Origin of the sequence: Streptomyces sp. NPDC006296 (assembly GCF_040613235.1) — a bacterium.
Taxonomy (GTDB): domain Bacteria; phylum Actinomycetota; class Actinomycetes; order Streptomycetales; family Streptomycetaceae; genus Streptomyces.
The window spans coordinates 1-108,412 of the sequence record NZ_JBEXRT010000024.1; the positions used below are offsets into that span (position 1 = coordinate 1).

86 protein-coding genes, 1 tRNA gene and 1 pseudogene are annotated in these 108,412 nt (G+C 71.9%); 35 read left to right on the forward strand and 53 right to left on the reverse strand.

Translation table 11 applies throughout. The features are described 5' to 3' along the window. Positions 1–76: 76 nt before the first annotated feature. On the reverse strand, positions 77–1,534 hold the full coding sequence (locus tag ABZ172_RS18305; RefSeq protein WP_356884744.1) for an alkaline phosphatase PhoX: 1,458 nt from the start codon (positions 1,532–1,534) through the stop codon (positions 77–79). A 286-nt stretch (positions 1,535–1,820) separates the two neighbouring features. Further along, entirely contained in the window at positions 1,821–3,284 is a 1,464-nt protein-coding gene (locus tag ABZ172_RS18310; RefSeq protein WP_356884745.1) for a hypothetical protein, read from the reverse strand. Positions 3,285–3,569: 285 nt separating this feature from the next. Here ABZ172_RS18310 and dapA point away from each other — a divergent pair, with 285 nt between their 5' ends. Next, the gene (gene dapA / locus ABZ172_RS18315; protein WP_356884746.1) at positions 3,570–4,454 is read left to right on the forward strand and encodes a 4-hydroxy-tetrahydrodipicolinate synthase; all 885 of its coding nucleotides are present in this window, start codon (positions 3,570–3,572) and stop codon (positions 4,452–4,454) included. 158 nt (positions 4,455–4,612) lie between these two features. Here the strand turns inward: dapA and dapD are convergent, their stop codons facing one another. The 3 genes from dapD to ABZ172_RS18330 are packed head-to-tail and all read right to left on the reverse strand — an operon-like array spanning position 4,613 to position 6,568. Beyond that, positions 4,613–5,611 (reverse strand): 2,3,4,5-tetrahydropyridine-2,6-dicarboxylate N-succinyltransferase, encoded by a 999-nt coding sequence (gene dapD, locus ABZ172_RS18320; protein ID WP_356884747.1) that lies wholly within the window; start codon positions 5,609–5,611, stop codon positions 4,613–4,615. Between the two features lie 43 nt (positions 5,612–5,654). Next, the gene (locus tag ABZ172_RS18325) at positions 5,655–6,248 is read right to left on the reverse strand and encodes a TetR family transcriptional regulator (protein WP_356884748.1); all 594 of its coding nucleotides are present in this window, start codon (positions 6,246–6,248) and stop codon (positions 5,655–5,657) included. Continuing rightward, positions 6,248–6,568 carry a multidrug efflux SMR transporter gene (locus ABZ172_RS18330; protein WP_356884749.1) on the reverse strand — a complete coding sequence of 107 codons (321 nt, stop codon included), beginning with the start codon at positions 6,566–6,568 and terminating at the stop codon, positions 6,248–6,250. Before ABZ172_RS18330 ends, ABZ172_RS18325 begins: the two co-directional genes overlap by 1 nt. Positions 6,569–6,827: 259 nt before the next feature. Between ABZ172_RS18330 and ABZ172_RS18335 the strand changes: the two genes are divergently transcribed. Further along, entirely contained in the window at positions 6,828–7,880 is a 1,053-nt protein-coding gene (locus tag ABZ172_RS18335; protein WP_356884750.1) for a hypothetical protein, read from the forward strand. 160 nt (positions 7,881–8,040) lie between these two features. Here the strand turns inward: ABZ172_RS18335 and ABZ172_RS18340 are convergent, their stop codons facing one another. From ABZ172_RS18340 to ABZ172_RS18375, 8 genes are all read right to left on the reverse strand, one after another. After that, a complete protein-coding gene (locus tag ABZ172_RS18340; RefSeq protein ID WP_356884751.1) occupies positions 8,041–8,379 on the reverse strand; it encodes a metal-sulfur cluster assembly factor in 339 nt (112 codons plus the stop codon). Further along, complete coding sequence (gene sufU, locus ABZ172_RS18345) at positions 8,376–8,831, reverse strand: Fe-S cluster assembly sulfur transfer protein SufU (RefSeq protein WP_356884752.1); 456 nt, start codon at positions 8,829–8,831, stop codon at positions 8,376–8,378. The genes ABZ172_RS18340 and sufU overlap by 4 nt, the downstream gene beginning before the upstream one ends. Positions 8,832–8,849: 18 nt before the next feature. Next, entirely contained in the window at positions 8,850–10,118 is a 1,269-nt protein-coding gene (locus ABZ172_RS18350; protein ID WP_356884753.1) for a cysteine desulfurase, read from the reverse strand. After that, positions 10,115–10,879: a Fe-S cluster assembly ATPase SufC gene (gene sufC, locus ABZ172_RS18355; protein WP_356884754.1), complete on the reverse strand. Its 765-nt coding sequence runs from the start codon at positions 10,877–10,879 to the stop codon at positions 10,115–10,117. The genes ABZ172_RS18350 and sufC overlap by 4 nt, the downstream gene beginning before the upstream one ends. 7 nt (positions 10,880–10,886) lie before the next feature. Then, positions 10,887–11,204 (reverse strand): bifunctional 3-phenylpropionate/cinnamic acid dioxygenase ferredoxin subunit, encoded by a 318-nt coding sequence (locus ABZ172_RS18360; protein WP_356884755.1) that lies wholly within the window; start codon positions 11,202–11,204, stop codon positions 10,887–10,889. Position 11,205: 1 nt separating this feature from the next. Next, complete coding sequence (gene sufD, locus ABZ172_RS18365) at positions 11,206–12,429, reverse strand: Fe-S cluster assembly protein SufD (protein WP_356884756.1); 1,224 nt, start codon at positions 12,427–12,429, stop codon at positions 11,206–11,208. A 67-nt stretch (positions 12,430–12,496) separates the two neighbouring features. Continuing rightward, complete coding sequence (gene sufB / locus ABZ172_RS18370; protein ID WP_356884757.1) at positions 12,497–13,918, reverse strand: Fe-S cluster assembly protein SufB; 1,422 nt, start codon at positions 13,916–13,918, stop codon at positions 12,497–12,499. Then, entirely contained in the window at positions 13,915–14,664 is a 750-nt protein-coding gene (locus ABZ172_RS18375) for a metalloregulator ArsR/SmtB family transcription factor (RefSeq protein WP_356884758.1), read from the reverse strand. The genes sufB and ABZ172_RS18375 overlap by 4 nt, the downstream gene beginning before the upstream one ends. 353 nt (positions 14,665–15,017) lie before the next feature. Here ABZ172_RS18375 and ABZ172_RS18380 point away from each other — a divergent pair, with 353 nt between their 5' ends. The 3 genes from ABZ172_RS18380 to ABZ172_RS18390 all read left to right on the forward strand — a co-directional run bounded on the left by ABZ172_RS18380 (position 15,018) and on the right by ABZ172_RS18390 (position 17,767). Beyond that, on the forward strand, positions 15,018–15,944 hold the full coding sequence (locus ABZ172_RS18380; protein ID WP_356884759.1) for an ABC transporter ATP-binding protein: 927 nt from the start codon (positions 15,018–15,020) through the stop codon (positions 15,942–15,944). After that, positions 15,941–16,708, forward strand: a complete 768-nt coding sequence (locus tag ABZ172_RS18385) for an ABC transporter permease (protein WP_356884760.1) — start codon at positions 15,941–15,943, stop codon at positions 16,706–16,708. The genes ABZ172_RS18380 and ABZ172_RS18385 overlap by 4 nt, the downstream gene beginning before the upstream one ends. A gap of 78 nt (positions 16,709–16,786) precedes the next feature. Further along, a complete protein-coding gene (locus ABZ172_RS18390; RefSeq protein WP_356884761.1) occupies positions 16,787–17,767 on the forward strand; it encodes a COX15/CtaA family protein in 981 nt (326 codons plus the stop codon). A gap of 89 nt (positions 17,768–17,856) precedes the next feature. Here ABZ172_RS18390 and ABZ172_RS18395 read toward each other — a convergent pair whose 3' ends face one another. Both ABZ172_RS18395 and ABZ172_RS18400 read right to left on the reverse strand, forming a co-directional pair. Next, complete coding sequence (locus ABZ172_RS18395) at positions 17,857–18,222, reverse strand: hypothetical protein (protein WP_356884762.1); 366 nt, start codon at positions 18,220–18,222, stop codon at positions 17,857–17,859. Positions 18,223–18,321: 99 nt separating this feature from the next. Further along, positions 18,322–19,269, reverse strand: coding sequence for a heme o synthase (locus ABZ172_RS18400; protein WP_356884763.1), 948 nt, complete (start codon positions 19,267–19,269; stop codon positions 18,322–18,324). 292 nt (positions 19,270–19,561) lie between these two features. Here ABZ172_RS18400 and tkt point away from each other — a divergent pair, with 292 nt between their 5' ends. Genes tkt through pgl form a run of 5 tightly spaced genes read left to right on the forward strand, consistent with a single transcriptional unit; the run spans position 19,562 to position 26,147 of the window. Next, positions 19,562–21,649, forward strand: a complete 2,088-nt coding sequence (tkt, locus tag ABZ172_RS18405) for a transketolase (protein WP_356884764.1) — start codon at positions 19,562–19,564, stop codon at positions 21,647–21,649. Between the two features lie 34 nt (positions 21,650–21,683). Continuing rightward, positions 21,684–22,802: a transaldolase gene (gene tal, locus ABZ172_RS18410; RefSeq protein WP_356884765.1), complete on the forward strand. Its 1,119-nt coding sequence runs from the start codon at positions 21,684–21,686 to the stop codon at positions 22,800–22,802. Between the two features lie 5 nt (positions 22,803–22,807). Continuing rightward, positions 22,808–24,340 (forward strand): glucose-6-phosphate dehydrogenase, encoded by a 1,533-nt coding sequence (gene zwf / locus ABZ172_RS18415; protein ID WP_356884766.1) that lies wholly within the window; start codon positions 22,808–22,810, stop codon positions 24,338–24,340. Continuing rightward, entirely contained in the window at positions 24,337–25,368 is a 1,032-nt protein-coding gene (gene opcA, locus ABZ172_RS18420; RefSeq protein ID WP_356884767.1) for a glucose-6-phosphate dehydrogenase assembly protein OpcA, read from the forward strand. Before zwf ends, opcA begins: the two co-directional genes overlap by 4 nt. Next, positions 25,365–26,147: a 6-phosphogluconolactonase gene (gene pgl / locus ABZ172_RS18425; RefSeq protein WP_356884768.1), complete on the forward strand. Its 783-nt coding sequence runs from the start codon at positions 25,365–25,367 to the stop codon at positions 26,145–26,147. The genes opcA and pgl overlap by 4 nt, the downstream gene beginning before the upstream one ends. Positions 26,148–26,281: 134 nt before the next feature. Here pgl and ABZ172_RS18430 read toward each other — a convergent pair whose 3' ends face one another. The 14 genes from ABZ172_RS18430 to uvrA form a co-directional block, all read right to left on the reverse strand. Further along, positions 26,282–27,802: a PH domain-containing protein gene (locus tag ABZ172_RS18430; RefSeq protein WP_356884769.1), complete on the reverse strand. Its 1,521-nt coding sequence runs from the start codon at positions 27,800–27,802 to the stop codon at positions 26,282–26,284. Continuing rightward, complete coding sequence (locus tag ABZ172_RS18435) at positions 27,799–28,314, reverse strand: PH domain-containing protein (protein WP_356884770.1); 516 nt, start codon at positions 28,312–28,314, stop codon at positions 27,799–27,801. Before ABZ172_RS18435 ends, ABZ172_RS18430 begins: the two co-directional genes overlap by 4 nt. Positions 28,315–28,317: 3 nt before the next feature. After that, a complete protein-coding gene (gene pgi / locus ABZ172_RS18440; protein WP_356884771.1) occupies positions 28,318–29,970 on the reverse strand; it encodes a glucose-6-phosphate isomerase in 1,653 nt (550 codons plus the stop codon). Positions 29,971–30,194: 224 nt separating this feature from the next. Continuing rightward, positions 30,195–30,530, reverse strand: a complete 336-nt coding sequence (locus ABZ172_RS18445; RefSeq protein WP_147962889.1) for an RNA polymerase-binding protein RbpA — start codon at positions 30,528–30,530, stop codon at positions 30,195–30,197. Between the two features lie 109 nt (positions 30,531–30,639). Further along, entirely contained in the window at positions 30,640–30,876 is a 237-nt protein-coding gene (gene secG, locus ABZ172_RS18450; protein WP_356884772.1) for a preprotein translocase subunit SecG, read from the reverse strand. 137 nt (positions 30,877–31,013) lie between these two features. Then, positions 31,014–31,799: a triose-phosphate isomerase gene (gene tpiA / locus ABZ172_RS18455; protein WP_356884773.1), complete on the reverse strand. Its 786-nt coding sequence runs from the start codon at positions 31,797–31,799 to the stop codon at positions 31,014–31,016. Positions 31,800–31,805: 6 nt separating this feature from the next. After that, the gene (locus ABZ172_RS18460; RefSeq protein ID WP_356884826.1) at positions 31,806–33,017 is read right to left on the reverse strand and encodes a phosphoglycerate kinase; all 1,212 of its coding nucleotides are present in this window, start codon (positions 33,015–33,017) and stop codon (positions 31,806–31,808) included. Positions 33,018–33,130: 113 nt separating this feature from the next. Beyond that, positions 33,131–34,141, reverse strand: a complete 1,011-nt coding sequence (gene gap / locus ABZ172_RS18465; protein ID WP_356884774.1) for a type I glyceraldehyde-3-phosphate dehydrogenase — start codon at positions 34,139–34,141, stop codon at positions 33,131–33,133. A gap of 926 nt (positions 34,142–35,067) precedes the next feature. Continuing rightward, positions 35,068–36,057, reverse strand: a complete 990-nt coding sequence (gene whiA, locus ABZ172_RS18470) for a DNA-binding protein WhiA (protein WP_356884775.1) — start codon at positions 36,055–36,057, stop codon at positions 35,068–35,070. Next, positions 36,048–37,082: a uridine diphosphate-N-acetylglucosamine-binding protein YvcK gene (gene yvcK, locus ABZ172_RS18475; RefSeq protein ID WP_356884776.1), complete on the reverse strand. Its 1,035-nt coding sequence runs from the start codon at positions 37,080–37,082 to the stop codon at positions 36,048–36,050. Before yvcK ends, whiA begins: the two co-directional genes overlap by 10 nt. Further along, positions 37,079–38,053, reverse strand: a complete 975-nt coding sequence (gene rapZ / locus ABZ172_RS18480) for an RNase adapter RapZ (protein ID WP_356884777.1) — start codon at positions 38,051–38,053, stop codon at positions 37,079–37,081. The genes yvcK and rapZ overlap by 4 nt, the downstream gene beginning before the upstream one ends. Continuing rightward, a complete protein-coding gene (uvrC, locus tag ABZ172_RS18485) occupies positions 38,050–40,203 on the reverse strand; it encodes an excinuclease ABC subunit UvrC (RefSeq protein WP_356884778.1) in 2,154 nt (717 codons plus the stop codon). The genes rapZ and uvrC overlap by 4 nt, the downstream gene beginning before the upstream one ends. Before the next feature lie 328 nt (positions 40,204–40,531). Continuing rightward, positions 40,532–40,960, reverse strand: coding sequence for a Rieske (2Fe-2S) protein (locus tag ABZ172_RS18490; protein ID WP_356884779.1), 429 nt, complete (start codon positions 40,958–40,960; stop codon positions 40,532–40,534). Between the two features lie 462 nt (positions 40,961–41,422). Beyond that, positions 41,423–44,440: an excinuclease ABC subunit UvrA gene (gene uvrA / locus ABZ172_RS18495; RefSeq protein WP_356884780.1), complete on the reverse strand. Its 3,018-nt coding sequence runs from the start codon at positions 44,438–44,440 to the stop codon at positions 41,423–41,425. Positions 44,441–44,616: 176 nt separating this feature from the next. Between uvrA and ABZ172_RS18500 the strand changes: the two genes are divergently transcribed. Further along, positions 44,617–45,306, forward strand: a complete 690-nt coding sequence (locus ABZ172_RS18500) for a maleylpyruvate isomerase family mycothiol-dependent enzyme (protein WP_356884781.1) — start codon at positions 44,617–44,619, stop codon at positions 45,304–45,306. A 10-nt stretch (positions 45,307–45,316) separates the two neighbouring features. Beyond that, positions 45,317–45,973 (forward strand): MBL fold metallo-hydrolase, encoded by a 657-nt coding sequence (locus ABZ172_RS18505; protein ID WP_356884782.1) that lies wholly within the window; start codon positions 45,317–45,319, stop codon positions 45,971–45,973. A gap of 64 nt (positions 45,974–46,037) precedes the next feature. On the opposite strand, the gene ABZ172_RS18510 is transcribed toward ABZ172_RS18505, so the two are convergent. From ABZ172_RS18510 to ABZ172_RS18530, 5 genes are all read right to left on the reverse strand, one after another. Then, a complete protein-coding gene (locus ABZ172_RS18510; protein WP_356884783.1) occupies positions 46,038–47,057 on the reverse strand; it encodes a TerC family protein in 1,020 nt (339 codons plus the stop codon). 256 nt (positions 47,058–47,313) lie between these two features. Further along, positions 47,314–49,275, reverse strand: coding sequence for a TerD family protein (locus tag ABZ172_RS18515; RefSeq protein ID WP_356884784.1), 1,962 nt, complete (start codon positions 49,273–49,275; stop codon positions 47,314–47,316). Positions 49,276–49,391: 116 nt separating this feature from the next. Continuing rightward, positions 49,392–49,970, reverse strand: a complete 579-nt coding sequence (locus ABZ172_RS18520; protein ID WP_356884785.1) for a TerD family protein — start codon at positions 49,968–49,970, stop codon at positions 49,392–49,394. A 131-nt stretch (positions 49,971–50,101) separates the two neighbouring features. Beyond that, positions 50,102–52,222 (reverse strand): excinuclease ABC subunit UvrB, encoded by a 2,121-nt coding sequence (uvrB, locus tag ABZ172_RS18525; RefSeq protein ID WP_356884786.1) that lies wholly within the window; start codon positions 52,220–52,222, stop codon positions 50,102–50,104. Between the two features lie 38 nt (positions 52,223–52,260). Beyond that, complete coding sequence (locus ABZ172_RS18530; RefSeq protein WP_356884787.1) at positions 52,261–53,133, reverse strand: MHYT domain-containing protein; 873 nt, start codon at positions 53,131–53,133, stop codon at positions 52,261–52,263. Positions 53,134–53,348: 215 nt separating this feature from the next. On the opposite strand from ABZ172_RS18530, the gene ABZ172_RS18535 reads away from it, so the two are divergent. The 4 genes and pseudogenes from ABZ172_RS18535 to ABZ172_RS18550 all read left to right on the forward strand — a co-directional run bounded on the left by ABZ172_RS18535 (position 53,349) and on the right by ABZ172_RS18550 (position 57,984). Then, complete coding sequence (locus tag ABZ172_RS18535; protein WP_356884788.1) at positions 53,349–54,224, forward strand: glycerophosphodiester phosphodiesterase family protein; 876 nt, start codon at positions 53,349–53,351, stop codon at positions 54,222–54,224. Between the two features lie 310 nt (positions 54,225–54,534). Continuing rightward, a pseudogene (locus tag ABZ172_RS18540) lies at positions 54,535–55,791 on the forward strand (MFS transporter); the annotation flags it as partial. 328 nt (positions 55,792–56,119) lie between these two features. Continuing rightward, entirely contained in the window at positions 56,120–57,073 is a 954-nt protein-coding gene (locus ABZ172_RS18545; protein ID WP_356884789.1) for a pseudouridine-5'-phosphate glycosidase, read from the forward strand. After that, the gene (locus tag ABZ172_RS18550; protein ID WP_356884790.1) at positions 57,070–57,984 is read left to right on the forward strand and encodes a PfkB family carbohydrate kinase; all 915 of its coding nucleotides are present in this window, start codon (positions 57,070–57,072) and stop codon (positions 57,982–57,984) included. Before ABZ172_RS18545 ends, ABZ172_RS18550 begins: the two co-directional genes overlap by 4 nt. A 172-nt stretch (positions 57,985–58,156) precedes the next feature. Here the strand turns inward: ABZ172_RS18550 and ABZ172_RS18555 are convergent, their stop codons facing one another. The 3 genes from ABZ172_RS18555 to ABZ172_RS18565 form a co-directional block, all read right to left on the reverse strand. Beyond that, a complete protein-coding gene (locus ABZ172_RS18555; RefSeq protein ID WP_356884791.1) occupies positions 58,157–58,816 on the reverse strand; it encodes a uridine kinase in 660 nt (219 codons plus the stop codon). 241 nt (positions 58,817–59,057) lie between these two features. Next, positions 59,058–59,585 (reverse strand): cupin domain-containing protein, encoded by a 528-nt coding sequence (locus tag ABZ172_RS18560; protein WP_356884792.1) that lies wholly within the window; start codon positions 59,583–59,585, stop codon positions 59,058–59,060. A 64-nt stretch (positions 59,586–59,649) separates the two neighbouring features. After that, positions 59,650–60,342, reverse strand: a complete 693-nt coding sequence (locus ABZ172_RS18565; RefSeq protein WP_356884793.1) for a helix-turn-helix domain-containing protein — start codon at positions 60,340–60,342, stop codon at positions 59,650–59,652. A gap of 68 nt (positions 60,343–60,410) precedes the next feature. Between ABZ172_RS18565 and ABZ172_RS18570 the strand changes: the two genes are divergently transcribed. Both ABZ172_RS18570 and ABZ172_RS18575 read left to right on the forward strand, forming a co-directional pair. After that, entirely contained in the window at positions 60,411–61,622 is a 1,212-nt protein-coding gene (locus ABZ172_RS18570) for a pyridoxal phosphate-dependent aminotransferase (protein WP_356884794.1), read from the forward strand. A 141-nt stretch (positions 61,623–61,763) separates the two neighbouring features. Then, positions 61,764–62,429 carry a class I SAM-dependent methyltransferase gene (locus tag ABZ172_RS18575; protein ID WP_356884795.1) on the forward strand — a complete coding sequence of 222 codons (666 nt, stop codon included), beginning with the start codon at positions 61,764–61,766 and terminating at the stop codon, positions 62,427–62,429. Here ABZ172_RS18575 and ABZ172_RS18580 read toward each other — a convergent pair. The 3 genes from ABZ172_RS18580 to ABZ172_RS18590 form a co-directional block, all read right to left on the reverse strand. Further along, the gene (locus tag ABZ172_RS18580; RefSeq protein ID WP_356884796.1) at positions 62,404–63,687 is read right to left on the reverse strand and encodes an SWIM zinc finger family protein; all 1,284 of its coding nucleotides are present in this window, start codon (positions 63,685–63,687) and stop codon (positions 62,404–62,406) included. The two genes, ABZ172_RS18575 and ABZ172_RS18580, sit on opposite strands and share 26 nt — an antisense overlap. After that, positions 63,684–66,593, reverse strand: coding sequence for a DEAD/DEAH box helicase (locus tag ABZ172_RS18585; RefSeq protein ID WP_356884797.1), 2,910 nt, complete (start codon positions 66,591–66,593; stop codon positions 63,684–63,686). Before ABZ172_RS18585 ends, ABZ172_RS18580 begins: the two co-directional genes overlap by 4 nt. 364 nt (positions 66,594–66,957) lie before the next feature. Beyond that, the gene (locus ABZ172_RS18590; RefSeq protein WP_356884827.1) at positions 66,958–68,082 is read right to left on the reverse strand and encodes an SPFH domain-containing protein; all 1,125 of its coding nucleotides are present in this window, start codon (positions 68,080–68,082) and stop codon (positions 66,958–66,960) included. 219 nt (positions 68,083–68,301) lie between these two features. On the opposite strand from ABZ172_RS18590, the gene ABZ172_RS18595 reads away from it, so the two are divergent. Both ABZ172_RS18595 and ABZ172_RS18600 read left to right on the forward strand, forming a co-directional pair. Further along, positions 68,302–68,658: a hypothetical protein gene (locus ABZ172_RS18595; RefSeq protein WP_356884798.1), complete on the forward strand. Its 357-nt coding sequence runs from the start codon at positions 68,302–68,304 to the stop codon at positions 68,656–68,658. Positions 68,659–68,812: 154 nt separating this feature from the next. Further along, positions 68,813–69,091, forward strand: coding sequence for a DUF6343 family protein (locus ABZ172_RS18600; protein ID WP_356884799.1), 279 nt, complete (start codon positions 68,813–68,815; stop codon positions 69,089–69,091). A 172-nt stretch (positions 69,092–69,263) separates the two neighbouring features. Here ABZ172_RS18600 and ABZ172_RS18605 read toward each other — a convergent pair whose 3' ends face one another. From ABZ172_RS18605 to rpsA, 4 genes are all read right to left on the reverse strand, one after another. Beyond that, positions 69,264–69,632, reverse strand: a complete 369-nt coding sequence (locus ABZ172_RS18605) for a tetratricopeptide repeat protein (RefSeq protein ID WP_356884800.1) — start codon at positions 69,630–69,632, stop codon at positions 69,264–69,266. A 314-nt stretch (positions 69,633–69,946) separates the two neighbouring features. Continuing rightward, positions 69,947–70,549, reverse strand: coding sequence for a dephospho-CoA kinase (coaE, locus tag ABZ172_RS18610; protein WP_356884801.1), 603 nt, complete (start codon positions 70,547–70,549; stop codon positions 69,947–69,949). A gap of 183 nt (positions 70,550–70,732) precedes the next feature. Further along, entirely contained in the window at positions 70,733–71,671 is a 939-nt protein-coding gene (locus tag ABZ172_RS18615) for a PAC2 family protein (protein ID WP_356884802.1), read from the reverse strand. A 408-nt stretch (positions 71,672–72,079) separates the two neighbouring features. Continuing rightward, complete coding sequence (gene rpsA, locus ABZ172_RS18620) at positions 72,080–73,591, reverse strand: 30S ribosomal protein S1 (protein WP_356884803.1); 1,512 nt, start codon at positions 73,589–73,591, stop codon at positions 72,080–72,082. 394 nt (positions 73,592–73,985) lie between these two features. Here rpsA and ABZ172_RS18625 point away from each other — a divergent pair, with 394 nt between their 5' ends. Both ABZ172_RS18625 and hrpB read left to right on the forward strand, forming a co-directional pair. Further along, positions 73,986–74,813 carry a class I SAM-dependent methyltransferase gene (locus ABZ172_RS18625; protein ID WP_356884804.1) on the forward strand — a complete coding sequence of 276 codons (828 nt, stop codon included), beginning with the start codon at positions 73,986–73,988 and terminating at the stop codon, positions 74,811–74,813. An 81-nt stretch (positions 74,814–74,894) separates the two neighbouring features. After that, a complete protein-coding gene (hrpB, locus tag ABZ172_RS18630) occupies positions 74,895–77,396 on the forward strand; it encodes an ATP-dependent helicase HrpB (RefSeq protein WP_356884805.1) in 2,502 nt (833 codons plus the stop codon). Between the two features lie 384 nt (positions 77,397–77,780). On the opposite strand, the gene ABZ172_RS18635 is transcribed toward hrpB, so the two are convergent. Beyond that, on the reverse strand, positions 77,781–79,487 hold the full coding sequence (locus ABZ172_RS18635) for a lytic transglycosylase domain-containing protein (protein ID WP_356884806.1): 1,707 nt from the start codon (positions 79,485–79,487) through the stop codon (positions 77,781–77,783). Positions 79,488–79,673: 186 nt separating this feature from the next. On the opposite strand from ABZ172_RS18635, the gene ABZ172_RS18640 reads away from it, so the two are divergent. Beyond that, a complete protein-coding gene (locus tag ABZ172_RS18640; protein ID WP_356884807.1) occupies positions 79,674–80,561 on the forward strand; it encodes a DUF4184 family protein in 888 nt (295 codons plus the stop codon). An 86-nt stretch (positions 80,562–80,647) separates the two neighbouring features. On the opposite strand, the gene polA is transcribed toward ABZ172_RS18640, so the two are convergent. Beyond that, entirely contained in the window at positions 80,648–83,359 is a 2,712-nt protein-coding gene (gene polA / locus ABZ172_RS18645; protein ID WP_356884808.1) for a DNA polymerase I, read from the reverse strand. A gap of 223 nt (positions 83,360–83,582) precedes the next feature. Here polA and ABZ172_RS18650 point away from each other — a divergent pair, with 223 nt between their 5' ends. The 7 genes from ABZ172_RS18650 to ABZ172_RS18680 all read left to right on the forward strand — a co-directional run bounded on the left by ABZ172_RS18650 (position 83,583) and on the right by ABZ172_RS18680 (position 92,749). After that, positions 83,583–85,862 carry an FdhF/YdeP family oxidoreductase gene (locus tag ABZ172_RS18650; protein ID WP_356884809.1) on the forward strand — a complete coding sequence of 760 codons (2,280 nt, stop codon included), beginning with the start codon at positions 83,583–83,585 and terminating at the stop codon, positions 85,860–85,862. 73 nt (positions 85,863–85,935) lie between these two features. Then, entirely contained in the window at positions 85,936–86,406 is a 471-nt protein-coding gene (locus ABZ172_RS18655; RefSeq protein WP_356884810.1) for a hotdog fold thioesterase, read from the forward strand. Between the two features lie 613 nt (positions 86,407–87,019). Then, entirely contained in the window at positions 87,020–88,228 is a 1,209-nt protein-coding gene (locus ABZ172_RS18660) for a branched-chain amino acid ABC transporter substrate-binding protein (RefSeq protein WP_356884828.1), read from the forward strand. Between the two features lie 111 nt (positions 88,229–88,339). Beyond that, entirely contained in the window at positions 88,340–89,269 is a 930-nt protein-coding gene (locus ABZ172_RS18665; protein ID WP_356884811.1) for a branched-chain amino acid ABC transporter permease, read from the forward strand. 5 nt (positions 89,270–89,274) lie between these two features. Then, positions 89,275–91,113, forward strand: a complete 1,839-nt coding sequence (locus ABZ172_RS18670) for a branched-chain amino acid ABC transporter permease (RefSeq protein ID WP_356884812.1) — start codon at positions 89,275–89,277, stop codon at positions 91,111–91,113. Between the two features lie 5 nt (positions 91,114–91,118). Then, positions 91,119–92,036 carry an ABC transporter ATP-binding protein gene (locus tag ABZ172_RS18675; protein ID WP_356884813.1) on the forward strand — a complete coding sequence of 306 codons (918 nt, stop codon included), beginning with the start codon at positions 91,119–91,121 and terminating at the stop codon, positions 92,034–92,036. Then, entirely contained in the window at positions 92,033–92,749 is a 717-nt protein-coding gene (locus tag ABZ172_RS18680; RefSeq protein WP_356884814.1) for an ABC transporter ATP-binding protein, read from the forward strand. The genes ABZ172_RS18675 and ABZ172_RS18680 overlap by 4 nt, the downstream gene beginning before the upstream one ends. A 73-nt stretch (positions 92,750–92,822) precedes the next feature. Here ABZ172_RS18680 and ABZ172_RS18685 read toward each other — a convergent pair whose 3' ends face one another. Next, entirely contained in the window at positions 92,823–93,479 is a 657-nt protein-coding gene (locus tag ABZ172_RS18685; protein ID WP_356884815.1) for a response regulator, read from the reverse strand. Between the two features lie 100 nt (positions 93,480–93,579). Between ABZ172_RS18685 and ABZ172_RS18690 the strand changes: the two genes are divergently transcribed. Then, positions 93,580–93,652 (forward strand) — tRNA-Leu (locus tag ABZ172_RS18690). Between the two features lie 111 nt (positions 93,653–93,763). After that, a complete protein-coding gene (locus tag ABZ172_RS18695; protein WP_356884816.1) occupies positions 93,764–94,543 on the forward strand; it encodes a helix-turn-helix domain-containing protein in 780 nt (259 codons plus the stop codon). Between the two features lie 6 nt (positions 94,544–94,549). Here ABZ172_RS18695 and pyk read toward each other — a convergent pair whose 3' ends face one another. Further along, positions 94,550–95,983 (reverse strand): pyruvate kinase, encoded by a 1,434-nt coding sequence (gene pyk / locus ABZ172_RS18700; protein WP_356884817.1) that lies wholly within the window; start codon positions 95,981–95,983, stop codon positions 94,550–94,552. A 258-nt stretch (positions 95,984–96,241) separates the two neighbouring features. Here pyk and ABZ172_RS18705 point away from each other — a divergent pair, with 258 nt between their 5' ends. Next, positions 96,242–98,053, forward strand: coding sequence for a 5'-nucleotidase C-terminal domain-containing protein (locus tag ABZ172_RS18705; protein ID WP_356884818.1), 1,812 nt, complete (start codon positions 96,242–96,244; stop codon positions 98,051–98,053). A gap of 68 nt (positions 98,054–98,121) precedes the next feature. Here ABZ172_RS18705 and ABZ172_RS18710 read toward each other — a convergent pair whose 3' ends face one another. The 5 genes from ABZ172_RS18710 to ABZ172_RS18730 form a co-directional block, all read right to left on the reverse strand. After that, complete coding sequence (locus tag ABZ172_RS18710) at positions 98,122–99,552, reverse strand: SidA/IucD/PvdA family monooxygenase (protein WP_356884819.1); 1,431 nt, start codon at positions 99,550–99,552, stop codon at positions 98,122–98,124. After that, entirely contained in the window at positions 99,549–100,949 is a 1,401-nt protein-coding gene (locus ABZ172_RS18715) for a pyridoxal-dependent decarboxylase (RefSeq protein WP_356884820.1), read from the reverse strand. The genes ABZ172_RS18710 and ABZ172_RS18715 overlap by 4 nt, the downstream gene beginning before the upstream one ends. A 413-nt stretch (positions 100,950–101,362) precedes the next feature. Then, the gene (pepN, locus tag ABZ172_RS18720; RefSeq protein ID WP_356884821.1) at positions 101,363–103,912 is read right to left on the reverse strand and encodes an aminopeptidase N; all 2,550 of its coding nucleotides are present in this window, start codon (positions 103,910–103,912) and stop codon (positions 101,363–101,365) included. Between the two features lie 214 nt (positions 103,913–104,126). Beyond that, the gene (locus ABZ172_RS18725; protein WP_356884822.1) at positions 104,127–104,480 is read right to left on the reverse strand and encodes a chorismate mutase; all 354 of its coding nucleotides are present in this window, start codon (positions 104,478–104,480) and stop codon (positions 104,127–104,129) included. A gap of 167 nt (positions 104,481–104,647) precedes the next feature. After that, positions 104,648–105,427, reverse strand: coding sequence for a serine protease (locus tag ABZ172_RS18730; protein WP_356884823.1), 780 nt, complete (start codon positions 105,425–105,427; stop codon positions 104,648–104,650). Positions 105,428–106,149: 722 nt separating this feature from the next. On the opposite strand from ABZ172_RS18730, the gene ABZ172_RS18735 reads away from it, so the two are divergent. Then, positions 106,150–107,076, forward strand: a complete 927-nt coding sequence (locus ABZ172_RS18735; RefSeq protein ID WP_356884824.1) for a hypothetical protein — start codon at positions 106,150–106,152, stop codon at positions 107,074–107,076. 38 nt (positions 107,077–107,114) lie between these two features. After that, positions 107,115–108,209 (forward strand): ankyrin repeat domain-containing protein, encoded by a 1,095-nt coding sequence (locus ABZ172_RS18740; protein ID WP_356884825.1) that lies wholly within the window; start codon positions 107,115–107,117, stop codon positions 108,207–108,209. Positions 108,210–108,412: the final 203 nt, after the last annotated feature.

Consider the following 108,412-nt stretch of genomic DNA (forward strand, 5'->3'; position numbering starts at 1 on the left):
CCGCGCGGCCTTCCGCGGGCGCTGCGCGGCGCGGGGCGCCCGGGGACGGCCCCGGGCGCCGCGCGTGCGGGACGGGTCAGTGCTTGCCCGGCTGGCGCTTCCACGGGCCCGTGATCGCCAGCATGATCCCCGGGGTCTGGATGTTGGCGAAGAGCGTCTTCCCGTCGGGCGAGAAGGTGACCCCGGTGAACTCGCTGTAGGAGGGGTCGTCCTCGGTGCCGATGTTCAGCTCGTTGCGTGCGATCGGGTAGGTGCGTCCGCCGTCGGTCGCGCCGAAGAGGTGCTGGACGCCCTCGCCGTCCTCGGCGATGACCAGACCGCCGTAGGGGGACACGGTGATGTTGTCCGGGCCGTCGAAGGCGCCGTCCTCGGAGGGGGCCGGGTTGACGCCGAGGAGCACCTTCAGGGTGAGCGTGCGGCGCTTGGGGTCGTAGAACCAGACCTGGCCGTCGTGCGCGACCGGGCTCTCGTCACGGGCGAACGAGGCGACGACGTAGGCACCGCCGTCACCCCACCACATGCCTTCGAGCTTGCGGGCCCGGGTGACCTGCCCCGCGGTGAACTGCTTGCGGACCGAGACCGTCCTCGCGTCGCGGTCGGGTACGTCGACCCAGTCCACGCCGTAGACGGTGCCGATCTCCGTGGCGCGCGACAGGTCGTCGACGAACGCGCCCTTCCTGTCGAAGCACTTGAAGGCCTGGAGGACACCGGCGTCGTCGGCCAGGGTGCGCAGCTTGCCGCGGCCGTGCCGGAAGCCGTGCGGGGGGACCCAGCGGTAGAGCAGGCCGTTGGGGCCGGACGCGTCCTCGGTCAGGTAGGCGTGGCCCTGCTTCGGGTCGATGACGACGGCCTCGTGGGCGTACCGGCCGAAGGCCTTGACGGGGCGCGGGTCGCGGTTGGCGCGCTTGTCGTAGGGGTCGACCTCGAAGACATAGCCGTGGTCCTTGAGCAGGCCGTTCTTGCCGGCCTTGTCCTCGGTCTCCTCGCAGGTCAGCCAGGTGCCCCAGGCGGTGCTGCCGCCCGCGCAGTTGGTCGACGTGCCGGCGATCCCGACCCACTCGGCGGTGCGGCCGTCACGGCGGGTCTCCACGACGGTGCAGCCGCCGGCCGCGACCGGGTCGTAGACCAGGCCGTCGGTGAGGGGGACGGGGTGCTCCCAGCCGGCCCGGGTGCCGCTCAGCTCGTGGTTGTTGACCAGCAGCGTGACTCCGCGGGGGCCTTCGAAGGCGGCGGTGCCGTCGTGGTTGGACGGGGTCGGCTCGCCGGTCTCCAGGGTGGTGACACCGCTGTGCGTGAGGACGCGGTACGAGAACCCGGCGGGCAGCGCGAGGATGCCCTTCGGGTCGGGGAGCAGCGGGCCGTAGCCCGGCTCCTTCCCGTGCCCGTGGCCCGGGCCGCCGCCGTGGCCGGGGTGCACGTCCTCGGCCGCCAGGGCGCCGGGAGCGGTGGCCAGGGTGCCGACGGCGCCGGTCAGGGCGATGCCGGCGCCGGTGAGGGCGGACTGTCTGCTGAATTCCCTGCGCGTGATCGCCATCGAGGACTCCTGCTGGTGCGTGACCGGTGGGCTGGCGCGATCACGCTCCCTCCCCCGCACCAACAGGAGTTGAACGACGCACGTCGCCGAGCGGGCCCGCACACCAAGCCGTGCCGCGTTCGGGGACGAAACGGGACACGGGAGCCGGTCGGAGCCGGCCGCCCTGGCCGAAAACCCTCGTACCGCAGGACCGCTCCGGCCCTCCCGGTGCGCCGGGCTCCGGACCGCCCCCGGCGAGACCGCGCAGGGTCACGCCGGGGCGCCGGGTCACGCCGGGGGCGCCGGCTCAGCTCTTCGTACGCGAGCGGGCCTTGAAGGCGGCCTTGCGGGCGTCCTTGGCGATCACGCGGTCGCGGTGCAGCCGGCCCACGGCCTCCAGCACCTCCGCCGTGGCGGGGTGCTCGACCCGCCAGGCCTGGTCGAAGAAGCCGCTGTGCTGCCCGGAGAGCCCCTCGACCAGCTCCTGGAGCTCGTCCAGGTCTCCGTCGGCGTCCAGCTGCGCGGCGATCGTGTCCACGGCGAGCCAGAAGATCATCGACTCCGGGGGCGCCGGCACGTCGGCCGCGCCGCGCTCCGCGAGCCAGACCCGGGCCAGTCCGCCGAGCTCGGGGTCGTCGAGCACGGCGCGCACGGCGGGCTCGGCCTCCGGTCCGACCAGGGCCAGGGCCTGCTGGCAGTGGAGCCTGCGCAGCGGCGCGCGCCGGTCGGCGCCCCGCGCCGCGCCCAGGAGTTCCGCCGCGGCGGCCTCCGCCCCCTGCGCCCCGCGCCCGCCGAGCCAGAGGCCGATCTCGCTGCGCGCGGCGTCCTCGGGATAGTGGGCGATGCCGTCGAGGAGGACGTCGGCACCCTTGTCCGCGAGGTCGCCGACGGCGGGGGCGTCCACCCCGGCCTCCAGCATCCGCTCGCGGATGCCGTAGAGACCGAGCGGGGTCAGCCGCACCATGCCGTAGCGGGTGACGTCCTCGTCGTCGGCGGGCGGGGTGGCCTCCTCGCCCTCCTCGGTCAGCAGGGCCTCGTCCACCGGCCGGTACTCGACGATCCCGATGGGGGCGAGGACCCGGAACTGGTCGTCCAGCCGCATCATGACCTCGGACACCTGTTCAAGGACGTCGTCGGTGGGCTCGCCCATGTCCTCGGGCACCACCACGGACGCGGCGAGGGCGGGCAGCGGAACCGGTCCCTCCAAGGGACCGGCCTCCGAGAGCGTGAGCAGGTAGAGGTTGCCGAGCACCCCGTCGAGGAAGTCGGCCTCCTCCTCCGGGTCCCAGTCCAGGGCATCGAAGTCGACGCTGCCGTCCTCACCGACGAGGTCGGCGAAATCGTCGAAGGCCGGGGCCGTGGCGTCGGCGTGCACGGCGTCGAGGCCGTCGAGCCAGATCGCGAGCACGTCCTGGGGCGATCCCGAGGTCAGCAGGCCGAGGTTCTCGCCGACCGTGACGGTGCCCTCCGCGTCCTCGCCCTCCGCGGCGTCCGGGTCCTCGAAGTCCAGCAGTCCGGTGTCGACGGCGAGGCGCCACGCCTCGCTGGCGTACGCCACGCCGTCCTCGTCGTCGCCGAACCCCAGGTGCTCGGCCGCGGCGGGCAGGTGCGCCTCGACGAGTTCGCCGCCGGCGCCCACCCGCGTCCCGGGGCCCGCCCAGCGGGCGAGGCGGACGGCTCGGGCGAGCAGCGGAGCGGCCAGCGCGTCCCGCGCAAGCTCGGCCTCGGTGTGCAGCCGCACCGGCGGCAGGGAGGGGCGCTCTGCGGACATCAGGGGGTTCTCCTCGGGGCGTGCGCGGGCGGTGTGCGAAGGGCCGGCCCGGTGACGACGGGTCCTCGGCCGCTGCCCCAGCGTAGACGTATGTCGTCCGGTGCCGCCCGGTTGTGGCAGAGGTCCACCCCGGTGCGGGACGCGGGTGTGCGGCGGTCCTCGGGGCGGTCCGCCGCCCCCGTTCCGGTCGCGCCGGGCCGCGGGGGCGACCGTTCAGCATCCCTTGCCCGCCGGCCCAAGCAGAACTAAGTGGACCCGCGCGGACCGGGCGCCGAGACTGCGGGCATGAGATCCCACACCGCCGGGCCCTTCGGCCGCGCCCTCTGCGCCATGATCACGCCGTTCACCGCCTCCGGCGGCCTGGATCTGGACGCCGCCCGCCGCCATGCCGCCGGCCTCGTCGCGGACGGCTGCGACGGTCTCGTGCTCAGCGGCACCACCGGCGAGTCGCCGACCACCACCGACGCGGAGAAGACCGCGCTGCTGCGGGCGGTGCGGGAGGAGGTCGGCGACGGGGTCACGCTGGTCGCGGGCGTGGGCAGCGCCGACACCCGGCACACGGTACGGCTCGCGCAGGAGGCCGAGGAGGCGGGTGCGGACGGGCTGCTGGTGGTGACCCCGTACTACAGCCGTCCGCCGCAGGAGGCCGTGGAGGCGCACTTCCTCCGGGTCGCGGAGGCGACGGGGACCGGGCTGATGCTGTACGACATCCCGGGCCGCACCGGCACACGGATCGAACCGGCGACGCTGCTGCGGCTGGCCGCGCACCCCCGCGTCGTGGCGGTGAAGGACTGCTCGTACGACATGCTCGCGGCGACCGGGGTGATGGCGCGGACCTCGCTGGCGTACTACTCGGGCTCCGAGGAGCTGAACCTCCCGCTGTACGCGATCGGCGGGGCGGGCTACGTCAGCACGGTCGCCAACGTGGTCCCCCGCCGGATGCGGGCCGTGCTGGACGCGTTCGACGCGGGGGACACCGCGGAGGCGGCCCGTCTCAACGGGCTCCTCGCCCCGCTGGTCGAGGCCATGATGGCCGCCGGCCTGCCCGGCACGGTCACCGTGAAGGCGCTGCTGGACGCGGGCCCGGTCCGTGAACCGCTGCGGCCCGCCGGCCGGGAGGCGACCGCCGCGCTGCGCGGACTGCACGAGGAGCTCCGAGCCGCGGGGTGACGGGCGCGTCCCGGACGGGGCACCGCCCGCCCGGACGCCGCTTTCGGCCCGCCCGGCTCCGCGTTGCGGACGCGGAGCCGCCCGCCCGGACGCCGCCGGACGGACGGTTCGCGCATCGCCCCGGGGCGGCCCCGCGCGGGGAACCGCCGGACAGGGCCTCAGTCGTTGCTGTGCAGCACGTCGTTGAGCCCGTCCCACACCGCGTTGTTCGGGCGGGCCTCGACGGCGCCGGTCACCGAGTTGCGGCGGAAGAGGATGTGCGAGGCGCCGGAGAGCTCGCGCGCCTTGACGACCTGTCCGTCCGGCAGGGTGACCCGGGTGCCGGCCGTGACGTAGAGCCCGGCCTCGACGACGCACTCGTCGCCCAGGGCGATCCCGACGCCCGCCTCGGCCCCGACGAGGCAGCGCTGCCCGATGACGATGCGCTCCTTGCCGCCGCCGGACAGCGTGCCCATGGTGGAGGCTCCGCCGCCGATGTCCGACCCGTCGCCGACGACGACGCCGGCGGAGATCCGGCCCTCGACCATGGAGGTGCCGAGGGTGCCGGCGTTGAAGTTGACGAAGCCCTCGTGCATCACGGTGGTGCCGGAGGCGAGGTGCGCCCCGAGCCTGACCCGGTCGGCGTCGGCGATCCGGACGCCCTTGGGCGCGACGTAGTCCGTCATCCGGGGGAACTTGTCGACGGAGGTGACCTGGAGGTGCAGGCCTTCGGCGCGGGCGTTCAGCCGGACCCTCTCCAGGTCGTCGACGGCCACCGGGCCCAGCGACGTCCAGGCGACGTTGGCGAGGAAGCCGAAGATGCCGTCGAGGTTCTGCCCGTGCGGCTGCACCAGCCGGTGCGAGAGCAGGTGCAGGCGCAGGTAGGTGTCGTGGGCGTCGAGGGGCTTGTCGTCGAGCGAGGAGATGACCGTGGACACGGCGACGGTCTCCACCCCGCGGCGTGCGTCCACCCCGAGGGCCTTGGCCGCGCCCTCGCCGAGGCGGTTCACCGCCTCCTCCGGGCTCAGGCGCTGCGTGCCGGCGGGCCCGGGCTCGGCGATGAGCTCGGGGGCGGGGAACCAGGTGTCGAGGACGGTGCCGTCGCCGGCGATGGTGGCGAGGCCGGCGGCGACGGCGCCGGTGGTGCGGGCGGAGCCCTGGGAAGTCGTGTCGGTCATGCACAGAACCTAACCGTCCGGGCCCCGCGCGGGCGAACCGGTCTCAGGTGCCGGAGCGTGTCCGTCCGGGTCCCGCTGGACCGGCGGGCACCCGGGCCGCTCCGCCGGCGACCCGCGCCAGCATCTCCCTGGTGTACGCGGGGTCGAACTCGCCCCCGGTGAGCAGCACCTGGAGGCAGATGCCGTCGAGCAGCGCCGCGAGGGCCCGTGCGGTGGCCGGGTCGGTGCGGTGGGCGACCAGCGCGGCCATCTCCTCGGCCCACTCGCTGGCGACCGGCCGCAGGGCGGGCCGCCGCAGCGCCGCGAGGTAGAGCTCGTACTCCAGCTCCACCGGCCCGCGTCCGCCCGAGAACCACTCCCCCAGCAGCCGGGTCAGTGCGTCGGCGAGCGGGACGGCGGGGTCGTGGAGACCGGGGTCCTCGCGGGCCGTCCGGGCGAAGTTCTCGTTGCACCGGCGCAGCGCGGCGACCAACAGCTCGTCGAGGGAGGCGAAGTGATAGGTCGTCGAGCCGAGCGGTACGTCGGCCTCGGCGGCCACGGTGCGGTGGCTGAGGCCCGCGATGCCCCGGGCGCCGACGACGCGGAGGGCCGCCTCGATGATGCGCTCACGCCGCTCGGGATCGTGCCGTCTGGCCATCAGTGGGCCCCGCCCAGGTTGAGGACCACGACCCCGGCGATGATCAGCGCGATGCCGGCCACCTTGGCGAGGCCCGCCGGCTCCCCCATCCACAGGACTCCGATGGCGGCGACGGCCGCGGTGCCCACGCCCGCCCAGATGGCGTAGGCGGTGCCGATCGAGAGCGTCTTGAGGGTCTGGGCGAGCAGGGCGAACGCCAGGACGTAGCCCACGAGCGTCACCAGCGAGGGCCACAGCCGGGTGAAGCCCTCGCTGTACTTCATGGCCGTCGTCGCGGCCACCTCCGCCGCGATGGCCGCGGCCAGCAGTCCGTATCCCATGCGTACAAGCGTACACAGTGTTGTGTACGGCCGTACACAACGCGCGTACACCGCTGCCCACCAGGACCGGTCGGGGTGGGTCCGCGCCCCGGGACGTTACGGTGTCCGCACCGGTACGGCCTGATGACGACCGGACAAGCGGACGATACGAGCAATCGGAGCAGTGGTGGGGCAGGACGCAGGGTGGGGCGGGGGCGCCCAGGGGGGCGCGCAGTACGGCGGACATCCGTTCGGGGGGCCACCGGGATGGGGCGGCTGGGTGCCGCCGCCGAAGCCGGGGGTGATACCCCTCGCGCCGCTGGGCCTGGGAGAGGTGCTGAGCGGGGCGTTCGCGACGATGGGCAGGTACGGGAAGCAGCTGTTCGGCATGGCCGCGGCGCTCTACGGCGGCGCGGCGCTGCTGATGGGGACGGCGGTCGCCCTGGCGTACGCCGCCGTGTCCGGCCATCTGGACCGGGTGATCGCCCTCGACCGCGGCGAGAGCGCCGCCTCCGCGGACGTGGTCCCCCTGGTGAGCGCCGCCGTCGTCATCGGCGTGCTGGGCATCGTGCTCATGACCGTGGTGTCCGGCCTGATGTACGCGGTGGTCCCCGCGGTGCTGCAGGAGGCCGTGCTGGGCCGGCCGCTGGCGTTCGCGGCGCTGTGGCGCAGGGCCTGGGCCCGGGTCGCCCCCGTCATCGGCACCCTGATCCTCACCTCGCTGGTGGCGCTGGTCCCCGTGCTGCTGCTCTCGGTCGCCTTCTTCGGCCTGATCATCGGCACCCTCGCGATGGACGGCGGTGGCAGCACCGCCCTCGCCGTGACGCTCGGCATCGTCGGCGTCCTGGTGACCGGGCCGCTGGCGGTCTGGATCTGGATCAAGGTCTGTCTGGCACCGGCGGTCGTGGTCTTCGAGGGCCAGGGCCCCGTCGCCGCGCTGCGCCGCTCCGCGCGGCTGGTGAAGGGCGACTGGTGGCGGATCTTCGGCATCACCCTGCTGGCCGGGATGATCGCGGGAGTGGCCGGCTACATCCTCCAGATCCCGTTCACCGTCCTCGGCCTGTTCCCCGGCCTGATCGGGACCGGGTCCCTGGAGGACGACCCGAGCACGGCCGCGGTGGTGGTCGCGGTGGGCGGCTATCTGGTCGCCACCCTGCTGGGCGGGATGCTCAGCCAGATCGTCTCGACGACGTTCCCGCAGCTGGTGGCCGGCCTGCTCTACGTCGACCGGCGGATCCGGACGGAGAACCTGGGCCCGGTGCTGGCCGAGGCGGCGGGCGTACCGGCGCAGGGCGTCCCGCACGGCGGCACCGCCCCGCCGCCGCCCGTTTGACCGGAGCGGGTGGCGGCGCCGGAGCCCGTCACGGTACGACACACTCCGGCCCCCGCCGCGTACGACGGGGGCCGGAGACGGCGCACGGCCGTGGCCGCCGGGAGGACCGGCGGCCACGGCCGTGCGCGGAGGTGGACCGGGAGTGGTGCGGAGAGACCGGTCAGACGTTGAAGCCGAGCGCGCGCAGCTGCTCCCGGCCGTCGTCGGTGATCTTGTCCGGGCCCCACGGCGGCATCCAGACCCAGTTGATCCGCAGCTCGTTGACGATGCCGTCGGTCGCGGACTTCGCCTGGTCCTCGATGACGTCGGTCAGCGGGCAGGCCGCGGACGTCAGCGTCATGTCGAGGGTGGCGATGTTGGCGTCGTCGACGTGGATGCCGTAGATCAGGCCCAGGTTGACGACGTCGATCCCCAGCTCGGGGTCGACCACGTCGTACAGGGCCTCGCGGACCTCCTCCTCGGAGGCCGGCTTGCTGGTCAGAGTCTCGTTCTCGCTCATGCCGTCTTCCCTTCGGACAGCGCCTGCGCCGTCGCGTCCTTCCACGCCATCCAGCTCAGCAGCGCGCACTTGACCCGGGCCGGATACTTGGAGACACCGGCGAACGCGACCGCGTCCTCCAGCACCTCCTCCATCGCGTCGTCCGGCTCCAGCTGGCCCTTGGACTGCATCAGCTCCAGGAAGGCCTCCTGGATCTTCTGCGCCTCTCCGAGCTCCTTGCCCACGAGGAGCTCGTTGAGCACGGACGCGCTGGCCTGGCTGATGGAGCAGCCCTGACCTTCGTAACTGACGTCGGCGAGGATCTCGCCGTCGTACCTCACGCGGAGCGTGATCTCGTCGCCGCACGTCGGGTTGACGTGGTGCACCTCGGCGTCGCCGTCCCGCAGGCCGCGCCCGTGGGGGTGCTTGTAGTGGTCCAGGATCACTTCCTGGTACATGGAATCAAGCTTCACCAGTCAACCCTCTGCCGTCTAACCGAAAAAGTTCCGCACGTGCTCCAGCCCGTCCACCAGGGCGTCGACCTCGGCCGGCGTGGAGTACAGATAGAACGACGCTCGCGTCGTCGCAGGAATTCCGTACCGCAGGCAGACCGGACGCGCGCAGTGGTGCCCGACCCGGACGGCGATGCCCTGCTCGTCGAGCACCTGGCCCACGTCGTGGGGGTGGATGTCGCCGAGCGTGAAGGAGATCGTCGCCCCGCGGTCCTCGGCCGTCGCCGGACCGATGATCCTGAGGTCGGGGACCTCCAGGAGCCGTCGCACCGCGTACTCGGTGATGGCCCGCTCGTGGCGGTGGATGTTCTCCATGCCGATGGCCGAGAGGTAGTCCACGGCCGCGCCGAGGCCGACGGCCTGCGCGATCGGGGGCGTGCCCGCCTCGAACTTGTGCGGGGCGGGGGCGTACGTCGAGGAGTGCATCGACACGGTCTCGATCATCTCCCCGCCGCCGAGGAACGGCGGCAGGTCCTCCAGGAGTTCCTGCCGTCCCCAGAGCACGCCGATGCCGGTCGGACCGACCATCTTGTGACCGGTGAAGGCCACGAAGTCGGCCTGCAGCGCCTGCACGTCGAGCACCATGTGCGGGGCCGCCTGCGAGGCGTCGATGCAGACCAGCGCGCCGACCTGCTGCGCACGGCGGACGATCGTCTCGACCGGGTTGACCGTGCCCATGATGTTCGAGACCAGGGTGAAGGAGACGATCTTCGTCTTCTCCGTGATGATCTCGTCGATGTTGGACAGGTCGAGGCGGCCGTCGTCGGTGATGCCGAACCACTTCAGCTTCGCGCCGGTGCGCTGCGAGAGCAGCTGCCACGGCACGATGTTGGAGTGGTGCTCCATCTCCGTGGTGACGATCTCGGTGTCGCTGTCGACCCGGTAGGGCTCGTCCGCCCAGCCCAGCATGTTCGCGACGAGGTTGAGCGACTCCGAGGCGTTCTTGGTGAAGATCACCTCGTTGCGGCTGGGTGCGTTGACGAAGGCGGCGACCTTGTCGCGGGCGCCTTCGTACAGCGCGGTGGCCTCCTCCGCGAGGGTGTACACACCGCGGTGGACGTTGGCGTTGTGCCGCTCGTAGTAGTCACTGAGGGCGTCGAGCACCTGGCGCGGCTTCTGCGAGGTCGCCGCGCTGTCCAGGTACACGATCTTCTTGCCGTCGTGGACCGTGCGGTCCAGGATCGGGAAGTCCTTGCGGATCGCCTCGGTGTCGAGGAGGCCGGAGAGCCCCTGTCGGGCGTCAGTCACGCGGAAGCGCCACCCTTCACATATGCCTCGTAGCCCTCGTTCTCCAGCTTGTCGGCCAGCTCGGCGCCGCCGGACTCGGCGATGCGGCCGTTGGCGAAGACGTGCACGAAGTCGGGCTTGATGTAGCGGAGGATCCGCGTGTAGTGCGTGATCAGCAGGGTGCCGACCTCGCCGCGCTCACGGACCCGGTTGACGCCTTCGGAGACGACGCGCAGGGCGTCGACGTCGAGACCGGAGTCGGTCTCGTCGAGGACGGCGATCTTCGGCTTGAGGAGCTCCAGCTGGAGGATCTCGTGGCGCTTCTTCTCACCGCCGGAGAAGCCCTCGTTGACGTTACGCTCGGCGAAGGACGGGTCCATCTGGAGCCCGGCCATCGTCTCCTTGACCTCCTTGACCCACGTACGCAGCTTGGGGGCCTCGCCGCGGACGGCGGTGGCGGAGGTGCGCAGGAAGTTGGAGACCGAGACACCGGGGATCTCGACCGGGTACTGCATGGCGAGGAACAGGCCGGCGCGGGCCCGCTCGTCCACGGACATCTCCAGGACGTCCTCGCCGTCCAGGGTCACCGTGCCGCTCGTGATCGTGTACTTGGGGTGACCCGCGAGCGAGTAGGCGAGGGTGGACTTGCCGGACCCGTTCGGGCCCATGATGGCGTGGGTCTCGCCCTGCTTCACGGTCAGGTCGACGCCCTTGAGGATCTCCTTCGTGGCGTTGTCGGCCTCGACGGAGACGTGCAGGTCGCGGATTTCAAGCGTTGCCATGGGTGACTCAGGACTCCTGGGTGACGGAGACGAGCACATCGTCCCCTTCGATCTTTACGGGGTATACGGGGACGGGGCGCGTCGCGGGAAGACCGGACGGCTTGCCGGTGCGGAGGTCGAAGCTCGATCCGTGCAGCCAGCACTCGATCGCGCAGTCCTCCACCTCGCCCTCCGAGAGCGAGACGTTCGCGTGCGAGCAGATGTCGTTGATCGCGAACACCTCCCCCTCGGTGCGGACGACGGACACCGGCGTGCCGTCGAGTTCCACCCTCTTGGGGGTGTCCTCCTCCAGCTCGCTCAGCGCACAGGCTTTGACGAAGGACATCTCAGACCGACGCCTTCAGCTCGGCCTCGATCTTGTCGAGGAGGCGTTCCTCGACGTCCGGCAGGCCGATCTGCTGGACGAGCTCGGCGAAGAAGCCGCGCACGACGAGCCGGCGGGCCTCCTCGGCCGGGATACCGCGGGACTGCAGGTAGAACAGCTGCTCGTCGTCGAACCGCCCGGTCGCCGAGGCGTGGCCGGCTCCGACGATCTCACCGGTCTCGATCTCCAGGTTCGGTACGGAGTCGACACGGGCGCCGTCGGTGAGCACCAGGTTGCGGTTCATCTCGTAGGTGTCGGTGCCCTCGGCGGCGGCCTGGATCAGCACGTCGCCGATCCACACGGCGTGGGCGTCGTCGCCCTGGAGCGCACCCTTGTACACCGCGTTGGACTTGCAGTGCGGCGTGTTGTGGTCGACCAGGAGGCGGTGCTCCTGGTGCTGGCCCTTGTCGGTGAAGTACAGGCCGAAGAGCTCGGCCTCACCGCCGGGGCCGGCGTAGGCGACCCGCGGGTGGAGCCGGACGAGGTCCCCGCCGAACGTCACGACGATCGACTTGAACGAGGCGTCGCGGCCGACCAGCGCATTGTGCTGGCCGACGTGGACGGCCGTGTCGTCCCAGTCCTGGACGGAGACGACGGTCAGCTTCGCACCGTCGCCCAGGACGTAGTCGACGTTGGCAGCGAGCACGGCGTCACCGGTGTGGTCGATGACGACCACGGCCTCGGCGAAGGCGCCGAGCTCGATGACCTGGTGGCCGTAGGCCACACCGCCCTCGCCGTGCACGGTGATCCGGACCGGCTCGCTGAGCACGGCCTCCTTGGCGACCGTGACGACCGAGGCGTGCCGGAAGGAGGAGTACGCCTGGGCGGCGACCCGGTCCACCGGGGTGCCCGCCCGGCCGAGCCGCGCGTCGTCGCGGCCGACGGTCTCGACCGTGACGCCGGAGGGCGCCTCGACGACGACCTTGACCCCGTCACCGGTGGCGACGGCGGAGCCGTCGTGCAGGCCACGCAGACGCTCCAGCGGCGTGAACCGCCACTCCTCCTCACGGCCGTGCGGGACCGGGAAGTCCGCGACGTCGAAGGAGGGGGGAGCGCTCATGCGCGTGGCGACGGTGGACTCCGCCGCCACCGCGATGGATCCCGCGGTGGTGGAGCCTGCGGGTGTGGGTCCCCCCTGGACCGGAGCTCCTCGGAGGTCCTCGGGGGCGTTCTGAGCCTCAGCCATGGCTGTCGTGGTGCTCGCTTTCTCAGTCAAGAACTCTCGGGGACGATCGGTGGACGGCGGGGCCGTCCTAGCCGACCGAGCCCTCCATCTGCAGCTCGATCAGCCGGTTGAGCTCGAGGGCGTACTCCATCGGCAGCTCCTTGGCGATCGGCTCGACGAAGCCGCGCACGATCATCGCCATGGCCTCGAACTCGGTCATGCCGCGACTCATGAGGTAGAAGAGCTGGTCCTCGGAGACCTTGGAGACCGTCGCCTCGTGGCCCATCGACACGTCGTCCTCGCGGACGTCGACGTACGGGTAGGTGTCGGAGCGGGAGACGGTGTCCACGAGCAGCGCGTCGCACAGCACGTTGGACTTGGCGCCCGGCGCGCCCTCGCCGATCTCGATGAGGCCGCGGTAGGAGGTGCGGCCGCCGCCTCGCGCCACCGACTTGGAGACGATGTTGGAGGAGGTGTTCGGCGCCATGTGCACCATCTTGGCGCCGGCGTCCTGGTGCTGGCCCTCGCCCGCGAAGGCGATGGACAGGGTCTCGCCCTTGGCGTGCTCGCCCATCAGGTAGACGGCCGGGTACTTCATGGTGACCTTGGAGCCGATGTTGCCGTCGACCCACTCCATGGTCGCGCCCTCGTACGCCACGGCGCGCTTGGTGACCAGGTTGTAGACGTTGTTCGACCAGTTCTGGATGGTCGTGTAGCGGCAGCGGCCGCCCTTCTTCACGATGATCTCGACGACCGCGGAGTGCAGCGAGTCCGAGGAGTAGATCGGCGCGGTGCAGCCCTCGACGTAGTGGACGTAGGCGTCCTCGTCGACGATGATCAGCGTCCGCTCGAACTGGCCCATGTTCTCCGTGTTGATGCGGAAGTAGGCCTGGAGCGGGATCTCGACGTGCACGCCCTTCGGCACGTAGATGAAGGAGCCGCCGGACCACACGGCGGAGTTCAGCGAGGCGAACTTGTTGTCACCGACGGGGATGACGGTGCCGAAGTACTCCTTGAAGAGCTCCGGGTGCTCCTTGAGCGCGGTGTCGGTGTCCATGAAGATGACACCCTGCGACTCGAGCTCCTCGTTGATCTGGTGGTAGACCACCTCGGACTCGTACTGGGCGGCGACACCGGCGACGAGGCGCTGCTTCTCGGCCTCCGGGATGCCCAGCTTGTCGTAGGTGTTCTTGATGTCCTCGGGCAGGTCCTCCCAGGACTCCGCCTGCTTCTCCGTGGACCGGACGAAGTACTTGATGTTGTCGAAGTCGATCCCCGACAGGTCCGAGCCCCAGTTCGGCATCGGCTTCTTGTCGAACAGCTTCAGGCCCTTGAGCCGGAGCTTGAGCATCCACTCGGGCTCGTTCTTCTTCTCCGAGATGTCGCGGACGACAGCTTCGGACAGGCCGCGCTTCGCCGCCGCGCCTGCCGCGTCGGAGTCGGCCCAGCCGAATTCGTACGTGCCCAGGCCATCGAGCTCAGGGTGGGCAGTCTCCGTGGGGAGCGTCATGCGGGGTTCCTCCCGGCCGTACTTGCAGATGCTGAATGAGTGGTCTGTGAAGTCTGTGGTGCCGGTGGGCCGGCGCGCGGGACGAACGTCGTGCACACACCGTCGCCGTGGGCGAGGGTGGCGAGACGCTGTACGTGGGTCCCGAGCAGGCTGGAGAAGAACTCCGTCTCCGCCTCGCACAGCTGCGGGAACTTCTCCGCCACGTGCGCGACCGGGCAGTGGTGCTGGCACAGCTGCTCGCCCTGCTGCGGGGCCGGCGCGCTGCGCGCCGTAGCAGCGTACCCGTCGGCCGACAAGGCCCTGGCCAGCGCCTCGGTGCGGGCCTCGGGGTCCGCCGCCTCGATCACGGACCGGTACGTCTCGGACTGGGAGGCCATCCTGGCGCGGGCGAAGGCGACGAGCGCCTCGTCCCCGGCGGTGTCGGCGATCCAGCGGAGCGCGTCGGCGGCGAGCTGGTCGTAGGACTGGTCGAAGGCGTCACGGCCGCAGTCGGTGAGCGCGAAGACCTTGGCCGGACGGCCGCGGGTCCGCGCTCCGTACACCCGCTGCTCGCGGGCCTCGACCACGTCGTCGGAGACGAGGGCGTCGAGGTGGCGGCGCACGGCGGCCTGGGTCAGGCCGACCCGCTTGGCCAGGTCGGCAGCGGTGGACGGGCCGTGGTCCAGGATGGACCGCGCGACCCGGTTGCGCGTCGAGCGCTCACCGGTCGCGAGTTCCTCCTGAGGAGCCTCGCCCACGTATTTCACAACGCCATTGTTGCGTAATTCCGCCGGGCCTGACAACCCGCCCCCACGCCGGACACGGTGCCCTTCATCACTTAGGCAGACCTAAGTTGACCTGCGGAAACAGTGGATCACCGTAGCCCTTCGCAGGTGGGCGCCGCCCCTCCCGCCCCGGGCCGGCGCGGGGCGGGCCCGCCGCAGGACGCCCGGTCTCCCCGGATTCCCGCCGGGACGCGCGGGGCGGACCGGCGCGCCGTACCGCTCACGGGGCGGCCCTGAGGTCTCCCGCCCGGTGGATCCGCACGGCGCCCCGAGCGGATCCACCGGGCGCCGGGCGCCCGCCGGGCCCGACGGGGCAGCCCTTAGACTTTCCCGCCATGAGCAGTGAGCCCGTCGTACAGGCCAGGGGCCTCGTCAAGCGGTACGGCACCAGGACGGCGGTCGACGGCCTCGATCTGGAGGTCCCGGCGGGCGCGGTGACCGCGGTCCTCGGACCCAACGGCGCCGGCAAGACCACCACGATCGAGATCTGCGAGGGCTACCGGCGGCCGGACGCCGGGACCGCGCGGGTCCTCGGCCTGGACCCGGTCGCGGACGCCGCCGCGCTCCGCCCCCGCGTCGGCGTGATGCTGCAGTCCGGCGGCGTCTACTCCGGCGCCCGCGCCGAGGAGATGCTGCGCCACATGGCCAGGCTGCACGCCCATCCGCTGGATGTCGGCGCGCTCGTCGAGCGCCTCGGCCTGGACGGCTGCGGCCGGACCGCCTACCGCAGGCTCTCCGGCGGCCAGCAGCAGCGGCTCGCCCTGGCCATGGCCGTCGTCGGCCGCCCCGAGCTGGTCTTCCTCGACGAGCCGACGGCCGGCCTCGACCCGCAGGCCCGCCGGGCGACCTGGGACCTGATCCGGGAGCTGCGCACCGACGGCGTGTCCGTCGTCCTGACCACCCACTTCATGGACGAGGCGGAGACGCTCGCCGACGACGTCGCCGTCATCGACGCGGGGCGGGTCATCGCCCGGGGCAGCCCGGAGCAGCTGTGCCGCGGCGGCGCCGAGAACACCCTGCGCTTCACCGGCCGCCCCGGGCTGGACCTCGCCTCGCTGCTGAAGGCGCTGCCCGACGACAGCACGGCGGCCGAGCCGGCCGGCGGCACGTACCGCATCACCGGGCGGATCGACCCGGAGCTGCTGGCCACCGTCACCTCCTGGTGCGCCCAGCACGGGGTGATGCCCGACGGTATCGCGGTGGAGCGGCACACCCTGGAGGACGTCTTCCTGGAACTGACCGGCAAGGAGCTGCGCGCATGAGCGCCGGTACGTACACCCCGCGCCCCGGCGCCGCCCCGCTCCCCCGCATGATCGCGGCCCAGGCGGTGCTGGAGACGCGGATGCTGCTGCGCAACGGCGAGCAGCTGCTGCTCACCGTGGTCATCCCGGCGCTGCTGCTCGTGCTCTTCAGCGCGGTGGACGTCGTCGACACCGGTGCGGGCGACCCGGTGGACTTCCTGACGCCGGGCGTCCTGGCCCTGGCCGTGATGTCCACCGCCTTCACCGGCCAGGCCATCGCGACCGGGTTCGAGCGCCGCTACGGCGTCCTCAAGCGGCTGGGCGCCTCGCCGCTGCCCCGCTGGGGCCTGATGACGGCGAAGACCCTCTCGGTGCTGGTGACGGAGGTGCTGCAGATCGTCCTGCTGACGGTGATCGCCCTCCTGCTGGGCTGGTCGCCGCAGGGCGGTCCGTTCTCCGTCCTGCTGCTCCTGGTGCTGGGCACCGTGGCCTTCTCCGGTCTCGGGCTGCTGATGGCGGGGACGCTGAAGGCGGAGGCGACGCTGGCCGCCGCCAATCTGGTCTTCCTGCTGCTGCTGGTCGGCGGCGGGGTCGTCGTCCCGCTGGACCGGTTCCCGGACGCCGTGCGGTCGGTCCTGGACCTGCTGCCGATCTCGGCGCTCTCCGGCGGGCTCAGGGACGTACTGCAGCACGGCGCGGCGATGCCCTGGGGCGACGCGGCGGTGCTGGCCGTGTGGTCGGTGCTGGGCCTGGGCGCGGCGGCGCGGTTCTTCCGCTGGGAGTGAGCGGGCGCCCGGGGCGTCGTCCCGGCTCACCCGGAAACGCCCACCCCTCGTGAAAACATGCACAAGCCGTTCCCTACGATGGAGCGCGTGGAAACCCCCCTCTCCTTCATCGCCAAGCGCTGGACACCGTCGGTACGGACGGCCCGGCGGGCGGCGCTCGCCGCGGTGGCGATGAGCGTGTTCATCATCGTCACGGGCGGTGCGGTCCGCCTGACCGGTTCCGGCCTGGGCTGCGACACGTGGCCCAAGTGCACCGACGACAGCCTCTTCGCCACCCCCGAGCAGGGTCTGCACGGCGCCATCGAGTTCGGCAACCGGATGCTGACCTACGTCCTGTCGGCCGCGGTCGGCTGGGCCATCATCGCGGCGCGCTCCCTGAAGCCCCGGCGGCGCGGGCTCACCCGCCTCGCCTGGTCGCAGTTCTGGCTGGTGATGGGCAACGCCGTCATCGGCGGGATCACCGTCTGGGCCGGCCTCAACCCGTGGTCGGTGGCGGGGCACTTCCTGCTGGCCAACTGCCTGCTCACGGTGACCGTGGTCACCTGGGTCCGCATCGGCGAGGGCGACGGCGCGCCGCGCCCCCGCGCCCCGCGCCCGGTGGTCCGGCTGACCTGGGGCGTCGTCGCCGCCACGGTCGTGCTGATGGTGCTGGGCACCACCGTGACGGGTTCCGGCAAGCACGCGGGCGACAGCAGCGACGTGCCGCGCATGCCGTGGGACTGGAGCGCCGCCGCGCACGTCCACGCCGTGGCCGCCTGGGTCGTGTGCGCCCTGGCCATCGCGGTGTTCTTCGCCCTGCGCGTGGTGGACGCGCCCGCCGACACCCGGGCCCGCGCCCGTGACCTGCTGCTGGTGCTGCTGGCGCAGGGCGTCGTCGGCTATGTGCAGTACTTCAGCGACGTCCCCGAGCTCCTGGTCGGGATCCACATGCTCGGCTCGTCCCTGATGTGGATCGCGGTGCTGCGCCTGCTGCTGTCGCTGCGCGAGCGCCCGGCGGCCGCCGCCGGCGTCCCCGCTCCGGCGAGCGGGCAGCGGCCGGAGCACGCACCGGCCGTCTGACGACCGCGCGGACGTAGGAGAGCCGCTGTCACCCGGGCCCCCAGGGGCGGGTGACAGCGGCTCTTCGTCGTACCGGTGCCCGGGGTGCGTCAGCCCTTGTCGTTGGAGGGGCCGCCGACCTGGATGCCCGCCATCCGGGACCACTCGTAGGGGCCGGTGCGGACCTTGGCGGCGAACTCGCCGTCGAAGTGCTCGTGGACCGTGATGCCGGCCTTCCGCACGGCGCTCTCGGCGACCGCCCAGGAGGGTGCGACGAGGTCGCCCCAGCCGCCGTCCTCGCCGACCAGCACGATGCGGGTGCCCGTCTGCCCGAGGTGGGCGAGCTGCCCCTCCGCACCGCCGTGCGCCTCGGCGAAGGCGCCGATCTGCCGGGCGAGCTTCGCGGCCCTGCGCTCGGCGCGGGCCGCGTGCTTGTCGTCCGTCTGCTGGGTCTGGGGCTCTGCCGTCTCTGCCATGGCCAGGATGCTACCGACGGGTAGAGGAACGGGCGACGGGCGGGGGGCGTGGCGTCGGCCACGTCCCCCGCCCGTCGGCGGAGCTCTGCGCGTGCGGGACTACCTGAGGAAGGGGTCCACCGCGACGGCGACGAAGAGGAGCGAGACGTAGGTGATGGACCAGTGGAACAGCCGCATCTCCTTGAGCTTGGTGCCGGTGACGCCGGCCCTGGCCCGGTTCTGCAGGCCGTGGGCCTCCCAGAGCCAGAACCCGCCGGTCAGCACGGCGACCAGGGTGTAGAACCACCCGGTGTAGCCCAGCGGGGTCAGCAGCAGCGAGACGCCGACCATCACCCAGCTGTAGACGACGATCTGGCGGGCGACCACCCGGTTGGAGGCGACGACCGGGAGCATCGGGACACCGACCCGGGCGTAGTCCTCCTTGACCTTCATCGAGAGCGGCCAGTAGTGCGGCGGCGTCCAGAAGAAGATCACCGCGAAGAGGATGACCGCGGCCCAGCTCATCGAGCCGGTCACGGCGGACCAGCCGATCAGGACGGGCATGCAGCCGGCGATCCCGCCCCAGACGATGTTCTGCGAGGTGCGGCGCTTCAGCAGCATCGTGTAGACGACGACGTAGAAGAGGAGCGCGCCGAGCGCGAGGGCCGCGGAGAGCCAGTTGACGAGCAGTCCGAACCAGACCGTGGAGATCACGGCGAGGGCGATGCCGAAGGCGAGGCACTCACGGGGACTCACCATGCCGGTGACGAGCGGGCGCTGGGACGTACGGTCCATCAGCGCGTCGATGTCGCGGTCGATATACATGTTGAGCGCATTGGCACCGCCCGCGGAGAGATATCCGCCGACGGTGGTGGTCACCACGAGCCAAAGATCGGGCACGCCCTGAGCGGCGAGGAACATCACCGGGACGGTGGTGATCAGCAGCAGCTCGATGATGCGCGGCTTGGTAAGAGCCACGAATGCCTTGATGCGGGCCCCGAACGGGCGATGGCCCGTCGGGCTCGGAGTCAAGGCGACCCCTGCGGGTCGGGACTCGACGGCCGTCACGCACACCCCTGACAGAGAAATCCCAGCAAGCTCCGGGCCTGAGGGCCCGGTGAAGACTTGCGCGAACCAGACCACTGTAGACGTTGGGCCCACGCCGCCCTTCGCGGGGGTGGGGTCGTGTTGACGTGGCGCAGAAGTGAACGGCGGCGCTCATACGGGAGGCGAACTCCGCAGGTCGCCCGCACTGTGGAAAGGCAAGAAGTACCGCCTTGCGACGGGGGTAGGCTCGACAATGCCCGGTGCGGTAACCAGTCACCGGTTTACGAACAGTGGAGAGGAGCCCTGACTCAGGGTGAGCACCAAGCCGACCACCGCAGACTTCCAGTGGACCGAATCGGACCAGCGGGCCGTGGACACCGTCCGTGTCCTGGCCGCGGACGCCGTACAGAAGGTCGGAAACGGCCACCCGGGTACGGCCATGAGCCTGGCTCCCGCCGCGTACACCCTCTTCCAGAAGGTGATGCGCCACGACCCGGCGGACGCCGACTGGACCGGGCGCGACCGGTTCGTCCTGTCCGCGGGCCACTCCAGCCTGACGCTGTACATCCAGCTCTACCTCGCCGGGTACGGCCTGGAGCTGGACGACCTGAAGGCGTTCCGGACCTGGGGCTCCAAGACCCCCGGCCACCCGGAGTACGGCCACACCACGGGCGTCGAGACGACGACCGGCCCGCTGGGCCAGGGTGTCGCCAACGCCGTGGGCATGGCGATGGCCGCCCGCTACGAGCGCGGCCTCTTCGACCCGCAGGCCGCGGCCGGCACCTCTCCGTTCGACCACACCGTCTGGGTCGTCGCCGGTGACGGCTGCCTCCAGGAGGGCATCTCGGGCGAGGCGTCCTCGCTGGCCGGCCACCAGAAGCTCGGCAACCTCGTGCTGCTGTGGGACGACAACCACATCTCGATCGAGGGCGACACGGAGACCGCGGTCTCCGAGGACACCCTGAAGCGCTACGAGTCCTACGGCTGGCACGTCCAGCGCGTGGACCAGCTGCCCAGCGGCGACCTGGACCCCGAGGGCCTGTACCACGCCCTGCTGGCCGCCCGGGCCGAGACCGAGCGCCCGTCGTTCATCGCGGCCCGCTCGATCATCGCCTGGCCCGCCCCGAACGCGCAGAACACCGAGGCCGCGCACGGCTCGGCGCTCGGCGACGACGAGATCGCCGCCACCAAGCGGGTGCTCGGATTCGACCCGGAGAAGACCTTCGAGGTCTCCGACGAGGTCATCGCGCACACCCGTGAGGCACTGGACCGCGGCCGTGAGGCCAGGGCCGAGTGGGAGAAGGGCTTCGCCGCCTGGCGCACCGCCAACCCGGAGCGCGCCGCCGACTTCGACCGGATCTCCGCCGGCGAGCTGCCCGCGGGCTGGGAGGACGAGCTCCCCGTCTTCGAGGCGGGTCACGCCGTCGCCACCCGTGCCGCCTCCGGCAAGGTGCTCCAGGCGCTCGGCGGTGTCGTCCCCGAGCTGTGGGGCGGCTCCGCCGACCTCGCGGGCTCGAACAACACCACGATCGACAAGACCTCGTCGTTCCTCCCGGTCGGCAACCCGCTGCCGGAGGCCGACCCGTACGGCCGGACGATCCACTTCGGCATCCGCGAGCACGCCATGGCCGCGGCCATGAACGGCATCGCGCTGCACGGCAACACCCGCATCTACGGCGGCACCTTCCTGGTGTTCTCCGACTACATGCGCAACGCCGTCCGCCTGTCCGCGCTGATGCACCTCCCGGTGACGTACGTGTGGACGCACGACTCCATCGGCCTCGGCGAGGACGGCCCGACCCACCAGCCGGTCGAGCACCTGGCCTCGCTGCGCGCGATCCCGGGCCTCAACGTGGTCCGCCCCGCCGACGCCAACGAGACGACCATCGCCTGGCGCGAGATCCTCCGGCGCGGCAAGAAGGACTTCGGCACGAGCGCCCCGCACGGTCTGGCACTGTCCCGCCAGGGCCTGCCGACCTACGCGGCGGACGAGAACGCCGCCAAGGGCGGCTACGTGCTCTTCGACGCCGAGGGTGGCGAGGCCCAGGCCGTGCTGATCGCCACGGGTTCCGAGGTCCAGCTGGCCGTCGAGGCGCGTGACGAGCTCCAGGCGGCCGGTGTGCCGACCCGGGTGGTCTCGATGCCGTGTGTCGAGTGGTTCGAGGAGCAGGACCAGGCGTACAAGGACAGCGTGCTGCCGCCGTCCGTGAAGGCCCGGGTCGCCGTCGAGGCGGGCATCGGCCTCACCTGGTACCGCTACGTCGGCGACGCCGGCCGGATCGTCTCGCTGGAGCACTTCGGCGCCTCGGCGGACGCCAAGGTCCTCTTCCGCGAGTTCGGCTTCACCGCCGCGCACGTCGCGGAGGCGGCCCGGGAATCTCTCGCCGCCGCCGCGCGCTGACGCCGACATACGACAAGTAGGAGATGCAACTCTCATGACAGACGCACTCAAGCGCCTCTCCGACGAGGGCGTGGCGATCTGGCTGGACGATCTGTCCCGCAAGCGGATCACCTCCGGCAACCTCGCCGAGCTGATCGACCAGAGCCACGTCGTGGGTGTCACGACGAACCCGTCGATCTTCCAGAAGGCGATCTCGCAGGGCGACGGCTACGACCAGCAGCTCACCGACCTGGCCGCCCGCAAGGTCACCGTCGAAGAGGCCATCCGCATGATCACGACGGCGGACGTCCGTGACGCCGCCGACATCCTGCGCCCCGTCTTCGACGCCACCGGCGGCCAGGACGGCCGGGTCTCCATCGAGGTCGACCCGCGCCTGGCCCACGAGACCGTGGCCACGGTGGCCGAGGCGAAGCAGCTGGCGTGGCTGGTGGACCGGCCGAACACGCTCATCAAGATCCCGGCGACCAAGGCCGGCCTGCCGGCGATCACCGAGGTCATCGGCCGGGGCATCAGCGTCAACGTCACGCTGATCTTCTCGCTGGAGCGCTACCGCGAGGTCATGGACGCCTACCTGGCGGGCCTGGAGAAGGCGAAGGCCGCGGGTCTGGACCTCTCCAAGATCCACTCCGTGGCGTCGTTCTTCGTGTCCCGGGTGGACACCGAGATCGACAAGCGGCTGGACGCGGTCGGCGGCGACGCGGCGAAGGCGGCGAAGGGCAAGTCCGCCCTCGCCAACGCCCGTCTGGCCTACGAGGCGTACGAAGAGGTCTTCGCGGGCGACCGCTGGGCCGCCCTGGACCGGGCGCAGGCCAACAAGCAGCGTCCGCTGTGGGCCTCCACCGGTGTGAAGGACCCGTCCCTCAAGGACACCCTGTACGTCGACGACCTGGTCGCGCCGAACACGGTGAACACCATGCCGGAGGCGACGCTGGACGCGGTGGCCGACCATGGGGAGATCACCGGTGACACCGTCACCGGTGCGTACGACCAGGCCCGTGCCGATCTCGACGCCGTGAAGAAGCTCGGGGTCGACTACGACGACGTCGTCCAGCTGCTGGAGGACGAGGGCGTCGAGAAGTTCGAAGCCGCCTGGATCGACCTGCTCAACTCGACCGAGGCCGAGCTCAAGCGCCTCGCTCCTTCGGAGGGCTGACCACCTTGTCTGGTGTTCCCGGAGCCAACCCGCTCCGTGACGCACAGGACCGACGGCTCCCGCGCATCGCGGGACCGTCGGGCCTGGTGATCTTTGGCGTCACGGGCGATTTGTCCCGTAAAAAGCTGATGCCCGCCGTCTATGACCTGGCCAATCGCGGCCTGCTGCCGCCGGGCTTCTCGCTCATCGGTTTCGCGCGCCGCGACTGGGAGGACGAGGACTTCGCCCAGGTCGTCCACGACGCCGTCAAGGAGCATTCCCGCACCCCGTTCCGCGAGGAGGTCTGGCAGCAGCTCAGCCAGGGCATGCGGTTCGTGCAGGGGAACTTCGACGACGACGACGCGTTCGAGACCCTCAGGTCCACGATCGAGGAGCTCGACAAGGCGCAGGGCACGGGAGGCAACTTCGCCTTCTACCTGTCCGTGCCGCCGAAGTTCTTCCCCAAGGTCGTCCAGCAGCTCAAGAAGCACGGGCTGGCCGACCAGGGCGAGGGCAGCTGGCGACGCGCCGTCATCGAGAAGCCGTTCGGTCACGACCTCGGGAGCGCGCAGGAGCTGAACCAGCTCGTGCACGACGTGTTCCCGCCGAACGAGGTCTTCCGGATCGACCACTACCTCGGCAAGGAGACGGTCCAGAACATCCTGGCCCTCCGCTTCGCCAACACGATGTGGGAGCCGATCTGGAACCGGTCGTACGTCGACCACGTCCAGATCACGATGGCCGAGGACATCGGCATCGGCGGCCGGGCCGGTTACTACGACGGCATCGGCGCGGCCCGTGACGTCATCCAGAACCACCTGCTCCAGCTGCTGGCGCTGACGGCGATGGAGGAGCCCGGCTCCTTCCACCCCAAGGCCCTGGTCGCCGAGAAGCTGAAGGTCCTCACGGCGGTGGAGCTGCCCGACGACCTCGGCAAGCACACGGTGCGCGGGCAGTACACGCACGCGTGGCAGGGCGGTCAGGAGGTGCCCGGCTACCTGGAGGAAGAGGGCATCGACCCCAAGTCGAAGACGGACACCTTCGCCGCGATCAAGCTGACGATCAACAACCGCCGGTGGGCCGGGGTGCCGTTCTACCTGCGCACCGGGAAGCGGCTCGGCCGCCGGGTCACGGAGATCGCGGTCGTCTTCAAGCGCGCCCCGTACCTGCCCTTCGAGTCGGGTGCGACGGAGGAGCTGGGCGGGAACGCCCTGGTCATCCGGGTGCAGCCGGACGAGGGGGTCACGGTCAGGTTCGGCTCCAAGGTCCCCGGCACCTCCATGGAGGTCCGGGACGTCACGATGGACTTCGCCTACGGCGAGTCCTTCACGGAGTCCAGCCCGGAGGCCTACGAGCGGCTCATCCTCGATGTGCTGCTCGGTGACGCCAACCTCTTCCCGCGCCACCAGGAGGTCGAGCTCTCCTGGAACATCCTCGACCCGATCGAGGAGTACTGGGACAAGCACGGCAAGCCCGCCCGGTACGCGGCCGGCACCTGGGGTCCGGCCGAGGCGGACGACATGCTCGCACGCGACGGACGGAGCTGGCGCCGGCCATGAAGATCGATCTCACGGAAACCACGTCCAGCAAGATCAACCAGGCCCTCATCTCGGCCCGCCGGGACATCGGCTCCCCCGCCGTCGGCATGGTCCTCACGCTGGTCATCGTCACGGACGAGGAGAACGCCTACGACGCCCTCAAGGCGGCGAACGACTCCTCGCGCGAGCACCCCTCGCGGATCATCGTGGTGATCAAGCGGGTCAGCCGTTCGCCCCGTGCGCGCCGCGACGCCCGGCTCGACGCCGAGATCCGGGTCGGCTCCGACGCCGGCTCGGGCGAGACGGTCGTCCTGCGTCTGCACGGTGAGCTGGCCAACCACGCCCAGTCCGTCGTCCTGCCGCTGCTGCTGCCGGACGCCCCGGTGGTGGCGTGGTGGCCCGAGGACGCTCCGGCGGACCCGGCCAAGGACCCGCTGGGCGCGCTCGCGCAGCGCCGTATCACCGACACCTACTCCGCCGAGCACCCGCTCGACGAGCTGTCGGTGCGTGCGGCGACGTACCGGCCCGGGGACACCGACCTGGCCTGGACGCGCATCACGCCGTGGCGCTCGATGCTGGCCGCGGCGCTCGACCAGCAGCCCGCCCAGGTCGTCTCGGCGACGGTCGACGGCGAGTCCGACAACCCGAGCTGCGAGCTGCTCGCGATGTGGCTCGCGGACCGGCTCGGGGTCCCGGTCGAGCGGACCCTGTCCGGTGGTCCCGGTCTGACGGCGGTGCGGCTGGAGACCAGGAACGGCGTGATCGTCCTGGACCGTCCCGACGGTTCGCTGGCGACGCTCTCCATGGCCGGTCAGCCGGACCGCGCGGTCGCGCTGAAGCGGCGGGAGACCGCCGAGCTCCTCGCGGAGGAACTGCGCCGGCTGGACCCGGACAACATCTACGAGTCCACGGTGAAGTTCGGCGTGGAGCGGCTCGGTGGTCCCACCGAGCCGTCGTCGGTGGGTTCGGGGCAGAAGCGGCAGGAGCCCGCGGGCGCCGCCGCCCCTGCCGCGAAGAAGGCGGCGGCCAAGAAGGCGGCGGCCAAGTGACCGCTCCGCAGCTCGTCGTGCACCGCGACAAGGAGCTGATGGCCCAGGCCGCGGCGGCCAGGCTGATCACGAAGATCGTGGACGCCCAGGCCGCCCGCGGTTCCGCCTCGGTGGTCCTCACCGGCGGGCGCAACGGCAACGGCCTGCTGGCCGCGCTGGCGGGCTCGCCCGCCCGGGACGCGATCGACTGGTCGCGGCTCGACCTGTGGTGGGGCGACGAGCGGTTCCTGCCCGAGGGCGATCCGGAACGCAATGTCACCCAGGCCCGCGCGGCCCTGCTGGACCGGGTGGAGCTGGACCCCGCCCGGGTCCACGCGATGCCCGCGTCCGACGGACCGTACGGCGGGGACGCCGACGCCGCCGCCGCGGGATACGCCGCGGAGCTCGCCGCGGCGGCGGGGCCGGAGGACCACGGTCCGGTCCCGACGTTCGACGTGCTGATGCTGGGCGTCGGCCCGGACACGCACGTCGCGTCGCTCTTCCCGGAGCTGCCGGCGGTGCGGGAGACGGAGCGGACGGTGGTCGGTGTGCACGGTGCGCCGAAGCCGCCGCCCACCCGGGTCTCGCTCACGCTGCCGGCCGTCCGGGCGGCGCGTGAGGTGTGGCTGCTGGCCGCGGGCGAGGACAAGGCGGAGGCGGCGGCGATCGCGCTGTCCGGGGCCGGGGAGATCCAGGCACCGGCGGCCGGGGCCCGGGGGCGCAGCCGCACGCTGTGGCTGCTGGACGCCGCGGCGGCCTCGAAGCTGCCGCGTGCGCTGTACCCTCCGGCGTCCGCGTAGCGCGTCCCGTCCGGGGCCCGGTTCCCGCTCCCAGGAGGAGCGGGGGCCGGGCCCTTCGCCGTGGGACCGGCCGGCCGTCCTCCGGGAGCGAGGGGGCGACGGGACCGGCCGGACGCCTTCGAGGAGCGAGGGGGCTACGGCGCAGGCCGGCCGCGTTCCAGGAAGGGTTCGAGCAGCCCGGGGACGGCCTCCGCGGCGAAGGCGAGCCCCTCGCAGGCGTCGGTGTCGTACGCCGTGCAGGAACCGCTTCCGGCGGCCGTGGTGGCGGTGACGCTGAGCAGTCCGGCCCGGCGCTGGAACCACGACTGCCGGATCGTCCAGCCGATGACACCGGAGCGCTGCAGGGCCGCGGTGGAACGCCGGACGGTCCCGGAGCGGGTCACCAGGTAGCCTCCGCTGAGCGTGTGCCCCAGGGACCGGTACGCGTCGAGGGCCAGCAGCACCGCGACGGGCAGGGCCACCGCCGCAGAGCCGAGCGCGGTCCACAGCAGGACGGGCGTCAGCAGGGCGCCGAGCAGGACCTGCACCAGCACGGGCGGCAGCACCACGGCCAGGGCGCGGCGCAGCCGCCGGTCCCGGGCGGCGCGGGGGTGGGCCGTGAGGGGCGCGCCGGTGGGGGCGTACGGCTCGCGCAGCACCTCGGCGGCGACGGCGTCGGCCAGCGGACGGGGCACCGCCGGGAGCAGGGTGTCGTGGTCGGCGCCGTGCGCCTCCTCGTCCTTGGCCAGCCCGGTCGTGATCGCGTCCACCCGGGCGGCGCCCGCCAGCCGTACGCCCAGCGGCTCCACCAGGTGCACCCCGCGCAGCCGGCGTTCCTCGACGGACAGCGAGCGCGAGGTCAGCAGTCCGCGCCGCACCCGCAGGGTGCCGCCCGGTTCCCGCTCCAGGCGGTAGCCCCACCACCTCTCGGTCCAGAGCCCGAGGGCCCCGACGGCGCCGGTGGCCAGGGCCGTGGCGGCGAGGATCGCGATCGTCCGGGCCGGCGGGCTGTCCCGGAGGCGGTCGGCGATCCAGGCGATCACCTCGGCCTGCACCCCCGCCCACTCGCTGATCTGGAGCACGCCGCCGGCCGCGGCTCCGCCCAGCGCGGGTGCGACGAAGGAGAGCGGCGCGTAGCGGATCCAGCGGAGGTCGAGGGCGGCCAGCTCGCCCTCGCGGTGCTCGCCGGCGGCCGGTCCGGTGGCACGGTCGAGGAGGGCGCGGCGCAGCCGCTCGCCCTCGGCCCTGCCGACCGGGTCGAGCTCCAGGGTCGACTCGCCGCCGGTGTGCTCGCCGGTCCCGATGCGGACCGAGACCAGCCCCAGCACCCGCAGCAGCGGGTGGGCGGTGAGGTCGACGCTGCGGATCCGTTCGCGGGCCAGTGAGCGGCGCTTCACCAGGAGGAGCCCGGTGTGCAGGTCGACGCGCTCGGTGCCGACGCGGTAGCGGGTGCGCCGCCACCGCACGTGGTCGGCGGCGGTCGCACCGCCGACCAGCAGCGCCGCCCCCGCCAGGACCCAGCCGACGGCCCTCGCGGGGCCGAGCCGGTCGGCCAGGGCGACCGCGACGGGCACGGCGGCACCCGCGGCGACCCCGGCCGAGACCAGCGCGGTGACCAGGACCGTACGGGGGTGGACGCGCCGCCAGCCGGGGCCGTCGTCGGCCGCCGTGCTCACGTGGCGTCACCGGGGGTGTGCCGGGTGATGCGGGTGAGCCGCTCGGTGAGCCCGGCGGCCACCTCGTGGGTCAGTCCCTCGATCCGTACGGCGCCCTTGGCGGACGCGGTGGTGACGGTCACCGTGGCCAGCCCGAAGAGCTGTTCCAGGGGACCCCGCACGGTGTCCACGGTCTGGATGCGGGACATCGGCGCGATCCGCCATTCCCGCAGCAGGACCCCGGTGCGCACGTAGACGGCCGCGTCGGTGACCTCCCAGCGGTGGGTGCGGAACCACCACACCGGGAGGAGGAGGGCGCCCAGCAGGCCGGCCGCCGCGAGCACGGCGGCCGGCGTCAGCAGCCAGAGCCTGGCCGGCGCGAGGAACGCGCCCAGCATGCCCAGGACCGCCACCGGGGCCGCCGTCAGCAGCAGCAGCCGGGCCCGCCACCAGCCGACGGCCCGGGGGGCCGGGGCGTTGCGCGGCGGCCTGAGGCGTATCGCCCCTTCCCCTTCCGACGCGGGTGCGGTCACCGCTCAGCGACCCCGGAGCGAGCGGTACGTCGAGACGAGCGCGGCGGTCGAGCTGTCCAGCTGCTCGCCCCCGGTGCCCCGGGTCAGGACCGGTTCGATCTTCTTGGCGAGGACCTTGCCCAGCTCGACGCCCCACTGGTCGAAGGAGTCGATGTTCCAGACGGCGCCCTGGACGAAGACCTTGTGCTCGTACAGCGCGATCAGCTGGCCGAGGACCGACGGGGTGAGCCGCTCGGCGAGGATCGTGGTCGTCGGGTGGTTGCCGCGGAACGTCTTGTGCGGGACGAGCTCCTCCGCGACGCCCTCCGCGCGCACCTCGTCGGGCGTCTTGCCGAAGGCGAGGGCCTGCGTCTGGGCGAAGAAGTTGGCCATCAGCAGGTCGTGCTGGGCGATGAGCCCGGGCAGCAGGTCGTGGACCGGCGCGGCGAAGCCGATGAAGTCGGCGGGGATGACCTTGGTGCCCTGGTGGATCAGCTGGTAGTAGGCGTGCTGCCCGTTGGTGCCGGGGGTGCCCCAGACGACGGGTCCGGTCTGCCACTCGACCGGATCGCCGTCCCGGTCCACGGACTTGCCGTTGGACTCCATGTCCAGCTGCTGGAGGTACGCGGTGAACTTGGAGAGGTAGTGGCTGTAGGGCAGGACCGCGTGGGACTGCGCGTCGAAGAACGCGCCGTACCAGACGCCCAGCAGGCCGAGCAGCAGCGGGGCGTTCTCCTCGGCGGGCGCGGTGCGGAAGTGCTCGTCGACGAGGTGGAAGCCGTCCAGCATCTCGCGGAAGCGGTCCGGGCCGATGGCGATCATCAGCGAGAGGCCGATCGCCGAGTCGTAGGAGTAGCGGCCGCCGACCCAGTCCCAGAACTCGAACATGTTGGCCGTGTCGATGCCGAAGTCCGTGACCTTCTCGGCGTTGGTGGAGAGCGCCACGAAGTGCCGGGCGACGGCTTCCTGACCGGCCCTCAGCTCGGTGAGCAGCCAGTCCCGGGCGGACGTGGCGTTGGTGATGGTCTCGATCGTGGTGAAGGTCTTGGACGCGACGACGAACAGCGTCTCGGCCGGGTCCAGGTCGCGCACCGCCTCGTGGAGGTCGGCGCCGTCGACGTTCGACACGAAGCGGACGGTGAGCGAGCGGTCCGTGAAGGAGCGCAGCACCTCGTAGGCCATGGCGGGGCCCAGGTCGGAGCCGCCGATGCCGATGTTCACGATGTTCTTGACCGGCTTGCCGGTGTGACCGGTCCACTCCCCGGCCCGTACGCGGTCGGCGAAGGCCGCCATCCTGTCCAGCACGGCGTGCACGGCCGGCACCACGTTCTCGCCGTCGACCTCGATCACGGCGTCGCGCGGGGCGCGCAGCGCGGTGTGCAGGACGGCGCGGTCCTCGGTGGTGTTGATCTTCTCGCCGCGGAACATCGCGTCCCGCAGCGCGGCCACCCCGGTGGCGTCCGCGAGATCACGCAGCAGGCGGAGGGTCTCGTCGGTCACCAGGTGCTTGGAGTAGTCGATGTGGAGGTCGCCGACCCGCAGGGTGTAGGCGGTCCCGCGGTCCGGCGCGTCCGCGAAGAGCCCGCGCAGACGGGTGTCGCCGAACTCCTCACGGTGCTTGCCGAGCGCCGCCCACTGGGGCGTCTGGTTCAGCTTGGTGCGGCTTTGTGCGTTCATCCCGGAAATCGCCCACTTCTTCTCGTACCTGCAAGCTTCTCCGCTGCCCCTCCAACCTAATTGATCCGGAGGGTGCGGCGGGGCAACGGCGGGCTGTGCGGGGACGTACGGCTTCCGGCCGGCCACCGGGGAGGTGGCCGGCCGGTGAACAGCTCGGTCCGGGGCGGTCGGTGCGGAGGGAACCCCGGGGGTGTGCCGGGCGGGCGGGACTCTCGTGGTCCGCGCTAGATCTCGCCGCGGAGCTTGGCGAGGGCCTCGGCGAGGATCGCTTCGCCGTCCGCGTCGCTGCGCCGCTCCCGCACGTACGCCAGGTGCGTCTTGTACGGCTCGGTGCGCGGCGGGGCCGGCGGACTGTCCTGGTCCTGGCCGGCCGGGAAGCCGCAGCGCGGGCAGTCCCAGGTCTCCGGTACCTGCGCGTCATGGGCGAAGCTCGGCTGCGTCTCGTGCCCGTTCGAGCACCAGAAGGAGATGCGGAGGCGCGGCGCGGACTCGCCTCGCTCGGCCTCCCCCATCGGCCCCGCTCCGACCCGGCTTCCCCGGATCGCGTTGCCACTTGCCACGGTCGTAACTCCCTGCGTGATGGTGCTCGAAGATGCCCCAGTCTACGTAAGGCCCAACGCGCGTCCAGTGAAAGGAGTTACACCCTCACCGGGAATCGCGGACCGCGGGTCAGCCGTCCAGCTTGATGAGCAGGGCGAGGACGATGATGCAGGCGAACCAGGCCAGACCGACCACGACGGTGATGCGGTCGAGGTTCCGCTCGGCGACCGACGAGCCGCCCACGGACGACTGCATCCCACCGCCGAACATGTCGGAGAGTCCGCCGCCCTTTCCCTTGTGCATCAGCACCAGCAGCATCAGCAGCAGGCTGAAGACGATCAGGGCGATCTCGAACGCCAAAACCACGGCTGGTCCCTACTTTCCGGAATTCCTAGGACTGCATGTACGAACAGCGGGGGCCCGGGGGTACACCCCCCTCGGCCCCCGCAAGGGTACGACGGATCCGCGCCACGGCATACTCACCGGCGCGGAGCCGGACGATCCTACTGGTCGCGGAAGCGGACGATCTTGACGAACTCGTCGGCGTCCAGCGCGGCGCCGCCGATCAGGGCGCCGTCCACGTCGGGCTGCGCCATGATCGCCGCGACGTTGCCCGACTTGACCGAGCCGCCGTACTGGATGCGGACGGCGTCGGCCAGCTCCTGAGAGTACAGCTCGGCGAGCCTGCGGCGGATCGCACCGCAGACCTCCTGGGCGTCCTCGGGGGTGGCGACCTCGCCGGTCCCGATGGCCCAGACCGGCTCGTAGGCGATCACGACGGACTCGGCCTGCTCGGCCGGGACGTCCTTCAGCCCGCCGTCGAGCTGCGCCAGCGTGTGGGACACCTGGTCCCCGGCCTTGCGGACGTCCAGGCCCTCGCCGACGCAGAGGATCGGCGTCAGGCCGTGCTTGTAGGCGGCCTTCACCTTGGCGTTGCAGATCGCGTCGTCCTCGCCGTGGTACTGGCGGCGCTCGCTGTGGCCGACGGTGACGAAGGTGCACTTCAGCTTGGCGAGCATCGGGCCGGAGATCTCACCGGTGTACGCGCCGGAGTCGTGGGCCGAGAGGTCCTGGGCGCCGTACTTGATCTTCAGCTTGTCGCCGTCGACCAGCGTCTGCACCGAGCGCAGATCGGTGCAGGGCGGCAGGACGGCGACCTCGACGGCGTCGTAGTCCTTGTCGGCCAGGGCGAAGGCGAGCTTCTGGACGTGTGCGATGGCCTCGAGGTGGTTGAGGTTCATCTTCCAGTTGCCCGCCATCAGCGGGGTACGGCCTGCGGTGGCAGTCATGAAAGGTCAGTCCTCCAGTGCGGCGAGTCCGGGAAGCGTCTTGCCCTCGAGGTATTCGAGGCTCGCACCGCCACCGGTCGAGATGTGTCCGAACGCGTTGTCGTCGAAGCCCAGGATGCGGACGGCGGCCGCGGAGTCCCCGCCGCCGACGACGCTGAAGGCCGGGGAGTCGACGAGCGCCTGGGCCACGGCCCGGGTGCCCTCGGCGTAGTCGGGGTGCTCGAAGACGCCCATCGGGCCGTTCCAGAAGACGGTGGCCGCGTCGGCGAGCTTCAAGGCGTAGAGCTTGTTGGTCTCCGGGCCGTTGTCCAGGCCCATCACCCCGGCCGGAATGGCGTCGGCGGCGACGGTGGCGGGGTTGCCCGGGGCCTTGGCCTTGAGGTCCGGGAACTGCGCCGAGACGACGACGTCGACGGGGAGCACGAACTCCACGCCCTTCTCCTCGGCGCGCCTGAGGTAGGCGAGCACCGCCGGGATCTGGTCCTCCTGGAGGAGCGAGCTTCCGACCTCGTGGCCCTGGGCCTTGAGGAAGGTGTACGCCATGCCGCCGCCGATGAGGATGCGGTCGGCCTTCTCCAGCAGGTGGTCGATCACGCCGAGCTTGTCGGAGACCTTGGAGCCGCCGAGGACCACGACGTAGGGGCGGGTGACGTCCTCGGTGAGCTTCTTCAGGACGCCGACCTCGGTGGCGATGAGCGCGCCGGCGGCGTGCGGCAGCCGGGCCGGGAGGTCGAAGACCGAGGCGTGCTTGCGGTGCACGGCACCGAAGCCGTCGCCCACGTACACGTCGGCGAGCTCGGCGAGCCGGTCGGCGAAGGCGCCGCGCTCGGCGTCGTCCTTGGAGGTCTCACCGGCGTTGAAGCGCAGGTTCTCGATCACGGCGACCTGGCCGTCGGCGAGCCCGGCGACCGTGGCGCGGGCGGACTCGCCCACCGTGTCGGTCGCGAAGGCGACCTCGGAGCCCAGCAGTTCACCCAGGCGCGCGGCGGCGGGCGCCAGCGAGAAGGCCGGGTCCGGGGCGCCCTTGGGGCGGCCGAGGTGCGAGGCGACGACGACCCGGGCTCCGGCTTCGGCGAGCCGGGCGACGGTCGGGTGGACGGCGCGGATGCGGCCGTCGTCGGTGATCGTGGTGCCGTCCAGCGGCACGTTGAGGTCGGCGCGGACGAATACCCGCTTGCCCGCGACCCCTTCGGCGAGAAGTTCGTCGATCGTCTTCATCTGTTCCCACTGCTCCTTGGACGGTCGGATGAGCATGCGAGGGGGCTCGAACGGCGCCGCGTCGCGCCGTCCGAGCCCCTCACATCACACCTGGATGCCTGCCGATCCTAGGATCAGATCCGGCCGCCGACGAAGACCGTCAGGTCGACGAGGCGGTTGGAGTAGCCCCACTCGTTGTCGTACCAGCCGAGGATCTTCACCGAGTTGCCCTCCTGGACCATGGTCAGGGAGGAGTCGAAGGTGCAGGACGACGGGTCGCCGACGATGTCCGAGGAGACGATCGGGTCCTCGGTGTAGGTCAGGAAGCCCTTGAGGTCGCCGTCGTCGGACGCCTTCTTGAACGCGGCGTTGACCTCGTCCTTGGTGACCTCGCGCTGCAGCGTCACGACGAGGTCGGTGGCGGAGCCGGTGGGGACCGGGACGCGCATCGCGATGCCGTCGAGCTTGCCCTTGAGCTGCGGGAGGACCAGCGCGGTCGCCTTGGCGGCGCCCGTCGTGGTCGGGATGATGTTCTCGGCGGCGGCGCGGGCGCGGCGCAGGTCCGAGTGCGGGAAGTCCAGGATGCGCTGGTCGTTGGTGTACGCGTGCACCGTCGTCATCAGGCCCTTGACGATGCCGAAGTTCTCGTCGAGGACCTTGGCCATCGGCGCCACACAGTTGGTGGTGCAGGAGGCGTTGGAGATGACGTGGTGCTGGTCCGCGTCGTACTTGTCCTGGTTGACGCCCATCACGATCGTGATGTCCTCGTCCTTGGCCGGAGCCGAGATGAGGACCTTCTTGGCGCCACCGGCGATGTGCTTCTCCGCGTCGGCCTTCTTGGTGAAGATGCCGGTCGACTCGATGACGATGTCGACGCCCAGCTCACCCCAGGGGATGTCGGCCGGGTTGCGCTCGGAGAGCACCTTGATGGTGTGGCCGTCGACGGTGATGGTGTCGGCGGTGTGGCTGACCTCTGCCTTGAGACGACCCAGAATCGTGTCGTACTTCAGCAGGTGGGCAGTGGTCGCGGTGTCACCCAGGTCGTTGACAGCCACGATCTCGATGTCCGCACCCTGCTCCAGCAGCGCGCGGAAGTAGTTACGACCGATGCGGCCAAAGCCGTTGATGCCTACGCGGATCGTCACGAACCGATCTCCTCGTTAGGAACGCCGGTTTCGATGCCGGCGAGTTTTTATAGGGATGTCCCCGACCGCCTCCGACCCTACCTCTCCGAAGCCCCGGGAGTGACATCGAGAGCGGCGGTGCGAAACGGGATCCCGGGACGGCGCCCTCGCCCCCGAGTGGGGAACACGGTATTCCGGCCGTCCGGGCGGCGGTGCGCGCACCTGCCGCGACCCGGTCACGAAGCGTCAACACCGCTCGGTACCGGTCCCTTTGCGGACCGAGGGAGGGTGGGTGGCGCCTGCATGCGCGAGGTCACCGGGAGTCACTGACACGGGCTCAGCACCGGCGGCCCGCCCGGACCGGCGACGTCGGGAAAGGGCGCCGGCACCCCCTCCCGGAACGCGTTCCCGAATGATCCGCTCAATTGTGCGGGCGGGTACTCAATCGATGAATACGCGGATTGCCTACGCCGTTCCGGAGCGCACGCTTGACGAACTGCCGAGGTCCGCTCATTCGTGCGGAGCCGTACTCACCCCTCGCGTACGGGCGGCACTCATTCACGGCACACGGATCGCCGGCCGCGGTATTGCGGAGATATTCACCGGCTGTTTTCGGAATGGCCCGCGTCGCGCACGGCCGGAAAGGGCGGCCGGCCGCCGTGTCCGTGGACGGCCCCGGGGACCGGGCCGGACCGCCTCGCGGCCCGCGGCCTTCGTATACGGCCGGACCCCCTCACAGTCGGGCCTCCGCGCGCGTCCTGCCTCGGCGTACGGTCCGCCGCGCCGTCTCCGCGTACGGCCTGCCCTGCTGCACGGCCCGGCTCTCCTGTGCAGCCCCTGCGGCCGCTGCTGTGCGGGGCCGGGGGACGGGGGGCCGCTGTCCCCGGGGCCGGGCACGGCACTGCTCCGGCCCCCGGGAAGGGCGGCCGGGGCAGTGCCGGAGCCGTTCAGCCCACGAGGCCGTCGGCCAGCTCCTCGCCGAGGGTCGACTCCGTGCCGGGGAGACCGAGGTCCTGGGCCCGCTTGTCGGCCATGGCCAGCAGGCGCCGGATGCGGCCGGCGACCGCGTCCTTGGTCAGCGGCGGGTCGGCGAGCGCTCCCAGCTCCTCCAGGGAGGCCTGCTTGTGCTCCATGCGCAGCCGTCCGGCCGCCGCGAGGTGCTCCGGGACCTCCTCGCCCAGGATCTCCAGCGCGCGTCCCACCCGGGCGCCCGCGGCGACCGCGGCGCGGGCGGAACGGCGGAGGTTGGCGTCGTCGAAGTTGGCGAGGCGGTTGGCCGTGGCCCGCACCTCGCGCCGCATCCGGCGCTCCTCCCAGGCCAGCACCGCGTCGTGGGCGCCCAGCCGGGTCAGCAGCGCGCCGATCGCGTCACCGTCGCGGACGACGACGCGGTCCACGCCCCGCACCTCGCGGGCCTTGGCGGCGATGGAGAGCCTGCGTGCCGCGCCCACCAGGGCCAGGGCGGCCTCCGGGCCGGGGCAGGTCACCTCCAGCGAGGAGGAACGGCCCGGCTCGGTGAGCGAACCGTGCGCCAGGAAGGCTCCACGCCAGGCGGCCTCGGCGTCGCAGGTGGCCCCCGAGACCACCTGCGGGGGCAGGCCGCGGATGGGACGGCCGCGGCCGTCCACCAGTCCGGTCTGGCGGGCCAGCTGGTCCCCGCCGGCCACCACCCGGACGACGAAGCGCGAGCCGCGGCGCAGACCGCCGGGGGCCATCACGATCAGCTCCGAGCTGTGCCCGAAGATCTCCAGGATGTCCCGCTTGAGCCGGCGGGCCGCGTTCCCCGTGTCCAGCTCGGCCTCGATCACGATCCGGCCGCTCACCAGGTGGAGCCCGCCCGCGAACCGGAGAATCGCCGAGACCTCTGCCTTTCTGCAGCAGGTACGGGTCACGGGAAGCCGAGAGATTTCGTCCTTCACCGCTGGCGTCATCGCCATGGGCCGATCCTTCCATGCATCCGAAAAATACGGTCGTACGCGGCGGCCAACAGCTCCGGATCATGAATCGGAACACCATCGGGCGAGGCCACGGGGGCCAGCTCGACCGCGGCTCCGAGCCGCTGGGCGGCGTCGGCGAGGGACTCGCGGTCAGGCACGGCGGCCTCATCGGCAAGCACCACGTCCATGGCGAGTTTAGGGGCGTGTCGTCCCAAAACCTCCAAATGACGCTGCGGTGAGAAGCCATCTGTTTCACCGGGCTGGGGTGCGAGGTTCAGTGAGAGGACCTTGCGGGCCTTCGTGGTGACCAGTGCGTCGAGCAGCTCCGGCACCAGTAGATGCGGAATCACCGACGAGAACCAGGACCCCGGACCGAGAACCACCCAATCGGCGTCGAGTACGGCCGCCACCGCCTCGGGAACGGCCGGCGGGTCGGCCGGGACGACGTGCACGGACTGCACCTCGCCGGGCGTCAGCGCCACCGTCGCCTGCCCGCGCACGGTGACCGTGTCCTCGGGGCACCGCGGGTCGTGGCCCCGCACGAGCGCCTGGAGCTCCAGCGGGACGGCGGACATCGGCAGCACCCTGCCGTGCGCCCCGAGCAGCTTCCCGACGAGGTCGAGGGCCTGCACCGGGTCACCCAGCTGCTCCCAGAGGGCGACGATGAGCAGATTGCCCACCGCGTGCGCGTGCAGGTCGCCCTTGGACTCGAAGCGGTGCTGGATGACCTGGGCCCAGGTGCGGCCCCAGGCGTCGTCCCCGCAGAGCGCGGCCAGCGCCTTGCGGAGGTCGCCCGGCGGGAGGACGCCGAGCTCCTCGCGCAGCCGGCCACTGGAGCCGCCGTCGTCGGCGACGGTCACCACGGCCGTCAGGTCGCCGGTGATCCGGCGCAGCGCCGTGAGCGAGGCGGACAGCCCCATGCCGCCGCCCAGGGCGACGACCTTGGGCTGGGCACCGCGCTTGCGGCCGGAGAGCGCGGCCGTGGCCCTGCTCAGCCGGCGCTGACGCAACTGGCGACCGGTCACTCGCGCCCCATGTCCCGGTGGACGAGGACGGTCTCGATCCCTTCGGTGGCCAGCCGGGCGGCCAGCTTCTCCGACATGGCGACGGAGCGGTGCTTGCCGCCCGTGCACCCGACGGCGATGGTCACGTAGCGCTTGCCCTCGCGGCGGTAACCGGCGGCGATGAGCTGGAGCAGCTCCGTGTACTGGTTGAGGAACTCCTTGGCGCCCGGCTGGTCGAAGACGTAGTCGGACACCTCCTCGTTGAGCCCGGTGAAGGGGCGGAGCTCCGGCACCCAGTGCGGGTTGGGCAGGAAGCGGCAGTCGACGACGAGGTCGGCGTCGACCGGCAGTCCGTACTTGAACCCGAAGGACATGACCGTCGCCCGCAGCTCCGGCTCCTCGTCGCCGGCGAACTGCGCGTCCATCTTGGCGCGCAGCTCGTGGACGTTGAGGCTGGAGGTGTCGATGACGAGGTCGGCGTCGCCGCGCAGCTCACGCAGCAGGTCGCGCTCGGCGGCGATGCCGTCGACGATGCGGCCGTCGCCCTGCAGCGGGTGCGGGCGGCGGACCGACTCGAAGCGGCGCACGAGGGCGTCGTCGGAGGACTCCAGGAAGACGATCCGCCGGGTGACGTGCTTGGCCTCCAGGTCCGCGAGGGAGTCGCGGAGGTTGTCGAAGAACCGGCGGCCCCGCACGTCGACGACGACGGCGATGCGGGCGACGTTGCCCTGGGACCGGGCGCCGAGCTCCACCATGGTGGGGATCAGTGCGGGCGGCAGGTTGTCGACGACGAACCAGCCGAGGTCCTCCAGACACTTCGCGGCGGTGCTGCGCCCGGCGCCCGACATCCCGGAGATGATCACCAGCTCGGGAATCGCGGGCGTGCCGGCCTCGGTCTTCTCCGTGGTGCTTCCCGTACTCACGTCTGCTGCTCCGTCTGCTCGGCCGCGGTCGTTCCGGCGTTCATGTGCGTGGTCCGTCTGGTCGGTCATGTCCTGCCGTCCCCGTCGTCCTCTTCAATGATCTCTCCTGTGGCGGTGTTCACGGCGGGTGCGGCCGGGGCCGCCGCCGCGAAGGCCACGGCCACCGACTCGGCGGTCCTGCGCCCTATCCCCGGCACCTCGCAGATCTCGTCGATTGTCGCCCGCCGCAGCTTCTTGACGGAGCCGAAATACTTGATCAGCGCCTGCTTGCGGGTCTCGCCGAGGCCCGGCACGTCGTCCAGGGGGCTGCTGCGGATGCGCTTGGCCCGCTTGGCCCGCTGGTAGGTGATGGCGAAGCGGTGCGCCTCGTCCCGGATGCGCTGGAGGAGGTAGAGGCCCTCGCTGGACCGGGGCAGCACCACCGGGTCGTCGTCGTCGGGCAGCCAGACCTCTTCGAGGCGCTTGGCGAGACCGCAGACGGCGATGTCGTCGATGCCCAGCTCGTCCAGGGCGCGCCGGGCCGCGGCGACCTGGGGCTGTCCCCCGTCGACGACGACGAGCTGCGGCGGGTAGGCGAAGCGCTTGGGGCGGCCGTCGTCCTCGCGGGCCTCCTCCCGGGCGTGTCCGGCCTCGGGAGCGGTGGGATCGCCGGACGCCGGGGCGGCGGCCTGCGCCGTGCCCGCCGCGGGCGGGGCGGCCCCGGACGGGCCCCCCTCGGGCAGTGCCTCTCCGGACGGGGCCGCCGTGGACGCGTCGGGCCCGCCGGGCGCGGGCGCGGGGCCGGTCGGGGCCGGGGGGTCCTCCCACTCCCCCGTCCGCTCCTTCTCCTGGAGGTAGCGCTTGAAGCGGCGGCCGATGACCTCGTGCATGGACCGGACGTCGTCCTGTCCCTCGAAGCCCTTGATCTGGAAGCGGCGGTACTCGCTCTTGCGGGCGAGGCCGTCCTCGAAGACCACCATCGACGCGACCACGTCGTCACCCTGGAGGTGGGAGATGTCGAAGCACTCGACGCGCAGCGGGGCGGTGTCGAGGCCGAGCGCCTCGGCGATCTCCTCCAGGGCGCGGGAGCGCGTCGTGAGGTCGGACGCCCGCTTGGTCTTGTGGAGTCCGAGCGCCTGCTGGGCGTTGCGCTGGACCGTGCCCATCAGGTCCTTCTTGTCGCCCCGCTGCGGGATGCGCAGGCTCACCTGGGAGCCCCTGCGGTCCGCGAGCCACTGGGACACGGCGTCGGGGTCCTCGGGCAGCGCCGGGACCAGCACCTCCTTGGGGACGGAGTCGCCGGACTCCTCGCCGTAGAGCTGCTGGAGCGCGTGTTCCACCAGGTCCGCGGTGTCGACGGCCTCGACCTTGTCGGTGACCCAGCCGCGCTGGCCGCGCACCCGGCCGCCGCGGACGTGGAAGATCTGCACGGCGGCTTCGAGCTCGTCCTCGGCGACGGCGATCAGGTCCGCGTCCGTGGCGTCGGCGAGGACGACCGCGCTCTTCTCCATGGCGCGCTTCAGGGCTCCGGTGTCGTCCCGCAGCCGGGCCGCGCGCTCGTACTCCATGTCCTCGGCCGCCTGTGTCATCTCCTTCTCCAGGCGGCGGATGTAGGTCCCGGTGCGGCCCGTCATGAAGTCGCAGAAGTCCTCGGCCAGCTCCCGGTGTTCCTCGGGGGTGACACGTCCCACGCAGGGGGCGGAGCACTTGCCGATGTAGCCGAGGAGGCAGGGGCGGCCGGTGCGCTCGGCGTTCTTGAAGACTCCGGCGGAGCAGGTGCGCACGGGGAAGACCCGGAGCATCAGGTCGACCGTCTCGCGGATCGCCCAGGCGTGGCCGTACGGGCCGAAGTAGCGCACGCCCTTCTTCTTGGCGCCGCGCATGACCTGGACGCGCGGGAACTCCTCGTCGAGGGTCACCGCGAGGTAGGGATAGCTCTTGTCGTCGCGGTACTTGACGTTGAACCTGGGGTCGAACTCCTTGATCCAGGTGTACTCCAGCTGGAGCGCCTCGACCTCGGTGGAGACGACGGTCCACTCGACGGACGCCGCCGTGGTGACCATCGTGCGCGTGCGCGGGTGCAGACCGGCCAGGTCCTGGAAGTAGTTGGCCAGCCGCTGACGCAGGTTCTTCGCCTTCCCGACGTAGATCACCCGGCGGTGCTCGTCGCGGAACTTGTAGACCCCCGGGGAGTCGGGGATCTGTCCCGGCTTGGGGCGGTAGCTGGAGGGGTCTGCCATGTCTCACACCCTACTTGCGGGCGGTGACAGAGCGGCGTCTCCGGGCACCCCGCGGCCGGTGACCGGCCGCGGGGCGACGGTACGGACGCGCGGCCGGTACGGACGGGTGAGCGGCGCTGCGGGGGCCGGGGCGGAGGTCCGGGGGTCGGTGGTGGGGCCGAGGGCCAGGGGCGGCCCAGGGGCCTGTGGGAGGCCGAGGGGCCGGGGCGGAGGTCCGGCCGCACCGGGCCCCGGGCGCCGCGTGGCGGGCCGGGGCCGGGCCGGACGGTGGGGGCCCGGGCCGCCGGGCCGGGCGGTGCGGCGGCCCCGGCCACCGGGCCGGTGGTGGTCAGGCGTCGGGGCCCGCGACGAGCTTTCCGCCCTCGATCCGGAGCGGGACCGACGGCAGCGGCACGGTGGCCGGGCCCTGGACGGCCTTGCCCGTGGTCATGTCGAAGCGGCTTCCGTGGCACGGGCAGTTGCCCTCGTTGCCCTCGACCGTGTCGAGCAGGCAGCCGGCGTGGGTGCACTGCGCGCTGAAGGCCTTGTACCGGCCCTCGGCCTGGCAGCTCACGACGACCCGCTGCTCCCGGTAGAGCTTGGCCCCGCCGACGGGGACCTCGTCGGCGGCGCCGAGCTCCACGGGTGCGGTGGGCGTGGGCGTCTGCGCGTGGCCGAGCTTCGACTCGGTGGAACAGGCGGCGGCCCCCAGCCCGGCGGCACCGGCGAGAGCGGCGCCCTTCAGTACGGTGCGGCGGGCGGCGGGCAGGCCGGACATGCGGTCTCCACGGGTCGGGGGGACAGAGCGGCGCCGTCACCGTACGGGCGCCGGGTGCCACGGTCTCCGGGGCACGGGCCGCACCTGCGGGCACGGGCGACAGACCCGACGATACCGGCGGAGAACGACGGCCCTGCCGCCGGGCCACCCTGCGCTCGCCGGGACGGCCCGGTCGCAGGGCCGCCGCTCGGCCACGGCTCCCACGGGGGCCCGGGAAGCGCCGCGGGGACAGCGGTCCGCGGGCACCACCGGAGCGGCGGTCGACGGGACGGCCCACGACCACCGCGGGGACAGCGGCCCGCGGGGACAACGCGCGGGCCGAGGCGGGCAGCCCACGGCCACCACGAGGACAAGCGGTCCGCAGGGCAGCGGCCGGGCAACCGCGGGACAGCCCACGGCCAGTACAGGAACAGCGGTCCGGGGCGGCACCCTGCTGCGGGGTGCCGCCCCGGACCGGCGTCGTCAGGCCTTCCGCGCGCGGGTGCCCTTCTTCGGCGCGGGCTGCTCGGCATCCGCCTTCCCGGCCGTCCTGGCGGTGGCCGTCCGGCGGGTCGTGGCCGCCTTCGCGGCGACGGCCTTCTTCGCGGGGGCCTTGCGCGGCTTCCGGGCCGCGGGGACGGCGGCCGCCCCGATCCGGTCCGCGCCCAGGATGTCCTGGAGGAACTTGCCGGTGTGGCTGGCGGGCACCGAGGCGACGTGCTCCGGGGTGCCCTCGGCGACGACCAGACCGCCGCCGTTGCCGCCCTCGGGACCCATGTCGACGACCCAGTCGGCGGTCTTGATGACATCGAGGTTGTGCTCGATGACGATCACCGTGTTGCCCTTGTCGACCAGGCCGGAGAGGACCGCGATGAGCTTGCTGATGTCCTCGAAGTGCAGACCGGTCGTCGGCTCGTCCAGGACGTAGACGGTGCGGCCGGTGGAGCGCTTCTGCAGCTCGCTCGCCAGCTTCACCCGCTGCGCCTCGCCGCCGGAGAGGGTGGGCGCGGACTGGCCCAGCCTGACGTATCCGAGGCCCACCTCGTTGAGCGTGCGGAGGTGGCGCGCGATCGTCGGGACGGCCTCGAAGAACTCCAGACCCTCCTCGATCGGCATGTCCAGCACCTCGGCGATGGACTTGCCCTTGTAATGGACCTCCAGCGTCTCCCGGTTGTAGCGCGCGCCGTGGCAGACCTCGCACGGGACGTACACGTCGGGCAGGAAGTTCATCTCGATCTTGATCGTGCCGTCGCCCGAGCAGTTCTCGCAACGGCCGCCCTTGACGTTGAAGGAGAAGCGGCCCGGCAGATAGCCGCGCACCTTCGCCTCCATCGTCTCGGCGAAGAGCTTGCGGACGTGGTCGAAGACTCCGGTGTACGTGGCCGGGTTGGAGCGGGGCGTCCGGCCGATCGGGGACTGATCGACGTGCACGACCTTGTCGACGAGGTCGTCCCCGTCGACCCGGGTGTGCCGTCCGGGCACGGACTTGGCGCCGTTGAGCTCGCGCGCCAGGTGCGTGTACAGGATGTCGTTGACCAGGGTCGACTTCCCGGAGCCGGAGACACCGGTGACCGCCGTGAGCACGCCGAGCGGGAAGGAGACGTCGATGTCCTGGAGGTTGTTCTCCCGGGCGCCGTGGACCGTGAGCCGGCGCTTCGGGTCGACGGGGCGCCGGTCGTCCGGCATCGCGATGGCCCGCCGGCCGGCGAGGTACTGGCCGGTCACGGAGTCCTCGTTGGCCAGGAGCTCCTTGAGCGAACCGGAGTGCACGACCTTGCCGCCGTGCTCACCCGCGCCGGGGCCGATGTCGACGACCCAGTCGGCGACCTTGATGGTGTCCTCGTCGTGCTCGACGACGATGAGCGTGTTGCCCATGTCCCGGAGCCTGACCAGGGTCTCGATCAGCCGGTGGTTGTCGCGCTGGTGCAGGCCGATGGACGGCTCGTCCAGGACGTACAGCACGCCGACGAGCCCGGACCCGATCTGGGTGGCGAGCCGGATGCGCTGCGCCTCGCCGCCGGACAGGGTGCCCGCGGCGCGGTTCAGCGAGAGGTAGTCGAGGCCGACGTCGACGAGGAACCTCAGCCGCTCGTTGACCTCCTTGAGGACCCGCTCGGCGATCTTCTTGTCGCGGGCGTTGAGCGTGAGGCGGCCGAGGAACTCGGCGCACTCGCTGATCGACATCGCGGCGACCTCGGCGATGGACCTCTCCATCACCGTCACCGCGAGGACCAGCGGCTTGAGCCGGGTGCCGGCACAGGTCGGGCAGGCCACCTCGCGCATGTAGCCCTCGAAGCGCTCCCTGCTGGAGTCGCTCTCGGCCTCGGAGTGACGCCGCTTGACGTACTGGACCGCACCCTCGAAACGGGGGGTGGTGTAGGCGCGCTCGCGGCCGTAGCGGTTGCGGTAGCGCACCTCGGTCTGGATCTTGTGGCCGTGCAGCAGGGCCTTCCGGGCGCGCTGCGGCAGCCCCGCCCAGGGGATGTCGGTGCGGAATCCGAGCGCCTCGGCCAGGGCGGTGATCTGGCGCCCGAAGTACTCCTTGGTGTGGCCGTGGGACCAGGGGTGGATCGCGCCCTCGTCGAGGGACTTCTCCTCGTCCGGGACGATCAGGTCCGGGTCGACCTCCATCCGGGTGCCGATGCCCGTGCAGTCCGGGCAGGCGCCGAAGGGGCTGTTGAAGGAGAAGGAGCGGGGCTCCAGCTCCTCGAAGGAGAGGTCGTCGTACGGGCAGTAGAGGTGCTCGGAGTACATCCGCTCACGCTCGGGGTCGTCCGCCTCCAGGTCGACGAAGTCGAGCACGACCATGCCGCCGGAGAGGCCGAGCGCCGTCTCGACGGAGTCGGTGAGACGGCGCTTGGCGCTGTCCTTGACCGTGAGGCGGTCGATGACCACCTCGATGGTGTGCTTCTCCTGCTTCTTCAGCTTGGGCGGCTCGGACAGCTGGACGGTCTCGCCGTCGACCCTGGCCCTGCTGTAGCCCTTGGTCTGGAGGTCGCCGAAGAGGTCGACGAACTCGCCCTTGCGCTCCCGCACCAGCGGTGAGAGGACCTGGAAGCGGCTCCCCTCGGGAAGTCCGAGCACCTTGTCGACGATGGCCTGCGGCGACTGGCGCGAGATCGGCCGGCTGCACTCGGGGCAGTGCGGCTTGCCGATCCTGGCGAAGAGCAGCCGGAGGTAGTCGTAGACCTCGGTGATGGTGCCGACCGTCGAGCGCGGGTTGCGCGAGGTCGACTTCTGGTCGATGGAGACGGCGGGCGAGAGGCCTTCGATGAAGTCCACGTCCGGCTTGTCCATCTGGCCGAGGAACTGCCGGGCGTACGAGGAGAGCGATTCCACGTAGCGCCGCTGGCCCTCGGCGAAGATCGTGTCGAACGCGAGCGACGACTTGCCCGACCCGGAGAGCCCGGTGAAGACGATGAGGGAGTCACGGGGGAGATCGAGCGAGACGTTCTTCAGGTTGTGCTCGCGCGCGCCACGGACGATGAGACGGTCGGCCACGCCGGTCCGCACCTTTCTGGAGAGAAGTGGGGGAACTGAGCCCCTGTCCCAGGGTATGGGGGGCGCCACAGCGATGTACGAAGCTTTCGACTCCGAGCGTATAGCACGCGCATTCGATTTACGGTCGGCCGACGACTCCATCACCCGAACGAGTGGCGGGGGTCTACGCTCGGCCCATGACTGATCACGCGTCCGACCTGGACGCTGTACGTGAAGCGACCGACCGGCTGCTCGGTGCCGTGGACGGGCTGGACGACGGCTCCCTCGCCGAGCCGTCGCGTCTGCCGGGCTGGAGCCGCGGCCATGTCCTTGCCCACCTGTCACGTAACGCCGACGCCCTCGTAAACGTTCTCCGGGGACGCCCGATGTACGCGAGCAGCGAAACCCGGGACGCCGACATCGAGAGTGACGCGCCCCGGCCGCTGCGTGAGCACCTCGCCGACCTGCGCACCAGCGGCACGGCCTTCCTGGCCGCGGCGCAGGTGTCCGCCGACCCCGGGCGCACGGTCACCCTGCGCAACGGCGTGACCGACTCGGCGTCCCGGATCCCGTTCCGCCGCTGGATCGAGGTGGAGCTGCACCACGTCGACCTCGGGGTGGGGTACGAGCTGGAGGACCTGCCGGAGGAGTTCGTGATCCGGGAGAACGACTTCCTGGCGCAGCGGTTCGCCGGGCATCCCGGCGTGGTCCCCACCACGGCGGTCACCGAGGACGGCCGGCTGTGGACCACCGGCGGCGGCTCCGACGGCGCCGCGGTCACCGTCCGGGGGACGGCCGCCGACATCCTGGGCTGGTTCTGCGGCCGGCGGGACGGCTCCGCGCTGACCGTGGACGGCGGCGGTCTTCCCGTCCTGCCCCCGCTATAGGCTGCGTCACATGACGTACAGCGGAACGGTCAAGGTCGGCGGGCCTGCCGATGTGCACGAGCTGACGGACCTGATGATCTCCAAGGTCGCCGTCGGCCCGATGAACAACAACGCGTATCTGCTGCGCTGCCGGGCCACCGGCGAGCAGCTCCTGATCGACGCGGCCGCCGAGGCCGGGGTCCTGCTGCGGCTGATCGGCGAGGACGGCATCGCGTCCGTCGTCACGACGCACCGGCACGGCGACCACTGGCAGGCGCTGGGCGAGGTGGTGGCCGCCACCGGCGCGCGGACGTACGCCGGGAGGTACGACGCCGAGGGCATCCCGGTCCCCACCGACGAGCTCGTCGAGGACGGGGGCACGGTCCGGGTGGGCCGGGTCGAGCTGACCGCCAGGCATCTGACCGGTCACACCCCGGGGTCCATCGCCCTGGTCTACGACGACCCGCACGGGGCGCCGCACGTGTTCACGGGGGACTGCCTCTTCCCCGGCGGGGTGGGCAACACCCACCAGGACCCGGAGGCCTTCGCGCGCCTGCTCCACGACGTGGAGACCAAACTCTTCGACCGCCTGCCGGACGAGACCTGGGTCTACCCGGGCCACGGCCACGACACCACGCTCGGGACCGAGCGTCCCCGTCTGCCGGAGTGGCGCGAGCGCGGCTGGTGAACCCCGGAACGGCCGACGGCCGGGTGCCCCTCGGGGCCCCGGCCGTCGGTGTGTCCGCCCGGCGCTACTTCTCCGCGCCGACGTTCTCGCTGTCGTCCTGCCGGCCGTCCCGGTCCGTACCCTCCGCGGCCTGCCGCGCCGCTTCCTGCTTCCTGCTGGCGATGAGGCTGGTGATCGTGGTGATCACCAGCACGCCGCAGATGACGGTGAGGGAGAACGGGATGGAGATCTCCGGGACGTGCACCCCGGACTCGTGCAGGGCGTGCAGCACCAGCTTGACGCCGATGAACCCGAGGATCACCGAGAGCCCGTAGCTGAGGTGCACCAGCTTCTTCAGCAGACCGCCGATGAGGAAGTACAGCTGACGCAGGCCCATCAGGGCGAAGGCGTTGGCGGTGAACACGATGTACGGGTCCTGGGTCAGGCCGAAGATCGCCGGGATGGAGTCCAGCGCGAAGAGCACATCGGTGGTGCCGATGGCGAGCATGACCACCATGAGGGGGGTCATGACGCGCTTGCCGTTGTTCCGGATGAAGAGCTTCGTCCCGTGGTACTTGTCGGCGACACCGAAGCGGTGCTCGATCGACTTCAGGAGGCGGTTCTCCTCGAAGTCGTCCTCCTCCTCGTCGGACCGCGCCTCCTGGATCAGCTTCCAGGCGGTGTAGATCAGGAACGCGCCGAAGATGTAGAAGACCCACGAGAAGTTGGCGATGACCGCGGCGCCCGCGGCGATGAAGATCGCCCGGAGCACCAGCGCGATCAGCACGCCGATGAGCAGCACCCGCTGCTGCAGGTGGGAGGGCACCGAGAACTTCGCCATGATCAGGACGAAGACGAAGAGGTTGTCGACACTGAGCGACTTCTCGGTGATGAAGCCGGCGAAGAACTCGCCCGAGGCCTGGCTCTCACCGAAGACCAGCAGGCCCAGTCCGAAGAGCACGGCCAGGGCGATCCAGACGACGGTCCAGATTCCGGCTTCCTTGGTCGACACGTCATGGGGCTTGCGCCCGATGAAGAAGTCGACGGCGATGAGGGCACTGAGACCGAAGATGGTCAGCGCCCAGAGGGTCCATGAAACGTCCACTGCGCCTCCGGCAGTTCGCTACGGCTATGGATCAGCGTCGTCGCTGCCGGAGGTCTCTTCCACCCGGGAGCGCGGGATGCGCGCCGGGCCGGCGCCCCGGGACCGGTCACAGTCCGTACTGACGGGAACGCCGCGATCGGGAGTACTCCCCTCCGCACCAAGAACAGTACAGGAAGTACCAAGAAAAGGTAAAGTCAATGCCAAGTAAAGATCAAAATGGCAGGTCAACAACGATGGAGCGAGATCTGGTCCGCCGTCATCCGGCTCGGCGGCCGCCTCCGCGCCGCGCCGCCGCGACGAGGGCGAGCACCTGCTCCAGGACCCGGCTGCCCGGCGGTGTGCGCGGCGGCTCGTACGTCCACGCGTGGCCCGCCCAGGGGTCGGCGAGGTGGTCGTCGGCCACGGGCGTGATCCGCAGCAGGGACCGCCACAGGGGGTCGAGCACCGGACCGTAGGCGCGGGCGTCCTCACGGTCGGCCACCATCAGCAGGTGCACCCCCACCGGGGGACCCTCGTCGGCCAGATAGCGCAGCTGGGTGACGGCCCTGTCGTCGAAGCCGTGCGGGAAGTCGTTGACGATCAGCAGCTGCTCGGCCGTGTCGAGGTCCGGGGGCAGCGCGTCCGCCGCACGGGCCCTGACCGCCATCTGCACCAGGTCGACGCGTCGGGTCAGGTGGTCGAGGACCGCCGCCACGCCCTGCGCCCCGGTGGCGGGCGGACCGGCGAGCACCCCGGCTCCGACCAGCGGGGCGAGCGGACCGGCGGCGGAGCCGGCCGGGTCGATGACGTGCACGGAGTACTCGTCCGCCGGGTGCACGGCGAGCAGCCGCGCGGCCAGCAGGACCGCGGTCCGCACGGCCGCTGCGCGCGGCGGGTCGCCGGCCTCCGGGGCGCCGGGCCCGGAGGCCGGGGAGCCGCTGTCGATCCAGATGCCGCGTTCCAGGGGGAGCCTCGCCAGCAGCGGGATGCGCAGGTCGGTGGCCTCGGGCAGGTTGAGGTCCCCGATGCGCAGCGCCATCGGCTTCTCCATCGGGACGCGGTGACCGTGCCAGACGGGGTTGTCCCAGCCCGCGTAGGCGGCGGGGAGGGCGGGCTCCACGACCGCGGACTCGGCGGCGAGCCGGGCGAGGTCGCGGTCCAGCACCTCCCGTGCGCGGCCGGTGAGTTCGTCGCGCTTGGCCCGGGCCGCCTCGCGGGCGCGGTCGCCGGCACCGCCGATGCGGCTGCGCGGGTCGGAGAGGGTCCGGTCGAGCTCCTGCTCCATCCGGGACTCCGCGAAGTCGGCCGCGCTGCGGTAGGCGGCGACGGCGCGGGCGAGGTCCTCGAACATGCCCCAGATCTGGTTGTACAGGCGCTCGTCCATGGTCCAGCCGGTGGCGTCACCGGCGACGGGCTCCGCGGGCCGGCCGGGCGGGGCGTGCGGTGCGCTCGGAGGCGGCGGGGGCGGTGCCGAGGTCTGCCGCCGGGGGTGCGCGTAGCTGACCGGGCCGGTGGGAGCCACGGTGGGCGCGACCGTGGGGTCGGCCGGCGGTTCCGCCGGCGGGGCGGCGGGGTCCGGCCCCGGGGGCGTCGAGGGGACGGGCGGCGGGCCGGCGGCGGCCGGGCCCGCGGGGTGGCCCACCCGCTCGCCGTCGGTGGCGCGGGAGGGCGGTGTGACGGAGCGGGCGAGTCCGGAGGCGACGGCCTCCTGCACGGCGGCCGCGGTCCCCGCCGCGTCCGCCACCCCGTGGTCGGCGAACAGGCCCGCGAGCCCGGTGGCGTAGCCCTGGCCGACGGCGCGGACCTTCCAGGCGCCCCCGCGGCGGTAGAGCTCCAGGGCGGACACGGCCGACTCGGTGTCCAGTCCGGTGAGGGTGAAGGTCGCTATCTCGGTGCCGTCGAGCGCGGTCACGGCGACGAAGGGCGCGGCCACCGCGCCGAAGCTCGCCGGCCGGCCGGTCCCCGCGGGCAGGGCGAGGAGCACGGTGACGCGGTGCACCTCGTCGGGCAGCGCGTCCAGGTCCACGGCCAGCCGGTGGTCGGCCGACGCCTGCCGGGACACCTCGAGGCCGGGGACCCGGTTCGCGGCCGGGTGGGCGATCCGCCCGGGGCCGCGGACGGTGCCCCGTTCGTCCGCGAGGGTGGCCCCGGCCACGACGGGTGAGCCCGCCGACACCCTGATCTCCAGTCGGGTCAGGGGCAAGGTGTGGTTCTGCCCCCGGACCAGCTCGGCCGTCATCGCCCTGTCCCCTCGACGTTCGGTGTGGTGCCCTGCCACGGGCGCAGCTCCCGGCGGCGGGTGCCACCGGGAGCTGCTCGTACGGATGCGTGGGCCGGGCGCTGCCCGTGCCGTGCCTACAGGTGCGGCAGGATCGACGGCATCAGGTCCTGGAAGGTACGGCCGTTGGCCGGGTTGCCGAGGGCGGTCATCTGCCATCCGCCGCCCACCCGGTGGACCTTCGCCATGATCTGCGCGGTGTACTGGCCGCCGCCGTCCAGGGTGTAGCGGGCCAGCTCCTGGCCGTTGGTCTCGTCGACGATGCGGCAGAAGGCGTTCTGGACCTCCTGGAACGTCTGGCCGGTGAACGAGTTCACCGTGAAGACGATCTGGTCGATGTGGACCGGGACCCGCTGCAGGTCGACCAGGATCGCCTCGTCGTCGCCGCCCGAGCCGGCGCCGCCGACCAGGTTGTCGCCGGTGTGCTGGACCGAGCCGTCGTCGCTCACCAGGTGGCGGAAGAACACGACGTCCACGGGCTGCTTGTCGGCGAAGAGCACCGCGGAGGCGTCCAGGTCGATCTCCCGGGTGCGCGAACCGAACAGCCCGCGGCGCGGGGCCGCCTGCCAGCCCAGCCCCATCCGTACCGCGGTCAGGGTCCCCCCGTCGCTCTTCTGCAGGCTGATGGCCTGGCCCTTGGTCATGTTGACCGTCACGCGCTGTCCCCTCTCCGCTTGCCCCGCACCCGTCGGGGTGCGGCTTCCTCGCACCCTACGCAGTCGCAGGTGGGAGGTAGGAGGGAAGGGGCGTTTTCGTGTCGGTCCTGCAACACTGCGGACCTCAGGGGTCAGGCCAGCCCCGCCTCCCTCATCTGCCGCAGCTCCTTCTTCAGCTCGCCCACCTCGTCGCGCAGCCGGGCGGCCACCTCGAACTGCAGGTCGGCCGCGGCCGCCCGCATCCGGTCCGTCATCTCCTCGATGATCCCCGCGAGTTCGGCGGCGGGCCGGTCGGTGACCGCGGCGCCCGCCTTCTTCGCCCGGCCGCCCGCGGCGGCCTTGCCGCCCAGCGCGGGGACGGGTGCCTTGGTGTCCTTGGTCTGGCGGTAGCCGGTGCCGAGCAGCTGCTCGGTGTCGACCTCCTCGCGGGCGATGGACGCGACGATGTCGTTGATCTTCTTGCGGAGCGGCTGCGGGTCCACACCGCGCTCGGTGTTGTAGGCGATCTGCTTCTCACGCCTGCGGTTGGTCTCGTCGATGGCCTGCGCCATCGCCGGGGTGACCTTGTCGGCGTACATGTGGACCTGGCCGGAGACGTTGCGGGCGGCACGCCCGATGGTCTGGATCAGGGAGGTGCCGGAGCGCAGGAAGCCCTGCTTGTCCGCGTCGAGGATCGCCACGAGCGACACCTCGGGCAGGTCGAGGCCCTCACGCAGGAGGTTGATGCCCACCAGGACGTCGTACTCGCCGGCGCGGAGCTCGCGCAGCAGCTCGATGCGGCGCAGCGTGTCGACGTCGCTGTGGAGGTACCTGACCTGGATGCCCAGCTCGAGGAAGTAGTCGGTGAGGTCCTCGGACATCTTCTTGGTGAGGGTGGTCACCAGGACGCGCTCGTCCTGCTCGGTCCGCTTGCGGATCTCGTGGACGAGGTCGTCGATCTGGCCCTCGGTGGGCTTGACGACGACCTCCGGGTCGACGAGGCCGGTGGGGCGGATGATCTGCTCGACGAAGCCGTCGCCCCGGGACAGCTCGTACTTCCCGGGGGTGGCGGAGAGGTAGACCGTCTGGTTGATGCGGCCCAGGAACTCCTCCCACTTCAGCGGGCGGTTGTCCAGCGCGGAGGGCAGCCGGAAGCCGTGGTCGACGAGGGTCCGCTTCCGGGAGGCGTCGCCCTCGTACATCGCGCCGATCTGCGGGACCGTGACGTGCGACTCGTCCAGGACGAGGAGGAAGTCCTCGGGGAAGTAGTCGAGGAGCGTGTGGGGGGCGGTGCCGGGCGAGCGGCCGTCGAAGTGCATCGAGTAGTTCTCGACGCCCGAGCAGGTGCCGATCTGGCGGAGCATCTCGATGTCGTAGGTGGTGCGCATGCGCAGCCGCTGGGCCTCCAGCATCTTGCCCTGCTTCTCCAGCTCGGCGAGGCGCTCCGTCAGCTCCTTCTCGATGCCGACGACCGCCTTCTCCATGCGCTCGGGGCCGGCCACGTAGTGGCTGGCGGGGAAGACGTGGAGGGCGGCGTCCTCGCTGATGACCTCGCCGGTGAGCGGGTGGAGGGTGGAGAGCGCCTCGATCTCGTCGCCGAACATCTCGATGCGGACGGCGAGCTCCTCGTACACCGGGAAGATCTCGATGGTGTCGCCGCGCACCCGGAAGGTGCCGCGGGTGAACGCGAGGTCGTTGCGGGTGTACTGGATCTCGACGAAGCGGCGGAGCAGCGCGTCCCGGTCGATCTCGTCGCCGACCTTGAGCTGGACCATCCGGTCGACGTACTCCTGCGGGGTGCCGAGGCCGTAGATGCAGGAGACGGAGGCGACCACGACGACGTCGCGCCGGGTGAGCAGGGAGTTCGTGGCGGAGTGCCGCAGCCGCTCGACCTCCTCGTTGATCGAGGAGTCCTTCTCGATGTAGGTGTCCGACTGCGGGACGTACGCCTCGGGCTGGTAGTAGTCGTAGTACGAGACGAAGTACTCGACGGCGTTGTTCGGGAGGAGCTCGCGGAACTCGTTGGCCAGCTGGGCGGCGAGCGTCTTGTTCGGCGCCATCACCAGGGTGGGGCGCTGCAGCTTCTCGATCATCCAGGCGGTCGTCGCCGACTTGCCGGTGCCCGTCGCGCCGAGCAGGACGACGTCCTTCTCACCCGCGCGGACGCGCCGGTCGAGCTCGGCGATGGCCGTGGGCTGGTCGCCGCTGGGCTGGTAGGGACTGACGACCTCGAAAGGCGCCACCGAACGTTCGATCTTCGAGACTGGCCGCATGCATCCACCGTACGACCCCGCACCGACAACGACGGGGGTCAGCGGCTCCACGGCTGCCGGGAGGCCCTGCGCGCGGTGGTCGCGTACGGCGGTGTGCGGCGGCGCTGCACCGGGACGGGGGTCAGCGGCCCGCCGTGCGGGAGCGTCTGCCCGGGCCGCCTGCCCGCTCCTCCGGGGGCGCCGGACACCACCAGCGGGTCGATCATCACGACCACCGCGGCGAGCAGCAGGAAGCAGCCCGGCCCGATCATCATCGGCAGGAGCAGCGAGGCGGGCGCCTCGCCGGGCGGCACCGCCGCGGCGTCGGCGTGCAGGTGCACCTGGAGCGCGGCCATGCCCGTGTAGTGCATCCCGCTGACGGCCACGCCCATGACGACGCTGGCGCCGAGGCTGGCGAGGAAGCCGTGGACGGAGACGGCCGCCCAGAGCGCGGCGGTCGCGGCGACCACGGCGATGACGACGGAGAGCGAGACCGTGAGCGTGTCGTACTCGAACACTCCGCCGAAGTTCATCCCGGCCATGCCGAGGTAGTGCATGGAGGCGACCCCGAGGCCGGTGATCGTCCCGCCGGTGACCAGCGCCATCCGGGTCGCGCCGCGGTAGCCGACGAGGAAGATGCCGATCCCGACCATCCCGACCCCGACGGCGAGGCTGGCGTAGGTGAGGGGCCGGTCGTAGGCGACCGGCGCCTCCTGGACGCTGAAGCCCAGCATCGCGATGAAGTGCATCGTCCAGACGCCGGATCCGATGGAGGTCGCGCCGAGGGCCAGCCATCCGGCTCGGGCGGCACCCGCCGCGCGCAGGGACCGCGTGGTGCACCGGAGACCGAGCGCAGCTCCGAGGCACGCCATGAGGAACGCCGTGACGGGGGTCATGGCGCCGTAGGTGAATCCGTCGACTGTGCCCTGCATGCTGGTACGCCCTTCGCGGTGTGCCCGGGGTTCGGGGTGACCCTAAAGGGCGAGGCCCGGAAGGCAAACATAAGAACGGCATTTTATCCGCGTTCGGGCGGCGCGGGGCCGCGGTGGCCCATGCCCCGTTCACAACATGGCCACCATCGCCCTCCCCTCCGTTGGGGATCGGATGCGAGTCTCGGTTCTGTCCGCCCCCGACGCGAGGAGTCCACGTGTCCGTACGCACAGCAACCGCCTCCGGTGCCGCAGCCGTCCTGGTCGGCACCTGTGTCCTGCTGCCCGCCACCCAGGCGCAGGCCTCGGGCACCCGGGACGCCCCGGTCGTCTACGCCCACCGGGGCGCCTCGGCCTACGCGCCGGAGAACACCCTGGCGGCCGTGGACGCCGCGGACGACCTGGGCATCGCATGGGTGGAGAACGACGTGCAGCTCACCAAGGACGGCGTCCTGGTCGTCGTGCACGACACCACCCTGAGCAGGACCACCGACGCCGAGGAGGTCTTCCCGGACCGTGCGCCGTGGGCGGTCAAGGACTTCACCGCGGCGGAGATCGCGAAGCTGGACGCGGGCAGCTGGTTCGGCCCCGGCTTCGCGGGCGCCCGGGTGCCGACGCTCACGCAGTACCTGCACCGGGTCGAGCGCAACCGCCAGAAGCTGCTCCTGGAGATCAAGAGCCCGGAGATCTACCCGGGCATCGAGAGGGCGACCCTGCGCGTCCTGCGCGAGGAGGGGTGGCTCGACCGCGATCACGTCAAGCGCAGGCTGATCGTCCAGAGCTTCGGTGCAGAGAGTGTGAAAGCTGTGCACGCGCAGCGCCCGGACGTCGTCACGGGCTTCCTGGGCACCCCCGCCGTGTCCGATCTGCCGTCGTACGCGGCGTTCACCGACCAGATCAACCCGTCGTACACGACCATCGGCGCCGACTGGGTCGCCGCGGTCCAGAAGCTCAAGGGTGCCCACGGCAAGCCGCTGCGGGTGAACACCTGGACGGTGAACGACGCGGCGAAGGCGGTGGAGGTGGCCGGGTTCGGCGTGGACGGCATCATCACCAACCACCCCGACGTCGTCCGGGACGCCACCCGCCGCTGAGCGCGGTCCCCGGACGGCGTCGCCGGTGCCCGGCCCTGGCGTGGGGCGGGTCGTACGGGGCGTACGGGGCGGGCCGTGCAGCGGCCCGGTCGGGCCGGGTCGTGGCGCGGCCGGGCCGGGTCGTGGCGTGGCGTGGCCCGGTCGGTTCGTGGCGTGGCCGGGCCGGGCGGTTCCGCTCCTGACCGCTTCTGCCCGCCGCGCCCGGCCGGGGCGCGGTGAGCGCGGTGCCGGGGCGCGCCCGGCGACGTCCCGCGCGGTCGGCTCGGCCGCCCCACTGCCGCGCGGGCGTGCGAGCTGGCACACTGCGGCGGTGACGACAGCACTCCCCTCCTCCCGGATCACGGCGGCCGAGCTGCCGGCCCTGCGGCGCCGGATATCGGCCGTACTCATCGGCAGTCAGATACTCGGCGGCCTGGGGGTGGCCGTGGGAATCGCCCTGGCCCCGGTCCTGGCGGCCGAGGTGAGCGGTTCCGAAGCGCTGTCGGGACTGGCGCCCACGGCCTCCGTGGCGGGCACCGCGCTGGTCTCGCTTCCGCTGGCGGCCCTGATGACCTCGCGGGGCAGGCGGCCCGGACTGGTCCTCGCGTACCTGACCGGGGCCTCGGGGGCCTTCCTCGTGGTGACCGCCGCCGTGGTGGGGAGCTTCCCCCTGCTGCTGCTCGGCATGGCCGGGTTCGGCGCGGGCTCGTCGGCCAATCTCCAGGCGCGGTTCGCGGCGGCCGATCTCGCGGAGCCGGAGCGGCGCGGCCGGGCCATCTCCCACGTCATCTGGGCGACCACGATCGGTTCGGTGCTCGGACCCAACATCGCCGCGCCGGCGAGCGGGGTGTTCCGGCACACCGTCGTGCCCGAGGCCGCGGGACCGTTCGCCTGGGCCTCCGTCATCTTCCTGCTGGCCGGGACCGTGGTGGCGTTCCTGCTGCGCCCCGATCCGCTGCTGACCGCCAGGGCGCTCGCCCCGCAGGGCACGGAGACCGCGGCGAGCCGTTCGCTGCGGGCGGGCCTCGCCGCGGTGCGGGCGGACCCGATGGCCCGGCTGGCCCTCGTGACGGTCTCCGTGTCACACACCGCGATGGTCTCCGTCATGGTGATGACCCCCGTCCACCTGGGGCACCACGGTGCGGACATCCAGCTGATCGGCCTGGTCATCAGCGGGCACATCGCGGGCATGTACGCGTTCTCCCCCCTGATGGGCCGGCTCGTGGACCGGGTCGGCCGGCTCTCCGTCATCGGGCTCGCCGCCGGGCTGCTGTGCTGCGCGGCGGTGCTGGCCGGGACGTCGGGGGGCGGGCACGTCCGGACGGCGGCGGGTCTGTTCGTCCTCGGCCTCGGCTGGTCGGCGGGCATGGTCGCCGGCTCGGCGCTCCTCACCGACTCGGTGCCGCAGGCGGCGAGGGCCGCCGCACAGGGTCTCTCCGACCTCGCGATGAGCACGGCGGCCGGCATCGGCGGAGCGGTGGCGGGCGTGGTCGTCGCGAAGCTGGGCTACGGCTGGCTCAACGCGGCCGTCGCCTTCCTCCTCCTGCCGATGGCGGCGCTCGCCCTGCGCCGGGCGACGACCGGGACGGCCGGGGTCGCCGGGGCGGCGGGGGCGACCGAGGTGGTCGAGACGAGCGGGACCACAGAGACGAACGGGACCGTCGGGACGAGCGGAAACGCCGGAACGAGCGAGGCCACCGAGCCCACCGGGATCACAGAGACGAGTGGGACCACCGGAACGAGCGGGGCCGCCGGGACCACCGGAACCCTCGGAACCACCGGGACGAGTGGGACCACCGGGACGAGTGGGACCACCGGGACGAGCGGCAAGGGCTGAGGCGACCGCGCACCACCGGCCCGTACACCGCCCCGCCGCCGGGGGTTTGCGGCCGGTGTGCCCGCGACAGAGATGGGGCATGCCTCAGAATCCACCGGCATCCGTGCCGCAGGAAACCGGCCACACCGCCCTCGTGCTCTCCGGAGAGGTGCGGGAGGCCCTGGAGGAACAGCGGCCCGTCGTCGCCCTGGAGTCGACGATCATCGCGCACGGTCTGCCGCGCCCCCGCAATCTCCGGGTCGCACGGGAGCTGGAGGAGCTCGTGCGCCGGGGCGGCGCCGTCCCCGCGACGGTGGCCGTGCTGGACGGGCGGGCCCATGTGGGGCTGGACGAAGACCGGTTGGCGCGGATCGCCGAGGATCCGGGGATGCGCAAGCTGGGCCACCGCGATCTCGCGCCCGCGCTGGCCCTGGGAGCGAGCGGGGCCACCACGGTGTCCGCCACCGCCTTCCTCGCGGCGCGGGCGGGGCTGCGCGTCTTCGCGACCGGCGGGCTCGGCGGCGTGCACCGGGAGTGGACGCAGACCCAGGACGAGTCGGCGGATCTGCGCCTGCTGGCCGGCACCGGGATCACGGTGGTGTGCGCGGGCGTGAAGTCGATCCTGGACGTGCCCGCCACGCTGCAGCGCCTGGAGACGCTGGGGGTGGGTGTGCTGGGCTACGGCACGGAGCACTTCCCCGGCTTCTATCTGCGCAGCTCGGGCGAACCCGTCGACTGGACGGTCCGTACGCCGGAGGAGGTCGCCGCCGTGATGCGGGCCCGGGAGGGCCTGGGCGGTCCGCCCGCGGCCCTGGTCGTCGCCAATCCCGTACCGGAGGACGAGCAGTTGGACCCCGTGCTGCACGACCGGGTGCTCGCCGGGGCGCTGGACGCCTGCCGTGAGCGGGGCGTCACGGGGCAGGCCGTCACCCCGTTCCTGCTGGAGCACCTGATGCGGGAGACGGACGGTGCGTCCCTGGAGGCCAATCTCGCCGCCGTGCGCGGGAACGTACGGCTCGCCGCGCGGATCGCGGTGGCGGCGGCCGGACGGTGAGCGGGACCGGCGCCGCGGTGCCCGGGGGCGGTCTGCTGGTGGTCGGGGAGGTGGTCACCGATGTCGTCGTCCGGCATGCGGCACAGCCGCGCCGCGGCACGGACACCCCTGCCCGGATCACCACGCTGCCCGGCGGCGCGGGCGCCAACGTGGCCTGCTGGGCGGCGCGTTCGGGGTGCCGCGAGGTCCGGCTGCTGGCCCGCGCCGGGGCGGACGCGGCGGACTGGCACCGGGACGCGCTGCGCCGGGCGGGGGTGGACGCGCTGCTGCGCGTGGACGAGGAGGCTCCGACCGGCACCGTGGTGGCCCTGGTCGACTCCTCGGCCGAGCGGACCTTCCTCACCGACAGCGGGGCGGTCCTGCGCCTCTCCCCCGCCGACTGGTCCTCCTCGCTGCTGGACGGTGCGGCCCGGCTCCATCTGTCCGGTTACCTCCTCTTCGGGGCGACGAGCCGGGCGACGGCGCTGCTGGCGCTGCGGGAGGCCCGCCGGCGGGGCGTCCCGGTGAGTGTGGATCCCGCTTCGGCGGGGTTCCTGGCCGCGCTGGGCGGGGCGGCGTTCCTGGATCTGGTCGAGGGGATCGATCTGCTGTTGCCCAACGCGGACGAGGCCCGGGAGCTGACCGGTCTGCCGGATCCCGCGGACGCCGCGGCGAAGCTGAGCCGTCATGTGGAGCGGGTCGCCGTCACGCTCGGGGGCCGGGGCGTGCTGCTGGCGTCCGGCGGCGCGGTGACCGCGCGCGTGCCCGCGGGGGCGGTCCGCGTCCCGGTCGACTCGACGGGCGCGGGGGACGCGTTCACCGGTGGTTTCCTCGCCGCCCTGGTCGCCGGGGCGGCGGTCCTCCCGGCGGCCGAGGCGGGCTGCCGGGCCGGGGCCGAGGCGGTGTCGACGGTCGGGGGCCGCCCGGTGTGACGCGCCCGGCGGCCCGGCATCCCGCCCGCCCAGCGGCGGCGTCACCCGCGACCGGCCGGACGCGGCGCGTCGGGGACGGCCGCGGCATCCGCCCCGCACCTCACCTCACCTCACCTCACCGACGGACCGATCAGGGCGTCATCCGCCCCGGACGCACCCGGCCCGTCCGGCGTCACGCGGTCGCGGGGCCGTGGCCCTTCAGCCCGGTCCAGGCGGGATGGTGCGGGTCGTCGGCGCGGACCACCGTGTCCACTCCGGCGTCCGGGACGGTCTCGGCCTCGTAGCGGGCGAAGGCGGGCAGGGTCCACCGCTCGCTCTCCTCGGTGCGCCGCCGCAGCGCGCCCGGCGAGAGGCTCAGACGGACGGTGAGGTCGAAGGGGAACCAGTGGCCCAGGAGCAGCGGCCCGTGCAGGATCAGCACCCCTCCTTCGGGGAGCACCTGGTAGGGGCTGCGGGTCGCCCGGTCCGTGTCGGGGTTCCAGAGGTCGGGCAGCACGCGTCCGCTGCCGCCGGCCTCCAGCGGGCGGAACACCTCGCGCCACAGCGCCCCGGTGTCGAACCAGCCCTCGGCGTACGAGTCGGGGTCCTCCTTGCCGTACTCGTAGCGCAGGCTGGCCGGGCGCAGGAAGCCTGCCGTGGAGACGGTGAGCACCGGGCGTCCGCGGGCGCGCAGCGCCTCGGCGAGCTGGGCGGCGGGCTTCTCGGGGCGGGCGGCCGGCGCGCCGTCCACGCCGATCCTCAACCAGGACCCGCCGTCGGCCGGTTCGAGCGCGTCGGCGTGGGCGGCGAGGGCACCGGCCAGCCGGGTCCAGGTGACGGGTTCATAGTGCACCCGTCCATCATCGCCCCGCCGCCTCCCGGTCCGCACGGGCCTCGCCCTCACCCTCCGCCCCGTCGCTCGGCGACCGGCCTCCCACGCTCCGGATCGGCCCCCACACTCCGGACCGGACGCTCGCGGCCACCGCGACCGGGCCACGGTCGGGTGGCCGGAACGCCGCCCTTCACGGGCGCCCCGGCCGGGGCGGGCTCCGGCGCGTACGGCGTGGCACCCGCCGGCTGACCGCGTTCCGCCGCTACGGCGCGGGGCAGTCCGCCGCGTCGGCGTCGTCGGAGAGCGGGCTGCCCTCGGGGAGCAGGTACGTCACCCACAGCACGACGGGTTCGGCGCCCAGGTTGCGCCCGATGTGCCGGTGGCCGGCCCCGGACGGTTCGATGAAGGACGTCCCGGCGGGGGTGACCTCGACCGTGCAGTCGTGCAGGGTGCGGGTGAGGGTCCCGGACTTGACGACGGCGATCAGCTGACCGCGGTGGGTGTGCCAGCCGGTGGATCCGCCGGGCGCCACGGTGATCTCCCGGAAGGTCACGTCTGCGGGGCCCTTGGGTGCCCGCACCGAGAGCCTGCCCTCGGACGTGCCCTCGGCGACGACCGTGCCGCTCACCCCGCTGCCCGGTGTGGCGACGGCCGCCGCCGGCAGGAGTCCGAGCGCGGCCACGCCGACGCCCACGAGCAGGATCCTGCGCAGGCTCACCCGCTTCCGCGCGCCGTCACGACGCCCCTCACCGATTCCGCTTCCCGCACCGACCACGCCGTCGAACCCCATGACCGACTCCTCAGCATCCGTCCGATGAACGCGCCTACGCTACCGATGAGTTGGCCGGAGGGCATCAGGCGCGCGGACCCGGACCGGCACGGAGTCCGTCGGCGAGCGGCCCCTCGCCGACGACCTCTGCCCCGCCGCCCCGGACGGCGTCCGCGAGGGTGCCGCCGCGCCCGAGGGCCAGGACGGCGTCGGCGTCGAGCACCAGACGGGCGTCGGGGCGGTCGGCGGGCCCGTGTCCGTAGGCCTCGCCCGCCGCCTCAGGGCCGACGCGGAGGTGGAACTCGCCTTCGGGGAGCCTGACATCGACGACTCCGCCCGGGGTGAGGCCGTCCAGGGCCCGCAGCAGCGGCAGAGCGAACCAGTGCGCCCGGACGGCGTCCGTGGGGCGGCGCTCGTCGAGTGCGGGCGCGCCCCACCGGGCGAGCGCGGCGAGGACCGGGAGCAGCCCGCGGCCGTGCTCGGTCAGTTCGTAGACCGCGGCGGCGGCGGGAGGGGGCAGGCGCCGGCGCACGGCCAGGCCGCCCTGCTCCATGTCCTTGAGCCGGGAGGCCAGCACGTCCGTGCTGACCCCGGGCAGATCGGCGTGCAGGTCGGTGTACCGGCGGGGGCCGGCCAGCAGTTCACGGACGATCAGCAGGGTCCACCGGTCGCCGACCGAGTCGAGGGCGCGTGCGGTGGCGCAGAACTGGTCGTAGCTCCGGCGGCGGGCGGGGCGTGCGGGCTGCTGCTGACGTGGCATGCGACGCAGTCTAGACATGTTGTTGGACTTTCCAAGCCCGAGCTTGGTAAAACCAAGTATCGCAATTCACGTCGGGGAGGCACCACATGGAGTTCCGGCAGTCCAGCAAGCTGAACGAGGTCTGCTACGAGATCCGGGGGCCGGTCATCGAGCAGGCCAACGCCCTGGAGGAGGCGGGCCACAGCGTGCTGCGCCTCAACACGGGCAATCCCGCGCTGTTCGGCTTCGAGGCGCCCGAGGAGATCGTCCAGGACATGATCCGGATGCTCCCGCAGGCGCACGGGTACACCGACTCGCGCGGCATCCTGTCCGCCCGCCGCGCCGTCGCGCAGCGCTACCAGGCGATGGGGATGGCCGATGTCGACGTGGACGACGTCTTCCTGGGCAACGGGGTCTCCGAGCTGATCTCCATGGCCGTGCAGGGACTGCTGGAGGACGGTGACGAGATCCTCGTCCCGAGTCCCGACTATCCGCTGTGGACCGCCGTCACCACGCTCGCGGGCGGCAGGGCCGTGCACTACACCTGTGACGAGGGCGCGGACTGGAACCCCGATCTTGCCGACATGGCCGCGAAGATCACCGACCGCACCCGGGCCATGGTGATCATCAACCCGAACAACCCGACGGGAGCGGTCTACTCCCGCGAGGTCCTCGACGGGATGCTCGACCTGGCGCGCAGGCACGGGCTCATGGTGTTCGCCGACGAGATCTACGACCAGATCCTGTACGACGGCGCCGAGCACCACAGCGCCGCGGTACTGGCTCCCGATCTGCTCTGCCTCACCTTCAGCGGCCTGTCGAAGACGTACCGGGTCGCCGGGTTCCGCTCGGGCTGGATGGTGGTGTCGGGGCCGCGGCAGCACGCCCGCAGCTATCTGGAGGGGCTGACCATGCTGGCCTCCATGCGGCTGTGCCCCAACGCCCCCGCGCAGTACGCGATCCAAGCCGCGCTCGGCGGACGGCAGTCGATCCGGGACCTCGTCGCCCCGGGCGGCAGGCTCCACGAGCAGCGCGACCGCGCCTGGGAGCGGCTGAACGAGATCCCGGGCGTCTCGTGCGTGAAGCCCAAGGGCGCGCTGTACGCCTTCCCCCGCATCGATCCGAAGGTCCACGGCATCGTCGACGACGAGCGGTTCGTGCTGGACCTGCTGCTGCGCGAGAAGATCCAGGTGGTGCAGGGCACCGGGTTCAACTGGCCGCGTCCGGACCACTTCCGCATCCTCACCCTGCCGCACGCCGACGACCTGGACGCCGCCATCAGCCGCATCGGACGCTTCCTCAGCGGGTACCGGCAGTGATCCGCTGAGCCTGCCGGGCCGGCGTCCCCCCGGCCGGTCCCGCCGCATCCGCCGGGACGCGCGCGGACGGCCCGGCGGGGACCTGGCGGGGGTGGCGGGTGACCGGCCGTGCGCGGAGCACGGGGTGTTAGCTTCGTCGCCGTGACGGAACACCAGGACGGGATCCGGGCCGGCTACGACGGGGTCGTCGAGCTGTACGCGTCGATGTTCGCCGACCGGCTGGAGACCCGGCCGTTCGGCCGGGCCATGCTCAGCACCTTCGCCGAGCTCGTGCGCGGGACGGAGAACCTGCGGACGGCCGACGCGGGCTGCGGTCCCGGGCATCTGACGGCCATGCTGTGCGATCTGGGCCTGGACGCCTTCGGGCTGGACCTCTCCCCCGGCATGGTGGACCACGCCCGGCGTGCCCATCCGGCGCTGCGGTTCGACGAGGCGCGGATGGAGGCCCTGCCGGTCGGGGACGGCGCGCTGGGCGGTGTGCTGGCCCACTACTCGATGATCCACACCCCGCCCGGCGAACTGCCGGCGCTGCTGGCCGAGCAGGCACGCGTCCTGGCGCCGGGCGGCCTGCTCATGGTCTCGCTCTTCGCGACCGACGCACCGGAGCCGGTGCGCTTCGACCACAAGGTGGCACCGGCCTACAGCTGGCCGGTGGACCGGTTCGCCGGACTGCTGGCCGGGGCGGGGCTCGATCCGTTCGCCCGGCTCGTCCACGACCCGGCCTCCGAACGGGGTTTCCTGGAGGCGCACCTGCTGGCCCGCCGCCCCCGCGACAGCTCCGTCAGGGTGTCCCCCGCAGAGCGGTGAGCGCGGTGACCGGGTCGGCGTCCGGAGCGGCCCGGGGCCACCAGTCCTCCTCGCCCGGGTCGGACTCGTAGCCGTACCAGCGGCTGTCGTGGCCGAAGCGGAGCTGAAGGGTGCCCGTGGCGTCGGTCAGGTGGTTGCGCCAGGGCTGGAACCGCGGGAAGTCGGCCCCGGCGAGGGCGGGCCGCGCCCGGTCGAAGGGTCCGGCCGGCGGGTCCCACGGGGTTTCGAGCACCTCCAGTCCCTCCGCGCCGCCCTGCCGCCACGCGGCGACGGCCCTGGCCAGGTCCGTGGTGGTACGGCCGGTGGCGTGGGCCAGCTCGCGGTAGAGCGCCCGGGTCGTGGCGGTGAGCCCGGCGGTGGGGCGGGACGCGGCGATCCGCACGGCGTCCTGCCAGGTGGTGAGCCCGGCGAGCGGGTCGTCGCCGGTGGTGAGCATCGTGTGGGCGCGGGCCGCCGCGTCCGTGGCGAGGTGGTCGAGTCCGAGCGGGTCGCGGGCGCCGGGCAGCTCCGGGTAGGACGGCGGCTCACCGGGGAGGCTCGGCACCGGCAGCGGTGCGGGCAGCGGCGGCAGGAAGCGGTCGGCCAGGGCGTCGGAGGCCGCGACCGAGGACATGGCGGGGGTCTCGGGGCGCTCCCGCGCGGAGTGCTCGGCGTTGCGGCGGCCGAGCTCGTCCAGGAGTTCGCGCTCGCCGCGGCCCCGCATCAGCAGCAGCACGAACGGGTCGCTGTCCAGGAGCCGTGCCGTCTGGTAGCAGAGCGCCGCCACGTGTTTGCAGGGCCACCCCCGGTCGGGGCACGAGCAGTCCGGGTCCAGGTCGCCGGCGGCGGGCAGGAGCCGGATGCCGGCCTCGCCCGCCGTGTCGACCAGGGAGTGCGGCATCTCCTTGTCGAGGAGCGCGGACAGGTGCCCGGGCCGGGCGGCGACAGCGTCCAGGAGCGTGTCCCAGTCGGACGCCGGGAACGACCGCAGGCGCAGCTCGGCGCGGTAGGGGCGCGGGCGGCTGCCGTGGACGTAGGCGATGACCCGGCCGGGGGTGACGGTGATCGCGGCGACGTGGCCGCCGTCGGCGTACGTACGGCCGCGGGCGAGGCGTTCCCCGTCCATCGACAGGGACTCCAGCGCCTCCACCCAGGCCCGGCCCCACCAGCTCTCGGCGAAGGGGCCGTCGCCGTCCGAGGTACGGGCGGGCACCGCCTCGAAGGTGCGCCGCAGGTCGTCGGGGCCCGGGCGGGCGGCGGGTCCGCCCGCCGGGCTCATGACGCCCTCCGGAGCGAGACCAGGTCGGCGAGATCGCGGTCGCTGAGCTCGGTGAGAGCGGCCTCGCCCGAGCCGAGCACCGCGTCCGCGAGGGCGCGCTTGGACTCCAGCAGTTCGCTGATGCGGTCCTCGACCGTGCCCTCGGCGATCAGCCGGTGGACCTGCACGGGCTGGGTCTGGCCGATGCGGTACGCGCGGTCGGTGGCCTGCTCCTCGACCGCCGGGTTCCACCACCGGTCGTAGTGGATGACGTGAGCGGCCCGGGTGAGGTTCAGTCCGGTGCCGGCCGCCTTGAGGGAGAGCAGGAAGACGGGGACCTCGCCGGACTGGAAGCCGTCCACCATCCGCTCCCGCTCGGGCACGGGGGTGCCTCCGTGCAGCAGCTGGGAGGGGATCGCCCGGGAGGCGAGGTGGGCGGAGAGGAGCCGGGCCATCGAGACGTACTGGGTGAAGATCAGCACGGAGCCGTCCTCGGACAGGATGGTGTCGAGCAGTTCGTCGAGCAGGGCGAGCTTGCCGGAGCGGCCGGCGAGACGGGTCGGCTCCTCCTTCAGATACTGCGCGGGGTGGTTGCAGATCTGCTTGAGCGAGCCCAGCAGCTTCATGATCAGTCCGCGTCGTGCGATGCCCTCGGACTGCTCGATGAACGCCATCGTCTCGCGGACGGCCGCCTCGTAGAGGGTGGCCTGCTCCCGGGTCAGGAAGACGGGGTGGTCGGTCTGCGTCTTCGGCGGCAGCTCGGGGGCGATGCCCGGGTCGGACTTCCTGCGGCGCAGCAGGAAGGGCCGGACCAGCCGGGAGAGGCGCTCGACCGCCTCCTCGTTGCCCAGGCCGGCGGCGGTGCCGGTGTTCTCGACGATCCGGGCGTGCCGGGAGCGGAACGCCTTGAGCGGACCGAGGAGACCGGGCGTGGTCCAGTCGAGCAGGGCCCACAGCTCGGAGAGGTTGTTCTCGACGGGCGTGCCGGTCAGGGCCACCCGGGCGGGGGCGGGGATGGTGCGCAGCGCCCGGGCCGTCGAGGAGTGCGGATTCTTGACGTGCTGCGCCTCGTCGGCGACGACGAGGCCCCAGCGGTGCCCGGCGAGCTGCTCGGCGCCGGAGCGCATCGTGCCGTAGGTCGTGAGGACGAAGCCGCCGTCCGTCCCGTCGAGGGTGCGGTCGGTGCCGTGGAAGCGGCGCACCGGGACGCCGGGGGCGAAACGGTTGATCTCCCGGTGCCAGTTGCCGAGGAGGGAGGCGGGACAGACCACCAGGGTGGGTGCGGTGTGGGCGCGGTGCAGGTGGAGCGCGATGACGGTGATCGTCTTGCCCAGGCCCATGTCGTCGGCGAGGCAGCCGCCGAGGCCGAGCGCGGTCATCCGGTCCAGCCAGGCCAGGCCGCGGAGCTGGTAGTCGCGGAGGGTGGCGTCGAGACCGGGCGGGGCCGGGAGGACGGCGTCCTCGTCCAGGAGGCGCTCGCGGAGTGCGGCGAGGGCGCCGGCCGGCACGGCTTCGACCTGCTCGCCGTCGACCTCGGCGCTGCCGGTGAGGGCGACGGCGAGCGCGTCGACCGGGTCGAGCAGGCCGAGCTCCCGCTTGCGTGCCTTGCGGACGAGTGCGGGATCCACGACGACCCACCGGTCGCGCAGCCGCACCACCGGCCGGTGCGCCTCGGCCAGGGTGTCCATCTCGGCCTCGGTGAGCCGGTCGTCGCCGAGGGAGAGCTGCCAGTCGAACGCGAAGAGCTGCTCGGCGTCGAAGAAGGAGGTGCCGTCGGTCGCCGATCCGGGGGCGGGCCGGACGACCGCCGCGGCGGTGAGCGAGCGGGCGAGCTCACGGGGCCAGTGGAGCGCCACCCCGGCGGCCGCGAGCCGCTCCCCGGCGGGACCGATCAGCTCGTACAGCTCGTCCTCGGTGACGGCGAGGACGTCGGGGACGGGCTGGTCGAGGAGCCGTTCCAGCGGTGGCCAGACACGGGCCGCCCGGCGCAGCGCGAGCACGGCGTCGATCCGGGCCCTGGGTCCGAAGGGTTCGCCCGCGGCGCCGCTCCAGAGGGCGGCCGCGTCGGTGACGTACGTCGGATCGGCCAGGCTGTGCACCTGGGTGACGGCTGCGGCGGCGTGGCGCGCGGCGGCTGAGGTCCCGGGCGTGTCCTCGTCCCCGGCCGTCCCGGTGGAGCCACCGGACGCGTCGAACAGGTCGTACGCCGAGAGGTCGAGCCGCAGCGAGACGCGCACCCCGGCGTCGAGTCCGGAGGCCACTTCCACCGCCCAGGCGCGGGCCTCCGGCAGGTGCTGTGCCTCCCGGGCGGCGAACGGCGCCCCCATGGCGTGGGCGGCCGCGGGGGTCCGGGGCAGGGTGTCGGCGACGGCGTCGAGGAAGGCGCCGAGCAGGGCGAGGGGCTCGGGGACGCACAGGGACGGGCCGTCGAGCGGGACGGCGTGCCCCTCGGGCGGCATCGAGGCGGCGACCGCCCTGAGGTGCGCGACGTCCTCCGCGTCGCGCGGTCCGGCCCGCCAGGCGTCGTGGCCCTCCGCGGTCAGCCCGGGCAGCAGCCTGCCGCGCGCGACGAGGGTGAGGGCGTGCAGGGCGGCGGCGCCCCAGGCACGGGTGGCGGGGTGCGCGGCCGCACGGTGCCGGGCGCGCGCGAGCAGGGGCACCGCGTCCGCGACGGGAAGGGCGACGGCGGGCACGGTGCGGGTGCGGACACCGTCCGTGCCGTGCCGCTCGACGACCGTGAGCTCGACGGGGGTGTGCTCCGGGGTATCGGGACCTGCGGGGGTCTCCGGTCCGGGGAGGCCAGAGCCCGCACCGGGGCCGGGGTCCCAGAAGGCGACCCGGCCGTCCCGGGGCAGGGCGGCCGGGAGGAAGACCGCGGCGCGGCGCAGCAGCCGGTCGGCGCTGTCGTCCTGCGTCCGCCGTGCCATGTCCGCCACCCCCTCCCGCCTCGTTCCGGTCTCGTCCCCTGCTCCGGCGAGTCTAGGCGGGGGGTGTGACAGCGCCCGCCACGGCCGGGTTTCCCGGCGGGCGGGCGGTCGGTCGCGGTCCGGGACGGCGACGGGCGGCGGCCGTGATGGCGGATGAGGGTCGTGCCTCGGTGAGGGCGGTGACGGGCTGCGGCCGCGGCAGCGGATGGGGGCGTATCCCGGTGGCGTCGATGACGGGCGCGGGCCGCAGTGGCGGAGGTGGCGGATGGGGCGTGCCCCGGTGGCGTCGATGACGGGCGAGGGGGTGCGGCGCCACCGGTGGTGAGTGAAGGAAAGAGACGGGTGAAGGGGTGCCGCCGCGGCGTCAGTGCCGGGTGAAGGGGTTGCCGCGGTGGTGGGCGGAAGGCTCCGGGTCGAACTCGGGAACGCTGTCCGGGTCGAACTCCGGGACTTCGTCCGGGCCGGTCCCCTGCGGGGTCACGTCCGGCTCCGGTTCACCGTCCGTGAGAGGCGCGTCCGGGAGAGGCCGGTCCGTGAAGGTCTGCGCCGTGACGGCGGGATCCACGAGGGCCGGGTCCTCCAGGGAAGCAGGATCGACGGCTGACGGCTCCGCGGCAGGCGCCTCCGCGGTCGGCGCCGCGCTGTCGGCGGACGGGCTCGCGGCCGGCCCGGGTGCCGGCTGACCGGCCCCGTCCGCGGCCTGTCCGGTGCCCACGGCGGGCTGCGATCCGGGCTGGGCGCGTTCCAGGAAGCGGAGCAGTTCGACGGGGAAGGGCAGAACCAGCGTGGAGTTCTTCTCCGCGGCGACCGCGACGACCGTCTGCAGCAGCCGGAGCTGCAACGCCGCCGGCTGGGTCGACATCTGCTGCGCGGCCTGGGCGAGCTTCTTCGACGCCTGCAGTTCCGCGTCGGCGTTGATGACCCTCGCACGGCGCTCACGGTCGGCCTCGGCCTGCCGGGCCATGGACCGCTTCATCGTCTCCGGCAGCGACACGTCCTTGATCTCGACCCGGTCGATCTGCACACCCCAGCCCACCGCGGGACTGTCGATCATCAGCTCCAGCCCCTGGTTCAGCTTCTCGCGGTTGGACAGCAGATCGTCCAGGTCGCTCTTGCCGATGATCGACCGCAGGGAGGTCTGCGCCATCTGGGAGACCGCGAAACGGTAGTCCTCGACCTGGATCACCGCGCTCGCGGCGTCCACGACCTTGAAGTAGATGACGGCGTCCACGCGCACCGTGACGTTGTCGCGGGTGATCCCGTCCTGGGCGGGCACGGGCATCGTCACGATCTGCATGTTCACCTTGCGGAGCCGGTCGACGCCCGGGACGATCATGGTGAATCCCGGGGGGCGCACCGCGTCGTGGAGCCGGCCGAGCCGGAGCACCACACCCCGTTCGTACTGTTTGACCACCCGGGCCGCCGCCATGGCGTACACGACACCGGCCGAGAGCAGTACCACCAATGCAACCAACAACACCTGGACCATCACGGCCCCCTGCCTACGGGGTGCGTCCCCACACCCACTCATAAAGTCCTATTAACACCATATGCCCGATCGGTACACCCGCGAACCGCTGTCCGGGTAGCGGGGCACCCGGCCGGACGCGTACCGGATGCCCCTGCCCGGCCGGCCGGGCAGGGTGGCCAGCGCCAGCACGTCCCTGTGACGTACCGATGAGCAGGACGAGCAGACGAGGACCCGCCCATGTCGGTCACCACGCACCCCACCGTTCTCCGCCGCCGCGCCGGTACGGCCGCCGGTGCGGCCCTGCTGGTCCTGGCCGTCACGGGCTGTTCCGGCCTCGGGCGGACGGCGGTCGGGCCGGTCACCTACACGACCGGCAAGGACGAGGTGGTCAGCGTGAACAGCCCCTCGGTGAAGGGCTGTCACACGATGGCGCCGGACGGTGCGACCAAGGTCGACAACGGGACCCTGATCGACATGGTGCTGTACACCAGCCGCGACTGCAGCGGGCAGGGGACGGCGTACGTGGCGACCACCTTCAGCGACGCCGACGCGGCCTCCGCCCAGCCCTGGCGCAGCTACACGTTCATCCACTGACCGGCGCGGCCCCCTCCGCGCCTCTCCCCCGTGCGGCCCCCGTGTCGCGGCGGACGGCCGGGGCTCCCGCCACCGTGGTGCACACCGGACGGTCCGCCTCACCGGTTTCCGTACGGCGCACCCGTGGGGTCATGCTGGAGGGGAGGCGATGGTGATGCGTACCGGAAATGAACCGTCCACCGCGCGAAGCCCTCTGCGCATGCGGCTCTGGCTGAGCCTGTGGGGCATGGTCTGGGCCGGGCTGGGGCTCGCGGCCTTCGTGGTGACCGGGCGCGCCGGCTGGGCGACGGCCTGCGGGGTGCTGCTGCTGATCGCGGTCACGGACCTCTGTCTCGTCGTCCGCCATCTGCGGCAGGGCTCGGACTACCAGCCCGGCCGGGACGTCCCTCCGTACGAACCGGAACGGAGGCGGCGGGACCGCTCCGCCCACTGACTCCCCCGGCCCGCGTCAGCCGTCAGCCGTCAGCCGTCAGCCGTCAGCCGTCAGCCGTCAGCCGTCGACTCTCACGGACACCGGGCTGGGTCGGCCGTATGGGCCGGAGACCGTCACCGCAGACCGGAACCCCCGGCTCGTGCTTCTCGCCTCCGCCGGTCCCGCTCCCCCGTCAGTCCCGGTCCTCGAAACGGGCGGCCTCGAGGTACTCCGGCTTCGGGTCGAGCGCGGCGGCCAGCCGGAAGTGGCGGGTGGCCTGCTCCGGGCGGCCGGCCCGCTGGAAGGTACGGGCCAGGGCGAAGTGCGCGAAGGCGTTGTCAGGCTCGCGCTCCAGGACCAGCTCGAACTCCAGCTCCGCCGGGCGCAGTTGCGCGGCGGCGAAGAAGGCCCGCGCGCGCAGCAGGCGGGCCGCCGTGTTCTCCGGATGGGCGGCGATCACCGAGTCGAGCAGCTTGACCGCACCCCGCGGGTCCCGGGCGGCGAGCAGCTGCTCCGCCGCGCGGAAGTCGATCACATGCGTTTCCGGGTTCTTCTCGGGCACGCCCCTATCCTTCCCCTCGTTCTGCGCTCTTCAACATCCGGCCAGAGGCACGTATTCCGGCCGGAGTGCCCGCCGCGGGGTGTCGTCGGGTGTGCCCGTACCCGCCGCTCGGGCGGGACGCCCGAGCAGGACGACGGGGCGGCCGGCGCACGTTCCGGCCGGGGCTGTGCATGGCCGGGGTGGGCGTTCCGGGGCGGGACACCGGGGGCGTGCGTACGTTTCCGGGCGGAGCGTACGGCGCCGGAGCGGGCGTTCCGGGCGGGAAGCCCACCCCGGGCGGAGGTGACGGCCGTCCCGGGGCGGGTGCGGCGGGGTCAGCCGGCGGCGGCCCGTGCGGTGAGTTCCGACCAGACCGTACGGACCTGGGGTTCCAGTTCCTCCAGCGGGCCGTCGTTGTCGATGACGAGATCCGCGAGGGCCAGTCGCTGCTCGCGGGTGGCCTGGGCCTCCATCCGGGCGCGGGCGTCGGACTCCGTCATTCCGCGGAGCCGTACGAGCCGGTCGAGCTGGGTCGCGGGCTGCGCGTCGACCACCACGACCAGGTCGTAGAGCGGTGCGAGGGCGTTCTCCGTGAGCAGGGGCACGTCGTGGACGACGACCGCGCCGGCCCCGGCGGCCCGTTCCAGTTCGGCGGAACGCGTCCCGACGAGCGGGTGGACGATGCCGTTGAGCGTGGCGAGGCGGGCGGGGTCCGCGAACACGATCGAGCCGAGCGCCGACCGGTTCAGGGACCCGTCCGAGGTGAGGATCCCGGGGCCGAACGCCTCGACGACGGCGGTGAGTCCGGGTGTCCCGGGTTCGACGACCTCGCGGGCGATCCGGTCGGCGTCGATCAGCACGGCTCCGTAGCGTGCGAGCAGTCGTGACACTTCGCTCTTGCCGGCGCCGATCCCGCCGGTCAGGCCCACTTTCAGCATGCGTCGAGCCTAAGGCCTCCCGCCCGGATCACACCGGGCCGCGCCCCTGGCACCGCTCCCGGAGCGGGCCCGGGCCGTCCCCGTGCGGGCCGAGTGGTCCCGGGCTGCCCTGTGCCGCCCTCCGCGGGACGGGCCGGCAAGGCCTCCGGCCCCCGCCCGAGGGGACGGAGGCCGGAGGGCTGCTCAGGAATCACCCTCGCGCTCGGCGAGGAAGCGTTCGAACTCGCGGCCGATCTCGTCCGCCGACGGAAGATCGGCCGGCTCCGCGACGAGGTTGCCGCGGGTCTCGGACCCGGCGATCGCGTCGTACTGGTGCTCCAGGCCCTCGACGAGGGAGACGAGCTCCTCGTCGCCCTGGCGGACCTGCCGGTCGATCTCGGTCTGGGTCCGGTGCGCCTCGGTGCGCAGGGTGTGCGCGACGCTCGGCAGGACCAGTCCGGTCGCCGCGGTGACCGCCTCCAGGGCGGTGAGCGCGGCGTCCGGGTAGGCGGACCTGGCGACGTAGTGCGGGACGTGGGCGGCGACACCGAGGACGTCGTGCCCGGCCTCCATCAGCCGGTACTCCACGAGCGCCTCGGCGGAGCCGGGGACCTGCGCCTCCTCGAAGGGGCTGCGGTGCCCGGGCATCAGGTCCGTGCGGTTGCCGTGCGGGGTGAGGCCGACGGGACGGGTGTGCGGGACGCCCATGGGGATGCCGTGGAAGCTGACCGCGAGGCGGACACCGAGCCGCGCCACGACCTGTTCCACCGCGGCGGCGAACCGCTCCCACTCGACGTCGGGCTCCGGTCCGGAGAGGAGCAGGAAGGGGGCCCCGGTGGCGTCCTGGACGACCTTCAGCTCGAGGGAGGGCGACTCGAACGACGTGTACCGGTCGCGCTTGAAGGTGAGCAGCGGACGGCGCGCCCGGTAGTCGACGAGACGGTCGTGGTCGAAGCGGACCACGGTCTGGTGCGGCAGCGTTTCGAGCAGGCCGTCGACGATCTGCTCGCCGGTCTCACCCGCGTCGATGTATCCGTCGAAGTGGTAGAGCATGACCAGGCCGACCGACTCCTGGGCGAGCGCCATGTCGACCACGGCCAGGCCCTTCGGCTCCCATTCGTACAAACTCTGCGGATCAGGCACGGTTACCGCTCCTCCTCGTGTTCCTCGACAAGAACGCCCTGCCCGGCCGGGGCATTCCCACCCGGGCGCATTCCCTCCCGCGCGCACCGGGACACGGTCCTGGCGGACCGTCAGCACCTGCCGCGCCGGGGCAGGCGCCCCGTGCCGGAAGAAGCCGGAAAGGCCGGAGGGGGCCCGAGGAACCCGAAGAGGCCGGGAAGGCCGGAGGAGGCCGAAGGACGCGAACCGCACGGGGTCGCCGAGCGGTGCGTAGGCGTGCGGAGGGCTGAGGTGCCGGGCCGGCCGGGAACCTCGTGTCCGGCCCGCCCGGAACAGGCGGACCGCCCGGAACAGGCGTGAGGCCCGCCCCCCGGAGGGGACGGGCCTCACCTACAGCTCTCCAGCCGATGAGCCGCTGGGGTCAGAGCGTCAGCTCTGGCCGCCGGCCAGCTTCTCGCGCAGGGCAGCCAGGGCCTCGTCCGACGCCAGGGCGCCGGAGTTGTCCGCGGACTCCGAGGAGTACGAGCCGCCACCGCTGCCGCCGGAGGCAGCCGGGGCAGCGCCGGCCGGGGCGGCAGCGCCCTCGGCAGCGGCAGCCTCGTCGGCCTCGCGGGACTTGATGACCTGGGCCTGGTGCTGCTCGAAGCGCTGCTGCGCCTCGGCGTACTGCGTCTCCCAGACCTCACGCTGCGACTCGAAGCCCTCGAGCCAGTCGTTGGTCTCGGGGTCGAAGCCCTCGGGGTAGATGTAGTTGCCCTGGTCGTCGTAGGACGCGGCCATGCCGTACAGGGTCGGGTCGAACTCGACCGAGGCCGGGTCGCCGCCGAAGGCCTCGTTGGCCTGCTTCAGCGAGAGGCTGATGCGACGGCGCTCGAGGTCGATGTCGATGACCTTGACGAAGATCTCGTCGTTGACCTGGACGACCTGCTCCGGGATCTCCACGTGGCGCTCGGCCAGCTCGGAGATGTGGACCAGACCCTCGATGCCCTCGTCGACGCGCACGAACGCACCGAACGGAACGAGCTTGGTGACCTTACCGGGAACGACCTGCCCGATCTGGTGCGTACGGGCGAACTGCTGCCACGGGTCTTCCTGCGTCGCCTTGAGCGACAGCGAGACGCGCTCGCGGTCCATGTCGACGTCGAGAACCTCGACGGTGACTTCCTGACCGACCTCGACGACCTCGGAGGGGTGGTCGATGTGCTTCCAGGACAGCTCGGAGACGTGCACGAGACCGTCGACGCCACCCAGGTCCACGAAGGCACCGAAGTTGACGATCGAGGAGACGACGCCGGAGCGGACCTGACCCTTCTGGAGGGTGGTGAGGAACGTCTGGCGGACCTCGGACTGGGTCTGCTCGAGCCAGGCACGGCGGGACAGAACCACGTTGTTGCGGTTCTTGTCCAGCTCGATGATCTTGGCCTCGAGCTCCTTGCCCACGTAGGGCTGGAGGTCGCGGACGCGACGCATCTCGACGAGCGACGCCGGCAGGAAGCCACGGAGGCCGATGTCGAGGATGAGACCACCCTTGACGACCTCGATGACGGTACCGGTGACGATGCCGTCCTCTTCCTTGATCTTCTCGATGGTGCCCCAGGCACGCTCGTACTGAGCGCGCTTCTTCGAGAGGATCAGGCGGCCTTCCTTGTCCTCCTTCTGGAGAACCAGGGCCTCGATCTCGTCGCCGACCTTGACGACCTCGTTCGGGTCGACGTCGTGCTTGATCGAGAGCTCGCGGCTCGGGATGACACCTTCGGTCTTGTAACCGATGTCGAGGAGGACCTCGTCGCGGTCGACCTTGACGATGACACCGTCAACGATGTCGCCGTCGTTGAAGTACTTGATCGTCTCGTCGATCGCCGCGAGGAACGCGTCCGCGTCGCCGATGTCGTTGACCGCAACCTGCGGAGTGGTGGCGGTGGTCTCGGTGCTGCTCGTCATGTGGGAAAGGGCTCCGGTACGGACAGAGAGTCGTAGGTACTGCTACGCCGTAAGCCCGTATCGCCTCTGCAGAAGCCGGACAGCCTGGAAAGCACCCCACCTGTCCGGAAAGGCGCCTCGACAACCGAGGGGACATGCAACAGACGCGAGCGCGGCCTGCTAGGTCTGAAGCGCGCAGGCTCGCGGCGCAACTTGTAGCATACGGGGGCAGCCGGACAGGGTCAATGCGCGAAGGCGCACACCCGGGGCACAACACCCCAATTCCGGCGCAACTCACGTTCGCCGAGGCCACATCGGTCACAGCGGTGTGTCGCGGGCACGGCCGTGCTCATCCGTACGGGCCGTGGAGGCACCCGCGCGAGGCGGGTGAAGGCAAACTACAACGACGGGCACGATGAGCCAAGAGATCCACGCATCCGAACCCGAGGCGACCCGGCGCGATGCCGGGGCGGCCGAGAGCAGCCGGGCGAACCGCGGCTGGTGGGACAGGAACGCCGACGAGTACCAGAACGACCACGGAACGTTCCTCGGGGACGACCGCTTCGTGTGGGGCCCGGAGGGCCTGGACGAGACCGAGGCGGCCCTGCTGGGCCCGGAGGAGGACCTGGAGGGGCTGGACATCCTGGAGATCGGGGCCGGCGCCGCCCAGTGCTCGCGCTGGCTCTCCGCCCGGGGCGCCCGTCCGGTGGCCCTCGACCTCTCCCACCGGCAGCTCCAGCACGCCCTGCGGATCGGCGGCGGCGTCCCGCTCGTGCAGGCCGACGCCGGACGGCTCCCCTTCCGGGACGGTTCCTTCGACCTGGCCTGCTCCGCCTACGGCGCGGTGCCCTTCGTCGCCGACCCCGTCCAGGTGTTCCGCGAGGTGCGCCGCGTGCTGCGGCCGGGGGGACGGTGGATCTTCTCGGTGACGCATCCGGTCCGCTGGGCGTTCCCCGACGAACCGGGGCCGGAGGGCCTGTCCGTCTCCGCCTCCTACTTCGACCGCGTGCCGTACGTGGAGCAGGACGAGCGCGGCGACGCGGTGTACGTGGAGCACCACAGGACTCTGGGCGACCGGGTGCGCGACGTCGTGGCCGGCGGGTTCCGGCTGGTCGACCTCGTGGAACCGGAGTGGCCGGCCTGGAACACCCAGGAGTGGGGCGGCTGGTCCCCGCTGCGCGGCAACCTGATCCCCGGCACGGCGATCTTCGTCTGCGAGCGGGACGACCGGGACGCCGCCTAGGCACCCGGGGGCGCCCAGGCATCGGGAGGCCGCTGGGCACCGGCCGTCCCGTCGCGGCGGCGGGCGTACGAGACTGGGGGCGTGATCCGTACCGACGCCCTGGACCAGTTGCCCGTGCGCACCGCTGTGCCCGCCCTGGAGCGGGCCCTCGACGAACGGGGCGCCGCGGTGCTCTGCGCGCCGCCGGGGACGGGCAAGACGACCCTCGTACCGCTGGTGCTCGCCGGGCTGACCGGGGGCGGACCGGCCCGCCGGGTGCTGGTCGCCGAGCCCCGCCGGATCGCGGCCCGGGCGGCGGCGCGCCGGATGGCGTGGCTGCTCGGCGAGCGGACGGGCGGCCGGGTCGGGTTCACGGTGCGCGGCGAGCGGGCGGTGGGGCCGGACACGGTCGTGGAGGTCGTCACCACCGGGGTGCTGCTCCAGCGGCTGCAGCGTGACCAGGAGCTGGCCGGGGTCGACGTGGTGATCATCGACGAGTGCCACGAGCGCCACCTGGACGCGGACACGGCCGCCGCGTTCCTGCTCGACGTGCGCGCGACGATCCGGCCGGACCTGCGGCTGGTCGCCGCCTCCGCGACGACGGACGCCGAGGGCTGGGCGCGGCTGTTCGGCGACGCGCCGGTGGTGGAGGCGCAGGGGGTGTCGCACCCGGTGGAGGTGGTGTGGGCACCGCCGTCCGGTGCGGTGCGGCCCCCGCACGGGATGCGGGTGGACCCGGCGCTGCTGACGCATGTGGCCGCGGTGGTGCGCCGGGCACTCGCCGAGCGGGACGGCGACGTCCTGTGCTTCCTGCCCGGCGTCGGCGAGATCGGCCGGGTGGCCGGGCAGCTCGCGGGTGTGGACGCCGAGGTGCTCCAGGTGCACGGGCGGGCCCCGGCCGCCGTGCAGGACGCGGTGCTGGCCGGGCCGTCGGGCGGCCGTCGGGTGGTGCTGGCGACCTCCGTCGCGGAGTCGTCGCTCACAGTGCCGGGGGTGCGGGTCGTCGTGGACTCGGGGCTCGCCCGGGAACCGCGCACCGACCACGCGCGGGGGCTGAGCGCGCTGACGACCGTACGGGCGTCGCGGGCGTCCGGCCGCCAGCGGGCGGGCCGGGCCGGGCGGGAGGCCCCGGGAGCCGTGTACCGGTGCTGGGACCGGGCGGAGGACGGCCGTCTCAGCGCGTTCCCCTCCCCCGAGATCAAGGTCGCCGACCTCGCGGCGTTCGCCCTGCAGGCCGCCTGCTGGGGTGATCCGGACGCCTCCGGCCTCGCGCTGCTGGACCCCCCGCCGGCCGGCGCGCTGGGTGCGGCCCGCGAGGTGCTGGCCGCGGTCGGCGCGGTGGACGCCGCGGGCCGGGCCACGGACCGGGGCGTACGGATGTCCCGGCTCGGTCTGCACCCCCGGCTGGCCCGGGCCCTCCTGGACGGCGCGGACCGGGTGGGCGGGCGCCGGGCGGCGGAGGTGGTGGCGCTGCTGAGCGAGGAGCCGCCCAGGGAGTACGGCGACGACCTGGCGCACGCGCTGCGCACGGCGCGGCGCGGCGGCGACGGTTACGCGGCCCGCTGGCGGCAGGAGGTCCGACGGCTCTCGCAGTCGCTCGGCTCCTCGGGTGCCGAGCACGGCGGTCCGGACGACACCGCCGTGGGCACCGTCGCGGCGCTGGCGTTCCCCGAACGGGTGGCACGGGCACGGGGCGAGGGTGCCTTCCTGATGGCATCCGGCACAGGCGCACTGCTGGGGGACGGCTCACGGCTGCGCAGCGCCCGGTGGCTGGCGGTCGCGGTCGCCGACCGGCCGGCCCACGCCGCGTCCGCCCGGGTCCGGCTGGCCGCCGTCATCGACGAGGACACCGCCCGGCTGGCCGCGGGGCACCTGTGGTTCTCCGGGGAGGAGGTCCGCTGGGCGGACGGCGACGTGGTGGCGCGTTCCGTGGAGCGCCTGGGGGCGGTAGAACTGTCGGTGCGGGCGCTGCGCGCTCCGGCCCCGGGACCGGTGCGCGACGCACTGCTGGAGGGGCTCCGGCAGGAGGGCACGGGCCTGCTGCGGTGGACCCGGGACGGTGCGCAGCTGCGGCTCCGGCTCGCGTTCCTGCACCGGGTGCTGGGGGCTCCGTGGCCCGACGTGTCGGACGGGGCGCTGCTGGCGCGCGCCGACGAGTGGCTGGAGCCCGAGCTGTCGCGGGCACGGCGCCGCGCGGATCTGGCGCGGATCGACGCCGCGCAGGCCGTACGGCGTCTGCTGCCCTGGTCGACGGGGGACGCGGCCCGGCTCGACGAACTGGCCCCGGAGCGGATCGAGGTGCCGAGCGGGTCCAGGGTCCGGGTGGAGTACGGCGGCGAGCAGCCGGTCCTCGCGGTGAAGCTCCAGGAGCTCTTCGGGCTGACCGAGACGCCCCGGGTGGCCGGGGTGCCGGTCCTGGTGCACCTGCTGTCCCCGGCCGGGCGCCCCGCCGCGGTGACGGCGGATCTGGCGTCCTTCTGGCGCGAGGGCTACCGGGACGTACGGGCGGAGCTGCGCGGGCGCTACCCGAAGCACCCGTGGCCCGAGGACCCCACGACGATGGAGGCCACCCGCTTCACCTCGGCGCGGCTGCGCCGGGGGTAGCGGCCCGGCAGCCCACGGGGGCGTGTAAACGGCGCGCGCGCCGCGGGGGTTGCGCACGCGGCGGGCAGCGCGAGGCTGCGTGCGGGGGCTGCGGGGCTGAGCGCGCCGGGGCCGGTGCATTCGACGGACGCGCCGCGACCGCCGGGCGCACCTGTGCCGGAAGCGCGCCCACGGCGCACTTGTGGCGGCTGACCTGTGCCCGCCGGTCCGTGCGGACAGGCCGTGTCGGAGCCCGTGCCGGACCGGCCTGTCTCGACCGACGCGTCTCAACCGACGCGTCTCGACCGGCTCGTACAGGCGGACCAGTGCCCGCCGCCCCGTACACGCCGGCCCGTGCCCGCCGCCCCGTGCCGGGGCCCGCTCGGGCCCCGGCCGTGGCACGGGTCAGGCCGCCGGGGCGGCCTCGACCTTCAGCTCGACGGTCAGCGTGGCGCCGCTCGCGGTGGTGAGCCGGAGCAGGTAGGTGCCCTCGGTGTCGTCGGCGTAGATCTTCGGGAGTTCCAGGACACCGTCGGCGCCGGTCGTCAGGTCCAGGGTGCGCAGGGGCTTGCCGTCCGCGTCCTTGAAGTACGGGCCCTTGTCGTTCTCGGCGGGCTTCTCCGCGTCGGTGATCATCGTGGCGGTGACCGCTGTGTCCGCGACCCCCGTGTCCTTGTACGTGGTCCTGACCTCGACGCGTTCGGCGAACTCGGCGCCGGGGGCGGCCGTCAGGGCCTCCTCGCCGGTCCGGACGACGGTGTCCGCGACCCGGGCGGTGACCTTGGCCGTCCAGGCGAGGGCCTGCGGATCGGTGGTCCCGGCGACCGCCGTCACCTTGAAGGTGCCCGTCTTCTCACCGGCGGTGAGGACGGGTGCGGTGACGGTGCCGTCGCTTCCGGTGGTCACCGTGACGGTGTTCTTCCCCTCGGCGAAGCGGGTGTCCGTCTCTCCGACGAGCGCGAAGGTGACCCGGGTCCCGGGGAGCGGCGCACCGAGCTTGTTCAGCGCCCGGACCGTGACGCGTTCGCCGAAGGCGTCGCCGGCCGTGGCGGTGAGGGCCGGGGTGCCCCGCTTCTCCAGGGTGCCGAACGTCGTGGACGGGTCGGGCGTGGTCGGCGGTTCGGTCGGCGGCTTTGTCGTCGGCGGCTTCGTGGTGGGCGGCTTCGTGGTCGGCGGCTTCGTGGTCGGCGGGGTGGTGCCGGGGCTCGGGGACGTGCTGCCGCCGGGCTTCGGGGTGGGGCTCGGGGACGCGCCGCCGGTCGAGGGGGTCGGGTACGGGGAGACCGTGCCGCCGCCCGTGTCCGCCGGGAGGACGCCCGTGCCGTCCGGGACCTCGTGGGTGCCGCGCTTGTAGTAGTCGAACCAGGAGCGCACCGTGCGCAGGTACTCCGTGGAGTGGTTGTAGCTGAGCACCGCCCGGTCCAGGTCCGTGCCGACCGAGAGGTCGCGGGTCCCGGCGCAGAGGTAGTGGCCGGCCGCGAGCGCGGCGTCGTAGATGTTGTTGGGGTCCTTGCGTCCGTCGCCGTTGCCGTCCTGGCCCCAGGTGGCCCAGGTGGACGGGATGAACTGCATGGGGCCGACGGCGCGGTCGTGGGTCGCGTCGCCGTCGTACGCCCCGCCGTCGGTGTCCTTGATGAGGGCGAAACCCTGGCCGTTGAGGGCCGGGCCGAGGATCGGGGAGAAGGTGGTGCCGTCCGCGTCGACCTTGCCGCCGCGGGCCTGCCCCGACTCGACCTTGCCGATCGCGGCGAGCAGCTGCCACGGAAGCCGGCACGCGGCGTCGGTGCCCGCGAGCTCCTGCTCCGCCTTCTTGTAGGCGGCCAGGATCGTGGCGGGTATGCCCGCTTCGGCGCTCCCGGTCACCGGGAGGTTCACGGACGCACCGGGCTTGCCGGGCGTGGTGAGCGGCGGAAGGTCCGTGTGGTACGGGGAGTTGCCGGTGGCCGCGCTGTCGCCGGAGGGCGTCGCACCGGACGCCGTGCGGTCGTCGGCGGCCGTGTCGGCCTGGGGTGCTGCGGGAGCCTGGGAGGCGGAGAGGGCGGCCACCGCGGCCGCGGCCACCGCGGTGGTGGTGGCCCCCCTGCGCAGTCTGCGGCCGAATTGCGCTGCCATACCTGTCGGTCCCTCCCCGTCGACGGCTGCCCGCGCTCCCCAGCGCGAGGACTCAGGCGACCCTACGGCAACTCCCGCCGCCCGGACACTGTCCGGTGACCGCTTCTCACCGTTTTCTCAGCTTCCCTGCCGTCAAGTCACCCGTGTGCAACGGTGAGATGACCCGGGCTCGTCCATACTGCCGCCATGCCGTTCACGCTCAGCCATGCCGCAGCCGTGCTCCCTGGGGTCCACAGGTCCGGGAGGGGCCGCGGGCCTCTCGTGGCCTCCGCCCTGGTCGCCGGATCGTTCGCTCCCGACCTGACCTACTACGCGGACACGGCGGTCCCCGGGGCGATGGAGTTCGGCGAGGTGACCCATTCCGTGGGGGGAGTGTTCACCGTGGACGTCCTCGTCACGGGCGTCGCGGTGGCACTGTGGCTGATGCTGCGCGAACCGCTCGTCGCCCTGCTGCCCGCGGCGGCCCGGGGGCGGGTGCACACCTTCCTCCGGGGCAGGCCCCGGGGGCCCGGGCGGCCGGGTCCCGCCGAGGCGGCGTGGTTCGCGCTGTCCGCCGTGATCGGCTCGGGAACCCACGTGGTGTGGGACGCCTTCACGCATCACGACCGGTGGGGCACCGGCCTCCTGCCCTTCCTCAACGGGAGCGTCGCGGGCCACCCGGTCTTCCAGATCGTGCAGTACGGGAGTTCGGCGGTGGCGCTGACCGTCCTGGCCCGGTTCACGTACACGGGTCTGCGGGGCATCGGCCCCGTCCCCGTGCCGGCGGCCGTGCCGGTGCTCACCCGGTCCGCACGCGGGTGGGCCGGCGCTCTCCTCGTGCTGTGCGCCCTGCTCGGGACCGCCCACCGGTGCGCCCGCTGGTACGCCCACTTCGGGCACGTCGACACACCGCTCGACCTCGTCCCGACGGCGTGTTTCGGTGCCGGGGCGGGTCTCGCCGCAGGGCTCGTGCTGTACGGGGCCTGGATGCGGCTGCGGATGCGGCCGGGGCCGGCGCCGACCGGGCCCCCGGCGCAGGACGGCCCCCACGCGGACACCGCGGGATCCCGCCCGGCGGGCCGCGACGCCGGCTGACGCCGCAGCGCCGCCGGGGCCCCGGCCCGGGGCGGGACCAGGGCGGTGCGCCCGAGGACGGTCCCGCCGATCCCGGCGGGACCGCGTCAGTGCGCGGCCGTCTCCCAGTCCGTGCCGACGCCGACCGACACGTCCAGCGGCGCACGGAGCTCGACCGCCGTGGACATCTCCCGGCGCAGGATCTCCTCGACCTGCTCCCGCTCGCCCTTCGCGATCTCCAGGACGATTTCGTCGTGCACCTGGAGCAGCATCCGTGACGTCAGCTGCGCCTCCGTCAGCGCCCGGTCCACCTGGAGCATCGCGACCTTCACGATGTCGGCGGCGGTGCCCTGGATCGGGGCGTTGAGCGCCATCCGCTCGGCGGCCTCGCGGCGCTGGCGGTTGTCGCTGTTCAGGTCGGGGAGGTAGCGGCGGCGGCCGAGGATCGTCTCCGTGTATCCGGTGGCCCTGGCCTCCTCCACCACCCGGTGCAGATAGTCACGCACGCCGCCGAACCGCAGGAAGTAGGTGTCCATCAGCCCGCGCGCCTCGCCGGCCTCGATGTTCAGCTGCTGGGAGAGGCCGAACGCGGAGAGCCCGTAGGCCAGTCCGTACGACATCGCCTTGATCTTGCGGCGCATCTCGGCGTCGACGGCCGACTTCTCGACGCCGAACACCTGCGAGGCGACCGTCGTGTGCAGGTCCTCCCCGGACGTGAACGCCTCGATCAGACCGGCGTCCTCGGAGAGGTGCGCCATCACCCGCAGCTCGATCTGGCTGTAGTCCGCCGTCATCAGCGTCTCGAAGCCCTCACCGACGACGAAGCCCCGGCGGATCGCACGCCCCTCGTCCGTGCGGACGGGGATGTTCTGCAGGTTGGGGTCGGTGGAGGAGAGCCGGCCCGTCGCCGCGACCGTCTGGTTGAAGGTGGTGTGGATACGGCCGTCCGCACCGATCGTCTTGATCAGGCCCTCGACGGTGACCCGCAGCTTCGCCTGCTCCCGGTGGCGCAGCATGATGACCGGCAGCTCGTGCTCGGTCTGCCCGGCCAGCCAGGCCAGCGCGTCCGCGTCGGTGGTGTAGCCCGTCTTCGTCTTCTTCGTCTTCGGCAGCGCCAGCTCACCGAAGAGGACCTCCTGGAGCTGCTTGGGCGAGCCGAGGTTGAACTCCCGGCCCACCGCCGCGTGCGCCTCCTTCACGGCCTGCTGCACCGCACCGGCGAACTGCTGCTCCATGCCCTCCAGATGGGCCCGGTCGGCGGCGATGCCGTGGCGCTCCAGGCGGGCCAGCATGACCGACGTCGGCAGCTCCATGTCGTGCAGCAGCCCGGTGGCGCCGACCTCCTCCAGGCGCGTCGTGAACGCGTCCCCCAGGTCCAGCACCGCGCGGGCCTGCGCCATCAGCGCGTCGGCCTCCGCACGGTCCTCCGCGCCGAAGGCCAGCTGCCCGTCCGACGCGGGCGCCGGGGCCAGCTCCCGGCCGAGGTACTCCACGGCCAGCGCGTCCAGCGCGAACGAACGGCGTCCCGGCTTGACGAGGTAGGCGGCGAGCGCGGTGTCCATGGTGATGCCGTCCAGCCGCCAGCCCTGCTCGGGCAGGACCCGCAGGGCGTTCTTGGCGTTGTGCAGCACCTTGGGCTGCGCGGGGTCCGCGAGCCAGGCGGCCAGGGCCTGCTCGTCGGCCTCGCCCAGCTCCGCCGGATCCAGCCAGGCCGCGGCCCCGTCCGCGGCGGCGAGCGCGAGCTCGGTGACCGCACCGGCACCCAGCGACCAGGTGTCGACGGTCATCACACCCAGCGGCTGCCCGCCGCGGGCCTCCAGCCACGGGGCGACCTCGCCCGGGCCCAGCACCACCCCGTCCAGCTCGATCCCGGCCGCCGGCTCCGGCGGACCCGCGTCCTCCGCGCCCGGGTCGACGGCCAGCAGCCGCTCCCGCAGGCTCGGATTGCGGATCTCCAGGACGTCCAGCACACCCGTGACCGCCGAGCGGTCGTACGGAGCGCGCTCCAGCTCGGCCGGGCCCTTCGGCAGCTCCACGTCACGGACCATCTCCGTCAGCACGCGGTTCATCTTCACCGCGTCCAGGTGGTCCCGGAAATTCTGGCCGGCCTTGCCCTTCACCTCGTCGGCCCGCTCCACCAGCTCCGCGAACGAACCGAACTGGTTGATCCACTTCGCCGCCGTCTTCTCCCCCACCCCGGGGATGCCCGGAAGGTTGTCCGAGGGGTCACCGCGCAGCGCCGCGAAGTCCGGATACTGGCCCGGGGTGAGCCCGTACTTCTCCTGGACCTTCTCCGGGGTGAACCGGGTCAGCTCCGAGACGCCCTTCGTCGGGTACAGCACCGTCACGCTGTCCGTGATCAGCTGGAAGGAGTCCCGGTCGCCCGTGACGATCAGCACCTCGAAGCCCGCCGCCTCGGCCTGCGTGGCCAGCGTCGCGATGACGTCGTCCGCCTCGAAGCCGTCCACCGCGAAACGGTCCGCGCGCATCGCGTCCAGCAGCTCGCCGATGAGCTCGACCTGCCCCTTGAACTCGTCGGGCGTCTTGGAGCGGTTCGCCTTGTACTCGGGGAACTCCTGCGCACGCCACGTCTTGCGGGACACGTCGAACGCGACCGCGAAGTGCGTGGGCGCCTCGTCGCGGAGCGTGTTCGCCAGCATCGACATGAAGCCGTACACGGCATTCGTCGGCTGCCCCGTCGCCGTCGTGAAATTCTCCGCGGGCAGGGCGAAGAACGCCCGGTACGCCAGGGAGTGCCCGTCCATCAGGAGCAGGCGCGGTCGGTTGTCTGCCGTGTTCTTCGATGCCGTCTCAGCCACGCCCCCGATCCTGCCACGGACCACTGACATTCCGGACCGGCCGCCACCCCGACCCCCCGCCCCGGCCCCCGCACCGCCCGCCCCGCACACCGGACCCGCCCCTTCCCCCCGAGCCACCCGGCACGCGTGCATGACAGGATCGAAGGCAGTCAAGGCGTAGGAAGACGTGACAGGGCGCGTACGGACGAGGACGCGCCCCCGCAAGCGCTCGAAGGGGAGCACCATGGCCACCAAGCCCCCGACCGGAGACCCGGTCCAGGACGCCCCGCAGATCGACCCGGTCCAGCACGCGGCCGCCGGTCTGCCCGCCGTCGCCCACACCCTGCGCATCGCCCAGCAGCAGATGGGCGTGCGGCGCACCGCGCAGACCCTCCTCAAGGTCAACCAGAAGGACGGCTTCGACTGCCCCGGCTGCGCCTGGCCCGAGGGCGACAAACGCCACACCGCCGAGTTCTGCGAGAACGGCGCGAAGGCCGTCGCCGAGGAGGCGACCCTGCGCCGCGTCACCCCCGACTTCTTCGCCGCCCACCCCGTCGCCGACCTCGGCACACGCAGCGGCTACTGGCTCGGCCAGCAAGGACGCATCACCCAGCCCGTGTACCTCCCCGAGGGCGCCGACCGGTACGAGGCCGTCACCTGGGAACGCGCCTTCGAGATCATCGCCGAGGAACTCACCGCGCTCGCCTCCCCCGACGAAGCCCTCTTCTACACCTCCGGCCGCACCAGCAACGAGGCCGCGTTCCTCCTCCAGCTCCTCGCCCGCGAGTTCGGCACCAACAACCTGCCCGACTGCTCCAACATGTGCCACGAGTCGTCCGGCTCCGCCCTCACCGAGACCATCGGCATCGGCAAGGGCAGCGTCAGCCTCGAAGACCTCCACCAGGCCGACCTGATCATCGTCGCCGGACAGAACCCCGGCACCAACCACCCCCGGATGCTCTCGGCCCTCGAACAGGCCAAGACCGCCGGAGCGAAGATCATCTCGGTGAACCCGCTGCCCGAGGCCGGCCTCGAACGCTTCAAGAACCCCCAGACGGCACGCGGCATGCTCAAGGGCGCCGCCCTCACCGACCTCTTCCTGCAGATCCGCATCGGCGGCGACCAGGCCCTCTTCCGCCTCCTCAACAAGATGATCATCGAAGCCGACGGAGCCGTCGACACCGACTTCATCACCGCACACACCCACGGCTACGAGGAGTTCGCCGAGGCCGCCCGCGCCGCCGACTGGGACGAGACCCTCACCGCGACCGGCCTCGACCGCGCCACCATCGAGCAGGCGCTCGCCATGATCCTCGCCTCCCGGCGCACCATCGTCTGCTGGGCCATGGGCCTCACCCAGCACAAGCACTCCGTGCCGACCATCCGCGAAGTCGTCAACCTCCTCCTGCTCCGCGGCAACATCGGCAGGCCCGGCGCCGGCGTCTGCCCCGTCCGCGGCCACTCCAACGTCCAGGGCGACCGCACCATGGGCATCTTCGAACGGCCCTCCACCGCCTTCCTCGACGCCCTCGACCAGGAATTCGGCATCACCTCGCCCCGGCACCACGGCTACGACGTCGTCCGCTCCATCCAGGCACTCCGCGACGGTGACGCCAAGGTCTTCTTCGCCATGGGCGGCAACTTCGTCGGCGCCACCCCCGACACCGACGTCACCGAAGCCGCCATGCGCCGGGCCCGCCTCACCGTGCACGTCTCGACCAAACTCAACCGCTCGCACGCCGTCACCGGCACCCGCGCCCTGATCCTGCCCACCCTCGGCCGCACCGACAAGGACGTACAGGCCACCGGGAAGCAGTTCGTCACCGTCGAGGACTCCATGGGCATGGTCCACGCCTCACGCGGCAACCTCACCCCCGCGAGCCCCCACCTGCTCTCCGAACCCGCGATCGTCGCACGCCTCGCCCGCGCCGTCCTCGGCCCCGCCTCCACCACCCCCTGGGAGGACTTCGAACAGGACTACGGCACGATCCGCGACCGCATCTCCCGCGTCGTCCCCGGCTTCGAGGACTTCAACACCCGCGTCGCACGCCCCGGCGGATTCACCCTCCCCCACGCCCCCCGCGACGAACGCCGCTTCCCCACCACCACCGGCAAGGCCAACTTCACCGCCGCACCGGTCGAGTACCCCGAACTCCCCGAAGGCCGCCTGCTGCTCCAGACCCTGCGCTCCCACGACCAGTACAACACCACCATCTACGGCCTCGACGACCGCTACCGCGGCATCAAGGGCGGCCGCCGCATCGTCATGGTCAACCCCGAGGACGCCCACGCCCTCGGCCTCGCCGACGGCTCCTACACCGACCTCGTCGGCGAATGGAAGGACGGCGTCGAACGCCGCGCCCCCGGCTTCCGCGTCGTCCACTACCCCACCGCCCGCGGCTGCGCCGCCGCCTACTACCCCGAGACCAACGTGCTCGTCCCCCTCGGCGCCACCGCGGACACCAGCAACACCCCGGCCAGCAAATCCGTCGTCGTCCGGTTCGAGACGCCCGCAGCCCCCTAAGCGCACGCTCAGTCGTCTGATAAGAACAGTGCACACAGCAACGGACGACCGCACACGATCGGAGCCGGACCCCATGGGCGAGCACACCGCACCCACGTTCCCCCAGGAGATCATCGACGAGTACGCGGCACTCGGCGTCGACCTCCCCGCACTGTTCTCCGCGGGACACCTCGGCGAGCGCATGGGCGTCACGATCGTCGAAGCGTCCGCCGACCGGGTCGTGGGCACCATGCCCGTCGAAGGCAACACCCAGCCCTACGGACTGCTCCACGGAGGCGCCTCCGCCGTACTCGCCGAGACCCTCGGCTCCGTCGGCAGCATGCTGCACGGCGGCGCCGGCAAGATCGCCGTCGGCGTCGACCTCAACTGCACCCACCACCGCGGCGTCCGCAACGGCCTCGTCACCGGCGTCGCCACCCCCGTCCACCGGGGCCGCTCCACCGCCACCTACGAGGTCGTCATCACCGACGAGCACGACAAGCGGGTCTGCACCGCCCGCCTCACCTGCCTGCTCCGCGACGCACCCCGCCCCTCAGCGGACTGACCGCCCCTCACCGCACCACCACCCCTGCCCGGCCCGGAAGCACACCGCATTCCGGACCGGGCAGACCCATATCCGAAGCGGACCGGCGGACTCCACGGACACACACGGTCAACACCCCCACCACCCCACCCGTCCCACCCGCCACTCCAGCAGCCACCCCACCCGCACCCGGAGCCGCACACATCCCACACATGTAACACTCCGTAACATGTGCGCAATACACGCAAAACGTCGCACCCCTCACCCCGCCCCACCCGGACACCCCCCACCCCACCCCCCCCGCACCCCCGATCCCGCGACAGCACCAAGATCACCCCAAGCCCCTTAGCAGAGCTGCGGGTTCTCACCATGCGGTCACCCCACCGACCGGGCAAATGCCCTACACCTCCACACTGCGGCCAACAAGCCTTCCCCACGGCATAACAAGACAGTCACATCATCACCGGACCCGACCCGCACCCCCTCAGCTACGCCTAGAGTCACGGCCAGTCACCGCGCCGCCGGGCGCGTCTGCTGCACGGCCCTGTCTCGACCAGTACGGCCCGGCGATCGTCACGGCACCTCAGCAGAGGAGGCCGCGCCAGGGAAAGGACCTTTCGTGCGACACCGTTCTTTGCTCATCCTCACCACAGTGCTGACCACAGGCGCACTGACCCTCACCGCCTGCGGATCGCGCGACGACAACGCCAACAGCAGCGGCGGCGGCGACAACCAGACCGTCGTCATCGGTGTCGACGCCCCCCTGACCGGCGACCTCTCCGCCCTCGGCCTCGGCATCAAGAACTCCGCCGACCTCGCCGTCCAGACCGCCAACAAGGACAAGACCGTCCCCGGCGTCACCTTCGAGATCCAGGCACTCGACGACCAGGCCCAGCCCTCCGTCGGCCAGCAGAACGCCCAGAAGTTCATCGGCAACAAGGACGTCCTCGGCGTCGTCGGCCCGCTGAACTCCGGCGTCGCCCAGTCGATGCAGAAGCCCTTCACCGACGCCAAACTCACCCAGGTCTCCCCCGCCAACACCGGCACCGAGCTGACCCAGGGCAACAACTGGAAGAGCGGCGACAAGCAGCGCCCCTACGCGGCCTACTTCCGCACCTCCACCACCGACGCCATCCAGGGCGCGTTCGCCGCGAACTACCTGTTCAAGAACGCGAACATCAAGGACGTCTACCTCATCGACGACCAGAAGCCCTACGGCGCCGGCCTCGCCTCCTCCTTCAAGACCACCTTCACCGAGCTCGGCGGCAAGATCGTCGGCGCCGACCACATCAACCCCGACGACCGCGACTTCAACTCCGTCGTCACCAAGGTCAAGAGCTCCGGCGCCAAGGCCGTCTACTACGGCGGCGAATACCCCGCCGGCGCCCCCCTGAGCCAGCAGCTCAAGGACAGCGTCAAGATCCCCCTCATGGGCGGCGACGGCATGTACAGCGCCGACTTCATCAAGCTCAACAAGAAGTCCGAAGGCGACATCGCCACCTCCGTCGGCAAGCCCGTCGAAGAACTCGAATCCGCCAAGAAGTTCATCGCCGACTACAAGACTGCCGGCTACAAGGACGCCTACGAGGCCTACGGCGGCAGCACCTACGACGCCGCCTGGTCCATCATCGAGGCCGTCAAGTCCGTCGTCGCCGACAACGACGGCAAGCTCCCCGACGACGCCCGCACCAAGGTCCTCGACGCCATGAAGACCGTCAAGTTCGACGGCGTCACCGGCCCCGTCTCCTACGACGAGTACGGCGACACCACCAACACCATGATGACCGCCTACCAGGTCACCGGCGGCAAGTGGACCTCCAAGCTCAGCGAGGCCGTCAAGTAGGTCCCCCAAGGACCCCCACGACCCACCCGGCACAAGCGAACAGACCGCGCGGGAGCGCTACGAGCACTCCCGCGCGGCGCCATATCCGAACCACTCCACGGAGGCCCTGCGGTGAACGAACTGCCGCAACAGCTGGCCAATGGACTCATCCTCGGCGCGATGTACGGTCTCATCGCGATCGGATACACGATGGTCTACGGAATCATCCAGCTCATCAACTTCGCACACGGCGAGATCTTCATGATCGGAGGCTTCGGAGCCCTCACGGTCTACCTCGGGCTTCCGTCCGGACTCTCCCTCCTCGCCGCGATACCCCTCATGATCGCCGGCGGCGTCATATGCTCCGTCGCCGTCAGCGTCGCAGCCGAACGCTTCGCCTACCGCCCCCTGCGCACCGCACCACGCCTCGCCCCCCTCATCACCGCCATCGGCCTCTCCCTCGCACTCCAGCAGGCCATCTGGATGTGGTACCCTAACGCCACCAAGGACCGCTCCTTCCCCCAGTTCAAGGGAGAAGCGATCGACCTCTTCGGCGCCCACATCCAGCGCGGCGACCTCTTCGTCCTCATCGCCGCACCCCTCTGCATGCTCGCCCTCGGCCTCTTCGTCTCCAAGACACGCGCCGGCCGCGGCATGCAAGCCACCTCGCAGGACCCCGACACCGCCAAGCTCATGGGCATCAACACCGACCGCATCATCGTCATGGCCTTCGCCATCGGTGCCGCGTTCGCCGCCGTCGCCGCCGTCGCCTACGGGCTCAAGAACGGCCAGATCGGCTTCCGCATGGGCTTCATCATGGGCCTCAAGGCCTTCACCGCAGCCGTCCTCGGCGGCATCGGCAACATCTACGGCGCCATGCTCGGCGGCGTCGTCCTCGGCGTCGCCGAAGCCCTCGCCACCGGCTACATGAGCGACGTCCCGGGCATGGAACTCTTCGGAGGCGGCGCCTGGAAGGACGTATGGGCCTTCGTGCTCCTCATCCTCGTCCTCCTCATCCGCCCGCAAGGCCTGCTCGGCGAACGCGTCGCGGACAGGGCGTGATGACCATGACGACCACCACCGAGACAACCCCGGTCATCGCCCTCCCCACGGCAGCAGCACGCGCAGCCACCACCGGAGGCGCCGCACTCACCATCGCCTCCACCTTCCTCGCCTGGACCTACACCGACGCCTTCCCCGGCGACCTCACCGTCTACGGATACCCCGGCGGCCTCCAGGTCCTCACCCTCATCGGCGCAGCACTCACCCTGCTCCTCGCCATCGCCGGCTACGGCATACGCGGCCTCGGCTGGGTCAACCCCTCCCGAAGCAACAACGCGGTCTTCCTCGCCGCCCTCGGCGCCTTCGCCACCACCTGGTTCACCACCATCGCGATCGCCGTGGACCTCGGCGGACTCGCCAACCTCGAACCAGGCGGCTTCGTCGCCATGGTCGTCTCGCTCCTCACCGCGATCAGCGCCCTCGGCCTGCCCCTCGACCGGCACACCAAGGAATCGCTGCCCCAGTGGAGCTGGCCGAGCTTCATCGCGCTCACCATCATCACCGGCCTCATCACCTACCCGCTCTGGCGCTACATCCGCCTCGGCTCCAGCCCACGCGAAATCCGACGCGCCAAAGCACTCCCCTCCTGGGCCGAGATCCTCATCATCGCCGTCGCCTTCGGCATCGCACTCCACGTCTTCACCTACGGCATCGACACCGAATACGCCGAACTCTTCATCGGCTACGTCATCGCCGTCGCCTTCGGCTTCACCGCACTCACCCGGGCCGGACTCATCGCCCGCGTCACCGCGCTGACCTCGAAACACCGCAACGTCACCCTGTGCGCCGCCCTCGTCGCAGCCTTCTGCTTCCCCTTCACCCAGCAGAACGAGGAATACGCCCTCATCGGCGCCAACATCCTCATCTTCGCGACCGTCGCACTCGGCCTCAACGTCGTCGTCGGCCTCGCCGGCCTCCTCGACCTCGGCTACGTCGCCTTCCTCGGCGTCGGCGCCTACGCCGCAGCACTCGTCTCCGGCAGCCCCCTCTCCCCCATCGGCGTCCAATTCCCCTTCTGGGCCGCCGTCCTCACCGGAGCCGCCGCCTCACTCGTCTTCGGCGTCGTCATCGGCGCCCCGACACTGCGCCTCCGCGGCGACTACCTCGCCATCGTCACCCTCGGATTCGGAGAGATCTTCCGGCTCACCGTCAACGCCCTCAACGGCGTCAGCGGCCCCGACCTCACCAACGGCTCCCAGGGCATCCCCAGCATCCCCGACCTCAACCTCCTCGGCTTCGACTTCGGAACCAGCCACGACATCGGCGCCTTCACCCTCGGCAGGTCGGCCAACTACTACCTGCTGATGCTCCTCTTCACCGCCGTCGTCGTCCTCATCTTCCGACGCTCCGGAGAATCCCGCATCGGCCGCGCCTGGGTCGCCATCCGCGAGGACGAAACCGCAGCCACCGCCATGGGCATCAACGCCTTCCGGCTCAAACTGCTCGCCTTCGCCCTCGGCGCCACCCTCGCCGGCCTCGCCGGAACCGTGCAGGCACACGTCTCCTACACGGTCACCCCCGAGCAGTACCAGTTCGCCGGATCCGTACCGCCCAACTCCGCGTTCCTCCTCGCCGCCGTCATCCTCGGCGGCATGGGAACCCTCAGCGGCCCCCTCGTCGGCGCCGCACTCCTCTACCTCATCCCGGCCAAACTCCAGTTCATGCAGGACTACCAGCTCTTCCTCTTCGGAATCGCACTCATCCTCCTGATGCGCTTCCGCCCCGAAGGCCTCGTCGCCGACCGCAGGAAGCAGCTCGAATTCCACGAGACCGGCCAACTCGACGTACCGCCGGACACCCCACTCACCGAAACAGCCGCCGGCACCACGAAGGCGGGGGCGTGACCACCATGACCACAACCGACGCACCCACCACCGGCACCACCGTCCTCGACGCGAGCGGCGTCACCATGCGCTTCGGCGGCCTCACCGCCGTCCGCAACGTCGACCTCACCGTCAACGCAGGCGAGATCGTCGGCCTCATCGGACCCAACGGCGCCGGCAAAACCACCTTCTTCAACTGCCTCACCGGCCTCTACGTCCCCACCGAGGGCAAGGTCAGCTACAAGGGCACCGTCCTGCCGCCCAAGCCCCACCTCGTCACCCAGGCAGGCATCGCCCGCACCTTCCAGAACATCCGCCTCTTCGCCAACATGACCGTCCTGGAAAACGTCCTCGTCGGACGCCACACCAGGACCAAAGAAGGCCTCTGGTCCGCCCTCCTGCGCCTCCCCGGCTACAAGAAAGCCGAGAACGCCAGCCGCGAACGCTCCATGGAACTCCTGGAGTTCATCGGACTCGCCGACAAGGCCGACCACCTCGCACGCAACCTCCCCTACGGAGACCAGCGCAAGCTCGAGATCGCCCGCGCCCTCGCCAGCGACCCCGGCCTCCTCCTCCTGGACGAGCCCACCGCAGGCATGAACCCCCAGGAAACCCGCGTCACCGAAGAACTCATCTTCGCCATCCGGGACCAGGGCATCGCCGTACTCGTCATCGAGCACGACATGCGGTTCATCTTCAACCTCTGCGACCGCGTCGCCGTCCTCGTCCAGGGCGAAAAACTCGTCGAAGGCACCGCACCCGTCGTCCAGGGCGACGAACGCGTCGTCGCCGCCTACCTCGGCACCCCCTTCGAAGGCGCCCCCGGCGCCGAGGAAGCCGCCGAGGTCGCAGCCGCCGAAGCCTCCGCAGCCGGAACCGGCACCACGACAACCACCACACCCGACACCCCCACCCACCACACCGAAGAGGAGGACACCCGATGACCGCACTGCTCGAGGTCGAGGACCTCCGCGTCGCCTACGGCAAGATCGAAGCCGTCAAAGGCATCTCCTTCACCGTCGAAGCCGGCCAGGTCGTCACCCTCATCGGCACCAACGGCGCCGGCAAGACCACCACCCTGCGCACCCTCTCCGGACTCCTCAAGCCCTCCGGCGGACGCATCCTCTTCGAGGGCAAACCACTCGCAGGCATCCCGGCACACAAGATCGTCTCCCTGGGCATCGCCCACTCCCCCGAGGGACGCCACATCTTCCCCCGGCTCACGATCGCCGAGAACCTCCTCCTCGGCGCCTACCTCCGCAGCGACAAGGCAGGCATCGAGAAGGACGTCCAGCGCGCCTACGAACTCTTCCCCATCCTCGGGGAACGCCGGAAACAGGCCGCCGGAACCCTCTCCGGAGGCGAACAGCAGATGCTCGCCATGGGACGCGCACTCATGTCCCAGCCCAAACTGCTCATGCTCGACGAACCCTCCATGGGCCTCTCCCCGATCATGATGCAGAAGATCATGGAGACCATCGTCGAGCTCAAGGCCTCGGGCACCACCATCCTGCTCGTCGAGCAGAACGCCCAGGCCGCCCTCTCCCTCGCGGACCAGGGCCACGTCATGGAGGTCGGCAAGGTCGTCCTCTCCGGCACCGGCGCCGACCTCCTCCACGACGAGTCGGTCCGCAAGGCCTACCTCGGCGAGGACTGACCACCCCCGCACACGGAGAAGGGCCTGCCCCCGGTCACCCGGGGACAGGCCCTTCTCCACGCACACCGACCGCCTACTCCGCGGACTTCTTCTTCTCCTCGGCATCCTCGATCAACGCCTCGGCCAACTGCTGCATCGACATCCGACGGTCCATCGACGTCTTCTGGATCCAGCGGAACGCCGCCGGCTCGGAGAGCCCGTAATCCGTCTGCAGAATGCTCTTCGCCCGGTCCACCAGCTTCCGGGTCTCCAGCCGCTGCGACAGATCCGCGATCTCACCCTCGAGCGCCTTCAGCTCCGCGAACCGCGACACCGCCATCTCGATGGCCGGGACCACATCGCTCTTGCTGAACGGCTTCACCAGATACGCCATCGCCCCGGCGTCCCGCGCCCGCTCCACCAGATCACGCTGCGAGAACGCGGTGAGCATCAGAACCGGAGCGATGGACTCCTCGGCGATCCTCTCCGCGGCGGAGATCCCGTCGAGCACCGGCATCTTCACATCGAGGATCACCAGGTCCGGCCGGTGCTCCCGCGCCAGCTCGACGGCCTGCTGACCGTCCCCGGCCTCACCGACGACGGAGTAGCCCTCCTCCTCCAGCATCTCCTTGAGGTCGAGGCGGATGAGCGCCTCGTCCTCGGCGATGACGACGCGGGTCGTCAGCGGCGGGACGTGCGACTTGTCCTCGTCGGCGGCGTCTACGGGCTGGGGCGACTCGGGGGTGGTCACGGGGCTCCTTGATCAAGACAGGGGTGCAGCTCCCAAGAGCCTACCTAGTTACGGTATGTTTGAGGCACGGAGGGTCTTCCGCATCCTTCGTTTCGAAGGAGCCCCGGTAGCCCAGCGGTAGAGGCCATGGATTCAAAACCCATACAGCGTCGGTTCGAATCCGACTCGGGGCACTTCTCCTTCATTTCCAAGGTTTAGAACCTTATTGGCGATCTTCATCCTTGACGGTGAACATTCCTTCGAGTCCGGCAGATGCCTGCGAAGATCGCACAAGAATCCGCCGCATGGAACAGCACAGTCCATCATTGCGCGACGAAGCCCTGAAGCTCTTGCGGAGCGGCGTCACCAACAGGGCCGCGTCGGAGCTGCTCAACGTTCCCCGCGGGACGATCGGCTGGTGGCTGCACGAGGACCGCAAGACACGAGGGGTCCGGCACAGGCAACCCACGGACTGCCCCATCTGCACCGGCCGGGATTTCGACCGGCCGGCATACGCGTATCTCCTGGGGCTTTACCTCGGTGATGGCCACATCATCTCCAAGCCCAAGCAGCATCACCTGTCGATCTTCTGCGGGGACACCTGGCCCGGGCTTATCGACGAGGCGGAATCCGCCATGCGCAAGGTAATGCCCCTGCCACGCACCGGGCGTCGGCACAAGGGGGGTTGCGTCGAGATCAAATCCCATACGCGGCACTGGACGTGCGTCTTCCCGCAGCATGGGCCCGGCAAGAAGCACGAACGCCCGATCGTCCTGGAATCCTGGCAGCAGGACATCGTTGACGCGCACCCGTGGGAATTCGTCCGGGGCCTGGTCCACTCCGACGGCTGCCGGACCATGAATTGGACCACCCGCCTGGTCGGCGGTGAGCGCAAGCGCTACGAGTACCCGCGCTACTGGTTCACCAACGCCTCCGACGACATCCGCACCCTCTACACCGACACCCTGGACAAGCTGGGCATCGATTGGACCCACTGCACCCGGGCGGGCAAGAGGTACAACATCTCCGTAGCCCGACGGGCGTCCGTGGCTCTCATGGACGCTCACGTCGGGCCCAAGTACTGACGACGGTCACTCGGGACTGTCGTCCTCGCCGATGTGGTGCACCCGTACGAGGTTCGTGGAGCCGGCCACTCCGGGCGGCGAGCCGGCCGTGATGACCACGATGTCGCCCTTGCGGCAGCGGCCGATGCGCAGCAGTTCTTCGTCGACCTGGGCGACCATCGCGTCGGTCGAGTCGACGTGTGGTCCGAGGAAGGTTTCGACGCCCCAGGTCAGGTTGAGTTGTGCGCGGGTGGCGGGGTCCGGGGTGAAGGCGAGGAGGGGGATCGGGGAGCGGTAGCGGGAGAGGCGTTTGACCGTGTCGCCGCTCTGGGTGAAGGCCACCAGGCAGGTGGCGCCGAGGAAGTCGCCCATTTCGGCTGCTGCGCGGGCGACGGCGCCGGCTTGGGTGCGGGGTTTGTTGCGTTCGGTGAGGGGTGGGAGGCCTTTGGCGAGGATGTCTTCTTCGGCGGCTTCGACGATGCGGGCCATGGTGGCGACGGTTTCGACGGGGTAGGTGCCGACGCTGGTTTCGCCGGAGAGCATGACGGCGTCGGTGCCGTCGATGATGGCGTTGGCGACGTCGGAGGCTTCGGCGCGGGTGGGGCGGGAGTTGTCGATCATCGAGTCGAGCATCTGGGTGGCGACGATGACGGGTTTGGCGTTGCGTTTGGCGAGTTTGATGGCGCGTTTCTGGACGATCGGGACGTGTTCGAGGGGCATTTCGACGCCGAGGTCGCCGCGGGCGACCATGATGCCGTCGAAGGCGGCGACGATGTCGTCGATGTGGTCGACGGCTTGGGGTTTTTCGACTTTTGCGATGACGGGGAGGCGGTGGCCTTCTTCGTCCATGATGCGGTGGACGTCGTCGATGTCGCGGCCGGTGCGGACGAAGGAGAGGGCGATGATGTCGGCGCCGGTGCGGAGGGCCCAGCGGAGGTCGTCGATGTCTTTGTCGGAGAGGGCGGGGACGGAGACGGCGACGCCGGGGAGGTTGAGTCCTTTGTGGTCGGAGACCATGCCGCCTTCGATGACGGTGGTGTGGACGCGGGGTCCGTCGATGTCGGTGACTTCGAGGGTGACGCGGCCGTCGTCGATGAGGATGCGTTCGCCGGTGGTGACGTCGGTGGCGAGTCCGTGGTAGGTGGTGCCGCAGGTGTGGCGGTCGCCTTCCATGGGTTCGACGGTGATGGTGAAGGCGTCGCCGCGTTCGAGGAGTACGGGGCCTTCGGCGAAGCGGCCGAGGCGGATCTTCGGCCCTTGGAGGTCGGCGAGGATTCCTACGCTGCGGCCGGTCTCTTCGGAGGCTTTGCGTACGTGACGGTAGCGCTCTTCGTGTTCTGCGTAGGTGCCGTGGCTGAGGTTGAGGCGGGCGATGTCCATTCCCGCTTCGACAAGGGCCTTGATCTGGTCGTATGTGTCGGTTGCGGGTCCTAGGGTACAAACGATTTTTGCTCGGCGCATGGTTCGAGCCTAGACCTTACCTCTGAGTAGGTATTTGTCTCCGGGTGACTGGTCAACGGCCTTTGGGTTAAGGGCTTTTGCGGACTGTTTATTGGTGCGGAGGCGCGCTCCGATGAGCGTGCGCCGGGGTCGGTCGGGTGGGGCGGCGGGGTGCGGGGTGGTTGCCGGTCACCAGATCGAAACCTGTTCGGGGTGTTGCGGGTGGGGGTGGCTGAGCCAGAATCTACGCGCGTTGTTCGCTCGAACGAGGAGTCAAGGATGCCGTTGAACCGTAGGACGTTTCTGAGCCGCTCGGCCGTGGCCGGTGCGGGTGTGACGCTGGCCGGCGGGGTCGGGGCGGGGCCGGCGGCGGCGTCGGGGCCGAAGGGCCACGGTCACGGGCGTCCGCCGAAGCGGTACTCGTTCACGGTGATGGGGACGACGGATCTGCACGGGAACGTCTTCAACTGGGACTACTTCACGGACAAGGAGTTCGACGACAAGGCGAGCAACGACGTCGGCCTGGCGAAGATCTCGACGCTGGTGAACCGGATTCGTGAGGAGCGTGGGCGGCGCAATACGTTGCTGATCGACGCGGGTGACACGATCCAGGGGACGCAACTGTCGTACTACTACGCGAAGGTCGATCCGATCACGGCGCGGCGTGGTCCGGTGCATCCGATGGCGCAGGCGATGAACAAGATCGGTTATGACGCGGCGGCGCTCGGGAATCATGAGTTCAATTACGGGATTCCGGTGCTGCGGAAGTTCGAGGAGCAGTGTGATTTTCCGCTGCTGGGTGCGAATGCGTTGGATGCGAAGACGTTGCGGCCGGCGTTCGCGCCGTATGTGATCAAGCGGGTGCGTACGCCGCACGGCCGTGATGTGCGGGTGGCGGTGCTGGGGCTGACGAATCCGGGTATCGCGATCTGGGACAAGGCGAATGTGGGCGGGAAGATGGTGTTCCCGGGGCTTGAGGAGCAGGCGGCGAAGTGGGTGCCGAAGCTTCGTTCGATGGGTGCGGACGTGGTGATCGTGTCGGCGCATTCGGGGTCGTCGGGTACGTCGTCGTACGGGGATCAGTTGCCGTACGTCGAGAACGCGGCGGGCCTGGTGGCGGAGCAGGTGCCGGGGATCGATGCGATTCTGGTGGGTCACGCGCATTCGGAGATTCCCGAGTACTTCGTGGCGAACAAGGAGACGGGGAAGCAGGTCGTTCTGTCGGAGCCGTTGAAGTGGGGGCAGCGGCTGACGCTGTTCGACTTCGATCTGGTGTGGGAGAAGGGCCGCTGGGTGGTCGAGAAGGTCGGCGCTTCGGTGCTGAACTCGAACACGGTGGAGGAGGATCCGCGGATCACGTCGTTGCTGGGTGCTGAGCACCGGAAGGTGGTGGCGTATGTGAATCAGGTGATCGGTACGTCGGTGGCGGCGATGTCGACGGCGGATGCGCCGTGGAGGGACGAGCCGGTCATCGATCTGATCAATGTGGTGCAGGCGGAGACGGTGAGGTCGGCGCTGGCGGGTGGGGAGTATGCGGCGTTGCCGGTGCTGTCGCAGGCGGCGTGTTTTTCGCGTACGGCGGCGATCCCTGCGGGTGAGGTGACGATCAAGGACGCGGCGGGGCTGTATCCGTTCGAGAACACGCTGGAGGCGCGGCTTCTGACGGGTGCGCAGTTGAAGGACTATCTGGAGTTCTCGGCTAGGTATTACGTGCAGACGGCTGCGGGGGCGCCGGTGGACACGTCGAAGTTGACGAATGCGGAGAACATTCCGGATTACAACTACGACGTGGTGTCGGGTGTGACGTATGACATCGATATCGCGAAGCCGGCTGGTTCGCGGATCGTGGGGTTGTCGTTCGAGGGGGCGCCGGTGGATCCGGCGGCGCAGTTCGTGTTCGCGGTGAACAATTACCGTGCGAGTGGTGGCGGTAATTTTCCGCATGTGCCGGGTGCGAAGCAGTTGTGGGCGAATTCGGATGAGATCCGGAACACGATCATCGGGTGGGTTCAGGCGAAGGGGTCGGTGGATCCGGCGGAGTTCGCGTCGGTGGACTGGCGTCTGACGCGGGACGGTGTGCCGGTGTTCTGATCCGGTTGTCGGGTCGGTGGTGGTGTGGGGCGGCCGTTCTCCTTCGGGAGGGCGGCCGCCTCGGTGTGTCAGTGGTCGTGTGCGAGGGGGGTGAGTGAGCTGCCTTGGCGGGGGATGGCGGGGGTGGTGTGGGGGGTGAGGCCGAAGGTGGTGAAGGCGGTGCGTTGTGGGAGGGGGTAGTGGGTGGTGCCGGTGAGGTTGTTGAGGATGGTGGCGCTGCGCCAGGCGGCGAGTCCGAGGTCGGGGGCGCCGACTCCGTGGGTGTGGCGTTCGGCGTTCTGGACGTAGATGTTGCCGGTGAGGGTGGGGTCGAGGTCGAGGCGGAAGTCGGTGTGGATGCGGGGGCGTCCTTGGGTGTCGCGGCGGATGTGGGGGGCGATGCCGTTGAGGAGGGTGTCGAGGGGGCGTTCGCGGTAGCCGGTGGCGAGGACGACGGCGTCGGTGGTGAGGCGGCTTCGGGTGGCTTGTTGGGTGTGTTCGAGGTGGAGTTCGATGCGGTTGCCGCTGCCGGAGATGCGGCCTGCGGTGCGGACGCTGATGCCGGGGGTGAGGGTGGCGTCGGGCCAGCCGCCGTGGAGGGTGCGTCGGTAGAGCTCGTCGTGGATGGCGGAGATGGTGTCGGTGTCGATGCCTTTGTGGAGTTGCCACTGTCGGGGGACGAGGGTGTCGCGGGTGTGTTCGGGGAGTGCGTGGAAGTAGCGGGTGTAGTCGGGGGTGAAGTGTTCGAGGCCGAGTTTTGAGTACTCCATGGGTGCGAAGGCTTCGGTGCGGGCGAGCCAGTGGATCTTTTCTTTGCCGTGGGGGCGGGCGCGGAGGAGGTCGAGGAAGATCTCGGCGCCTGACTGGCCGGAGCCGATGACGGTGATGTGGTCGGCGCGGAGGAGTTCTTCGCGGTGGTGGAGGTAGTCGGCGGAGTGGATGACGGGGGTGCCGGGTGCTTCTGCGAGGGGGCGCAGGGGTTCGGGGACGTAGGGGGCGGTGCCGACTCCGAGGGCGATGTGGCGGGTGTGGGTGTGGCCGGGGGTGTGTGGTTGGCCGTCGGGGCCGATGCGGGTGTAGTCGACTTCGTAGCGGGCGTGGTCGGGGTTCCAGTGGACGGCGTCGATCTGGTGGTTGAAGTGGATGGTGGGGAGTTGTTCGCTGACCCAGCGGCAGTAGGCGTCGTATTCGGCTCGGTGGATGTGGAACTGCTCGGCGAAGTAGAAGGGGTAGAGGCGTTCGTGGTGGCGTAGGTAGTTGAGGAAGGTCCAGGGGCTGGTGGGGTCGGCGAGGGTGGTGAGGTCGGCGAGGAAGGGGACTTGGAGGGTGGCGCCTTCGATGAGGAGGCCGGGGTGCCAGTGGAAGGCGGGGCGTTGTTCGTAAAAGGCGGTGGTGAGGGGGGTTCCGTGGGTGGTGGGGATGCGGTGGGCGAGTGCGGCCAGGGAGAGGTTGAAAGGGCCCAGGCCGATGCCGATGAGGTCGTGGGTCCGGTCGCCTTCGGGGGTGGTCCGGTCGGTCATCGGGGGGTGCTGCCTTCCTTGGTGGCGCCGGTGTGGGCGTGGGTGACGAGGGTGAGGAGGCGTTGGAGGTCGTCGGGGGTGGTGTGGGGGTTGAGGAGGGTGGCTTTGAGCCAGAGGCGGTGGTCGGCGTGGGCGCGGCCGAGGACGGCGTGGCCGTGGTGGAGGAGGGTGCGGCGGATGGTGGCGACGGTGGTGTCGTCGGTGTGGGTGGGGCGGAAGAGGACGGTGCTGATGGTGGGGCGGTCGTGGAGTTCGAGGGTGGGGTGGGCGTCGATGAGGTCGGCGAGGTGGTGGGCGGTGGCGATGGTGAGGTCGATGAGGTCGGCGAGTCCGTCGCGGCCGAGTGCTTGGAGGGTGACGGCGATCTTGAGTGCGTCGGGTCGTCGGGTGGTGCGGAGGGAGCGGCCGAGGAGGTCGGGGAGTCCGGCTTCGGTGTCGTCGTCGGCGTTGAGGTAGGGGGCGTGGTGGTGGAGGGGGGCGAGGTCGTGGTGGTGGGGGACGGCGAGGATGCCGGCGGATGCGGGTTGCCAGCCGAGTTTGTGGAGGTCGAGGGTGACGCTGTGGGCGCGGTGGAGGCTGCGTAGGGCGTGGCGGTGGGTGGGGCTGAAGAGGAGGGGGCCGCCGTAGGCGGCGTCGATGTGGAGTTCGGCGTTGTGGGTGGTGGTGAGGTCGGCGATGTCGGTGAGGGGGTCGATCTGGCCGGTGTCGGTGGTGCCTGCGGTGGCGGTGACGAGGAGGGGGCCGTCGTTGTGGAGGAGGGCGTGGTGGAGTGCGGTGAGGTCCATGACGCCGGTGGGGGCGGGGATGACGATGGGTCGGGGGAGGCCGAGGAGCCAGGCGGCGCGGGTGATGCTGTGGTGGGCGTTGGCGGCGCAGATGGTCTGGACGGGGCCGTGGCGTTCGCGGGCGAGGAGGAGGGCGAGTTGGTTGGCTTCGGTGCCGCCGGTGGTGATGAGGGCGTCGGGGTGGGGGGTGTGGGGGTAGATCTCGGTGGCGAGTGCGGTGGTGAGGCGGGTTTCGAGGGCGGAGGCGGCGGGTGCCTGGTCCCAGGAGTCCATGGAGGGGTTGAGGGCGGAGGCGGCGAGGTCGGCTGCGGCGGCGAGGGCGAGGGGTGGGGTGTGGAGGTGGGCGGCGCAGTGGGGGTGTGCGGGGTCGGCGGCGCCTTCGGCGAGTGCGGTGACGAGGGTGCGGAGGGCGTGGTGGGCGCCGGTGCCGTGGTCGGGGATGAGGGGGCCGGTGGTGTGGTGGAGGTGGTGGGTGACGGTGTCGGGGCCGCCGGCGGGGAGGGGGCCGTCGCGGCGGGTGGCGCCGTCGTGGAGTGCGGTGAGGACGGTGTCGATGAGGGGGCGCAGGTGGGCGGGGCCTGCTGTGCCTCCGGCGAGGGGCGGGGTGGGCATGGGTGATGTGGTCCTTCGGGGGCGTGGGGGCGGTCGGGCCAGCTTGTCCGGATTGCGGAGGGGGCGGCCGAAGAGCCCAACGATCTGAACCCGAAAGGGGTACTGCGGCCTGGTGTGGCGGCGGTGGGGTCGGTGGGGCTGGTAGGGGCTGTGCCGTGATTCGTGGCGGGTGGTCCGCCGGGGATCACGGGCGAGCTCTCGGTGGGTTCGTTGCTCGTGTGGTGGTGCCCGGCCTCGGAGTGCGGTGAGGCCGGGCACGGTTGTTGCGGGTGCCGGTGGTGGGCGGGCCGTCGGCGGGTACGGTCCGGCGGCCGGGGTGGGGTGGGCCCGGGGTGCGGTGGGCCGGTTCCGGCGGCCCTGGTTGCGGTGGGTCGTGGGTGGTGGGTTCCCGGTGCGGTGGGGACTCCCCCGCCTCAGTGGGCGTCGCGTACGGCGAGTGCGCGGCGGAGGTCGTCGAGCTGGTCGGTGAGTTTGCGGCGCAGGGCGGGGGTGAGGGCGGGGTCGGTGAGGGCCTGTTCGCCGAGGTGGATGCTGGCGGGGTCGACGGCGTGGGCGGGGAAGGCGTGGCGGCCGGCGGCTTCGGCGATGGCGGGGCCGCGGCGTGCGGCGAGCTCGATGGCGTCGGGGTAGTAGCGGGCGACGTAGGGGTGGAGGAGTTCGCTCTGTTCGGGCTGCCAGAAGCCTTGTGCGGTGGCGGTGAAGAGGTAGTTGGAGAGGGTGTCGTCGGTGAACATCGCCTGCCAGGCGGCTGCTTTGGCGTCGGCGGTGGGGAGGGCGGCGCGGCAGCGGGCGGCGCCTTCCTGTCCGGTGGCGCTGGGGTCCTTGTCGAGTTCGCGGGTGATGGCGGTGTCGTCGGTGGCGCCGAGGACGGCGAGGCGGGTGAGGATGCGCCAGCGGAGTTCGGGGTCGAGTTCGGGTCCGCCGGGGACGGTGCCTTCGCGGAGCCAGTCCTGGATGGTGTCGGGCTGGGTGGCGGCATCGATGAAGTGGCGTACGGCGGTGAGGCGGAGGCCGGGGTCGGGGCTTCCGGGGGTGGTGCCGGGGCCTTGTTCCCAGTCCTTGGCGGTGAGTCCTTCGGTGCGGCGCAGCAGGTCGCGGCAGAGGGAGGTGAGGGTGGCGAGGGCGGTGGGGCGGTCCTGGGGCGGGAGGTAGCGGTCGGCGATCTGGGTGGCGGCGAAGCCGAGGACGCCGTGGACGAGGGCGAGGTCGGTCTCGTGGGGGAGGTGGGTGCGGGCGGCGGTGAGGTGGACGGTGGGGTGGAGCTGGCCGTCGCGGACCATGTCGCGGGCGGTGTTCCAGATGAGGGCGCGGGTGAGGGGGTCGGGGATGCCGGAGAGGTGGGTGAGGGCGGTGTTCCAGGAGTCGGGGTCGAGGCGGATCTTGGCGTAGGTGAGGTCCTGGTCGTTGAGGACGACGAGGTCGGGGCGGAGGCCGGGCCGGGTGGTGGGGGTGCCGTTCTGGGGGACGTCGATGTCGAAGTGGGCGCGTGGGGTGAGCTGGTCGGCGCCGGTGTGGGTGTCGAGGCTGTGGTCGTAGGTGCCGACGGTGATGCGGTGGGGGCGGTTGCCGGTGCGGTCGACGGTGAGGTTCCAGCTGTGTCCGGTGTTCTCGACGTGTGCGGTGAGGGTGTCGATGCCGGTGGTGCGGAGCCAGGCCTGGGCCCAGGTGTGGACGTCGCGGTCGGTGGCGGTGGCGAGGTTGTCGATGAAGTCGGCGAGGGTGGCGTTGGCGAATCTGTGGCGGGCGAAGTGGGTGTTGATTCCGGCGAGGAAGTCCTTCTCGCCGAGCCAGGCGACGAGTTGGCGGAGTGCGGAGGCGCCCTTGGCGTAGGAGATGCCGTCGAAGTTGAGGAGGGCGGAGGCGGTGTCGGGGACGGCGTCGGGGTCGGGGGCGACGGGGTGGGTGGTGGGGCGCTGGTCGGCGTCGTAGCCCCAGCCCTTGCGGGCGACGCCGAAGTCGGTCCAGGTGCCGGTGAAGCGGGTGGCTTCGGTGAGGGTCTGGTAGCCCATGTACTCGGCGAAGGACTCGTTGAGCCAGATGTCGTCCCACCAGGTGAGGGTGACGAGGTCGCCGAACCACATGTGGGCCATCTCGTGGGCGATGACCATGGCGCGGGTCTGGCGTTCGGTGTCGGTGACGGCGGAGCGGTAGATGAATTCGTCGCGGAAGGTGACGAGTCCGGGGTTCTCCATGGCGCCGGCGTTGAATTCGGGGACGAAGGCCTGGTCGTAGGAGTCGAAGGGGTAGGGCTCGTCGAACTTCTCGTGGTAGCGGTCGTAGCAGGCGCGGGTGATGTCGAGGATCTCGTCGGCGTCGGCGTCGAGGTGGGGGGCGAGGGAGCGGCGGCAGTGGATGCCGAAGGGGAGGCCGGCGTGGTGGGTGGTGACGGAGTGCCAGGGGCCTGCGGCGACGGCGACGAGGTAGGTGGAGATGGGTGGGGTGGGGGCGATGGTCCAGCGGCCTTCGGGGGTCCGGGTGGTGGTGCCGTTGCCGAGGACGGTCCAGCCGGTGGGTGCGGTGACGGTGATGTCGAAGACGGACTTGAGGTCGGGCTGGTCGAAGGCGGCGAAGACGCGTTGGACGTCTTCCATGAAGAGCTGGGTGTAGACGTAGGTCTCGCCGTCGGCGGGGTCGGTGAAGCGGTGCATGCCTTCGCCGGTGCGGGAGTAGCGCATGGTGGCGTCGACGGTGAGCTCGTGGGGGCCGGCGGTGAGGCCGTCCAGGGGGTAGCGGTTGCCGTCGAGGTGTGCGGGGTCCAGCGGTCGTCCGTCGAGGCTGAGGGAGCGCAGGGTGTCCGGCTTGATCTCGACGAAGGTGTCCCCGGCCGTGTGGGCGGTGAACCGGACGGTGGTCCGGGAGTCGAAGGTCTCCTCACCCGTGGTGAGGTCGAGTTCGACCGTGTACCGGTGTACGTCGAGGAGTTGGGCGCGGGTCTGCGCTTCGTTGCGCGTCAGTACGGACATGGCGCCCATGCTGCCGTACGGGTCCGGGGACCCGCAGTGGGGTTCTCGCAGGGCTGACGGCGGGCCGCCGGACGTGGGGGCGTGCCCGGGCGGGTCGGGTGCGCGGGTCGGGGTGCGGGAGCGGCCCGGGCGGGCCTTCGCGTCCGGCGTGCCCCGGGCCGGGCGCCGGGCCGGGCCGGGTGGGAGGGGCCGGGCCGGTCGGCCGGTGGCGGGGTCAGGCGTCGGGGCCCGCGGATCCCTCGTGGGTGGGTCCCTCGCCGGTGGATTCCTCGGCGATGCGCTCGTGGTGGCGGATGACCTCGGCGACGATGAAGTTCAGCAGTTTCTCGGCGAAGGCGGGGTCCAGCCGGGCGCTCTCGGCGAGTTCGCGCAGCCGGGCGATCTGGCGGGCCTCGCGGGCGGGGTCGGCGGGCGGCAGGTGGTGGGCGGCCTTGAGGTGGCCCACCTGCTGGGTGGCCTTGAACCGCTCGGCGAGCATGTGGACGACTGCGGCGTCGATGTTGTCGATGCTTCCGCGCAGCCGGTTCAGTTCGGCGGTGACGTGCTCGTCGATGTCGCTCGTGGTCATGGTCAGCGAGCTTAGGGCCTCGGGTGGGGCGGTGTGCGGCGGGTGTCCCGGTCGCTCACGGGTCTGTCCGGAAGGGTGCGGCTGTGCGGGCGGGGTGCGGACGAACGGGACCCGGGGGCGCCCGTCAGGAACGGGCGCCCCCGGGAAGGTGGCGGAGCGGGACGGGGTCAGAGCGTCGAGGCGGCCGAGGCTATGGCGGAGGCGAAGGTCGACACCTGGGTGTAGACGCCGGGGTAGCCGGGCTGGGCGCAGCCCTGGCCCCAGCTGACGATGCCGACCTGGATCCAGGCTCCGGCGTTGTCCTTGCGGAACATCGGGCCGCCGGAGTCACCCTGGCAGGTGTCGACACCGCCGGTGCTGACGTATCCGGCGCAGATCTCCTCACCGGGGACGAGGTCGCTGCCGTAGGACTGCTGGCAGGTGGCGTCGGAGACGAACGGGACGGTGGCCTTCAGGAGGTAGCGCTGCTGGCTGCCGCCCTCGGTGGCGGCGCCCCAGCCGGCGACGGTGAAGGTGCCGCTGTCGTAGGCGGTGGTGGTGGCGATCTTCAGGGTGGGCTGGTTGATGGGCTGGGCGAGCTTGATCAGGGCCCAGTCCTTGCCGACGCCGTTGTAACCGGGGGCCTGGAGGACCTTGGTGGAGCGGACCTTGACGGCGGAGGACGACTGGAGGTCGACGGCTCCGGCGGTGGCGGTGATGGAGGTGTTGTTGCCGGATCCGCTGACGCAGTGGGCGGCCGTGAGCACGACGGTCGGGCTGTAGAGGGCGCCGCCGCAGCCCATGGAGAGCCGGACCATGAAGGGGAATTCGCCCTGGGCGGCGCGGGTGCCGCCGACGACGGGCGCGGGGGCGGCGGAGGCGCCGCTCGCGGGCTGGAGGCTGAGGGTGGCGAGTGCCACGGCGGCGATGACGGAACATCTCTTGAACGCGCGCAGGAGGTGCTTCACGGGATGGCCTGCTTTCGTGTGGGGGGTCAGGATGGAAGTGGCGCTGCAGGCGTGCGGGTGTGCTTGTCCTGGTCAGGGGCATGAACCGACCACTTCTCGGCATGTCCTCGACAAGGAGGATCCGATTATCGGGAGGCGGTCACCGCTGTCACAAGGCAGGAATTCCGGCCACGCTCCCCGTGCGTGCTCCGAGCGGCCGCACCGCGCCCGCCAGCGGGTTCCGTGCCGTGCACCGGCCGGACGCACCCCGTACGGCGGCCGGTTTCGTTCGTTCCTGCCCCGGATGCCGAGGGCGCGCGGTACCCGGGAGCGGGACGCGTTCGCTCCGGCGGCACCGGGAGGAGCGGGCGGAGAGCGGGAGCGGGCGGGTCTCCCCCGCCGGTGCGGAACCGGGCCCGGTGCGGGAGCGCCGCCGCCCCACGGCGGCGCGGCTCGGTGCGGTACGGCGCGGCGCGCCTCGGTACAGGGGCCCGGACGGCGCGGCACCGCGCGGGCACGGCTCGGCGGAGTACGGCGCGACGCGGTACCGGGAGGCGCGGACGCCCGGTGGGATCCGGACCGGAGGACCGGCACCGTCCCGGCGCGTCGGACGCGCCATCCCCGCTCGGCGGGGAACCTCCGCATACTGGAGGTGGCCGGACGGCGCGGTGCGCGGGCGTCGTCCGCGCGGTGCGCCCGCCGGGGACGGCGGGTCGGCCCGCGGGCGAAGGTCCGTCGAGCGCATGGATGGGGGTGCGGTCGTGAGCGACGGCAGGAGCGGCGGCGGGAGTCCGGTCGTCCACGGCTTCCCGCACCTCGACGCGGTCCGGTCCGCGATCACCGCGCTCTACCGGCGGCTCTCCCCCGACGGCGTGCTCGCGTACGCCACGAGCCTCGCTCCGGCGGAGGCCGCGTTCTCCGACGTGGACGACCTCCATCTCGGGTCCCAGCGGGTGGCCGCGGCGCTGGTCCGGCACCTCCGGCTGCCGCAGGCCCGGGTCGTCGTCGGATTCCGGCGGATGGAACACGCCGCGAGTGTCGAACTCACCGCCGGCCCGGAGTACTTCGTCGAGCTCAACGAGAGGTTCCGTACGCACCGCAGGGACATCGGCGCCGCGCTGGCGCACGAGATCACCCATGTGCTGCTGCACCGGCTGGGCCTGGAGCTTCCCGGTACCCGGGACAACGAGATCCTGACGGACACGGTGACGACGTATCTCGGTGCGGGCTGGCTCCTGCTGGACGCCTTCCGTGAGGACGCGGTCTCCAGCCAGAAGCTCGGCTATCTCACGCCCGAGGAGTTCGGGTACGTGCTCGCCCAGCGCGCGGCGGTCTTCGGTGAGGACCCGTCGGTGTGGTTCACCAGCCCCCAGGCGTACACGGCGTACACCAGGGGCCGGGCCGAGGCCGAGCGTGACCTGCGGCGGCCGCCGCTGACGGCCGCGGGGTGGGCGGGCAGGCGCCGCTACGCGAAGGACCGCCGGTACGCGGCCGAGCACCCGGGCTCCGCCCCGGATCCGTCCGTCCCGTACGCCTTCGAGGGCGGGGCGGACGGTCTGCGGGTGTCCTTCCGGTGTCCCACCTGCCACCAGCGTGTCCGGCTGCCGGTCCGGGGCCGGACCCGGGCCCGGTGCGGACTGTGCCGCACCGTCCTGGAGTGCGACACCTGAGACGACGGCGGCGACCGGGCCCACCGTAGGGTCGGTGTATGACGAACGGTCCGGTGGGAGGTGCCAGGAGCCTCTTCGAAGCGCTGTACGGCGACGAGAACGCGGTCGTACGGGCGCTCCGCGCGGGCGCCTCCGCCGAGTCGTGCGACGAGGAGGGGACGACCGCGCTCTACCTGGCCTGTGTGCAGGACCTGCCCGGCGCGGTGCGGCTGCTGCTGGCGGCGGGCGCGGACCCGGACAGGGCGAGCGGCCCGGAGGCGGGCGATCTCCCGCTGTGCGGGGCGGCGTGCGGGGGCCATGCGGAGGTCGCCGGGGCGCTGCTGTCCGCCGGGGCCGATCCGGACCTGCGCGAGGAGTTCGGTTTCACCGCGCTGCGCTGGGCGGCGGGCCTGGGGCACGCACGGGTCGCGGAGGTCCTCCTGGACCACGGGGCCGACCCGGACCTGCCCGGCCCGCAGGGCGAGGCCCCGCTGCTGGTCGCGGCGCGGCGCGGGTCGGCGCACACCGTGCGGACCCTGCTCCGGCACGGCGCCGGCGGCCTGTCCCCCGCGCTGGCGGAGGCCAGGCGCATGCTCGGCGTGGACGTGGAGCAGGAGCTGCGGGACGCGCTGCGGCGCGCGTACGGGGAGCACCCGGACACGGTGCACCGTACTCGGGTGGACGGCGGGGTGGCCGTCACGGTCGAACTCCTGCGGGACGGCGAGCCGTTCGCCGGCCGGGACGGGCAGACGGGGCACGGGGCGATCATGACGCTCCTGGAGGACGCGCTGGACGTGCGGGCCCCGTTCGAGGAACTGGCCGTGCGGGCGCTGCGGGGCGGGGGCCCCGGGCTGGACAACTGGCTGGAGCCGGTCCGGGCGCTGTGCCTGCGCGGCGACGAGGAGACGTTCCAGGCGGCGGCCGCGTGGACGGCGGCCGGGGATCCGCTGCGGCGGGCGTTGGGCGCGGACGTGCTGGGAGGGCTCGGCCGCCACACCGGCGGCGGGCCGTTCGCCGAGCGGGCCGTACCCCTGCTGCGTGAGCTGGCCGGGTCCGCGGACCCGGCACCGGCCGGAGCGGCGGCACGGGCCCTCGCCGGGTACGAGGCCCCGCCGATGAGCGAGCAGGAGCACGGGGCCCCGCCCGCCGGCTGAGGAGCCGGACGCGGAGCCGGACAGGATGCGCGTCACGCACGAGAAACGCCGGGCGTACGACACAGGCGTGGCGCGCGGGACACGCGCAGCGCACAAGACAGGCGTGGTGACCGGCGGAAGGGCCGGTGCCCCCCCACCCGGGCTGAGGGCGCCCGCCGGGCCCGGCCCGCGGGGGGGGGCCGGGGCCCGCGGCCCCCCCGCCC

Excerpts from the sequence above, each read along its gene's own strand:
- ABZ172_RS18305 (WP_356884744.1), bottom strand. The coding sequence starts at position 1,534 with ATGGCGATCACGCGCAGGGAATTCAGCAGACAGTCCGCCCTCACCGGC.
- ABZ172_RS18310 (WP_356884745.1), bottom strand. The coding sequence starts at position 3,284 with ATGTCCGCAGAGCGCCCCTCCCTGCCGCCGGTGCGGCTGCACACCGAG.
- dapA (WP_356884746.1), top strand. The coding sequence starts at position 3,570 with ATGAGATCCCACACCGCCGGGCCCTTCGGCCGCGCCCTCTGCGCCATG.
- dapD (WP_356884747.1), bottom strand. The coding sequence starts at position 5,611 with ATGACCGACACGACTTCCCAGGGCTCCGCCCGCACCACCGGCGCCGTC.
- ABZ172_RS18325 (WP_356884748.1), bottom strand. The coding sequence starts at position 6,248 with ATGGCCAGACGGCACGATCCCGAGCGGCGTGAGCGCATCATCGAGGCG.
- ABZ172_RS18330 (WP_356884749.1), bottom strand. The coding sequence starts at position 6,568 with ATGGGATACGGACTGCTGGCCGCGGCCATCGCGGCGGAGGTGGCCGCG.
- ABZ172_RS18340 (WP_356884751.1), bottom strand. The coding sequence starts at position 8,379 with ATGAGCGAGAACGAGACTCTGACCAGCAAGCCGGCCTCCGAGGAGGAG.
- sufC (WP_356884754.1), bottom strand. The coding sequence starts at position 10,879 with ATGGCAACGCTTGAAATCCGCGACCTGCACGTCTCCGTCGAGGCCGAC.
- ABZ172_RS18360 (WP_356884755.1), bottom strand. The coding sequence starts at position 11,204 with ATGTCCTTCGTCAAAGCCTGTGCGCTGAGCGAGCTGGAGGAGGACACC.
- sufD (WP_356884756.1), bottom strand. The coding sequence starts at position 12,429 with ATGGCTGAGGCTCAGAACGCCCCCGAGGACCTCCGAGGAGCTCCGGTC.
- sufB (WP_356884757.1), bottom strand. The coding sequence starts at position 13,918 with ATGACGCTCCCCACGGAGACTGCCCACCCTGAGCTCGATGGCCTGGGC.
- ABZ172_RS18380 (WP_356884759.1), top strand. The coding sequence starts at position 15,018 with ATGAGCAGTGAGCCCGTCGTACAGGCCAGGGGCCTCGTCAAGCGGTAC.
- ABZ172_RS18385 (WP_356884760.1), top strand. The coding sequence starts at position 15,941 with ATGAGCGCCGGTACGTACACCCCGCGCCCCGGCGCCGCCCCGCTCCCC.
- ABZ172_RS18390 (WP_356884761.1), top strand. The coding sequence starts at position 16,787 with ATGGAGCGCGTGGAAACCCCCCTCTCCTTCATCGCCAAGCGCTGGACA.
- ABZ172_RS18395 (WP_356884762.1), bottom strand. The coding sequence starts at position 18,222 with ATGGCAGAGACGGCAGAGCCCCAGACCCAGCAGACGGACGACAAGCAC.
- tal (WP_356884765.1), top strand. The coding sequence starts at position 21,684 with ATGACAGACGCACTCAAGCGCCTCTCCGACGAGGGCGTGGCGATCTGG.
- opcA (WP_356884767.1), top strand. The coding sequence starts at position 24,337 with ATGAAGATCGATCTCACGGAAACCACGTCCAGCAAGATCAACCAGGCC.
- pgi (WP_356884771.1), bottom strand. The coding sequence starts at position 29,970 with ATGAACGCACAAAGCCGCACCAAGCTGAACCAGACGCCCCAGTGGGCG.
- tpiA (WP_356884773.1), bottom strand. The coding sequence starts at position 31,799 with ATGACTGCCACCGCAGGCCGTACCCCGCTGATGGCGGGCAACTGGAAG.
- ABZ172_RS18460 (WP_356884826.1), bottom strand. The coding sequence starts at position 33,017 with ATGAAGACGATCGACGAACTTCTCGCCGAAGGGGTCGCGGGCAAGCGG.
- whiA (WP_356884775.1), bottom strand. The coding sequence starts at position 36,057 with ATGGCGATGACGCCAGCGGTGAAGGACGAAATCTCTCGGCTTCCCGTG.
- rapZ (WP_356884777.1), bottom strand. The coding sequence starts at position 38,053 with ATGACCGACCAGACGGACCACGCACATGAACGCCGGAACGACCGCGGC.
- uvrC (WP_356884778.1), bottom strand. The coding sequence starts at position 40,203 with ATGGCAGACCCCTCCAGCTACCGCCCCAAGCCGGGACAGATCCCCGAC.
- ABZ172_RS18490 (WP_356884779.1), bottom strand. The coding sequence starts at position 40,960 with ATGTCCGGCCTGCCCGCCGCCCGCCGCACCGTACTGAAGGGCGCCGCT.
- ABZ172_RS18500 (WP_356884781.1), top strand. The coding sequence starts at position 44,617 with ATGACTGATCACGCGTCCGACCTGGACGCTGTACGTGAAGCGACCGAC.
- ABZ172_RS18505 (WP_356884782.1), top strand. The coding sequence starts at position 45,317 with ATGACGTACAGCGGAACGGTCAAGGTCGGCGGGCCTGCCGATGTGCAC.
- ABZ172_RS18515 (WP_356884784.1), bottom strand. The coding sequence starts at position 49,275 with ATGACGGCCGAGCTGGTCCGGGGGCAGAACCACACCTTGCCCCTGACC.
- uvrB (WP_356884786.1), bottom strand. The coding sequence starts at position 52,222 with ATGCGGCCAGTCTCGAAGATCGAACGTTCGGTGGCGCCTTTCGAGGTC.
- ABZ172_RS18530 (WP_356884787.1), bottom strand. The coding sequence starts at position 53,133 with ATGCAGGGCACAGTCGACGGATTCACCTACGGCGCCATGACCCCCGTC.
- ABZ172_RS18545 (WP_356884789.1), top strand. The coding sequence starts at position 56,120 with ATGCCTCAGAATCCACCGGCATCCGTGCCGCAGGAAACCGGCCACACC.
- ABZ172_RS18560 (WP_356884792.1), bottom strand. The coding sequence starts at position 59,585 with ATGGGGTTCGACGGCGTGGTCGGTGCGGGAAGCGGAATCGGTGAGGGG.
- ABZ172_RS18565 (WP_356884793.1), bottom strand. The coding sequence starts at position 60,342 with ATGTCTAGACTGCGTCGCATGCCACGTCAGCAGCAGCCCGCACGCCCC.
- ABZ172_RS18570 (WP_356884794.1), top strand. The coding sequence starts at position 60,411 with ATGGAGTTCCGGCAGTCCAGCAAGCTGAACGAGGTCTGCTACGAGATC.
- ABZ172_RS18580 (WP_356884796.1), bottom strand. The coding sequence starts at position 63,687 with ATGAGCCCGGCGGGCGGACCCGCCGCCCGCCCGGGCCCCGACGACCTG.
- ABZ172_RS18585 (WP_356884797.1), bottom strand. The coding sequence starts at position 66,593 with ATGGCACGGCGGACGCAGGACGACAGCGCCGACCGGCTGCTGCGCCGC.
- ABZ172_RS18590 (WP_356884827.1), bottom strand. The coding sequence starts at position 68,082 with ATGGTCCAGGTGTTGTTGGTTGCATTGGTGGTACTGCTCTCGGCCGGT.
- ABZ172_RS18595 (WP_356884798.1), top strand. The coding sequence starts at position 68,302 with ATGTCGGTCACCACGCACCCCACCGTTCTCCGCCGCCGCGCCGGTACG.
- ABZ172_RS18600 (WP_356884799.1), top strand. The coding sequence starts at position 68,813 with ATGCGTACCGGAAATGAACCGTCCACCGCGCGAAGCCCTCTGCGCATG.
- coaE (WP_356884801.1), bottom strand. The coding sequence starts at position 70,549 with ATGCTGAAAGTGGGCCTGACCGGCGGGATCGGCGCCGGCAAGAGCGAA.
- rpsA (WP_356884803.1), bottom strand. The coding sequence starts at position 73,591 with ATGACGAGCAGCACCGAGACCACCGCCACCACTCCGCAGGTTGCGGTC.
- ABZ172_RS18625 (WP_356884804.1), top strand. The coding sequence starts at position 73,986 with ATGAGCCAAGAGATCCACGCATCCGAACCCGAGGCGACCCGGCGCGAT.
- ABZ172_RS18635 (WP_356884806.1), bottom strand. The coding sequence starts at position 79,487 with ATGGCAGCGCAATTCGGCCGCAGACTGCGCAGGGGGGCCACCACCACC.
- ABZ172_RS18640 (WP_356884807.1), top strand. The coding sequence starts at position 79,674 with ATGCCGTTCACGCTCAGCCATGCCGCAGCCGTGCTCCCTGGGGTCCAC.
- ABZ172_RS18650 (WP_356884809.1), top strand. The coding sequence starts at position 83,583 with ATGGCCACCAAGCCCCCGACCGGAGACCCGGTCCAGGACGCCCCGCAG.
- ABZ172_RS18655 (WP_356884810.1), top strand. The coding sequence starts at position 85,936 with ATGGGCGAGCACACCGCACCCACGTTCCCCCAGGAGATCATCGACGAG.
- ABZ172_RS18670 (WP_356884812.1), top strand. The coding sequence starts at position 89,275 with ATGACGACCACCACCGAGACAACCCCGGTCATCGCCCTCCCCACGGCA.
- ABZ172_RS18675 (WP_356884813.1), top strand. The coding sequence starts at position 91,119 with ATGACCACAACCGACGCACCCACCACCGGCACCACCGTCCTCGACGCG.
- ABZ172_RS18680 (WP_356884814.1), top strand. The coding sequence starts at position 92,033 with ATGACCGCACTGCTCGAGGTCGAGGACCTCCGCGTCGCCTACGGCAAG.
- ABZ172_RS18695 (WP_356884816.1), top strand. The coding sequence starts at position 93,764 with ATGGAACAGCACAGTCCATCATTGCGCGACGAAGCCCTGAAGCTCTTG.
- pyk (WP_356884817.1), bottom strand. The coding sequence starts at position 95,983 with ATGCGCCGAGCAAAAATCGTTTGTACCCTAGGACCCGCAACCGACACA.
- ABZ172_RS18705 (WP_356884818.1), top strand. The coding sequence starts at position 96,242 with ATGCCGTTGAACCGTAGGACGTTTCTGAGCCGCTCGGCCGTGGCCGGT.
- ABZ172_RS18710 (WP_356884819.1), bottom strand. The coding sequence starts at position 99,552 with ATGACCGACCGGACCACCCCCGAAGGCGACCGGACCCACGACCTCATC.
- ABZ172_RS18715 (WP_356884820.1), bottom strand. The coding sequence starts at position 100,949 with ATGCCCACCCCGCCCCTCGCCGGAGGCACAGCAGGCCCCGCCCACCTG.
- pepN (WP_356884821.1), bottom strand. The coding sequence starts at position 103,912 with ATGTCCGTACTGACGCGCAACGAAGCGCAGACCCGCGCCCAACTCCTC.
- ABZ172_RS18725 (WP_356884822.1), bottom strand. The coding sequence starts at position 104,480 with ATGACCACGAGCGACATCGACGAGCACGTCACCGCCGAACTGAACCGG.
- ABZ172_RS18735 (WP_356884824.1), top strand. The coding sequence starts at position 106,150 with ATGGATGGGGGTGCGGTCGTGAGCGACGGCAGGAGCGGCGGCGGGAGT.
- ABZ172_RS18740 (WP_356884825.1), top strand. The coding sequence starts at position 107,115 with ATGACGAACGGTCCGGTGGGAGGTGCCAGGAGCCTCTTCGAAGCGCTG.